The organism is Proteus sp. G2669, assembly GCF_009915245.1.
Classification (GTDB): domain Bacteria; phylum Pseudomonadota; class Gammaproteobacteria; order Enterobacterales; family Enterobacteriaceae; genus Proteus.
This window is the reverse complement of the sequence record NZ_JAABLX010000013.1, coordinates 1-98,908: the sequence shown is the minus strand read 5'-3', so window position 1 is coordinate 98,908 and position 98,908 is coordinate 1. Positions and strand designations below refer to the sequence as shown.

The following is a 98,908-nucleotide window of genomic DNA, read 5'->3' as shown; positions in this document are numbered from 1 at the left end:
AAAACGATGATGGCTTAAGGTTGTTCGATGATAAGCCCGTTTATTAGGCACCAGTAACTGATGTTCTTTCAATAAAGAAAATAGCCGATCACGACCAATAACCATCTGTTTTTGCTTTAAAATAAAATGTAATTTACGCCCACCCAGTCGAGGTTGTAAGACTCGTTCAGATTTAACAACATCAATAATGGCCGAATCTGCTTTCTTTCGTTCCTCAGTTCTATCCAGCCTCTTGTAATAAGCCTGTCGGCTGATCTGCATAAAACGGCAAGCAATTGTTACGGTGAGGTTTTTAACCGTTTTTTCTTTAATAACTCGGCTTTGCGCTTTTTTGACAAACGAACTCCAAAGTCTCTATCCATGACTTTAACCACAGCTTCGAAAAAATCGGATTTAAGCCGAGCTTCTTCAAGTTCCTTTTCAAGGATCTTAATGCGTTGTTCCGGCGTTTGTTGTTTAGAAGATTGGGTCATAGCTGAACCTCTATAAAAAGTATCAGGGGTACCGTTTGACCAATCTAACCTACCATGCTTACGAAGCCAAACTAAAACAGTAGAGCATCCTTGTATACCATAGTGATCTTGGGCTTGTTTATAGGTTATTTCGCCTTTTTCAACTTGGTCAACAAGCTGTAATTTAAAAGCGAGAGAATAATCGCGTTGAGTCCGTTTAGTGATTGGTTTCATTACATTCTCCAATTTCAGATTGGAAAAGTGTCAACCTTATTTAGGACGGGTCATTTTTTATATTTAAAGCCCTTAGTAATAAGGGCTTTTTTTTGTATTAAAATATAGATAAATAAGGGATTGTTTTATTATGAGATAAGGAGTCATCATGAAAGTAAACAACACTCGTTTTCAAACTAATTTAATAAAAGATATCGATATAAATAAAAAAGAAAATCATAAAATAAAAAATGAAATTAATAGTATTTTAAATAACTTCAATAATTTTTATGTGGGAGAGAAGAGTAAAACTTTTTTATCTAAGTTGTCTTTTTTTATAAAGAAAATATTTAATTTAAAGACTGATTTGACTTTTTTGTTAGATAAAGGACAACATGCTAAGATAAATAATTTATCCACTCTTTTTGACAGAGATGGGCAAATAAAAACTAATAAATGTAGACTAATAAAATCTGACTTTGTTAGTTTTAAGAAAGAGACATTAGAATCATTCTTTTTAAGTTTAAATATAGCAGTGAAAAATGATTCTTATGATATAGCTAAAAAAATAATACAAAAATATCTTTATGAAAAATCCAAAACAAAAGAAGACTTCATTACTATAATGAGTATCTCTTTAGATGTGATTAATAATTACGAAAAAGAACAATTTGAACAATTGAATATACATAATCCAGAATGTTCTAGTATGTTAAATTATATTAACTTTAATTATAGACAATGTATTGACACTGCAATAGATTATACTTGTAAAGAGCTTGATGGAAAAATATCCCATAAAATGAGTAATTCAATAATGTATTTAGTTAATACAATACATGATATTTACTCGATGGAAATGGAGAAAAATCTAATTATAAATATAACTAAAATTTTTATTGATAAAGCAAAAAAGTATAATGTTGGAAATTATAATAATGATGGTTTTATAAAATCAATATTAAATCTCTTGGAAAATAAATTGAAAAATAGTGAGGGCGTAAAAGAATTTGTGGATAGTATGCTTGAGTCAGGATTATTAGAGTCCAATGATATTATTAAATCGGAAGAAAAAACAGCAGGGGATGAATATTTTATATCTGATTTTAATCGAAAAATGAAAAGTTTTTTTAGTAAGAATAACTATGATGATGAAATAAAAAATAATATTGCCAATGTTATTAGAGATAATTATGAAACAATTTTAGATAAAATGAGAAATAAATCTAATCGTCTTGAGAATGAAATGGTTTTGCTGGATATTATTGATTATTTAAAGAGTGATAATGATTTAAGTTTAAATTTACTATAAATAAGTTATTCCTCTTTAATAAATTTTATTAAAGAGGTTTTTTATTTAACTCAATGCGACTTTAATACCTAAACCAATCAGTACTACACCTAACACTTTATCAATTCCTTTTTGGATTTTATTAAGCACTCTTCTGACAGGTGCGCTTTGGATTAATAAAACCAATAAAGGCCAGTAAACTATGGCTAAGCCCCAAATAATAAAGGTATACCACAGCTTTTCTCCAATGCTTGAATCAACACTTAATACCTGAGTGAAAACGGCAAGAAAAAACAAAGTAGCTTTAGGATTGAGTAAATTACAGAGAAAGCCTTGCATAAAGGCTTTTTTAAAGCTGATCTGCGAATGCTTATCTAAGTTTTCATCAATCGAATGATTAGATTTTGACAGCAAACTCTGAAAACCAATCCATAGCAAATAAGCAGCACCAGCATATTTCAAAATGGAAAAGAGCCAAGGTGTTGTTGTGATAAGAACGGCAATACCTGCAACACAATATGACATATGCACAAGTAATGCTGCCACAATTCCAATTGCAGTCATCATTGCTGCAGATCGTTGATAACGCGCCGCATTTTTTACAACGAGAAAAAAGTCTGGGCCCGGTGAGATCATACCAAGTAAAGCAATTGTAAAAACGACTAAAGAAGTTTCAAGCATAATAGCGCCTTGTATATAACAATATTATAATGATTGAATCTTATATGATTAAGTTAACACTTCGAGTATAAAGCAATTATTTATTATCTAGGAAGCATAATTTGTATCGACTCAGGTTTTAGCTTTACGTATAGTGTGAGCAGTTTTTTTCCCATCTTTACCCGTAGGTGTGTAAATGAATATTAGTTTAATCGCAGCATTAGCGATGGATCGCATTATTGGTATGGAAAAGGCAATGCCTTGGACATTACCAGGTGACCTCGCATGGTTTAAAAAGAATACGCTAAATAAACCCGTTATTATGGGCCGGGTGACTTATGAATCTATTGGGCGTCCTTTACCGAATCGTCTCAATATTGTGTTAAGTAGCCAACCAGGAACAGATAGTGAAGTTGTTTGGGTGAAGTCTGTAGAAGAAGCTTTGCAAGCTGCTGAAAATCATGATGAAATTATGGTTATCGGTGGTGGTAAAGTGTATGAGCAATTTTTACCTATGGCTAATACACTCTATCTAACACACATCGATGCTGAAGTAATTGGTGATACAACATTCCCTGATTATGAGCCTGATGAATGGAATTCTACCTTTATGGAATATCATGAAGCTGATGAAAACAACTCTCATAACTACTGCTTTGAAATATTAAAAAGAAGAAAATAACAAGAATTAAATAAAAAGGGAGATTAAATATCTCCCTTTTTATTATTCCTATTTTATTAATATAAGAATAATAAAAAATAAGAGTTATTATACTAACTAAGAATTTTATTTATAAAAGTTTATTATTTAAAAGTAATCATTATTTATATTTTAATAAACTCACTTTATAAGAATAATATATGAGACATTAATCAATATATAGATTTTTTATTCTCAATATTGTGGTTTTCCCTGCTTATTTCGCATCGAAAAAAAATAACATATTGATTAATAACGATTAGTTTTTATTATTTTTTATGGTGTTCGTTTTTATACAAGAAATGTTCTTTTTAGTATCAAAAAATAAATTAGGTAAAAATAAGTAGGGTGGAATGAGTAAAGCGCAAAAATTGAGTTTTTACTTTTTGCGCTTGAAATGAAGATAATGAAAAGGGTTACTTAGGTGCAGATAGACTAGCTTGAGTGAAATATTGTTTATCTTCCCAGCGCAAGCAAGTGAGGTTTCCTCCCCAGCAACACCCAGTATCGAGAGCATAAACATTATTAGGGGTGCCTTTTCCTTCAAGAGAGGCCCAATGGCCAAAAATAATGCTATAACCTTCCGGAAGTTGACTCGGTAAATCAAACCAAGGTTTTAATGGTGCAGGGGCTTCTAATGGCTTGTCTTTACAAATCATATCTAATTGACCATTAGGGAAGCAGTAGCGCATTCGAGTGAATGCATTGGTACTAAAGCGTAATCGTGCTAAGCCAGTAAGTTCTGGTGACCAATTATTGGGTAGATCGCCATACATTGAATTAATAAATAAAGGATAGCTATCACTACTTAAAATGGCTTCGACTTCACGAGCACACATTTTTGCAGTTTCTAAATCCCACTGTGGTGTGATCCCTGCATGTGCCATAATAATTTTCTTTTCTTCATCAACTTGAAGCACAGGTTGGCGTCTTAACCAATTAATTAACTCATCGACATCTGGGGCATTGAGTAATTCATTAAGTTTATCTCTTGGTTTATTCCGGCTAATTTTTGCAAATACACCTAAAAGATGAAGGTCATGATTACCCAAAACAAGTTTTAGAGAAGAGCCTAAGCTTTTTACAAAACGTAGCACTTCAAGTGAGTCTGGTCCTCGAGCAACAAGATCACCGGTTAACCATAATGTGTCCTGTGTAGGATCAAAATTCACTTTATCAAGAAGGTGGCGCAGTTCATGGTAACAGCCATGAATATCACCAATTAAATAAGTTGCCATAATTAATTTATCAATGTTGGAAGTGCAAGGCGGAAAACAGGGATCTCTATTTGAAATAATCGACCGTCAGTATCAATCATTTCATAATGGCCTTCCATTGTTCCCATCGGTGTTTCAAGAACGGCACCACTGGTATAGCTGTAATGCGTACCAGGTTCAATCAGTGGTTGCTCACCGACAACACCTTCACCCCGAACTTCTGTCGTATTACCTTGTGCATTGGTAATTAACCAGTAACGGCGCAGGAGGCGAATTGCACATTTATTCAAATTATGAATTGATACCGTATAAGCGAACACATAGCGTTCATCTTCAGGAGATGATTGGCTTTCAATGTAAACACTTTGTACTTGTATCGCCACTTTTGATGAGGTGAACATAATGCCTCCTGTCTCTGGCTTTATCTTATGCCTGTGTATCTTGCTTTTGCGATAACCAGTTTGCCACTTTACAGTATTGCTCAACAGAAATATTTTCTGCCCGAGCAGTCGGATCGATCCCCAGAGCAACCATATCTTCTGCTGTTAGCAATCCACCTAGACTGTTACGCAACGTTTTGCGTCGCTGGTTGAATGCTTGTGAAGTAATACGGCTTAGCATTGCAATATCCGTAACTGGATATGGCTTTTCTTTGTAAGGGATCAAGCGAACAACGGCTGAATCAACTTTGGGTGCGGGTTTAAATGAAGTTGGTGGAACTTCAAGTACAGGAATGATTTGGCAATAATATTGTGCCATCACACTCAAGCGACCGTAAGTTTTGTTGCCATGACCTGCAACAAGACGGTTAACCACTTCTTTTTGTAACATAAAAGTCATATCAGAAATGGCATCAGCAAAACTGAAAAGATGGAACATAAGTGGTGTGGAAATATTATAAGGCAAGTTACCAAAGACACGCAGAGGCTGCTGACGTTCTTTTGCTAATTGTGCAAAATCAATCGTCATTGCATCTTGCTGAATAATGGTCAGCTTGTCTTTTAATGTAGGATGAACTTCTAAACGAGCAGCTAAATCACGGTCGATTTCAACTACTGTCATTTTATCCATTCTCGCGCCAACTGGTTCTGTGATAGCACCTAAACCGGGGCCAATTTCAACAATGGCTTCACCGGGTTGTGGATAAATAGATTCAACAATACTTTCAATAATATAGCTGTCTGTTAAAAAGTTCTGCCCGAAGCGTTTGCGGGCAAAGTGCCCCTGATGGACTCTATTATTCATTACAATTTTGTATCATATTAATGGCTAAATTTAATGCGGTGCAAAAACTGCCAGCATCTGCGCTTTTTGTACCTGCAAGCTCAAGGGCTGTGCCATGATCAACAGAGGTACGAATAAAGGGAAGACCGAGTGTTATATTCACTGCACGACCGAAACCTTCATATTTTAGCACAGGTAATCCCTGATCGTGATACATCGCAAGTACAGCATCAGCATGTGTTAAATATTTAGGCTGAAAAAGGGTATCAGCAGGATAAGGTCCATGGAGACAAATACCTTGCTGACGTAATTGTGTTAATGCAGGCTCAATAATATCAATTTCTTCACGCCCCATATGACCACTTTCCCCTGCATGAGGATTAAGGCCACAAACGTAAATTTGAGGTTCTGCTATGCCAAATTTAGTTTTTAAATCATGATTTAAAATGGTGATAATTTCATGCAGTAGTTCACCTGTAATTGCATCAGCGACATCTCGTAGAGGCAAATGTGTGGTTGCCAATGCGACTCTTAATGTGTCTGTTGCTAACATCATGACCACTCGTTCACAGTGACTACGATCGGCAAAGAACTCGGTGTGTCCTGTGAAATGCACACCCGCATCATTAATAATTCCTTTATGAACGGGGCCGGTTACTAATGCAGAGAATTCGCCATTAAGACAGCCATCACAAGCACGAGCTAATGTTTCTACAACGTATAATCCATTGCGCGCATCTAATGTACTTGGAATAACATTGGTATGAAGGGCAATAGGGAGTACACAAATTTGGCTTGGTGTGTGTGCTTGAGGAGGTGTTGCCCGATCGTATTCAACTAATGAAAGAGGCAGGTTTAATAATTCTGCTCTTGTTTTAAGTAACTGAGGATCAGCACAAACAACCCAAGGTAAATCCCAACTCATTTGTGCTAATGAGATAATCAGGTCAGGACCAACCCCGGCTGGTTCGCCGGGGGTGATAACAAGTGGTTTTATTTGCTTAGTTTGCATTATTCTCGTTCATTATTTTCACATAAGCCCCTACTCGTAGCTCTTGCATCCAGTTTTGTACTTCTTCATTAAACTTACGATTAAAGAGTAAACGGTATGCTTGTTCTTTATTAGCGGCATCTGTTTTATCAACACTACGTGTGTCTTCTAATTCAATTAAATGCCAGCCAAAATTTGAACGAACAGGTTGGCTTAATTCGTTTTTATTTAAGCGCATTAACGCATCGCGGAATGCTGGATCGTAAACGTCAGGCATTGACCATCCTAACTCACCACCACGTAATGCTGAACCAGGATCTTCAGAGTACTCTTTTGCTGCATCAGCAAAGCTCATTTTGCCACTACGAATATCGGCAGAAATTTGCTGTAATTTGGCATAGGCTTGCTCATCATTCATGATTGGAGAGCTTTTCAGCAGAATATGACGACTTTTAACTTCAGTAACAGAAAGGGTATTAGTTCCACCACGAATATCGTTTATTTTGATAATGTGTAAGCCAACACCTGAGTGAAGAGGCCCTACAATTTGCCCTTTCTGTGCATTAGCTAACTCTTTCGCAAACAGTGTTGGTAATTCATCAATAGATGCCCAACCCATATTACCGCCATTTAAAGCTTGTGGATCAGCCGAATAAGTTGCTGCTAACTTACCAAAATCAGCACCATTTTTAAGTTGATTCATTATGCGAGTAATGACTTGCTTTGCTTTTTCCATTTCTGCTGGAGCAGGGTTTTCTGATAATGGAATTAGGATATGGCTCAGATTAAGATCAATACTTTGACTTGCTTGGCTTTCAATTTGCTTAGCAAGAGAATCAACTTCTTGAGGCAAAATAGTAATACGGCGGCGAACTTCATTGTTACGTACTTCTGCCAGCATCATTTCTTTACGAATATCTTGGCGATATTCGTTGTAAGAAATGCCATCAGCTAAGAGGCGTTTTTTCATTTGATCAAGTGAAATTTTATTTTCAGCAGCAATACCTTGAATGGTAGATTCTACCGCAGCATCAGGAATATCAATTTGCATTTGCTGTGCCATTTGCAAAATGATGTTATCCATCACCAAACGCTCTAGAATTTGTTGGCGAAGAACTTGCTCATCAGGCATTTCCTGGCCCGCACTTTTTGCGTTCATTTTGACAGTCTGTAGCATTCTATTGACGTCACTTTCTAGAACGACACCGTTATTGACGATAGCCGATACACGGTTTAATTCTTGTGCAGCAAATGTTGTTGAGCTGGTAGCTGCACCGACCGTGATCATTAAGCCGATAAACAGCGTTTTCCAATTTTTCATAAGTTTCCCATTATGTGTTTTCCGCATCTTGTTGCGGGATGACATATTTATTCAGCCAATTCCGTAGTCTGATTAAATCAGAATGCTCTTTGATAAGGTAAGATACCGCGTTCAAGCATTTTCTGGCTACCCAAACTATGATTGTTACTTAGGCCTCTGAGTTCCACGTTGATTGACCATTTATTGTCAATATCACTGTGGTCAACTTTCCAGCCAACAATTTTTCGTTCATAACCGACGTTCACAGCCCAGCAACAGGTATTATATTGCACACCAACCATCTGGCTAACAGGTTCGGATTCTTTAGTATCAAAGTAATAAGCACCCACAAGACCCCAGCGTTCTGCTAATGGCCAACTGCCTACAACACCAACTTGCGAAATACCTTTTTGGTATTCAGGAAGTTTATTAATACCACCATCGTAAGGACGAACACGTGTTGCTTGGATATAATCACGATCAACATAACGATAACTCAACTGTAGAAGATGATCGCTATCGGCGCGATATTCCATAATCGCATCACCCATTGATACGCTACCTAAACGACGGTCATATTGTAAACCACCACGCATACCTACGGTATCAGTGATCCGCCAGTAGGCATCACCCGCCCAGACCATTGAACCTGTCTCATCTTTACTATTAATGATTTCATTACCAGTAGAAGAAGGACCTGTTCTCGGGCGCTCAAAGAAGTAGATTTGACCTACAGAAATGTTAAAACGTTCAACCAATTCGCTATCATAAAAACGAGAAGTTACACCGGTTGTTAATTGGTTTGCAGATGCAATGCGGTCTAAACCACCATACATTCTATCGCGGAAAAGTCCGCCATAGTTTGACTGTAATAACGCAGAGTCAAAGTTATTGATATTGGATTGATCTTTATAAGGAACATAAAGGTACTGAACCCGAGGTTCAAGGGTCTGTGTAATATCATTGGTTTGATATTGACGCTCAAAAACCACTTTCATATCAGATTTAAACTGTGGTAATACACGATTAACACTGTCATCTAATTGGTTAGGGTATCTTTTCTTATAAGCATCAGGAATGTCCTGATCGTAATGGGTTGCCATCACTTTCAGTTCATTATTAAAGCTAGCCCAACCTGTAGATGCAGGGAGTGAAATCGTTGGTTCGATATGGAAACGATTTGCTTCAGGTGTATTTTCACCCACGCTGGTAAAACGCACAAACTGAGCATAAGTTCGGAAATCAAATGGCCCGATATCATTCTTATAATAATTCAGATCAAGCTGTGGCTCGGCACGATAAGCTCTTGCATCTTTATTATCAGAGAAAATTTGGAACTGTTTAGTGGTTAATGTGGCATTCCAGTTCTGTTGTGCATAACCCGTACTAAATTTCTGAGTTGCATAACCATCAGTGGTATTACCGTATTGAGAGGTAAAATCAGTGAAGTATTTGTTGTCACTTACTTTCGTGTAATCGATATTAAATCGCCATACATTGTTCATGACACCACTGTGGCCCCAGTAGAATAACCAACGTGTGGCGGTATCACGAGGAAGATAGCCTGCTTTATTTTCTTCTTTGTCTTTATTGTATTGGCTATCGTGATTAATCCAATCTACAGCAATCGTACCGCGTCCTGGTGTTGTTAAATAACGGAATTCGTTATCTAATTTTAAACCACGGCGGCTGATATAGTTAGTTGTAATAGTGGTATCATAATTAGGGGCGATATTCCAATAGTAAGGGAGTTGGAAATCAAATCCTGAACTACGAGAATAGCTTCCGTTTGGAATTAAGAAACCAGAGCGACGTTTATCACCGATAGGTAATTGAAGGTAAGGGCTGTAGAAAATAGGAACATTAGCAACGCGAAAGCGTGCATTCCAAATTTCAGCAACTTGTTCTTCGCGATCTAAAATGACTTCAGAGCCGACAACGCTCCAGCTATCATCGCCAGGTAAACAAGAGGTGAACATACCTTTATCCATAATGGTATAGCGGTTTTCGCCACGCATTTGCATCTTATCGGCATAACCACGGCCTTGGCGGCCAACCATCTGGTAATCACCTTGTTCAATATCCGTATCTTTATTATTAAGATTAGACCAAGCACGAGGGCCTTTTAAGATGATTTGAGGATCATCATAAGAGACATTTCCTGTCGCGGTCACCATTCTTAATGGCGTTTCTCCCTCAGTTTGTGTCAGTTCAACACTGTCTGCACTTAAGGTTTGGTTTCCCTGTTTAATATCAACATCACCTTTATATTTGATCATGCGAGGATATTCACCTTGCATATCATTTGCAGTGATAGTGACAGGCAAGTCATTAGGATCGCCTTGTACTAATGGTTTGTTATAAACGGGAACTCCCAGTAAACATTGGGAGGCAAGATCAGCATAAGCAGGCTGACCGTATATTGTGGCCCAAACTAAGGTGGCCAGCAGTGTGGGATAACTTTTTTTCATAAGTATTTATGTGCTTCCGTCATCAGTGGCTTCATGCTGATAAACAGCCAGAAACTAACGCAGGGAGTTATGCGACACCAGCCCAACGTTCTGAACATTGTTCTAACGGTAACCGAAAAGTAGGCGTAAACCTCATTTTTTCGATGTTTCTGTGTTGAAATAGGGTTATAGCCTTATTAGAAACAAAAAAACACCGCGCTGATGCGGTATTTCGTGCGGTCTAATAACGCTAAAGTTATTCGTTTGGTCACTCATTTTACTTTAACACAATTTAAACGAAAACAGCATTACCTCTGTCCAAAGAGAAACAGTAAATATCTTCATTTTAAGAAAAAGTCTATTTAGACGTCGCTTGGTGTTAGGTGTGCAAGCAAATGAATAGTATGATAATGCAAAATTGCAGGCAGAGCATTGAAGATTTGAGGAGTCTATGCGCTATTGGGGAAAATTATTAGGCCTTATCATCGGTAGTTTTGCGGGGGTAGGCTTCTGGGGCATTGTTATTGGTGTTTTTCTTGGACACCTCTATGACATGCAACGAGGTAAATTAGGAAGTGGTGGGCGCTATACTCGTGATAGACAAGCTTTTTTCTTTGCTGCAACTTTTCAAGTTTTAGGACACCTAACAAAATCAAAAGGGCGAGTCACTCAAACGGATATCTCACTTGCAAGTGAATTGATGGATAGGATGAATTTGCATGGAGTGGGGCGTCAAGCAGCTCAGCAAGCATTTAGAGAAGGTAAATCACCCGATTTTCCCTTAAGAGCTACCTTGCAACGTGTTCGACAAATTTGTGCTGGTCGTCGTGACTTACTTCAGATGTTTCTGGAAATTCAGTTACAAGCGGCTTTTGCCGATGGCCAATTGCACCCGAATGAAAGAAAAATGTTGTTTATCATTATTGATGAGCTGGGTTTTTCGCGTGCGCATTTTGAACATATATTAGCAATGATGCAGGCTGGTCAAAATTTCCACTATCAAAATAGGCAAGGATATCAGCCTCAACCTCAAGGCCCAACACTCGCTGATGCGTGTAAGGTACTTGGTGTTAATGAGACCGATGATGTTAAAACCATAAAAAGGGCTTATAGAAAATTAATGGGAGAACATCATCCAGATAAACTTGTAGCGAAAGGTTTGCCACCAGAAATGATGGAAATTGCAAAACAAAAAGCACAGTCTATACAAGTTGCTTACGATTTGATTAAAAAAGAAAAAGGATTTCGTTAACATCTTGTAAAAGAAGATGAGAAAAGAGAGAATTATTTCGTGATAGAGATAACTTAGGTTGAGTTGAGTTTATTATTTATCACGGTAAAATATAAGTGAAATTTAATTATTTCATTCTCTCTTCTCTTAAAAAAGGAACTATATCCATGTCAAACGTCCGTGTTCTTGTTGGGGTTATGGGATTAGCGCTTTGCCTGCTCCTTGCTTCATTGAGTTCAGTGACTGTTTTAGTGTCATAAGACATTAAAAATCGGCAAGGCATTCAAAATGTATCGGGGATCGAAAAGCAGGATGCGTAATAAATAATTCCTGAGCATGTAACTGCAGGCGAGGTGCCATCGCTCTTGCCTGCGGATGTGCATAAAAGCGATCCCCTAAAATAGGATGCCCCAACGCTAACATATGTACCCGCAATTGATGTGAACGCCCCGTAATTGGCGAGAGTTTGACTCTTGTCGCATTCTCTTCATACTCCAGCACCTCATAAAAAGTTTGCGCGGCTTTCCCTGTTTCATGACAGACTTTTTGTTTTGGTCGATTTGGCCAATCACAAATTAATGGTAAATCAACCAATCCTTCTTCTTTTTCGACATGGCCCCATACACGAGCAATATAGGTTTTCTTCGGCTCACGCTCACGAAATTGACGTTTTAGCTCACGTTCAGCTTCTTTATTTAGTGCAACAACAATGACGCCACTGGTTGCCATATCTAAACGATGTACACATTCGGCATTAGGAAAATCAGCTTTAATGCGCGACATAATACTGTCGTTATGCTCTGGCGCTTTGCCCGGCACAGACAGTAATCCACTGGGTTTATTGACGGCAATAATATGCTCATCTTGATATAAAATATGTAACCAAGGATCAGTCGGCGGGTTATAAACTTCCATCATGGTGGGTATCTCATCAAAACAACGGGGAGTAAAAGACTCCCCGCTTTAATGGTAATTATTGGTGGGTAACAACAATTAAACGTATTGAATCTAAACGCCAATTTGCTTCATCTAAATGATTAAGAATATGGGTACGCTCATTTTCAATCGCTTCAACTTCATCATCACGAATATTTGGATTTACAGCGCGTAAAGCCTCTAGGCGTGATAATTCATGTGTTAATACGCGATCAGCTTCTTCTTTTGCTTTTTGAATAAGTCCTTTCGCTTCGACTTCCATTAACGGTTCAGAAGCTTTGAGTACATGGTGTACTTCGCTTTGTACCGCATTGACCAGTTTGCTAGAAGTATGGCGGTTAACCGCATTTAATTGGCGATTAAAACTTTCAAACTCAACTTGAGAGGCTAGGTTATTACCTTTTAGATCAAGTAATAAGCGAACGGGTGTTGCTGGTAAAAAACGACTTAAGTGAAGATGTTTAGGCGCTTGCGCTTCTACGACATAAATTAGTTCAACTAACAATGTTCCCACTGGTAATGCTTTATTTTTTAATAAAGAAACGGCACAACTTCCTGTATCGCCAGACAAAATTAAATCTAAGCCATTACGGATAATGGGGTGTTCCCAACTGATAAATTGGGTATCTTCACGAGATAGTGCTTGCTCTCTATCAAATGTGATAGTGCAACCATCTTGTGGTAAGCCAGGGAAATCAGGCACTAACATATGATCGGATGGCGTTAAAATAATTAAGCTATCACTGCGATCTTCTTGATTAATACCGACGATATCAAACAGGTTCAACGCAAAGTTAACTAATTCAGGATCATTATCTTGAGCTGCAATTTCACCCGCCAATTCAACGCCCACTTCACCACCATTAGAGTGTATTTCTAATAGACGGTCACGGCCTTGCTCAAGTTTAAGTTTCATTTCATCATGCTGTTTACGACAAGCCGCAATAAACTCGTCAAAGTCAGCTAATTCATTGGGTTGAGCAAGATAATTAACTAACGCATCATATTTACTGTCGTAAATAGTACGGCCAGTTGGGCAAGTATGTTCAAATGCATCTAATCCCTCATGGTACCAACGTAACAATACAGATTGTGCTGTACCTTCCAGATAAGGAATGCTGATATCAATGTCACGATTTTGACCAATACGATCAAGACGACCAATACGTTGTTCTAATAAATCAGGGTTAAACGGCAGATCAAACATAACCAGTTGGTTTGCAAACTGGAAGTTACGTCCTTCTGAGCCGATTTCAGAACACAATAAAACTTGCGCGCCTTCTTCTTCGGACGCGAAATAAGCTGCAGCGCGATCGCGTTCAAGTAAAGACATTCCTTCATGGAAGACAGCCGCACGAATAGCTTCACGCTCGCGTAAAACTTGCTCTAATTGCAATGCAGTTGCCGCTTGCGCACAAATAACCAGAACTTTTTCATTGCGATTTGCAGTTAAGAAACCGAGCAACCATTCAACACGAGGATCAAAGTTCCACCATGTTGCGTTTTCACCTTCGAATTCTTGGTAAATGCGTTCAGGGTAGAGCATCTCTTTCGCACGAACTTCGAGACTCTTTTTCGCTGCCATAATTTCAGCAACTTTAATCGCTGTTTGATATTGTGTTGGCAGTGGCATTTTAATCGCATGAAGTAAGCGATTAGGGAAACCTTTCACACCAGAGCGTGTATTACGGAATAACAGACGACCCGTTCCGTGTCTGTCCATTAACATATGGATAAGCTCTTGGCGAGATTTAGTGCGTTCTTCGCCTTGGGTATTTGCTGCTTTCAGTAATGGCTCAACATCTTGCTCACTAATCATTTCACTGATGATATTTTGTTGTTCGGTATTTAAATCATCTTCTGATAGCAAAATAGTGACAGCATCGGCAACAGGGCGGTATTTTTGTTGCTCATTGATAAATTCGTTGTAGTCATGGAAACGACTCGGATCAAGCAGACGTAAACGAGCAAAGTGGCTTTCTTGGCCTAACTGCTCAGGCGTTGCGGTTAATAGCAACACTGAAGGAATAGATTCAGCTAATTCTTCAATTACTTGATATTCACGACTTGGTGCGTCTTCACTCCACACAAGGTGATGGGCTTCATCGACAACTAGCATATCCCATGTTGCTTCAACGAGATGTTCAAAACGTTGCTTATTTTTACGCACAAAATCTAAAGAGCAGATGATCATCTGTTCTGTTTCAAATGGGTTATCGCTATCTAACAAGGATTCGCTATAACGGCTATCATCAAACAGTGAAAAACGCAGATTGAAACGACGTAACATTTCAACTAACCACTGATGTTGTAAGCTTTCAGGCACGATAATTAACACACGCTCAGCACGGCCATCCATTAACTGTTGATGGATAATCATACCGGCTTCAATGGTTTTACCCAGACCCACTTCATCAGCTAATAAAACGCGAGGGTTATGACGTTTACCCACTTCATTGGCAATGTAAAGCTGATGAGGAATAAGGCTTGCACGAATACCACGTAAACCGCTTTGTGCTTGTTTAAATTGTTCGCTTAAGAATTTACGTGCACGATAGCGTAAGGCAAAGCGATCCATACGATCAATTTGGCCTGCGAAAAGGCGATCTTGTGGTTTATTAAAAGTGAGTTTGTTATCTAAGAACACTTCACGTAATTGTGCGGGCTCTTCGGTGTCTAAACGTGCACCTTGATAGATAAGAAGGCCATTATCTTCTACAACGTTATCGATGGCGAGTTTCCAGCCTTCGTGACTGGTGACGGTATCCCCCGCATTGAACATCACCCGCGTTATTGGGGCATCATGACGGGAGTAAAGGCGGTTTTCGCCACAGGCAGGGAAAAGTAAGGTCACCATGCGGGCATCAACTGCCACAACAGTACCCAGTCCAAGCTCGCTTTCAGTATCGCTAATCCAACGTTGACCAAGAGTAAAAGGCATATATATAAACTCAGCTCTCAAATATATAATTTAGGAATTATTAATGAATGCAGTATTGCGGTGTTGTCATTAAAATTTGTGGGATAAAAATGCCTATTCTTGAAACAAGAAAAGTTAATTATCACCAAAGGGGCGTTATGTTAATAGATGCAAAGCAAACCGTCACCTGCAAAATGACACATCTTAAAATGTGAGCGTCATTTGTCCATTTAACAAGGTTGAAAAATCATCTTGTATAAAAGGCAGGATAGCATCTGCAATCGGCATTAACTGCTTATTGATATAGTGTTCGTAATCAGGTGCAGCGGTAATGTGCTCTAATGGTTCAGGTCCCAAGAGGGTAATTATATAACTAATCCAACCGCCTTGCTGATATTGTTGAGGTCTATTTTGGGATAAATTATATTCGTCAGCTTTACGTGCAGCTTTAACATGAGGGGGAACGTGGTGCTGATATTCTGATAATTTTCGACGTAACCGTTTACGATACACTAATCTATCATCATGTTTTCCCGCAAGCGTATCCGCGACATAATCACGAATAAACTGCTGGTAAGGTTGTTGATGAAAAATACGAGTATAAAGCTCTTGTTGAAATTTCTGAGCAAGGGGAGTCCAGTCTGTTCTGACGGTTTCTAATCCTTTAAACACCATCTTATCATTGCTTAATCCTGCATAACGCTTTTTACTGCCTGTTTCCATCCCTCGAACAGTTGGCATTAAAAAACGACGATAGTGTGTTTCATACTCCAGCTCTAATTTGCAATCAAGTTGATAGGTTTCAAAAAGGTGTGTTTTCCACCATTGGTTAACCTCTTGTACTAACTGATGCCCAATTTGTTGGGCTTGTTGTTCAGTATGTGGCGATTTAAGCCAAACAAAAGTAGAGTCTGTATCACCATAAATAACTTGATAACCTTTAGCTTCAATTAATGCCCGAGTTCTTTTCATAATCTCATGACCACGTAAGGTAATTGAAGACGCTAGACGAGGATCAAAAAAACGACATCCCACGGAGCCTAAAACACCATAAAAAGCATTCATAATAATTTTGAGTGCTTGAGAAAGTGGGGCATTTTTATGTAATTTTGCGTTATCTCTTTCGTGCCAAATTTGCGACACAATAGTGGGTAAACAGTGCTTCTCTCGCGAAAACCACGCTTGGCGAAAACCTGGAATAGCCAGTTTTTCATCGGGTTGATGTGTTCCTTCAATCATTCCAACAGGATCAATTAAAAAAGTACGAATAATTGAGGGGTAAAGGCTTTTGTAATCAAGCACAATAACCGAATCATATAAGCCGGGAGCTGAATCCATAACAAAACCACCGGGGCTATGTTCTTCGGGTTTTTCTCCTTGGTTAGGCGCAACATATCCAATGCGGTGCATTGAAGGGAGATAAAGGTGTGTAAATGCAGCTACAGAGCCTCCACTTCTATCAACAGAAAGTCCTGTAACACAAGCTCTTTCTAATAAAAACGCCATAAGAGATGTGGCATCAAAAATGCGGTTTACTAAAACACAATCTTGCCAGTTATAGTAGGCTAACGCAGGCTTATCTTCTTTAAAACGTCGATTAATTTCATCCATTCTGGCATAAGGTGTATCAATGGCTTTACCTTCCCCTAACAGGCTTTGCGCGACTGATTCTAGGCTAAATGAGGGAAAATTCCATGTCGCCATTTTCAGTGCTTCAATACCATCAATAATTAAACGGCCTTGTGCAGAGGCAAAAAAATGTCCTTTTTTAAATCCATGCTCGCGCCACTCCAATGGATTGTTTTGGCGGCCTAGTAGCAAGTTGACGCCATAACGTTGCGCATGGGTATGTAAAATACGTAAATCGAATTGAATTAAATTCCAGCCAATAATGGCGTCGGGATCGTAATGTTGTATCCACTCATTAAGTTTTTCAATTAAACGCAATCGGCTACTGACATAACATAATCGATAACCTTTGGATTGCTGACTCTCATTCTCTGTAGATAAATTATCTGTCAGCATAAACACAACATTATCGCCACAACCCGCAAGTCCAATAGAGTAAAGTTCACCGAATTCGCTGGTTTCAATATCTAAAGACACTGTTCGCAGTGTAGGGCGATAATCAGGTGCGGGTTTTAGTGTCACGGTATTGTTTTGTTGATAACGAAACCAAATTGGTGCGGTGATAAAACGTTCCATCATATAACGTTCATGAGGACGTATATCGGCTTCATAAAGACGTATGTGATGCTCTTTGAGTTGCTGTTCTAGTTGAGTGAGTTGTCGGTGTTGTTTGCAGTAGACGCCAAAAACAGGCTGTCTTTCAAAATCTTTTAAATCGAGAGGGCGAATTTCTATATCAGGATTTTTATTCACAAGTGAACGTAAAACGGTTTCATGTTGACGAGCAACAAAGCCAATCGCTTGTTGCAACGGAACTGTGACTTTACGAGGGCCATTTTCTGTCGCTAACCAATAGGAGACGACGATACCTTTTGGGGTGTCGCTCCAGTGGCGAGTGAGAATAAAGCCTTGTTCAGTATGGTCAACCATGGGCACCTAATACACACAAAAATTCGCTAAAGATGTGTTTATTATAGCCAAAATAGTGGTTATTTATACAGTTAATTTAGGGCATATTTAATTAGAGGGAATACCTAAAATAAGTGATTGATCCACTTCACCATTTATCAACGATTGTGTATTACCATCATACACAATTGTTCCGTTATCAATCACAATTGCTCTTGAGGCAATCTTGATAGCATCTTCTAAGCTATGTGAAACCATCAATAAGGTCAGTTTTTTTTCTTCACAAAGTTGTTCTAGTAAAGCCAACATTTCAATACGCAAAGCGGGATCGAGTGCAGAAAAAGGCTCATCGAGCAATAAGATAGGTTGTTCACGTACGAGGCAACGAGCAATGGCAACACGTTGGCGCTGACCACCTGATAATTGTGAAGGTAAACGGTCAAGATATTCATTTAAAGAAACTTGCTTGGCTCGGTTTTCTAACAGTATTTTTTGTGTATCTGTGAGTTTTAACCCTGGATCTAATCCCAAGCCAATGTTTTGTCTAACTGTTAAATGAGGAAATAAATTATTATCTTGAAATAACATAGAGATAGGGCGTTTTGCAGGTGCAGTTTTAGTGTGATCACAACCATTAAGAAAAAGGATTCCTTTTTCAGAAGGTAAAAATCCAGCAATTAAACTGAGTAAGGTACTTTTCCCCGCGCCACTTGGGCCTAATACGGCGATACGTTCACCGGTGTTTACAGCTAAGTTAAACACAAGGTGTTGGTGTTCATAGGTATAAGCAAGGTGCTCTAATTTAATCATGAGATTTTCCTGCCAATCGTTCTATTAGGCTAAAAAGAGAGAAGCAAAGTAGCAATAAGATCATGGCTGTGACAGCACCATCTTGCGTGTGATAAGCCCCAATTTGCTGATAAAGATAGAAAGGAAGTGTTCTAAATGTTTCATTACCAAATAGAGCAACAATACCAAAGTCACCAATAGAAATAACACAAGCAAAAGCAAGTGCTTGTGAAATCGGTTTTCTTAATGCTCGTAACTCGATCCAACGAAGTCGATTGATACCCTGAATATTAAGCGATTGACATAAAAGTCCATAACGTGAAGCAATATCATTCATTGGATTTTCGAGCACTTTTAAAGCATAAGGAATGGCAATTAATGCGTTGGTTAAAATCACTAATGTATATGGTGATTCAGGGAGTCCGATTGTATTGTTTAATAACAAGAAAAAACCTGTTGCCAATACAATGCCCGGCATTGCCAGAATAATCAACCCACTCATTTCCATAGCTTGCCCCGCTTTTTTAAAGTGACGTAGGCGAAGTTCTCGGCTACTCCATAGCAACATCATTGTTAATACAACACAAACAATACCTGCGCCAATCGCAATAATGAGAGACGTTGTAAAAGCCTGCCAAAGTATGGGTTGTTGTATCACTCGTATTAATTCGCTGTTAAGACCATCTGTTATCACCGCTAAAATAGGGGGGACTAAAAAAAGGATCGCGAGCATAATAATCAGAGTATCGGTTATTTTGCTAAAGAGAGGATCATTGGGATCACGCCAATGCTGTTTTTGGCTATCTCCGACAAAGAGTGTACCTTTGAGTTTTTGGCTGATAAGCACTAAGCCTAAACAGCAAAAGAGCTGGATCAGTGCTAAAAGTGCAGCACGATGTAAATCGTAGTCATAACTTAATGCTTGATAAATTGCTAGCTCAACGGTTGTTGCCGCAGGGCCTCCACCTAACGCCAGTACAGTAGCAAAGCTTGCAAAACAGAGCATAAAAATCAGTGACGCAGTGGGAAGTATTTGTCGCCATAAATAGGGAAATTCCAGAAAGCGAAAACGCTGCCAACCATTCATGCCTAATTGTGAGGCTAACTGGCGTTGTTCTGGCGAGATACTTTCGAGAGCTTGTAACAGCATTCGGGTTGCTAATGGCATATTGAAGAAGACGTGTGCCAATAAAATGCCTTGTAAGCCATAAGGGGTAAATTGGTAATTAATCCCCAGCCATTCACAAATTTGAGCAATCCAACCGACTCTTCCATAAACCGTTAAAATACCAAAAAGTGCCACTAAAACGGGTAGAACAAGGCTCATGGCACATAAACGTAAGAAAAGTGTTCTGCCTTTAAATTGGCGTCGATAAAGTGCTTTAGCGAGCCAAATGGCAGGTAATATTGAAAATAAGGCAGATAAAAAGGCTTGCCAGAAAGTAAAGCGCACGACATGCCATAAATAGTCATCAGCAAAAATAGAGGATAATTCGCCACTTGGCGCATTAAACCATAATGCACCAAATGACAATAAAGCCACAATAAGCAGTAAACCCGAGGCACATAGCCCCGGGATAAGCCATCTTCTCATTAGCGACTAACCGCAGATTGCCAATTACGCGTCCATGTTTGGCGCTCTTTAGCGACAACATCGGCATCAAATTGCAATGATTTTTCTGGTTTAGGCATCACCGAATAGACATCTGGTAATGGCATATCTATTACGGGATACATCCAATTGGTGGTAGGAATTGTTTCTTGGAAAGCCGGAGTGAGCATAAATTGCATAAATTGCTGAGCTAATTCAGGTTGTTTACTCGATTTGAGTTTAGCTGCAACCTCGACTTGTAAATAGTGTCCGTCAGAGAAAATAGCCGCTGCATAGTTATCTTTTTTATCCGCTAAAATATGATAACCCGGAGATGAAGTATAACTTAGCACAAAATCACCTTCACCTTTTAAGAATAAGCCATAAGACTCACTCCAACCTTTTGTAACGGTAAGGGTTTTCTCAGATAATTTCTTCCATTGAGAGGCGGTGTTTTCAGGATAAAGTGATTGCATCCATAGCATTAAGCCTAAGCCTGGTGTACTGGTACGAGGATCTTGATACAGTATTTTCCACTTTTCTTGGCTATTTAGTAACTCATCCATGCTTTTGGGTGGGTTAGCAATACGGTTTTTATCATAAATAAACGCAAAGTAACCGTAGTCATAAGGTACAAAGGTGTCGTCAGTCCATTTTTCAGGTAAGGCGAGTTTTGATGTATCGATATTGCTTGGTGCAAAAAGCCCAGTTTCTTTGGCCGCATGTATCAGATTGTTATCCAAACCTAAAATAATGTCAGCTTTACTCTTGCCACCTTCCATACGTAAGCGATTTAGCAAAGAAACACCATCAGAAAGGGCAACAAGCTTTAATTCACAATCACACTGTTGTTCAAATGCTTTTTTAATGGCAGGTCCTGGGCCCCAATCTGCGGTAAAAGAATCATAAGTATATACAGTGAGTGTCGGTTTTTGAGTATTAGCTTGCGCTGAGAACGTGCTTATTACACTCAGTGCACCCAGTAGGAAAGTAAAGCGAAGCGATTTAGTTAACACATTTAGTTCCTCAGTAAAAAGTCAGGAAGGATCTGAGGAGTGAGGACTGCAAATTATAAAAGATTGCATCATCCTGACTCAAATCCCTACGCCAGTATTAGCTGGATCAGGTTCCACGGGTTTTTCTCAGCCTAAAAAGGCACCCCGTTGAGACTTTCCCATTGTAGATAAATCCACGCGTTGTGCAAAGTCTGTTGATAGAGGTTTACCGTCTGTGAGTAGTATGAAACAATGAGTTATCTTTCAAATTTGGTTATTGAGGTAGTCTAGTGATCGATGATGATGGCTACCGCCCGAATGTAGGGATTGTAATTTGTAATCGGCAAGGGCAAGTGCTTTGGGCTCGTCGCTATGGGCAACATTCATGGCAGTTTCCTCAAGGAGGAATTAACCCTGGAGAATCGCCAGAGCAGGCAATGTACCGAGAGTTGTTCGAAGAAGTTGGGTTAAGTCGCAAGGATGTTAAAATTCTTGCCTCCACACGTAACTGGTTACGTTACAAGTTGCCTAAGCGTTTGGTGCGTTGGGACACAAAACCTGTTTGTATTGGACAAAAACAGCGTTGGTTCCTTTTGCAGTTAACAAGTAATGATAAGGACATTAACGTTCAACAAAGCAAAACGCCAGAATTTGATGGCTGGCGTTGGGTGAGTTATTGGTATCCCGTTCGACAAGTCGTCTCTTTTAAACGCGATGTTTATCGTCGTGTAATGAAAGAGTTCGCACCAGTAGTCATGCCATTGCAAGAACAAATGTCTTTACCTCGTCCATCGTATGGATATCGGCGTAAAAGGTATTAGATAACACTATGCTGACACGTTTGCGAGAAATTGTAGAAAAAGTGGCTATGGCAGCAGGGCTTCCAGAAGCACTTGAACTCTTAGTCAAGGAAACGTGTCAGGCAATGCACACGGATGTGTGTTCTATTTATCTTGCTGATAAGCAACGTAGTTGTTTTTATCTAATGGCCACAAAAGGGCTTAAAAAACCCAGAGGACGTGCTGTTAGCCTCTCGTTTGATGAAGGCGTTGTTGGTGAAGTTGGACGCCTTTCTGAGCTTATCAATCTCGCGGATATTCGTGAGCATCCTAGTTTTAAATACCTTCCTCAAGTAAAAGAAGACGATCTGCGTGCTTTCCTTGGTGTACCTATTGTTTATCGTCGTCAACTCCTTGGTGTTTTAGTTGTTCAACAAAAAGAGCGTCGCTTATTTAACGAGAGCGAAGAGTCTTTTATGGTGACATTAGCAACACAATTAGGCGCAACATTATCGCAAGTACAAACTAAAGGGCTATTTGGGCAATACCGTCAAAGTCGCATTAAAGCGTTATCGGTTTCGACCGGAGTGGTAATGGCTTATGGTTGGCAAGAAATTTCCCAGCCAGTTCTTGAAAATGTATTTAAAGCTAGCGCGCTTGATATTAAGGCGGAATTAAATCGACTCACTGTGGCTTTAGAAGATGCTACGGCAGAATGTCGCCGTTTTAGTAAACGTTTTATGGCGAATGCACAAAAAGAGAGTGCCGCCATTTTTGATCTCTACTCGCATCTACTTAATGATCCCCAACTTAAACACAAAATGACAGCGATTATTACTCAGGGATATGTCGCAGAATGGGCTGTAAAAGTGGTTGTTGAGAAAGTTTCGTCACAATTTTCTAGCCTGAAAGATGGCTACATGAGAGAAAGAGCCTCCGATCTAAAAGCATTAGGACGGCGTTTATTATTTCATTTAGATGATGAAGTCAGTTCAACCAATATTTGGCCTGAGCGCTTTATTTTGGTGGCAGATGAATTAAGCGCAAGTTTATTGGCAGAATTACCTGAACAACAACTTGCGGGTGTGATTGTGCGAGATGGTGCAACACACTCTCATTCAGCGATCCTTGTTAGAGCAATGGGAATTCCCGCGATTATGGGCGCGGATATTCAACCTGAACTTTTACATAATCGTATGCTTATTCTTGATGGTTATCGTGGTGAGATTTTTATTGAACCAGAGCCTTTTATTACTCAAGAATATAAACAGATTATTGATGAAGAAAGTGTATTAAGCCAGATTGCAGAAGATCAATTAGAACAGCAAGCTGTTCTCAAAAATGGTGAATCGGTTAGTGTTCAATTGAATGCGGGATTAAATATTAAATACGAGCAACGTATTAGCGTGGGAATAGACGGTGTTGGTTTATATCGGACAGAAATTCCTTTTATGCTACAAAGCGGTTTTCCATCAGAAGATGAACAAAAAAATCGCTATCGTGAAATACTCTCTTTTTTCCCTGATAAACCCGTTGTGTTACGTGCATTAGATGTGGGTGCAGATAAACAACTTCCTTATATGCCCATTAATGAGGAAAATCCTTGCTTGGGTTGGCGAGGAATAAGAATATTACTCGATCAACCTGAAATTTTCCTTATTCAGCTTCGTGCTATGCTAAAAGCAAACCTCGAATTTAAAAATTTGAAAATATTGTTGCCGATGGTGACAAGTATTGATGAAATTGACGAAGCGAGAACATTGCTATTACGTGCATGTGATGAAGTGAGTCGAGAGTTAAAATGTGAATGTGCTCTACCACCGTTAGGTATTATGCTTGAAGTTCCCTCGTTGGTATTTATGTTGTCACAATTAGCTAATCGGGTTGATTTTATCTCTATTGGAACAAACGATTTAACTCAATACTTGCTTGCAGTCGACCGTAATAATACCCATGTTGCATCACTCTATGATAATTTGCATCCTGCATTATTGCGTTCATTGAGTTTGATTGCGACACAATGCCAATATTACCAGTTACCAATCAGTGTTTGTGGCGAAATGGCAGGAACACCTATCGGGGCATTGCTGTTAATAGGGCTTGGTTTTAGGCAGTTAAGCATGAGTGGACGTAGTTTACCTAGGGTAAAATACTTATTACGCCATCTTGATCCTGTGGTGTTACAGCCTTTTATGCAACAAGTGTTGCAAGCTGAAACAGCAACAGAAATCAAAAAATTGTCTTCTGAATTTATGGAAAGGCAGGGATTAGGTGGATTAATTCGCGGAGGTATCTGACATGCCTTTGTATAAGCCTTTTCTGTGTTGGTGATAAAGAGCAAACACAGAAATTATTAATTAAGTGAAGTAGGGAATAATGAGTATAAGCTACCTTAAATTTCCAGAGATTGATCCCGTTATGTTTTCTATCGGGCCTGTGTCATTACACTGGTACGGTATGATGTATTTAGTTGGATTTGTCTTTGCCTTATGGCTTGCAAATCGACGAGCCGCAAAACCGAATAGTGGTTGGAATAAAAATGAAGTTGAAACATTACTTTATGTCGGTTTTGTTGGTGTGTTTATCGGTGGTCGCTTAGGTTATGTTTTATTCTATAATCTGCCAGTCTTTTTAAATGATCCTCTTTACCTCTTTAAAGTTTGGGATGGCGGTATGTCGTTCCATGGTGGTTTAATTGGGGTAATTTGTGCCATGATTTGGTTCGCAAAACGTACTAAACGTGGATTTTTTCAAGTGGCTGATTTTGTCGCGCCTTTAATCCCGTTTGGTTTAGGTTTAGGTCGTATTGGTAACTTTATTAATGGTGAGTTATGGGGTCGCGTCACATTAGATACGCCTTGGGCCTTCTTATTTCCAAACTCTCGTTCTGAAGATCTTCAGCTTGTTGCTCAAGATCCATCAACGCTGCTACCTATTATTCAAGAATATGGGGTTTTACCTCGTCACCCTTCACAACTTTATGAAATGTTGTTAGAAGGGGTAGTGTTATTTATTATTCTTAATATTTTTGTGCGTAAAAATCGTCCAGTAGGCAGTGTATCGGGTCTATTCCTGATAGGTTATGGTGCATTCCGTATTATTGTTGAATTCTTCCGTCAACCTGATGCGCAATTAGGACTATTTAGTGGTGTGAGTATGGGACAATTACTCTCAATTCCAATGATTTTGTTGGGCATTATTTTTATGGTATGGGCTTATCGCCAAGATAAAAAAACACCACAAAACCCAACACCAACTCACAAATAGTGTGAGATAAATTTTTATTATTAGCTAATTAACAAGAGAGACAACATGAAGCAGTATCTGGCATTGTGTCAACGCATTATCGATGAAGGACAATGGATTGATAATAAACGGACAGGAACCCGTTGTTTAACGGTGATTAATGCCGATCTGGAATATGATGTTGCGAATAACCAATTTCCGTTAATAACGACACGAAAAAGTTTTTATAAAGCCGCAATAGCAGAACTGTTAGGGTATCTGCGAGGCTATGATAATGCAGCACAATTTCGTGAAATTGGTTGTAATACATGGAATGCCAATGCGAATGAAAATAGTGCATGGTTGAATAATCCTCATCGAAAAGGTGAAGACGATATGGGTCGTGTTTATGGCGTTCAAGGACGCCAATGGCAACGCCCTGATGGTTCTCATTTTGATCAACTGCGTAAAGTAGTAGATAACCTGACTAAAGGTATAGATGATCGTGGTGAAATCATTACATTTTACAATCCAGGTGAAACGGAACTAGGTTGCTTACGCCCTTGTATGCATACGCATACCTTTTCACTTGTTGGTGATACCCTTTATTTAACCTCTTATCAGCGTAGTTGTGATGTGCCATTAGGTTTGAATTTCAACCAAATTCAGTGCTTTGTCTTATTAGCGCTGGTGGCTCAAATTACAGGACATAAACCGGGTAAAGTATTTCATAAGATAATCAATGCACATATCTATGAAAATCAATTACCTCTAATGCGTGATGTGCAGTTAAAAAGAGAGCCTTTACCGTTACCAACGTTGCATATCAACCCAAAAATAAAAACATTGGAAGATATCGAAACATGGGTAACAACGGATGATTTTACTGTTGAAGGCTATCAATGTCATGAAGCAATAAAATATCCATTTACGGTGTAATTTCTCCTTTGCTTTTAAAGCCCCTGTTTAGTGATAAACAGGGGCTTTTTTATTGGTTTTTTATTTAAAATTTAAAGCATTGTCAGTATTTATTAATCATAAATACGTTTTATTTGTATTTGCTCTGAAAGTATTGTTATTGCGTACCTATTCGAGAAAAACGCTTATCTTTGTTTACCTTTAAGGCTGTGGTCTGCATGCTCATTACCGACTAAAAAGGAGAAACAAATGAACAATAATAGGGAATTAAGCCTAAATAAGGAGTTTCAGAAAAAAAGTGAGCAAGGTATCAGTTTACTCGAAATACTTATCGTGATGCTGATAGTCTCTATTTTAAGTTATCTATCAATTTCTTCTTATCAACATTTTATTAAGCAACGCCATTTAATACAGAGTGTGCGAGAAACCATAGTTTTTCTTTCTTACCAGCAACAGCAAGCGTTGCTGTTTAATGTCAAAATTAAAATATCACTTCATTTATCGCCCAGTAACAAAATAGTCGCTATTCCTTTTTCTCTACGATACTTACCTGAAAAACAAACGATTTATCAATTAGCCCTAGGTATTCAACTTAAGCAATCAACAGTCTCAAATTTTACGTTTGGTGGAATTCGCCAAACGTTAAAACCTATGAGTTTTGTGCTTAAAAATGAAGAGGATGAAGTGAAAATTATTATTTCATCTTTAGGCAGGATAAGAGCGTGTAGCCAGAATATAAAGGTGTTTTCATCATGTTAAAACGATCTGTATTTTCTTTTTCATCAGGAATGATATTGATGGAATGTCTCTTTGCTATTGCGATAAGTGGGATTTTATTTCTCTGCATCAGCAGAGCTTACCCCCAGATAATAAATACGCTATTCCATTCTTATCAGCAATATCAATTAGATATTTTTTTAAGAGAACGATTATTGGTACTAGAAACGCAATTAAGGCGTACAGGGTATTGTTATGGTGATTGTGTTAATACGTTGAAGGCAGATGGCCTGCAAATATCGCCTTTAAAAATAGGGCAGTATCCTAATCAAGAAAAAAATTCCTGCGTTATTTTTGCTTACGACATAAATAGCAATGGTCGATGGGAGTCACCTTTGTCAAAAGAGAGTGATTATTTTGGATACCGCCTTAAAAAGGGGCAATTAGAGCAATTAAGAGGAGTAAAAGATTGTGCTTCTTCAGGGTGGCAACAATTTTTCGAAAATAACGAGGTTGAGGTAACTGAGTTTATTTTACAGCCTTATGCTAAAACGTATTCTGTGAAAGAAAATCTGTATTTTTATCTTTCTATTTCTTTAAAATTTCATTTAAAACAAAAGCCTGAAATAAAATCACATTATCAAAATATCATCCGTTTAAGGAATGTGACTGCACTATGAATATTTATTTCACTCTCAGGAGCAATGAACAAGGCTTAGCGGGTATATTTGTCGTGATAGGTTTTATTGGCATGAGCTTATCTATGCTTGGAAATTTTTCTTACCATTACAGGCAATCTGAACAAATAGTGATGCAAGAGTTACAAGCAAGACAGGCCTTTTTATTTGCTGAATCTGCACTGCAATGGGGGATAACACAGGATTGGGACCTTTCATCAATACAATTAAACAAATGGCAATGCCGTCCTTTTTATGCTGATCCCAAAATAAAGAGCTGCTTATTTTTAATCTCTGCAGATAAGGCCTTACTTCAAGGTCAAGCAGAAAGCTTACTAGGTTATAAAATATATCATTATCAATGGATTGGTTTTAAAAAAGGAAAAGAGAAAGCTATTGTGTCTGATCCAAATGGATGGCTAGATTATTGCCCATTCGTGCATAAGGAGTGTGTATCATAAAAAAAGGTCAAAATAGATCAGAAAATGGTTCTATCTTACTTAATACAATGTTTGTATTACTATTTTTTAATATTAGTTTTGTCGCTATTATAGGGTATAGTCAATCATTAAAAGCTGATTTTCAGCGGTTAATTCAATTACAGCAAACAGGGCAAGGGATTTTTGTTTTATTTGAAAAATTGCCTGATAAATCACCTTACTATTTTGCTGATAACCAGAAAATAATGATGCATTCTCTTTCATATTCTGAAGGCTGTCAGCAAATGGAAGGTTATGCTGCTAATAATATTTTACCCACGATAAATTTATACTATTGGTCATGCAATCCATAAGATGAGGATCTGATGTTTCATATATATCACTCAAATCAGTTGTCATTATTAAAGTCACTTATGGTGCACTTTATGCAGACCAGACCACTGTATTCTCCCTTTGAACAAGAAGTGATCTTAGTACAAAGCCCTGGCATGTCTCAGTGGTTGCAAATTCAGCTTGCTGAAAGTTTAGGAATTGCAGCAAATATTCGCTATCCATTACCTGCAACATTTATTTGGGAAATGTTTACGCGGGTGCTATCAGGTATACCTAAAGAAAGTGCTTTTTCTAAAGATGCCATGACATGGAAATTAATGGGATTATTGCCTGAATATTTATCCCATGAAGAATTTAAACCGCTACTTCATTATCTTGATGATGATGAAGATAAACGTAAATTACACCAATTAGCAGGGCGTGTTGCCGACTTATTTGACCAATATTTGGTATATCGTTCAGATTGGTTAGCCTCGTGGGAAAAAGATGAATTGATAGAAGGGCTGAGTGAAAATCAGCGTTGGCAGAAAATATTGTGGGTAGCATTACAGCAATACACGAAAGATCTCAATCAGCCTCAATGGCATCGTTCTAATCTTTATCAGCAATTTATTTCGACATTAAATGGTGCAAAAGAAGGAGAACTTCAGCACTGTTTTCCGCCCCGTATCTTTATTTGTGGTATTTCGGCATTACCGCAAGTTTATTTGCAGGCTCTGCAAGCTATCGGGCGTCATACAGAGATCTATTTACTCTTTACCAATCCTTGCCGTTACTATTGGGGTGATATTCAAGATCCTAAATTTCTTGCTCGTCTTAATAGTAGAAAACCTCGCCATTATCAGCAATTACATGAATCACCTTGGTTTAAAGATGAAAAAAACGCTTCTTCGTTATTTAATGAAGAGGGAGAGCAAAATATCGGTAATCCTCTATTAGCCTCATGGGGAAAATTGGGTAAAGATAACCTCTATTTTCTTTCTGAACTTGAGTATACCGATGTATTGGATGCTTTTGTTGATATTCCAAGAGATAATTTACTTCATCAATTGCAAGCAGACATTCTTGATTTAGAAGATTTTTCACAACTAGGTACAACACTTAAAACCTATGAATGTAGTGAAAAAAAACGTATTATTTCACTAGATGATCACTCGTTGACCTTTCATGCAAGCCATAGCCCACAACGCGAAGTGGAAGTATTACAAGATCAATTACTGCATTTGCTTGAGCAAGATCCCGAATTACTACCAAGGGATATAATTGTGATGGTTGCGGATATTGATAATTATACGCCCTATATTCAGGCCGTTTTTGGTAATGCACCTGCTGAACGCTATCTCCCTTTTGCTATTTCTGATAGAAAAGCACGTCAAGCACACCCAGTATTACAAGCCTTTATTACGTTATTAGAACTTCCTCAAAGTCGTTTTACAGCAGAACAAGTATTAGCTTTACTTGAAGTGCCTGCGTTAGCTGGGCATTTTTCTATTTTTGAAAGTGAATTAAAACTGCTACGCCGATGGGTGGATGAATCAGGCATACGTTGGGGATTGGATGATGAAAATGTAGCTTCATTTTTACTTCCTATCACTGGTAAAAATACCTGGGAGTTTGGTTTACTGCGTATGCTGCTTGGTTATGCGATGGAAAGCGACAATGGTCCTTGGAAAGGAGTGCTTCCTTATGATGAATCTAGTGGGTTAGTCGCAGAACTTGCAGGGCATCTTGCTGATTTTCTTTACACATTAAGTGAATGGCGTACACGTTTAAGTGAAACTCGTTCCTTAGAAGCATGGTTAGAGATTGGACAGCAATTAGTTGATGCCTTTTTTGAAGCTGATGAAGAGACTGAGTTAGTTTTAGCGTTGATCACACAACAGTGGCAAAAAGTGATTGAAAATGGATTGAAAGCGCAATATCAAAATGAAATTCCATTAGTGCTTATTCGAGATGAATTAACGGTACGATTTGATGATGAAAAAATCAGTCAGCGCTTTTTGGCGGGAAGCCTAAACTTTTGTACGCTAATGCCTATGCGCTCAATTCCTTTTAAAGCAGTGTGTTTGTTGGGAATGAATGATGGCATTTATCCTCGTAATATTCAGCCATTAGGCTTTGATTTAATGGCAGAAAAACGACGTCGTGGTGACAGGAAACGTCGAGATGATGACCGTTATTTATTCCTTGAGGCACTTAGTTCGGCCGAAAAATATCTTTATATCAGTTATATCGGCAAATCGATACGTGATGATAGAGAATGTAATCCATCAGTCTTAATTAAAGAGTTACAAGACTATATCGGTCAAAATTTCCGTTTACCTGATGATGGAAAACTTAATGTTGATGATAGTGCAACTCTCATTAATCAGCATTTATTAACACAGCATAGTCGTGTTCCTTTTGCTCAAGAAAACTTCCACATTGAGGCTTCCTCTCGTTCTTATGCCTCAGAATGGTTACCAGCTGCCAGTGGGCAAGGGGAGGCTCATCAAGGTTTTACTGAGTCATTAGATGATGATATATCAATAGATAAAGTCTCCGTTGATGCACTTTCTCGTTTTTATCGTCATCCGATCCGTGCATTCTTCCAACAAAGATTAAAAACAAACTTTGTTATCGAAGAGACAGAATTACCCGAAGAAGAGCCTTTTGTGATAAACGCACTTCAACGCTATCTATTAAATCAATGGCTATTGAAAGCATTGATTGATGAAACGTCAACAGGAGCACTCTTTGAACGTATTAAAGCAGCAGGGCAACTTCCAGCAAGTGCATTTGGTCAAATTTATTGGGAACAACAAATAGAAGAGCTACTCCCTTTAGCTGAAAAAGTGAGAAGTGAACGATTAGCGTCGTATTCTGTCACATTAGAGCAAAGTTTTAGTGCGATGCCATTGATTGGACGTTTAAATGAAGTGCAAGCAGATGGCTTATTACGTTGGCGACCTGCGAGTTTAACGGCTAATGATTTATTGCAACTATGGATTGAACATCTGGTTTATTGTTTAAAAGAGGGAACTGGCGAAAGCCGGTTTTATGGCAGAAAAGAGACGCAATGGTGTTTATTGCCAGTTGATCCTGAATTTGCTTATTCGACTTTAGATAATTTAATTCACGATTATAAACAAGGGCTAAATAGCCCATTAGCGTTATTTGCGAAGAGTGGCTGGGCTTGGTTACAAGCTTGCTATGATAAAAAAACACAAGAATTTTTACTTGATGATGAAGAGACACTCGCAAAAGCGGAGTTAGTGCTGCTACAACATTTAACGGATAGCTATAATCGAGATGGCGAAATGAGTGATATGTATGTTCAGCGTGCATTCTCTCAATTAGACGAGCATTTTTTACAAACAGTAAAACAGACGACATTAACGATATTTAAACCAATAATTCCATTTTTAAAAAAATAAGGGAGCTCATATCAGATGAGAAAATACTTATCGCAACTATGGATCATGTTGCTATTGATGCTAGTGAGTATCAACAGTTTTGCTGCTGATCCACTTTGGCAAGTATTGCCAGATAGCATTGAAAAAAGTGAAAGCGATCCTCGGCAATATCAAGCGATTAAATTGCCTAATGATATGACTGTATTACTGGTTTCTGACGAAAAAGCCGTTAAATCATTAACGGCAGTTGCGTTACCTGTTGGCGCATTAGAAGATCCAGATAGTCAGCAAGGACTTGCGCACTATTTAGAACATATGGTGTTAATGGGATCGGCTAAATATCCTCAATCTGGCAGTATGTCAGAGTTCTTACAAAAGAACGGGGGATCTCATAATGCGAGTACCACTACATATCGTACAGCTTTCTACTTAGAAGTAGAAAATAGCGCCATTAATGAAGCGGTCGATCGTCTTGCAGATGCTTTAGCTGAACCTTTACTTGATCCTAAAAATGCCGATCGTGAACGTAATGCAGTTAATGCCGAGTTAACCATGGCGCGTGCGCGTGACGGTATGCGTTTTTGGCAAGTTAGAGCAGAAACCTTAAACCCAGCACATCCAAGTTCTCGCTTTATGGGCGGAAATTTAGAAACGCTGAGTGACAAGCCAAACAGCAAACTTCAAGATGAACTCATCAAGTTCTATCAAACACACTATTCTGGCAACTTAATGAATGGAGTGATTTATAGTAATAAATCACTTGATGAATTATCTAAATTAGCCGCAGAAACCTTTGCTCGTATTCCAAATAAAAAAGCAGATATCCCTGTAACCACAGTGCCTGCGATGACGGATAAAGAAAAAGGGTTAATGATCCATCTAGTACCTGCTTTACCGCAAAAAACCTTACAAATTGAATTCGGTATTGATAATAACGTTGCCGATTTTCGTAGTAAATCTGATGCATATATCGGTTATTTAATCGGTAATCGTAGTTCTGGAACACTTGCAACATGGTTACAAGATCAAGGTTTAGCTGAAAGTATTAGCGCATTTTCAGAGCCGTATATCGATCGTAACCAAGGCTCCTTTACGATTTATGTTGCACTAACAGATAAAGGTTTAGCGCAAAAAGATAAAGTTATCTCAGCCATCTTTTCATATCTTCGTTTAATTGAGTCACAAGGCATTAGTCAGCGCTATTTTGATGAAATTGCGAATGTTTTAGATCTCTCATTTCGTTATGGTTCTATTGTAAGAGATATGAATTACATAGAAGGCATTTCAGATATGATGTTGCGTTATCCAATCAAAAATATCCTGAATGCTGATTATATTGCCGATAATTATGAACCTTCAGCAATTCTTTCTCGCCTAGGATCACTGACGCCAGAAAAAGCACGTATTTGGGTGATAAGTCCTAATGAACCGTCTAATAAACAAGCTTATTTTGTTAATGCACCTTATCAAGTTGATAAAATTACAGCTAAACAATTAGAAACATGGCAGAAGTTGTCGGATGATATTTCATTATCCTTACCGACACTTAACCCATATATTCCTAATAATCTGTCGTTGATTGACGCTGATAGTAAAATCACTAAACCACAATTATTGTGGCAAGATAAAAGTGCTCGCTTGTTCTATATGCCATCACACTATTTTTCTGATGAGCCAAAAGCCAGCGTGACATTAAGTTTAGTAAATAAGAAATCAGACATTACGGTTAAACAGCAAGTTACACAAACCTTAACTGATTATCTTGCTGGTTTAGCACTCAGTGAATTATCTTACCAAGCTTCTGTTGCAGGTATGAATATCTCATCCTCATCAGGACAAGGTATTGATTTTTCAATGAATGGTTATACACAACATTTACCAGAATTAGTTAATGCAACATTAAAAAGCTATATGAGCTTTGAATCAACGCAAGAAGAGCTTGAACAGGCTAAATCTTGGTATCGTGAACAACTTGAAGTAACTCATAACCTAAAAGCGTTTGAAGCAGCTATGCTGCCAGCTCGCCGATTAAATACTATTCCGTATTATGAAGAAGCTGACAAACTCAAAGCATTAGAGTCAATTACACTGCAAGATATTATTGATAACCGCCGTGAAGTGATTAAAAACGCAGCACTTCAAGCACTGGTTGTTGGTAATTTAACGCCAGAGCAAAGCCGTGATATAGCGAAATCTGCACATGAGTTATTAGGTAATCAAGGAACAGAATACTGGATTGGTGAAACATTAGTATTCAATAAATTAGATGCCGTTGAATTTCAAAATAAATCAAACAGTACAGATAATGCTTTAGGCGAACTTTATATCCCTACTGGGTATAGCCGCCTTGAAGGTCAGGCTATTTCTTCTGTGTTAGCTTCAGTTATTAAACCTTGGTTTTATGATCAATTAAGAACAGAAGAGCAACTTGGTTATGCTGTATTTGCTTATCAAGGCACTATGGGTGAACAGTCTGGCCTAGGTTTCTTATTACAAAGTAATGCTAAACCTCCGGTTTACTTAAATGAACGTTATAATGCATTTTATCAGCAAGCCTACGAACGTTTGAAAAAAATGAGTGAGGCTGATTTTAATCAGTATAAGCAAGCAATTATTACTGAAGTTAAACAACCACCTCAAACTTTCTATGAAGAAGTCTCTCTTTATCGAAATGATTTCCATCGTAATAATTTAAAATATGATGGACGAGAGAAATTCTTAGCTGAGCTTAATAAAGTGACGTTAAAACAAGCTATTGAGTTTTATGAAAAAGCAGTAATAAAACCAAATGGTTTTGTGTTTGTTTCTCAAATAATTGGCAAAGATGGTAAAGATGCTGATTACGCGCAAAATAAAAAATGGAAACGTTATACGACAGTCAGTGAATTACAAAAAACGTTACCAGTTGAGGAAATTAAAGAGTGAGTGAAGCGATACAGGCACAGCCATTAAATCCTTATACACTTCCTTTGTACCAAAGGCGCCTTATTGAGGCGTCTGCGGGTACAGGTAAAACCTATACCATTGGATTACTGTATTTGCGATTACTTCTTGGTTTAGGGGGAGATTCTGCGTTTTATCGACCTCTAAGCGTTGAAGAGATCTTGGTTGTGACATTTACAGATGCGGCAACCGATGAATTACGTGCACGTATTCGTAAAAATATCCATGAGCTAAGGCTTGCCTGTATCCGTCATGATGTTGATAGTGGTGACAAAACATACCAAGAATTACTCAAACAAATTCCTAATAAAGAGTTAGCCGCGCAGTGGTTATTAGAAGCTGAGCGTCAAATGGATGAAGCTGCTATTTACACTATTCATGGATTTTGCCAGCGTATGCTGGCAAACAATGCATTTGAGTCAGGTGTATTGTTTGAACAAGTCTTGATCCAAGATGAATATGAGCTGAAAAAACGTGTTTGTGCTGATTTTTGGCGTCGCCACTGTTATCCCCTTTCTTATGATGTTGCTAATGCGGTTAGCCAGATTTGGTCTGGTCCAGAGCAGCTACTTTATGAAATACAGCCTTATTTACAAGGTGAGATGCCAGAAATAGAAGGTGTGGCATTAGACAGCGAAAATGAGTCGGTAAAAGAGCGACATCAAGCTGTTATTGAAGCCATTAATAAGGTGAAAGCGCGTTGGAATGAACATCATCATGAAGTTGAAGCGTGGATAACGGCCTCAGGAGTGGATAAACGAAGTTATAGTAGCCGTTTTTTACCTAAATGGATTGAAGAAATCACGTTATGGGCCGCAACGCTTGAAACAAAAAGCTATCAGTTACCTGATTGCTTGGTTCGTTTTTCTCAAGAAATTTTAAATGAAAAAGCGACCAAAGGCCCTGCTCCTGAGCATATTCTTTTTGTTGAAATTGAGAGTCTAACAAAACAAAGCTTAACACTGCGTGATGTTATTTTAGTGAATGCTATCCCCGAAATACGCCAAGGTATTGAAAATGAAAAAATGCGTCGGGGTGAAATGGGATTTGATGATCTCTTAACACGCTTAGATAGAGCATTAAAACGTGAAGGGGGAGAAGCATTAGCACAGGCTATTCGTGAGCGTTATCCCGTTGCAATGATTGATGAATTTCAAGATACCGATCCTCAACAATACCGTATTTTTGATGCTATTTATGGTGAGCATCAAAACAGTGGGTTACTTTTTATCGGTGATCCTAAACAGGCAATTTATGCTTTCCGTGGTGCTGATATTTTTACTTATATTCAAGCGCGAAAACAAACAACACACCATTACACTTTAAATACTAACTGGCGTTCTGCTCCGGGAATGGTGAATGCGGTTAATAAACTTTTTATGCGTTCTAGTGCTCCGTTTTTATTTGAGCATATCCCTTTTATTGAGGTGAGTTCTGCTGAAAAAAACCAAGATATGGCTTTTATTTACCATGGTAAATCGATCTCACCTTTTAACTTTTGGCTTGCTGAAGGTGAAAGCCTATCAACGGGAAATTATGAGCAAATTATGGCAACGCAATGTGCAGCTCAAATTCGTGATTGGTTATCAGTAGGCGATCAACAGCAAGCATGGCTCCTAGAGCAAGGTGAAAAAAAATCACTGACATCGGCTGATATTATGGTGCTGGTTCGTAGTCGTAGAGAAGCATTACTTATTCGTGATGCACTAAACTTACTCTCTATACAATCTGTATTCTTATCAAACCGTGAAAGTGTATTTGAAACGAATGAAGCTAAAGATTTGCTTTGGTTACTGCAAGCAGTTGTAACGCCAGAGAAAGAGCGTGTTTTAAGAGCCTCTTTAGCTAGTCGGTTATTTGGTTTTAGTGCAAGAGAAATTGATAGCCTAAATCGTGATGAACAACGCTGGAATAGTTATGTAGAGAAATTTGCTGACTACTATGTATTATGGCAAAAACGTGGCGTTTTACCGATGTTGCGTAAGATTATGATGGATAATCAGATTGCCGAGGATCTACTTGCCAGTATTGATGGTGAAAGGAGACTCACTGATATCATGCATATTGGCGAATTATTGCAGGAAACCTCGTTACAGCTTGATAGTGAACATGCGCTTATTCGTTGGTTAGCACAACAAATTTCTCATCCTGATGCGCAATCAGAAAGCCAACAAATGCGTTTGGAAAGTGACCGAAATCTTGTGCGAATTTGTACTATTCATAAATCCAAAGGCCTTGAATATCCTATTGTCTGCTTACCTTTTGCTTGTAACTATCAAGAGCAAAAAGGGGCGCTTTATCATGACAGAGAAAAATTTTACGCTAAGTTAGATATTTTTAGCAGGCCTGAAAGCTTGCGTTTAGCGGATGAAGAACGTTTAGCAGAAGATTTACGCCTACTTTATGTAGCATTAACTCGTTCTAAATTTTGTTGTTATGTGGGCGCTGCGCCATTGGTGAAAGGGAATAAACGTAAATCGGGACTGACTGATCTTCATAAAAATGCTTTAGGGTATTTATTACAGCAAGGTGAAGAAGGGAATAGCGAATTATTACATCAATCAATCCATGCATTACTCGATGAAAATATTAGTGTGATCACGCTCGATGAAGTTTCAGCACAACGTTACCAACCTCAGTTAGTCAATGAGGCAAAATTAGAGGCTGCAGTATTTAAACGTAAAATCCATGATAATTGGCGTATAACCAGTTATTCAGGACTAACTTATCAACATTCAAATCGCGGATACCATTTCGATTTGGGCGATATTGAGGCTTTAGTGCAATCTATTGCTCCTGGATTGGATACTGATGCCAAAGGTGAGAAACAACGAGAAGAAACCGATGAAAATTCGATTCATCATTTTCCTCGTGGTGCGGTTGCGGGAACATTCTTACATGGCTTGCTTGAAGTCTTAGATTTTTCTCAACCCATTGATGAACAATGGATGCAAGAGCAATTAACGGCTCAAGGATTTGATGAAAAGTGGGCGCCATTATTAGTAACATGGATGGAAACACTGTTTTATACCCCTCTTAATGATGATGGATTATGCCTTGCTGATATCCCTAAAACACAACAACTTGATGAGTTACAATTTTATTTGCCAATTGAACAAGAAATAACATCATCTCAGTTGACTCAATTAATAAGTCAGTTTGATCCCTTATCAAAACGTTGTGCTGCTTTACAATTCCAGCAAGTAGAAGGCATGTTAAAAGGTTTTATTGACTTAGTGTTTTGCTGGGAAGGGAAATACTATGTGGTGGATTACAAATCAAATTGGTTAGGTGAATCGAGTGAAGATTACACTCAAGAAGCGATGGTCAATGCAATGATAGATCACCGTTACGATTTGCAGTACCAACTCTATACATTAGCATTACATCGTTTTTTACAGCAACGCATTCCAGATTATGATTATAAAAGCCATTTTGGGGGAATTTATTATCTTTTCTTACGTGGTATAGATAAAGCACACCCTGGAAATGGAGTTTATGCTTATTTACCTGATGAGGCGTTTGTTTTGGCGCTAGATGCGTTATTTACAGGTAAAAGTATGAAAAGTAGCACTCCTGATGTAGTCGATGAGAAATAAAAATGATCAAACTATTAGAACAAGCGATTACACAAAATGTATTACGACCGTTAGATCTTCGATTTGCACAAATGCTGGTGGAAGATGAAAATCCGATTTTACTGTTTATCTTTGCTTATTTAAGCGCTCAAACAGGAGCTGGGCATGTTTGTTTGCCATTAAATATTATCAAAGAAAATCAATTGTTTGATGGTAGGCAAGACGAACTTTCTCGCGCTATTTGGCAAAGAATGGGAGAGCCTTCTACTGATCAAATAATTGAAGCGTTAATACATAGTCATTGTGTTAATCAAGGTGGTGATAATTCTCCATCACCTATCATTTTAGATAATGGACTTCTTTATCTGCAAAGAATGTGGAGCTATGAAGAAAAAGTGGCTCAATTTTTTAGGCAAGAACATCCGGTGGTTGATATTGATGAAAATGCATTAATTAAAGCACTCAATCAGCTTTTTCCAACAGCAAAAGAAAATAAAGAAACTAATTGGCAGAAAGTAGCTGCCAGTGTTGCTATCACTAGCCCTATCTCTATTATCTCTGGCGGCCCAGGAACAGGAAAAACCACAACGGTGGCAAAAATCTTGGCTGCTTTTGTGATGCTTACTTCGAATGAGAAACCCATTATTCAATTAGCAGCACCAACTGGAAAAGCTGCTGCCCGATTAACTGAATCCCTAGGTAAAGCACTTGCTCAACTTGCTTTAAGTGAAGAAGAAAATAAGTGGATGCCAAAGCAAGCACAAACTATTCATCGTTTGTTAGGGGCTCAGCCGGAAAGCCAGCAAGTGCGTTACCATAAAGATAATCCATTACAACTTGATATTTTAGTGGTTGATGAAGCGTCAATGGTTGATTTACCTATGATGGCTCGCTTAATTGATGCACTCCCACAGCAATGCCACGTTATTTTCTTGGGAGATAAAGACCAACTCGCTTCTGTTGAGGCTGGAGCTGTATTAGGGGATATTTGCCGTTTTGCGGATGATGGTTTGAGCCAAAAGCGATTTGATAAAATTGATTATTTAACACAAGGTGAGTTATCAAAATCTGCAGATATTATCTCTGTTTCTAACACACCCGTTTCAGTTGTTAGTGATTCACTTTGCCTATTACGAAAAAGCTATCGATTTGGCTCGAATTCAGGAATTGGTCAACTTGCTTTTGCTGTAAACCAAGGACAGACCAAAACAGCACTGACATTGCTGAAGAAGGCAGTAATTACGCCTCAACAAATTGAAATGGCACTAGATACTCAAGATGTGAATTTTATCCCATTAGAGAGTGATGAAAACTACTTACTGATGATACAAGATGCAGCACAAGCCTATCGCCAGTATCTCTCATTGATAGCAGAAAAAGCCACTCCTGATGCGATCCTTAACGCATTTAACCAGTATCGTTTATTGTGTGCATTAAGAGAAGGGCCATTTGGTGTAAGTGGGTTAAATGATCGAATTGAAATGCTATTGCACCGTCAACGATTAATTCGTCGCCCTACAAATAGCTATCAGAGTGACTACATTGGACGTCCGATTATGATCCAGAGAAATGATAGTACACTTGGGCTGTTTAATGGTGATATTGGTATTATGCTCAATAATGATGAAGGCGAAATGAAAGCCTTTTTCCAATTGCCAGATGGTACCTTAAAAGCCATTCAACCTAGCCGGTTACCTCAACACGAAACGGCGTATGTTATGACAGTGCATAAATCACAGGGATCTGAATTTACACATACAGCATTAGTATTACCTGAAAAATTTTCGCCAGTGGTCAGCCGTGAATTACTGTACACCGCCTTAACTCGCGCTAAACAAAAACTTTCTCTTTATGCCTGCGAATATATGGTGAAAATGGCTATTCAAACACGTATTCAGCGTCGAAGTGGTTTAGTCGATAAGTTACGTTACTAATCTCTATCAGATAAGACAAAAACAATAAAAGACAGATATTGAGAGGGATACCTGTCTTTTTGTTTATATTTGATAGTTACTCTTTATGTAAATCTAAAATCAAAATTTTGGAGCGACGCTGATAATTGTAGAGCGCCTGCTTTTCAATGGGTAATTTATCAATTTCAGCAGGTTCAAATCCTTTTTCTTGAAACCAGTGAATACTGCGCGTTGTTAAAACAAATAGTTTTTCTAATCCTAATTGCTTAGCATGGGCAGAAATTCGTTGTAGTAATACCTCACCACGACAAGAGCTACGATAATCAGGATGAACAGCAACACAAGCCATTTCACCAATTTTTTCTGATTGATAAGGGTAAAGAGCAGCACAGGCTATAGTCATATTATCGCGTTCAATAATGGTGAATTGATCTATCTCCATTTCTAATTGTTCTCTTGAACGTCTGACTAAAATACCTTGCTGCTCTAATGGGCGAATAAGTTCGAGTATGCCACCAATATCATTGATATTGGCTCTACGAACTTTTTCTGCACTTTCCATCACGATTTGAGTTCCTATACCATCGCGAGAGAATAGCTCTTGAATAAGCGCACCATCAGATTGATAACTTAATAGGTGACTGCGCTCTACGCCTCGGCGACAGGCTTTAACGGCACCTCGCAAAAATCTGACTGTACCTGAGTGGTAATCGCCTTCGGTTTGTAGCTCTTGGATTTTATCTTCGGCTTGATTAGGTAGTAATTCAGAGACAATGTGTCCATCTTCATCGACAACACCCTGGAAAGAGCAAAAACCAATAATTTTTTGCGCTTTAAGTTTTATAGCAAGTTGTGTCGCTACTTCTTCAGATGTGAGATTAAAGCTTTCACCAGTAACAGACACTGCAACAGGGCCAATTAATACGATGGCGTTACTGTCTAATTGACGGTGAATAGCTTCTTCATCAATACGACGAATTTTTCCGCTATGACAATAATCCACGCCATCATCAACTCCCAAGGGTTGTGCAATGACAAAGTTGCCACTAACGACATTAATATGCGCACCTTGTAATGGTGTATTACTTAAACTCATTGATAAACGTGCAGTGATGTCGAGCTGTAATGTACCCGCTGCTTGTTTAACAATTTCTAAGGTTTTACTATCAGTAATACGAGTATATTTATGATAAATTGGTGAAACTTTTTGTACTTCAAGTGCCATATCAATTTGTGGTCTTGCGCCATAAACAACCACTAAACGGATACCTAAACTGTGTAGTAATCCAATATCGTTAATGATAGATGGAAAATTTTCATGTGCGATAGCTTCGCCACCCAACATAATGACAAATGTTTTGCCTCTATGTGCATTAATATACGGAACCGAGTGGCGGAATCCATCGACCAATTCGGTGCTACGCTCTTTCATAAAACCCTCTCAAGTGAATTTTTATTCGCATTTAATGTATTTTTATTCTTTTTGATGAGGAATGGCAAGTAAAATCCTATCTTATTGTTTTGCATGAGGGCAGAATATTCGTGTAAATGTGAGTAATTGTGCTGTTTTTAAGTGACAGTAGAGTGTGGATTGGGTAAAGTTTTTCGTTCTTAACTTTTTTTATCTCTTTTTAGAGTTTATTGACGTTAATCGTTTTTTTGGAATATTTTCATGAGTCATTCTGAGCACAATCAAACTCGTCGTCGTCTTATTAAAGGAATTGGCGCGTTATTATTGTTAAGTGTTAGTCCTGTTGGCTTTGCTGCGACAGCATCTATTGTTGCTGTCAGGGTTTGGCCAGCCTCGACTTATACTCGCGTGACTATAGAATCAAAAACACCACTGAAATATCGTCAGTTTGCATTATCAAACCCAGAACGTATTGTGGTGGATTTAGAAGGTATTCAGCTTAATAGCGTATTAAAGGGTATGGCTAATCAAGTTCAGACTAGCGATCCTTATTTAAAGTTGATCCGTGTTGGTCAAAATACGCCTAAAACAGTGCGATTAGTTTTTGAAGTAAAAACACCAGTACAACCACAAATGTTTACTCTAAAACCTGTTGCGGAATTTAAAAACCGTTTGGTGTTAGATTTCTACCCAAGCCATGGTGCAAATGCTGAAGATGATCCACTCTTAGCACTGTTACGTGAATATAATGATGGTGATTTACAACAAGCGGTACCAGCCCAAACAGACACCCGAAAACCGGGTAGGGCAGGGAGAGACAGACCTATCATTATCATGATCGATCCTGGGCATGGTGGGGAGGATCCTGGTGCCATTGGAAAATACAAAACACGTGAAAAAGATGTGGTATTACAAATTGCACGTCGCTTAAGAACATTAATTGATAAAGACGCCAAAATGAAGGCGTATATGACACGTAATGAAGATGTGTTTATTCCATTAACGGTGCGTGTTGCTAAAGCACGAAAAATGCAAGCTGACTTGTTTGTTTCTATTCATGCTGATGCATTTACGAATCGTTCTGCCAGAGGTTCATCTGTTTTTGCGTTATCAAAAACAGGGGCGACCAGTAATACTGCACGCTATCTTGCACAAACACAAAATGAGTCTGATTTAATCGGTGGTGTGAGCAAAAGTGGTGACCGTTATGTTGATCATGCGATGCTTGATCTTGTACAAACGGCAACTATCAATGACAGTTTAAAATTTGGTAGTGAAGTGCTTAAGTTGTTGGGAGGGATTAATAAACTACATAAGAATAAAGTTGATCAGGCAGGGTTTGCGGTATTAAAAGCCCCTGAGATCCCCTCTATTTTAGTAGAGACTGCCTTTATCAGTAATATCGAAGAAGAGAAGAAACTGAAAACGGCTAAATTCCAGCAACAAATTGCAGAATCTATTTTTAAAGGGATCAAAGCTTATTTCGCTAATGGCGGTGAATTAACCTTAGCTGACCGTAGCTAATCTCTTCCTATACCCTTTTTTATATTCCAGTAGAAAGCTAAGATCATGTGTTTTCTATTGGAATTTCTATTGTATTTTCAGCACAATAAATTTATCCAATACGTTATTGAAATAAAAGAAAATTGATGTAGTAAATCTATGATTGATAAGATCAGCTTTTTGAATTAAAAGAGAAAGTAAAAATGAGAGGAAATCTTGAAGAAAAATTGGTTGCGGGAGCTGGATTTGAACCAACGACCTTCGGGTTATGAGCCCGACGAGCTACCATGCTGCTCCATCCCGCGACTGAATTGTTATTTATAGAATTGGTTGCGGGAGCTGGATTTGAACCAACGACCTTCGGGTTATGAGCCCGACGAGCTACCATGCTGCTCCATCCCGCGACTGATACTATAAACTTACTGCTTTGTGAATTGGTTGCGGGGGCCAGATTTGAACTGACGACCTTCGGGTTATGAGCCCGACGAGCTACCAAGCTGCTCCACCCCGCGTCTCCACAGAGGGGCACTATACTCAGGATCTGCTGAGTTGCAAGTTTTTTATGAAATTTTTATCGTTTTCTTTTAAAAACGGTCAGAAATAATACATGAGGATGCAATTTTAGGCAGTTATACTCGTGGTGCTTAAAGTTGTAGGAGCTGACTATACTCATTGGAGTCACATCGTTTATCTATGTTTCTCTCTCTATTTCCACTTGTTGTGACTTAATGTTTAAAAGTCATATTGATTAGGGGATAATAGAAAACCTTAACTATCAGTATATCCATATTCATATCTTTATTGATTTGGCTTTGGTATCTTTTTAATTCAAAATCAACACTCAAATTTAGTCATTAAGCGGGCAAAAAATGATTACTTGGCGAAAATCGTTAATTTTAGGTATGTTAGCGCTTGCCTTGACAGGATGTCATCGTCCTACAGAGCAAGGTCAGCAATATAAAGATGGGAAACTTAAACAAGACTTGATCGAAGTCAGCTCGCCAAATACACAAGGTACACCGATTAATGGCCCAGATTATCTGCAACAAGTTAATCAGATAAATCAAACATCATCTCGTTTGTATAATAGTAACAAAGAGACTTATCAAGCAGTTGAAAACTGGCTACGTTCAGGGGCTGATACTCGCCAATTACGTCAATTTAATCTTTCCGCCTTTCAAATGGAAGGTGTTGATAACTATGGTAATGTTCAGTTTACAGGTTATTATACGCCAGTCCTTGAAGCTCGTTTAACACGACAAGGTGAATTCCAATATCCTCTTTATAAAATGCCCGCCAATAGTCGCTCGAAACTTCCTTCACGTGCAGCTATCTATAATGGTGCATTAAGCCAATCTTTAATTGCGGCTTACAGTAATTCCATTATGGATAATTTTATGATGGAAGTTCAGGGAAGTGGTTACGTTGATTTTGGTGATGGAAAACCACTTACCTTTTTCGGTTATTCAGGGAAAAATGGGCATGCTTATCGAAGCATAGGTAAAGTGCTAATCGACAATGGTGAAGTAGAAAGAAAAGATATGTCGATGCTTGCTATCAGAGAATGGGCTGATAAACATAGCGACACTGAAGTGAGAAAATTATTAGAAGAAAATCCTTCATTTGTTTTTTTTAAACCTGAGCCTTTTACACCAGTAAGAGGAGCAAGTGCTATTCCATTAATTGCACTTGCATCAGTGGCTTCTGATAGAAGTATTATTCCTGCGGGAACTGTATTACTGGCTGAAATTCCTGTGCTTGATAATTCAGGTAAGTTTACAGGCGAATATCAAATGCGTTTGATGGTGGCATTAGATGTAGGTGGCGCAATTAAAGGGCATCATTTCGATATTTATCATGGGATTGGTAAAGATGCAGGTCATATGGCAGGTTTTTATAATCATTATGGACGTGTTTGGGTATTAAAAAAATCACAACTTAACTTGCTAAATCCTTCGTCATAAAACGATTTACTATTTATCAGATTATTATTAACGGTAAAATCAGGCAAACGACATGGCTATTGATATTAATAGCCATGATTATTTCTGTTATTTAGGTTGTTATCGCATTATGCAAAATTCATTATCAGATTCATATTTACAACGCTTTTCTGGAATAGGACGACTTTATGGGCAAAAAGCGTTGTCTTATTTTGCTCAGGCTCATATTTGTGTCGTGGGTATAGGTGGAGTAGGCAGTTGGGCTGCGGAAGCGCTGGCACGCAGTGGTATTGGTTCTATCACCTTAATTGATATGGATGATGTTTGTGTAACTAATACAAATAGGCAAATACATGCATTAAAAGAAAATGTGGGTCAGCCTAAATGTGACGTTATGAAACAGCGTATTTTAGAAATCAACCCAGAATGTAATGTCACTAGTATTGATGATTTTGTCACGGTTGATAATGTCGCTGAGATGATGAATAACGATTTTGATTATGTGATTGATGCGATTGATAGTGTTAGACCAAAAGCTGCGTTATTAGCCTATTGTCGCCGTTATAAAATTCCTGTGATCACAACGGGAGGGGCTGGTGGGCAAATTGATCCAACCCAAATCCAAGTGGTTGATTTAGCAAAAACAATTCAAGATCCTTTAGCAGCTAAATTAAGAGAACGTTTAAAATCTGATTTTAATGTTGTAAAAAATAGCAAAGGTAAGTTAGGTATAGACTGTGTTTTTTCTACTGAACAACTGGTTTATCCACAAGGTGATGGTACAGTTTGCGCAGCGAAAAGTACTGCTGACGGTGTAAAGCGAATGGATTGTTCTGCAGGATTTGGCGCAGTAACGATGGTAACCGCTTCTTTTGGTTTTATTGCGGTGTCTCATGCGTTGAAGAAGATGTTAGCGAAGGCTCAACGTACTTGTCATATTTCAAGTTGAAGCGTTGTTGACGGCGTTCATTCGCACTAGTCACATACTTATGTATGTGACTAGCGACTCATTCCTTTGTCGCCTAGCTGTGACTTGAATTATTTAAAGTATCAAACTTAATACTGGGATGTGAGTGATTTTAGCCGTGCGATAATTGCATTAACTCCGTCTGTACGAGATTGGCTAATCTGATTAGCCAATCCTAATTGATCGAAAATCGCTAATATATCGATATCAGCTATTTCTTGTGCCGTTTTATTTTCAACTATAGTTAAGATAATCGTCAGTAAGCCTTTTACAATACGACCATCACTATCGCCATAAACATGGTATTTGCCGTTATTATTTAACTCGACACCAAGCCACACTCTATTTTCACAACCCTTGATCTCTTTTTCTGTAGTTTTTAATGCATCAGGTAATGTGGGCAATTTTCGTGAGAGCTGAATTAATTGACGATATTTATCTTCCCATGCTTTTGATTTTTGAAAATCATTAAGCAATACCTCTAAGGTAATTTCATGACCAAAAGGGTGTTGCGTGGTGAGATGATGTGTGTTGTTCATTATGATTATTCGTCTTTTAAGAGTGTTAAAGCAAAATTAATGGCATTAATAAAAGCATCAATATCAGCACGTTGATTATAAGGCATAAAAGAAATACGTAAACAGCCTGAAATATTTAATGAATCAATAAGAGGCTGTGCACAATGTTGTCCTGTACGTAATGCTATGCCTTTCTCTGTGATTAATGTTGCTAAATCACTATGGTGGATACCTGCAAAATTAAAAGAGATGACGGATGAGTTTGGTGCGCGATAGCTGATAAATCCATCTAACTCACGTAGGCGCCTTTCAGCTTCATCAGCAAGCTCCAATGTATATTGGTTAGCCTGAGACATATCTTGTGTTTCTAGCCATGCTAATGTTGCTGAGAAAGCGATAACACCCGCAACATTAGGTGTTCCGGCTTCAAAACAGTGAGGAATAGCGGCAGGTGTAAAACTATTAAAGGTTGCATTTGTTAGCATTTTCCCCCCCCCATGCCAAGGTGCCATCTCGTCTAAAAGCTCACGTTTACCATAACAAATACCTAATCCATTAGGGCCATAAAGCTTGTGCGCGGAGAAAACATAAAAATCAATATCAAGTGCGCTCACATCCGTTGAGTGGTGTGCGATACCTTGTGCACCATCAACAACCAATAAGCAATTATGATATTGGTGAACACATTGAGACACTTTATCTAATGCGATTTGAGCACCTGTTACATTCGACATTTGGCTAATTGCCACAATACGAGTTCGCTCACTGATCAAGCGATTTAGATCCTCAATTGAAGGCAAAAAATCATCTTCAATAGCCCAAGGGATCACCTGTGCACCTGTTTGTTCTGCTAGGATCAACCAAGGTATAAGGTTGGCATGATGTTCTTGCTCACTCACTATTATTTCATCACCTGCTTGTAAACGTGGGCGAAAATAGCCTTGAGCAATCAAGTTGAGTGATTCTGTGGTGCCTTTTGTCCAAATAATAGTATCACTATCAGCACTATTAATTAATTTGGCAACTTGTTGACGAGTCGCTTCAAACTGTTGTGTGGTTTCTTTAGCGTGTTGATATTGGCTACGATGAACCGTTGCAAAATTGTGGCGATAAAAATTATCTGAGGCTTCTATCATCGCAAGAGGCTTTAATGCCGTAGCTGCGCTATCAAGATAAACTGTGTTTGCTTCAAGAGCAGGAAATTGTTGTCGAAATAATTCAGGGGAAAATACGTTCATAATTATGCTGTGTTAGTAGATGAATAACGTTTCGTAATTTGTAGTAAAAATAGGGCGTATAGATTATACGGTTAATTATATTTATTTATAATGAAAAACTAAGAACATCCGTTTATAGCATGATAGTGCGCCCATAATAACACAACAAAGATGGCGAAAGTTCACTCAATAAAAAATCACAGATAGCAGATTTATTATGTGTTTTTTCTTTAATTTAATCATTTTAAAGAGAATATGATGCATTTTTCAGAACATTGACAATAAATTTATTGTAAAGAAAAGATGAAAACATCAAAAGTGAGTGTATAGAAGATGAAAAGTTAGATAAAAATAGGGAATAAAAAAAGCACCGCCTTGGCGGTGCACTATAAAATCACTATGGACAGACAGGGTAAATGTACAGGAAGTGAAAAAAAACAGTAGCATCAGCTACTAAGTCTGGAATTTCCAGACAACTTGCAAACACAACATCACAACCACAAAGCCAAAAGTTTTGCAGTATTACTACTACACAACTTTTCGTTCCGGCTTAGGAAGTGCGCTTACTATAGGTATTTACTGGCTAATCATCAAGGGACAAATTATAATGCTTCGCATAAAAAAAACTAATGATGAAAGTTAGGGTCTACTAATAGCCAAAATAGGGGTTTAAGAGCCGAATATGTCTAAACGTTTACCACCATTAAATGCGCTTAGGGTTTTTGATTCAGCTGCACGTCATTTAAGTTTTACTAAAGCTGCTGAAGAATTATTTGTGACACAAGCAGCAGTGAGCCATCAAATTAAAACACTAGAAGAATTCCTTGGGCTAAAATTATTTAGAAGACGTAATCGCTCGCTTTTATTGACTGAAGAAGGGCAAAGTTATTATCTCGATATCAAGGAAATTTTTTCATCAATTAACGAGGCAACTCGCAAATTATTAGCGAGAAGCGCGAAAGGTGCACTGACTGTTAGCCTTTCTCCAAGTTTTGCGATTCAATGGCTTGTACCTAGGTTATCTGGATTTAATCAAGCTTATCCGGGGATTGATGTACGAATTCAGGCTGTTGATAGAGAAGAGGATAAGCTTGCTGATGACGTTGATGTGGCAATTTTTTATGGTCGAGGAAACTGGACAGGGCTACGAACAGACCGTCTTTATGCTGAATATTTAATTCCTGTTTGTGCGCCATCTTTACTTACAGGTGAAAAACCACTAAAAACCCCATCAGATCTGATTTATCATACGCTACTACATGATACATCTCGTCGAGACTGGCAAGCTTATGTTCGCCAATTAGAGATACAAAATCAGATCAATGTGCAGCAAGGCCCCATTTTTAGTCATAGTTCAATGGTGATCCAGGCCGCTGTACATGGGCAAGGTGTTGCATTAGTTAATAATGTCATGGCACGTAGTGAAATAGAATCAGGTCGGCTAGTTAGACCTTTTCCAGATGTCCTTGTCAGTAAAAATGCATTTTATTTAGTTTGCCAAGATAGTCAGGCTGAATTGGGTAAAATTGCGGCTTTTCGCCAATGGATTTTATCACAAGCAGCGAATGAACAAGAAAAGCTGGGTTTACTGACATCATCTTAATATTATGATTGGCAAAATATCTTCTAAATTAGGAAGGAATAAACAGTGAATAGTCGTACATTGCTTATGTTTTCCGCGATTAGTGGCTTTTTTTATGTCGCTTTTGGTGCATTTGCAACACATAAGCTAGCACCTCATTTATCGCCACAACATTGGGAATACATCCAGTTAGCGATGCGTTACCAGATTGTACATACCTTGATACTTGTCGGGATCGCAGCAATATTAATGCGAAAAACCATCTTATGGTTTTATTGGGCAGGTATTTTCTTTAGTGTTGGTATTCTACTTTTCAGTGGTAGCCTTTATTGTATGGCGCTAACACAAGTTAGATTGTTATCTTATTTTACGCCAATTGGTGGGTTTAGTTTTCTTATTGGTTGGACTTTAATTTTTATTGGCGCTTTGCGTCTAAGGGCACCGGCGTCTCGCCATGAATAAAGTTGCATTATATTGTCGCCAAGGTTTTGAAAAAGAGTGCGCGGCTGAGATTACGGATAAAGCAGGTCAAATCGGCGTTTATGGCTTTCCTCGTGTTAAAGAGGGAAGTGGCTATGTGATTTTTGAATGCTACCAAGAAGGTGAAGCAGACAAAATTGCACGTGAAGTAAATTTCCGTGAATTAATTTTTGCTCGTCAGATGTTTGTGACAGGTGAATTACTTAAAGATTTACCGCCAGAAGATAGAATTACACCAATTGTTGGAATGCTAAAAGGTGCTGTTGAAAAAGCGGGTGAACTTCGAGTTGAAGTTGCTGATACTAACGAAAGTAAAGAGCTATTAAAATTTTGCCGTAAATTTACGGTGCCATTACGTAATCATTTACGTAATGAAAAAATTTTGCTGAAAGTAGAGAATTTTAGCCGTCCTATTATCCATGTGTTTTTCATTGCACCGGGATGTTGTTATGTTGGCTATTCTTATAGCTTTAATAATTCCGCATTCTATATGGGTATTCCTCGATTAAAATTCCCATCAGATGCACCAAGTCGTTCGACACTGAAACTTGAAGAAGCATTTCATATCTTCATTCCTTATGACGAATGGGAAGAGCGCTTAGCTAGTGGAATGAAAGCGGTAGATTTAGGAGCATGCCCCGGTGGTTGGACATATCAATTAGTGAAACGCAGTATGATGGTACATGCTGTTGATAATGGTCCAATGGCACAATCTTTGATGGATACAGGGCAAGTTCGTCATCACCAAGTTGATGGTTTTAAATTTGAACCTACATCTAAAAATATCACATGGCTTGTCTGTGATATGGTTGAAAAGCCAGCTAAAGTTGCTGCGTTAATGACAACTTGGGTTGCCAATGAATGGTGTCGTGAAGCTATCTTTAACCTAAAATTGCCAATGAAAAAGCGTTATGAGGAAGTCTCTCATATCCTTGAAAAAATAAAGTCAGAGTTAGCTGAAAAAGGGGTTAACGTTAAGATCCAAGCTAAGCAACTTTATCATGATAGAGAAGAAATAACTGTTCATATTCAAAATATTTGGGCTGCTTATCGACCCGATCGTGAATTCTAAAAACGTTCAAAGCACATCGATTTATTGATGACAATAAAAAGCTAAGCTTATAAATTGAAGCTTAGCTTTTTTAATGGGATCTCGTTATTTAAGGATATCTGCTCGTTGAATTTTAATAATTGAGAGCTTAGCTATTTTAAACGTAACTGTTGTAGATTACCGTTTAATTGAATATCAGTGCGTAATGTTGTGATTTTCCGACTGATAAATGCAGACTCTTTATGGGTAATAAGTTTGTTTTGCCATTTAGTAGGAACATCATCAATATGCTGATAGAGCGATTCTAGATCTGGGTGAATTTGTAAAAGCTCGGTGGCACTTTTAGGTCCAATACCAGGAACGCCTGCAACCTTACTGCTGCTTACGCCTGTTAATCCCCAATAATCAGTAAGCTGAGATGGTTCGACACCAAATTCTGCTCTGATAAATTCTAAATCTAACCAACGTCGTTGAAAATAATCGCGTATACGAATAGAGGGTGAAAGTAATTGGCAATACCCTTTATCGGTTGAAATAATCGTGACTCGAAAACCCGCACTCGCCACTTTTGTTGCCAATGTTGCAGCGACATCATCCGCTTCATCACCGCCAGAGTGCCAGCTTTGTATTCCTAAATTGAGTAACATTGCTTTAATTTCTGGCAATTGTTGACGCAGGTCATCAGGCATTGGTGTGCGACCTGCTTTATAATCAGGTAAGAGTTGATGTCGCCAACTACCGTCTCTGTCATCTTCATCAAAGACCGCTACGGCATGAGTAGGTTGGGTGTGACCAAGCAGTTGGTTGACGCTCTGTTCACACACAGTCTGGCAGGAAGAACCTGATGCCGCATGAATGCGGCGGATCAGGTTTAAAGCATCAATAATCAGCAAATGTATCATAATAAATTAGCTGATAATCTCATAACATGGTTGGTAAGCTGTACCGCCTGGAAGTTTCATACGATGTTGCTCAACAAAGCCCGCTAATAAAATATCCATGCGCCGCATAATTTCACGGTCACCATGAATTTTATAAGGGCCGTAAGCTTCAATCGCCTTCATACCTACTTCTTTTACGTTACCTGCAACAATACCAGAGAATGCACGACGTAAGTCAGCGGCTAATTTTTCAGGTGATTGATCGGTGCTTAAGTTAAGTGATGCCATATTTTCATGTGTTGGTTCAAAAGGATGCTGTAAGTCAGCATTGATTTTCATTGACCAGTTAAAGCTATAAGCATCACCAGTACTACGACGATTATCTTTTACCAATGGCATATATTTTTTCATAATGCGAGCCACTTCAGGCGCATCATCAATAATAATTTGGTAATGGCGTCGAGCCTCATCACCTAATGTATTTGCGATAAAATCGTCGAGTACATTAAAGTAATCAGCACTCTCTTTCGGGCCAGTTAAAATCAGTGGTAATACTTGATCTTGGTTTTCTGGAGACATAAGAATACCAAGTAGATACAGTAATTCTTCGGCAGTTCCCACACCACCAGGAAAAATAATAATACCATGTCCAATACGAACAAAGGATTCCAGACGTTTTTCAATATCTGGCATGATAATCAGTTCGTTAACCAATGGATTTGGTGGCTCAGCCGCAATGATTGAAGGCTCTGTCATACCAATAAAACGGCTATTTTTATATCGTTGTTGAGCATGGCCGACCGCAGCACCTTTCATTGGTGCTTCCATCGCGCCTGGACCACAACCTGTACAAATATTAAGTTCTCGTAGCCCTAATTCGTTACCCACTTTTCGGCCATAAAGATACTCAGTTTCATTGATAGAGTGGCCACCCCAGCACACAATCATATTAGGATCTTCATCGATATGAAGGGCCCTAGCATTACGCAAAATAGAGAAAATAGTGTTAGTGATATGAGTGCTATTTTCTAAATTAAGGTGCAGGTCACGTTTGGCTGTTGTGATTTGTCCATGAACAAACAAAATGTCACGAAGTACAGCAAATAAGTTAGCTTGCAGTGAACGAATAATTTTTCCATCAACAAAGGCGTCTTCAGGAGGATTGACTAACTCTAATTTAACGCCACGTTCACGGCGCAGTACGTTAATATCAAAATCTTGGTATTTAGATAACAGTTCTTTACTACTATCAGTAAGGCTACCAGAGTTGAGGACAGCAAGAGAACAATTACGAAACAGTTGGTAAAGATCACTGCTTGCGGTTCTCTTTAGCATATCAACTTCTAGCTGTGAAAGCAGATCCATGGAACCTAATGGGCTGACATGAGTTATCACGTAGGACTCCTTTTTCTCCTGAAATAACAAACTGAAGTGCAACTGATCTTGGTATAACACAGATCATATTAACATACAGGCATTATTCCTATTATTGTCTGGCTAATCGACTGACTTTTGGAACAAACTCACAATTACTACGCCAAGGATTGATATCTAATCCACCACGTCGCGTATATCTTGCATAAACAGTTAATGTTTCTGGCGCACAAAATTGCATGATGTCGTGAAAAATTCGCTCAACACATTGTTCATGAAATTCATTATGTTGCCTAAATGAGACTAAATAACGTAGCAATTTTTCACGATCAATTTTTTTGCCTTTATATTGGATAGCGACAGATCCCCAATCTGGTTGATTGGTAATAAGGCAGTTTGATTTTAACAGATGACTGACTAGAGTTTCTTCAACCAGTGTATCGGTTGTCGATCCGTTTAACCATTGTGCATCAAACTGATAATTATCGATTTCAATGTCTTGTTCATCAATACACTCTCCAGCAAAATCAACAATAGATTGTGATGTAAAATGTGAAAGTGGGTAAATAGTCAGATTCACTTTACCTTTAGCACAAGAAGTTAAATCTTTAAGTAAGGTTTTTTCAACGATATCCCAGCTTTCAAAGCGAGTTTGGTTAAAACTGTTGAGATATAGTTTAAAGCTTTTAGACTCAATGAGGTTTTCCGTCTTTGCATCTAATTCAACATGACCAATTGCAACTTGTGGTAACCCTTTGTTATTAAGCCAAGAGAGTTCATACATAGTCCAAATATCACCACCATGAAATGGCAAATTTTCAGCAGTTAAAGAAAGTGAGTCTCGGTTTAGGCTACGTGGTACACCTTGTAATAATTCGGCATCATAGTGATCATGATATTGAATCTTTTTGCCTAAAGATAATGTTTCAAGAGATTTATCACCTTGATATAAAGACATAATTTACATCCTAACTTTAACTGAAAATAAAAGAAGGTTAATTATACTATTGAAACATCAATAGTATACGAATGCTTTATTTTTGATGCTCTGAATTAATAACATAATCAGGTAACATAAAGGCTAATTTTTATTTAATAGATAAAGCTGATAACCGTGATTGAAAATATTTCCTCTGAATTAAAAGCCTTCACCCAAAAATATGTTGAGTTATGGCAAGAAAAATCAGGTTTACCTCCTGCGAGTGAAGATCTCTATGGTGTTCCTTCCGTTTGTATTTCAAGAACAGGTGATGAAGTCGTTTATTGGCTACCTCAACCTTTTGTGGGAACGGATAAACTAGAAAAAGTTGAAAAAGCGATGGGGATTATTATTCGCCCTGAATTACATAATTACTTTACCACTCAGTATGCGGGAGATATGCAAGTTCGCTTTAGAGATACACACTTGAGCTTAATCCAAGTTTGGAGCGAAGAAGATTTTATCCGCCTACAAGAAAATATTATTGGGCATTTGGTGACACAAAAGCGGCTGAAATTAACGCCAACTTTATTTATTGGCACAACAGATTCAGAAAACGACATAATTTCTGTATGTAATGTTTCTGGCGAAGTTATTCTTGAAACTTTTGGTCAAAAGAAAAGAAAAGTTTTAGCGGAAAATTTATTTGTTTTTTTATCAGAATTAGTCGTGGTGTATAGTGAATGATGTAGTCTTAAAACTATTCTTTGTGTGAGACATATCTTACAAAAAAGAGTCTGTTTTTTTAGATAATGGGTCCTTGTATAAGAGTAAATTTGATTTATTTAAGTAGAGCAATAACTTAATAACCTATTGTTTTTATTTATGGTTATTTCTATTTGATTGCTTTTATTTTGTGGGTTGTTTAACTAATCAATTATTGGCATTCTACGTTCACCAACTAAAGGACTGCTTGGTGGCCGATATAATGTAAAGTAATCAAGGGCACAGGAAATAGGATATTTCCATTAATGTGGATACAGACTTAATCACAGGGATAGATAAAACGGTCTTGCTTGGATGCATGTGTTGTACAGACAGCTATTTTTCTTGTCTAAAAGGAGTTTCGGCTCCTTTTATTTTTTTATTTGTTTTCTGCTATTCCATCCCAATGTTATCCTTATTCGTAAGTTTTATATAAGGAACACATGATGACAGCAGAACAACGTATTTTAGCGAAATTGCTCTTAATCGAAAAAGAGATGAAGAACATTGAGCTATGGCAATTAGGATCACCGACTGAGCAAGCATTTGAAAGTATTGAACCTTTTTGTATTGATACAATGAGTGCTCATGAATGGTTACAGTGGGTATTGATTCCACGATTGTCATCAATGATTGAAAATGAGATGCCATTACCTAATTCATTTGCAATCGCGCCTTATTACGAAGAAGTATTCAAAGATGATGAAAGTCGCGACTTTACTGATTTACTCAATCATTTGCGTGAACTTGACGCAATGTTTAAATCATAAGGCTGACAATGCTAGATATTATTTATCAAGATGAATATCTTGTTGCGGTGAATAAACCTGCGGGCTGGCTTGTTCACCGTAGTTGGCTCGATAGACATGAAACGGTGTTTGTGATGCAAACACTGAGAGATCAAATAGGGCAACATGTTTTTCCTGTACACCGTTTAGATAGACCTACGTCTGGTGTTCTATTAATGGCACTCTCTTCAGATGTTGCTAGGGCTCTTTCTCAATCTTTTGAACAACATAAGACAGAAAAAATTTACCATGCCGTTGTCAGAGGGTATGTTGAAGAAGCGTTAGTGATTGATAGTCCTTTAGTGGAAGAGTTAGATAAAATTGCAGACAAATTTGCAACTCAACCACCACAAATTCAAGAATGTGTAACACATTGCCAGCCATTAGCAACCGTTGAAAAAGAGGTTGCGATTGGGCGCTATCCTACATCTCGATTTAGTTTATTAGAATTGCGTCCTGAAACAGGTCGTAAGCATCAATTACGTCGCCATATGTCTCACATTCGCCACCCAATTATCGGCGATACTGCTCATGGTGATCTACGTCAAAACCGTGGTGTTGTAAATCATTTTCAATCTCATCGCTTGATGTTACATGCAAGCCATCTAAATTTAATTCATCCAATCACATTGCAACCGCTTAATTTAACGGCTAAATGGGATCTCCCTTGGCAACACCTTATTAATCAATTTGGTTGGCGTGGATTAAGATCTGAATTAGAGCTGTATGGCGAAGATTTATCTCATCACTTTTAATTCCTTTCTTATTCAAAATATTGATTTCTATATGTGACTATCAAGGCTTTTTTACTTAAGTCTTGATGGTTTGCGCAAATTTATAATCTCTATTAACTATTTGTAAAATATATAATTCTATAAATTGATCTGATCACATGCATTGAAACGTGACAGCTATCATGTATTCATTAAGCGATTTATTTTATGATGTGAAATAAATAAGGCTTATCATTAGATAAGTTTATGAAATAAAACCCACACTACTTTAAACAAATAAAAAACTTACAACATATAAAACCCACACTCCGGGAGTCTGCTTGATGTTTAAAAACCTATTTGTTGTTTTACAAAAAATCGGAAAGTCCTTGATGTTACCGGTATCTGTATTGCCTATTGCCGGTATTTTATTAGGGGTTGGTTCCGCAGATCTATCATGGATCCCCTCTTCTGTTTCTCAAGTTATGGCAGAAGCTGGTGGTTCAGTTTTCTCTAATATGCCACTTATTTTTGCCATTGGTGTTGCATTAGGCTTTACCAATAATGACGGGGTATCAGCGCTAGCTTCCGTAGTGGCTTACGGCATTATGTCTAAAACCATGATAGTGGTTGCTCCTTGGGTTTTAGGGCTTTCACCAGCTGAAATTGAGGCTCAACATCTTACTGATACTGGTGTGTTAGGGGGGATTATTGCAGGTATTATTGCGGCCTCCATGTTTAACCGCTTTTATCGCATCAAATTACCTGAGTATTTAGGATTCTTTGCTGGTAAGCGTTTTGTTCCTATTATTTCGGGATTAATTGCTATTTTTGTTGGGATTATCTTAGCTTTTATTTGGCCTCCTATCGGTACCGCTATCCAACGTTTCTCTGAATGGGCAGCCTATCAAAACCCAGCTGTTGCTTTTGGTATTTACGGTGTTGTAGAGCGTGGATTAGTACCATTTGGTTTGCACCACATCTGGAATGTACCGTTCCAAATGCAAGTGGGTGAATATGTAAATAGTGCAGGACAAGTATTCCACGGTGATATTCCTCGTTATATGGCAGGTGACCCAACCGCTGGTATGTTGTCAGGTGGCTTCTTATTTAAGATGTTTGGTTTACCTGCTGCCGCTATTGCGATTTGGCATTCAGCACGCCCTGAGAATCGTGTAAAAGTGGGAGGGATCATGATTTCTGCGGCATTAACTGCCTTCTTAACAGGGATCACTGAGCCTATTGAGTTCTCATTTATGTTCGTCGCTCCAATCCTTTATGTTATTCATGCTATTTTGGCTGGTTTAGCGTTTGTTATTTGTATCTTGTTAGGTATGCGTGATGGTACAAGTTTCTCTCATGGCTTGATCGACTTTATCGTATTAAGTGGTAATAGCAGTAAGCTGTATCTATTCCCAATTATTGGCATACTTTATGCCATAACTTATTACTCAATTTTCCGTTTTTTAATCGTGAAACTAAACCTGAAAACACCAGGTCGAGAAGTTGAAGATAAAAACGCAAAACAAGCGGATAAAAGCGCGATGGGGCAATCTTTAGTTGCTGCTTTTGGCGGTAAAGACAATATCAGTAGTTTAGATGCATGTATCACACGCTTACGCATTGGTGTAAAAGAGATCGATAAGGTTGATCGTGATGAATTGAAAAGATTGGGCGCTGCTGGTGTAGTTGTAGTCGGCTCTGGTATTCAAGCAATTTTTGGTCCTAAGTCAGATAATCTAAAAACTGAAATGGATGAATATATCCGGTCTTTGGACACGACTGAACAAGAATAAATTATTTTTGATTGAATTATAAAAACACTCTTATGTGTAAACAAAGAGTGTTTTTTTATTGAAATAATATAGATGATAATTATGTAATTCTCTTAGGTATTAATCTGAATCTAGGAGGAAGTATGAATTCAACATTATCGATAGTAAATAATAAAAAATTTGTACTCTTACTAGAAGATAGTAAAGAGGCCTATTTTGAAGAAAAAGATTTATTTTCATTTATAAAATATAGAGGTGAAGAACTAAAGATCTTCAATAAAGATAAGAGGTTTATATTTTCAAAATTTAGTTGTGAATTAAAAAGTACATTTGAAAAGTATATTTTAAATAATAAAAATAGATTGGAAAAATTAAATAAAATTATTATTGAAGAGGGGTTGGTTGATAAAATAAAGATCTTTGATGGAAAAGTAGATGTGTTAAACTTAAATAGTGGTGATGATCTTAATCGTTTGTTTTCTTCATTGTTGAGGAATAAAAGTAAACATAGTACACTCTTTAAAATGTTATTTAGTGATAATAATATATTAATTAATAACTTCATCTCCAAAGATAAAAAAGAAATCTTTCATAATATTGAAAAAATTGCAAATAATATAAATAGCAATGGGGTTTTATCATTATTTAAAAGTAGAAAAAAAACAGAAATATATGATAAAAAGATGTCAGTAATGTTGGAGGTTCAATCAATAAAGCCTGAAATTATGCGAACCGAAAATGATTACACTAGTAAACCAATAGATACTGGGGGTTGTAACAAAATAAGGCATAATAAAAAAGAAGAATGTAGTGATGACTTAAGGGAAATAAGAAAAGTAGATAATGAAAAATCAAAGATAATAAAAGAAGTTAATGAAGGAAAAGAAAGGTTAAATAAATTTTTAGACATCTTAAATGAAGGGGCACTTAATATTATTAGATCTATAATTCATATATCTCATTTTATTAATTGTAATGATAAAAATATTGACGAGAAATTTATTAATGAACTTGATATTGATGTCGATAAATTAAGAGATAGAAGTGATAATGTTAATTTAAATGGTGATTTCTTTAAATTAAGCATTGAAGATTTGAAAGTGAAATTAAATGAATTAAATTTAATTGTTAGTGAGCTTGATAAAAATAAAAAAAGAATAGCTATGTTTAAAGAACATAAATTAAACATTATTTATGAAGGGATTAGTTCATATAAACTCTTTACAATTAATCAGAATGACGTTGATTTTAAAAAATATTTTTTTGATAAAATAAGAGACGTTTCTTCTCAATTGTACCTTTATCATGGTTCATTAGAAAACCCTAAGGGACTCTTCTTTAGAATATATAAATATTTGTTTCCTAATAAGTATCTAGAAAAACAAAAGAAAAGTCATAATGCTTTTAATCAATTAAATATGTTATATAAAAATTTGTTCTGTTTGCTGCAATCTAAAGATTTTAAAAATAATTCAGTACCTAAATGGGCATGTAAATTAGTGGCTAAAACAATAAATGAATCTATACCTATGAATGATATTTTTTGGCAATTATCTAAAGAGCGAACAGAATGGAATAAAATTTATAAAGAATTTATTCTTGAGAAAGAAGGTGCATAATTTGTATATTGATAACGGTAGTATGTGACTTTCTATGTTTGTTGATAGATGGAATAGAGGATATTATGGCTAAAATCGGTATTTTTGTAGGTACAGTTTACGGAAATGCATTAGCGGTTGCTGAAGAGGCTCAACGTATTTTACTTGAGCATAAACACCAAGCTAATGTTTATGAAGAAGGAACTCTTGCGGATTGGAAAAAATATTCGACCGTATTAGTGATAACGTCGAGTACAGGGCAAGGGGATTTACCTGATACTATCGCACCTTTATTTCATGAACTGCGTGATAATTTGGGGTATCAGCCACACTTAAGTTACGGCTTAATTGCTTTAGGTGACAGTAGTTATGACCATTTTTGTGGTGCAGGTATGCAATTTGAAGCGCTATTACAAGAACATCAAGCCAAGCGTATTGGAGAAATATTAAAAATAGACGGTATGGATATCGCAGAGCCAGAAGTATTTGCAATAGATTGGATAGAGAATTGGGTTAGTCAATTAGGTTAATTGAGAAAACAATTTAGTAAATCTAATTGGTCAATATGAAAATGAGTAAAGTGTCATATTTTAAATACCGCTTATTTCTATTTTATCAGAAAATAAGCGGTATTTTATGTAAAACTAACGTCTTAAATCGACTAAAATTAATTAGCCTTTGTGTCATATTATCAACGACGGGTTAGTTTTTCTAAATCAGCTTCAATTTCAGCAATCTTATTTGCAACAACATGTTCAAGATGGCGTAAATCGTCCAGAATTTTATGTTTTAAATCGACTTCTACTTGGTCTTGTTGGCAAATTTGATCTAATTCTTCAATAACATAACGTAAGTTAGTATTGATTTCATTTACTTCTTTAAAACCTTGCCCTGATTGACCATCAGAAATCGTTTTACGTTGACGCGGATATTTAAATTTTACGCTTTTTGCAAAAAATTCACCTTTATCTTTGCGAAAATAGATTTTTAAAATATCGTTGTTAGCTTCTTGGCGTAGGGTATAGCGGTCAATATCTTCAGGATGCGGGATCCCTAAATTTTTTAAATTATCGTACATATATTGGCACCTGATAGAAAAATGGGTGAAAGAATAGCGAACAGAATTAATTCTATCCGCTGTTCTTATATTAGTCGATAGTTCTTAACAATTCATTAATACCAACTTTTCCGCGTGTTTTAGCATCCACTTTTTTTACGATCACTGCACAGTACAGACTATAACTCCCATCTTTAGACGGTAAATTACCTGACACAACGACAGAGCCGGCGGGTACTCGGCCATAATGTACTTCGCCCGTTTCTCTGTCATAAATTTTGGTACTTTGGCCAATATAAACGCCCATTGAAATAACTGCACCTTCTTCGACAATTACGCCTTCAACAATTTCAGAGCGTGCGCCAATAAAACAATTATCTTCAATAATGGTTGGGTTTGCTTGTAGTGGTTCTAAAACACCGCCAATTCCTACACCGCCAGAGAGGTGAACATTTTTACCGATTTGAGCACATGAACCTACTGTTGCCCATGTATCGACCATGCTACCTTCATCGACGTAAGCACCAATGTTGACATAAGATGGCATTAAAACAGTGTTGCGGGCGATATAAGCACCTTGTCTAACGGCTGCTGGAGGGACAACACGAAAACCTTCTTTTTCAAAACGATCTTGGTCATAGTCAGCGAATTTCATAGGTACTTTGTCAAAATAGCGACTTTCACTGCCATCTATCACTTGATTGTGATTAATACGAAAAGAGAGTAGAACCGCTTTTTTCAACCATTGATGAGTCACCCACTGACCGTCAATTTTTTCCGCCACTCGCAGTTTCCCGCTGTCTAACTGTGCAATAACGTTATTAATTGCGTCACGAATATGAGGCTCAACGTTGTTTGGAGTGATATCGGCACGTTGTTCAAAGGCGTTATCAATAATAGATTGTAATGCTTGCATCAATAGTATTTCCTATATGTATTGTCGTGGGTTCCTATATTTTATCCTTTGAAACTAGGGCTTTTGTCAACCTTTCTACGACTTCATCCTTCATTTTTTGGTTTAATGCCTTATTTTCGCTATCGGTTAATACGAAGAAATCCTCAACACGTTCACCTATTGTGGTGATCCTTGCGCCATGTAGTGACAATGAAAGATCAGCAAAAACTTTACCAATAATTGCTAATAATCCTGGGCGATCTCGTGCAAATAATTCCATATAAGTGCGTTTATTATGATTAGACGCAACAAAGTTAATTTTTGTTGGAACATCAAAGTGGCGTAATTTTGCAGGCAGAGAACGTGTTTTCGCGTTGTTGTTATAAGGAGCTGATACAACTTGGATCAAAGCGTTGCGGATAGCATTATATCTATCAGTAGCTAGAGGCTTACCATTAGGCTCTAACACAATAAAGGTATCCATAGCCATATTATCGCGGTTAGTAAATATTTGTGCGTTATGGATGCTTAAATTACGTCTATCAAGTTCACCTGCAACGGAGGCAAAAAGAGAGGGTCTATCTGCGCACCAAATAAATATTTCTGTGCCACCATGTTCTGTTTGTTGGCTGATTAATACCATGGGATCAGAACTATTATGTTCAATTAAAGCAAGGGCATGCCATGCAATCTGTTCTGGTGTGTGTCGCAAAAAGTAATCGGCGTGACAACGCCCCCAAATTGCTTGCAATTTTTCTTCATCAACATGCTCTGTACGTAAAATAGTTAGTGCTTGCAAACGATGATGACGGATGCGTTCACGTAAATCAGGAATAGAATGCATACCTTGGCGTAATTGGGCTTCTGTAGATAGAAAAAGCTCACGTAATAAGCTCTGTTTCCAACTATTCCATAGACTACTGTTGGTTGCGCAGATATCAGCAACAGTCAAACATAAAAGGTAGCGTAATCGACTTTCATTTTTTACTTCTGATGCAAATTGAAAAATGATGTCGGGATCTTGAATATCACGTCTTTGTGCTGTGACAGACATAAGTAAGTGATGACTAACTAACCATTCAACTAATGCTGATTCCCTTTGATTTAAACCATGTTGTTGGGCAAAGTGGGCAACATCTTGAGCACCTAGCACAGAGTGATCACCATGCCGGCCTTTAGCTATATCATGAAAGAGTGCAGCTAAACGGAGCAATTCAAGCTGTGGCAGTTGTGGGTAAATATCAACACAGAGTGGGTGTTTTTCATGATTTTCTGGGGAACCAAAGCTTTCGAGCTTTTGTAAAACACGGATAGTGTGTTCATCAACAGTATAAGCATGGAATAAATCAAACTGCATTTGCCCCACAATGTTATTCCATTGTGGAAAATAAGCTGCGAGTACACTGTGTTTGTGCATAGGAATAAATGCACCAGAAACAGCATGAGGATGACGCAAAATCTGCATAAAAACTTGGCGTGCTAGTGGGTACTCACACAAAGGCTGAACTAAATGACGGCGCGCATAACGTAAATGGCGTAATGTTGTAGAATAAATTCCAGTGATCTCTTTATGCTCTGCCATACGCAAAAATAGGCGCATAATGGCGATAGGATCATCAAGAAAACAGCTATCATCGATAACATCAATCAAAGAGCCTCTTAGCTGGAATTCATTATCTAATGGTCGAGGTTTTACATTGGGTTGTAAAGCAAGGATGGCTTCATCAAATAACTGAAGCAGCATATCGTTTAACTCACTAACACGGCGAGTAACGCGATAATAATCCTTCATCATTTTTTCAACCGGCTGATTGCCTTCTCCTTGATAATTTAAGCATTGAGCAACGTTAAGTTGTCTATCAAATAGTAGGCGATTATCGTAGCGAGAAAGCACTAGGTGTAATGCAAAACGAATTTTCCACAGAGTGTATTGGCACTCTAGTAATTCTTGTCCTTCTGCGGGAGTTAAAAAGCCAAAGTTCACCATTTCTGAGATGGAGGTTGCACCAAAATGTCGATGAGCGACCCAAATTAAAGTATGAATATCGCGAAGACCGCCAGGGCTACTTTTAATATCTGGTTCTAGGTTATAGCTGGTACTATGAAATCGTTGATGTCTTTGTTTTTGTTCTTCTATTTTGGCTGCGAAAAAATCAGGTGATGGCCAAAATCCTTGGCTGAAAATATGATTAATTAACTGTTGATAAAGTGATTGATTACCACAAACCAAGCGAGCTTCTAGCAAATTTGTCGCTACCGTTAAGTCAGAGAGACCTTCTAAAAGACACTCTTCCATTGTTCTAACACTGACACCGATCTCAAGACGTACATCCCAAAGTAAGGTAATTAATTTACTGATTTTTTCGGCTATTTCTGGTGATAAAGCTGAATCACTTAAAAATAGAAGGTCAATATCAGAAAGGGGGTGTAGCTCTTCTCTACCATAACCACCAACAGCAATAATACTAAGGTCAGGATAATCAGATAATTGAGTATAACGCCATAATTGAGTTAAGAGTTGGTCAATGAAATGGCTACGGGCTTGAAGCAATAAAGTTACATCGACATTGTGGTGAAAAGCATCAGCTAACCAAGACTGAAATTGTTCGATAGATTGTTTTAGTTCAGTGTGATTTTGTGTGTTTTTCGTCAGCAAAAAAGGGGAAGGGGGCTGTGTTTGAAATACGTTATTAGTGGTCATCATTCGTCTTCTTACTCAATGTTTGCTTATAGCATTAAGACTAATGTTAAAACGATAACCTGACTAGCAATTCTGTTATTCCATTATAAATAAAATAAAAAAAGCGACACATCTCGAAAGAATATGTCGCCTTTACACTGTAAACTGAAGAGTATTATTCGTTAATTAAAACCGCAGAAATAAATGGTTCTTCTTCTTTGCGTAATGTCATGATTTCACAGCCGTTATCAGTAACGACTAAGGTGTGTTCATACTGTGCAGACCAGCCCCTGTCTTTGGTTTTAACAGTCCAGCCATCTTTCATTGTACGAATACGGTAATCACCAGTATTAACCATAGGTTCAATGGTGAATGCCATCCCTTTTTGTAACACCACACCACTATCATCTGCATCATAGTGGAGGACTTGTGGCTCCTCATGGAATCCTTCGCCGATACCATGGCCGCAGTATTCACGAACAACAGAAAAATCATGCCCTTCAACAAATTTTTGAATAGCTTTACCCAGTTCACGTAAGCGAATACCTGGTTTTACCATTTTAATTGCTAAATATAGGCTTTCTTGGGTGATGCGACATAAACGCTCACCTTGAATGGTCGGTTTTCCTACGATAAACATTTTTGAGGTATCACCATGAAAACCGTCTTTAATAACAGTGACATCAATATTAACAATATCACCATCTTTAAGGATTTTTTCTTCGCTAGGAATTCCGTGGCAAATAACATCGTTAACAGAAATACAAACTGATTTAGGGAAACCATGGTAGTTCAGACAAGCAGGGATTGCTTGTTGTGCATTAACAATATGTTCATGACAAATACGGTCTAATTCAGCGGTATTTACGCCAGGTTTTACGAAAGGTGCGATAATTTCAAGAACTTCTGCCGCAAGACGACCTGCGACGCGCATTTTTTGAATATCTTCTTCTGTCTTGATTACAATAGCCATTTGAGTTCTTCGTCTAGATTAAGGCCACAATACGCATGACATAACACAAGTTGGTTGTTTCATATTTTGTATTGCAGGTTAAATGAATGATGATGAGAAATAATTCTGATTACCATTTATGATATCAGCAGAAAGTAGGCATGCCAATAAAGAGGATGTGTGTAATCTGTCTAATATCGAGAATAATTACGAACATTACGCCTTCTGAATCTGATTGTCTTTACATATTGCGCTTTTCTCTTTGGCTTTTTTTATAGAGATTTGATATTAGAGCAATATTCATAGTAATCACTTTAATAATCTCTTTTTTTCTCTATTTAATATCGCCAGTTTTATGTCAAATTCGCCATTATCAAACACAAGTAATAGTGGTTTCTTAAGGTTATTTATGGTATAAAGCGCGCCGGAGTTCTGTTATTGCATCACATCTAGAGCAGTAACAGTAAATCTGAACATTCAATTGTGTTAATTACACACACAAATCGGCACATAACGCCGGGGTGCTCTTATGTAAAGGTTAAACCTTTACAGCTGATGAGTCGGTCGTATGGGATTTGTGGACGAAATAACCCCAAATTTAAATTTATAGAGGTCTAAAATGGCAACTGTTTCAATGCGCGATATGCTGCAAGCCGGTGTTCACTTCGGTCACCAAACTCGTTACTGGAATCCAAAAATGAAACCATTCATCTTTGGTGCGCGTAACAAAGTTCATATCATTAACTTGGAAAAAACTGTTCCAATGTTCAATGAAGCTCTGGTTGAACTGAACAAAATTGCTTCTCGTAAAGGCAAAATCCTGTTTGTTGGTACTAAGCGCTCTGCCGTTGAAGCTGTTAAAGAAGCAGCAGAAAGCTGTGACCAGTTTTTTGTAAACCACCGCTGGTTAGGCGGTATGCTGACTAACTGGAAAACTGTTCGTCAGTCAATCAAACGCCTGAAAGATTTAGAATCTCAGTCTCAGGACGGTACTTTTGACAAACTGACCAAGAAAGAAGCGTTAATGCGTTCTCGTGAACTTGGTAAGTTAGAAAACAGCCTGGGTGGTATCAAAGACATGGGCGGTTTACCTGACGCTCTGTTTGTTATCGATGCTGAACACGAACACATTGCTATCAAAGAAGCAAACAACCTGGGTATCCCAGTATTTGCTATCGTTGATACTAACTCTGATCCAGATGGTATCGACTTCATTATCCCTGGTAATGACGATGCAATCCGTGCGGTTAAATTATATCTGACCGCTGCAGCTACAGCTGTTCGTGAAGGTCGTTCTCAAGATCTGGCTGTTCAGGCTGAAGAAGGCTTAGTCGAAGCTGAATAATAAGGCATGCTCGTAAGAGCCCTTATTTAACCAGGTATTGCTATATATTGGTTAGGGGGCCTCAATAGGCCCCCTTTACACATCTGCTATGAGAACATCTATGGCTAGTCCATAGAAAAGTCGAGGAAGAAACAAATGTCTGGAATTACCGCTGCATTGGTAAAAGAACTGCGTGAACGTACTGGCGCAGGCATGATGGAATGTAAAAAAGCGCTGGTTGAAGCTAATGGTGATATCGAATTAGCAATCGACAATATGCGTAAATCAGGTCAAGCAAAAGCGGCTAAAAAAGCAGGCCGTGTTGCTGCTGAAGGTATCATCCTTGCAGAAGTTGCTGCTGATGGTAAATTCGGTGCGCTGGTTGAACTGAACTGTGAAACAGACTTCGTTGCTAAAGATGCTGGTTTCATCGCTTTCGGTAAAGAAGTTATGGCTACTGTATTAGCAGACAAAACTGATGATATCGAAGCTCTGAAAGCTAAATTTGAAGAAGCTCGTACTGCATTAGTTGCTAAAATCGGTGAAAACATCAACATTCGTCGCGTTGCTGTATTAGAAGCTGAAGAATTAGGTACTTACCTGCACGGTGCTCGTATCGGTGTTTTAGTTTCAGCTAAAGGCGCTAACGAAGAACTGATCAAACACATTGCTATGCACGTTGCTGCAAGCAAACCAGAATATGTTCGTCCTGAAGATGTTCCTGCTGACGTTGTTGAGCATGAGCACCAAATTCAGATGGATATCGCAATGCAATCAGGTAAACCACGCGAAATCGCAGAAAAAATGGTTATCGGTCGCATGAACAAATTCACCGGTGAGATTTCTCTGACTGGTCAGCACTTCGTAATGGAACCAAGCAAAACTGTTGGTGAACTGCTGAAAGAAAACAATGCTGATGTTATCAACTTCGTTCGTTTCGAAGTAGGTGAAGGTATTGAGAAAGTTGAAGCTGATTTCGCAGCAGAAGTTGCTGCAATGAGCAAATAATAACGCTTAGCGTTAATAGAGCCGCCTAATGGCGGTTCTGTTTTGTTTTAATCTCCACTGACCGTTTGCTTTTTTTTGTTAAAAAGAGAAGCTATCTAAAACCTCCAATTAACTAATCTGCTTAGGACAGAACACCATGGCAACCAATGCAAAACCCGTATATCAGCGAATTTTACTAAAGCTGAGTGGCGAAGCTCTACAAGGCGCAGAAGGTTTCGGTATCGATGCGAGCATACTTGATCGCATGGCTCAAGAAATCAAAGAACTCGTTGAATTGGGTATACAAGTCGGTGTCGTAATTGGCGGTGGTAACTTGTTCCGTGGCGCAGGTCTTGCGGCGGCAGGTATGAACCGTGTTGTGGGCGACCACATGGGAATGCTCGCGACAGTAATGAATGGCTTAGCAATGCGTGATGCATTGCATCGTGCTTATGTTAACGCACGGCTTATGTCAGCATTTCCACTAAATGGTGTCTGTGATAACTACAGTTGGGCGGAAGCAATTAGCTTATTACGCCATGGTCGAGTCGTTATTTTCTCGGCTGGTACAGGCAATCCATTCTTTACTACCGATTCAGCTGCGTGTTTACGCGGTATTGAAATTGAAGCTGACGTTGTATTAAAAGCAACGAAAGTGGACGGCGTTTATTCAGCCGATCCAACCAAAGATCCTGATGCAGTACTTTATGAACAACTAACTTATCAGGATGTATTAGAACGTGAATTGAAAGTCATGGATCTTGCTGCATTCACATTAGCCCGAGATCATAATTTACCTATCCGCGTATTCAATATGAATAAACCGGGTGCATTACGTCGGGTTGTAATGGGTGAAAGTGAAGGAACTTTGATTTCTCACGCTTAATACACAGAGACAACGGTATAATTTGGCGTTAACATCAAGAGTACGCCAATTCATTTATGTCGATATAGTTTGATATCGACTGGAAGATAACCAGTTCCCAAGGGTTTATAACGTGATTAATGAAATCAAAAAAGATGCTCAAGAACGCATGGATAAAAGCGTTGAAGCACTAAAAAGCCAGATTAATAAAGTTCGTACTGGTCGTGCGTCTCCAAGCCTTTTAGACGGTATTGTAGTGGAATACTACGGAGCGCCAACCCCATTAAACCAAGTTGCTAACGTTGTTGCAGAAGATGGCCGTACACTGGCAATTACGGTTTTCGACCGTACTTTAGCTCCAGCTGTCGAAAAAGCGATTATGGCATCAGATTTAGGTTTAAACCCTTCATCTGCTGGTACGATTATTCGCGTTCCACTGCCACCATTAACAGAAGAACGTCGTAAAGACCTAATCAAAGTTGTTCGTGGTGATGCAGAACAAGGCCGTGTTTCTGTTCGTAATATCCGTCGTGATGCTAACGATAAAATAAAAGCATTACTGAAAGATAAAGAAATCAGCGAAGATGATGAACGCCGTTCTCAAGATGACATTCAGAAATTAACTGACATGTTCATTAAAAAAATTGATGAAGCATTAGCACTGAAAGAAACAGAGTTAATGGAATTCTAATTTTATATCTTTTTTTGATAATGCCGCTTTTAGCGGCATTATTTTTGGTTATTTATTTGAAATTTCGTGCTTAATATCTTCTTTTTGTCACATTATTTATTAAAGTTTTCATCTTTCTCCCTCATTTACCTTGTCATACTGATATAATTCTCTTTAATTAAAACGTTGTAGACATACTGATTGATTAATAAATGAAACAAATAACTATATTAGGCTCAACAGGGTCTATCGGAACGAGCACACTTTCCGTTATTGAAAATAATCCTGGTGAATATCAGGTTCTTGCCCTAGCAGCAGGAAAAAATGCAAATAAAATGGCGCAACAATGTGTCACTTTTCAACCTAAATATGCTGTGATGTCTGATGAACAAAGCGCAAATCAGCTTAGACAGTTACTCGCCAATACATCCTGTAAAACAGAAATCTTATCCGGCTCCCATGCAATTAATGAGATAGCAGCACTCGATGAAGCTGATCAAGTCATGTCTGCGATAACCGGTGTTGCTGGACTAAAACCAACACTTGCAGCTATAGAGAAAGGTAAAAGAATTTTATTAGCCAATAAAGAATCACTGATAACCAGTGGGCGTCTTTTTTTTGATGCGGTGGCTAAATATGGTGCAACTGTATTGCCGATTGATAGTGAACATAACGCGATTTATCAAAGTTTACCTAAAGCTATCCAAGAAAATTTAGGCCATGCATCTTTAGCTGATGAAGGCGTGACCAGTATATTACTAACGGGTTCAGGTGGACCTTTTCGTTATACTCCGTTAGAAGAACTAGAGGCAATGACGCCAGACCAAGCTTGTGCACATCCAAATTGGTCGATGGGGCGAAAAATCTCAGTTGATTCAGCAACAATGATGAATAAAGGGTTGGAATATATTGAAGCTCGCTATTTTTTTAATGCTTCAGAAGAAGAAATGGAAGTAATTATTCACCCTCAATCCGTTATTCATTCAATGGTTCGCTACCGTGATGGCAGTATTATTGCTCAAATTGGTGAACCTGATATGAGAACACCGATTGCGTACTCAATGGCTTATCCTCATCGTACTCAATCAGGTGCAAAAGCATTAGATTTTTTTGAGATTCAATCGCTAGAGTTTATTCGTCCAGATTATCAACGTTACCCTTGTTTAGCACTTGCCATTGAAGCATCTAAGCGTGGGCAAGCGGCAACAACAGTGTTAAATGCGGCTAATGAAGTCGTTGTTGATGCTTTTTTACACGAAAAAGTGAAGTTTACTGATATTGCTAAAATTAATCGCAAAGTTGTTGAACATTTTGACCTATCAGAGCCTCAAAGTATTAATGATGTTCTAGAAATTGATAAATTAGCCAGATTAGAAACTCATCAGATAATCACTCAATTTGTATAATGGTGATTATATTTAATATAGGGTGTTTGTTCGTCTTTCTGGCTAATGGTATAGTTGCCGAATCACTAAAGACAATAATGAAAATTAACAGTTCATTACTAAAGCTACTGCTTTAGCAACTTTGAGGCTTTGCCAAAGGCCGTGGGTGACACGGTTTTTTTTTGTGCATGGGTTATCCGAAGAGGACTGTCTGTATCAGTATCAGATTAGCAAAGGGTTAAATTGAGTGAACTTATCCAGTGACGATTCATCCGCATCAAAACCAAAGCATGTTGCTATCATTATGGATGGCAATGGACGCTGGGCTAAAAAGCAAGGGAAACTCCGAGTAACGGGGCATCGCGCGGGAATTAAAGCAGTTCGGGATGCGGTTAGCTTTTCCGTAAAACACAAAATTGAATCACTGACGTTATACGCATTTAGTAGCGAAAACTGGAATAGGCCTGAGCAAGAAGTCAGTTCTCTCATGGAATTATTTGTCTTCGCCTTAGACAACGAAGTGAAAAGCCTACATAAACACAATGTTAAACTTACGGTTATCGGCGATATCAGTCGTTTTAGCCGTCGTCTACAAGACAGAATTAAAAATTCTGTTGCACTAACTGCGAATAATACAGGACTTAATTTAAATATTGCCGCTAATTACGGTGGACGATGGGATATTACTCAAAGCGTAAAACAATTAGCGACCTCTCTCTCAAAAGGAGAAATTAATCTCGAAGATATTAATGAAAATGCCATATCTTCACATCTTTGCTTGCATAATCAACCTTGTGTCGATCTTGTGATCCGTACAGGTGGTGAGCATCGCATAAGTAATTTTCTTATTTGGCAGATAGCTTATGCTGAGCTTTATTTTACACAGGTTTTATGGCCTGATTTTGATGAACAAGTTTTTCAGAATGCACTAGATGCTTTTGCTAAACGGGAAAGACGTTTCGGTGGTACTACATCAGAAACAGATACTATAAATCTGGGAGGATAACTTGCTTAAGTATCGTGTCATCACCGCATTAATTTTAATCCCTATTGTTATTGCAGCACTATTTCTACTGCCTCCGGCAGGTTTTGGGTTAGTGATTATTGCAATATCAGGCTTAGCAGGTTGGGAGTGGGCGCAATTTATTGGCTGGCATTCTCAAGGTAAACGTATTGCAACAGGGATGGGTTTTGCTGCATTGTTGTTAATTATGCAGTTATCTTTACCCAATTATGACCACCTACTCGACACTCCAATGATAAAAAATGGTTTGTGGGCTGGTTTAATTTGGTGGGTAGCCGCAATTTTATTAGTTGTAAGTTATCCTAATTCAGCCAATATGTGGAAAAATTCAGTTTTTATTAAGCTATTGTTCGGTATATTGACGATTGTTCCTTTTTATTGTGGCATGATGGCATTACGCATGTTGGGGTATAGCACTGATACTTACACAGGCGCATGGTGGTTATTGTATGTCATGATATTAGTTTGGGCTGCTGACTCTGGTGCTTATGCATTTGGACGCTTAATGGGGAAACATAAAATGGCCCCTAAAGTGTCGCCAGGTAAAACCCTTGAAGGGTTGGTTGGTGGATTGATTACTGCTGGTGTGGCTTCGTGGTTATTTACCCATTTTGCACCCGTAATTGAAGTTCCCAATAATTTATTATTAATATCAGGTGTTGTTGTCATTGTATCGGTATTTGGTGATCTGGCTGAAAGCATGTTTAAACGTGTTTCAGGCATAAAAGATAGTAGCCAATTAATACCTGGGCATGGTGGTGTGCTTGATAGAATTGATAGTTTGACTGCAGCTATCCCAGTTTTTGCAGGATTGGTCTTCCTGATTTCTTCTGGCTTTAAACTATAAAGGTAAGTAATGGGTATCCTGTGGAATCTTGCCGCATTTATTATCGTTTTAGGTATTTTGATTACGGTACATGAGTTTGGGCATTTTTGGGTAGCTAGGCGTTGTGGGATCTATGTTGAGCGTTTTTCTATAGGTTTCGGAAAAGCTATTTGGCGAAAGGTAGATAAACACGGCACTGAATTTGTTATCGCATGGATACCTTTGGGTGGCTATGTAAAAATGTTAGATGAACGTGTTGGTGAGGTTCCTCCTGAGCGACGTCATCTAGCTTTTAATAATAAAACGGTAGGGCAGCGAGCTGCCGTTGTTGCTGCAGGACCTATTGCTAACTTTTTGTTAGCAATCGTCGCCTATTGGATTGTTTTTATGATAGGTGTTCCTGCATTAAAACCTGTAATTGCAGACATTCGTCCGAATTCTATCGCAGAACAAGCAAAATTAACGCCTGGAATGGAACTAAAATCCGTTGCAGGTATCGAAACGCCTGATCAGAACTCAGTTCGTTTAGCATTAGTCAGTAAAATTGGTGCCAAAGAGGTTTCATTCGTTGTATCAGATCCAAATTCTCTCTCAGAGAGTGAGAATATACTGAATTTACAGCAATGGAATTTTGATCCTGAGAAACAAGATCCCATCTTATCTTTAGGGATTATGCCTGTTGGCGCGAGATTGGACTCGAAAATTGTTGAAGTAACGGTGGGTTCTGCTGCTGAAAAAGCAGGTTTACAGGCAGGGGATCGTATCGTTACAGTTGATGGTCAGCCAATTGATACATGGCATCCATTTACTTATTTTGTTCGACAAAGCCCAAATAAAACATTGGCGCTTCTAGTTGAACGCAATGGCTCGTCATTGGAATTAATGATTACACCGACAGCTATTGCACTGAAAGACGGCACTGAAGTAGGGCAAGTTGGTGCGCAATTACAAGTATTACCTCCTGATGAGCAATACTTGATAATGCAACAATACAACCCATTTTCAGCACTGTATGAAGCTTCTGATAAAACATGGCAGTTGATGGGTTTAACTGTCAAAATGATTGGCAAGTTAGTGGTTGGTGACGTCAAACTAACTAACCTTAGTGGACCTGTTTCTATCGCGAAAGGCGCAGGAATGTCTGCTGATTCTGGGTTTGTTTATTATTTGATGTTTATGGCGCTTATTAGTGTCAATTTGGGGATCATTAACTTGTTTCCCCTGCCTGTCTTAGATGGCGGGCACCTGCTTTTCCTGGTTATCGAAAAGATAAAGGGAGGGCCGGTATCTGAGCGTGTACAAGATTTCTGTTATCGTATTGGTATTATGGCACTGATGCTTTTAATGGGACTTGCACTTTTCAATGATTTCTCTCGCTTATAATTGGTAAGCAGGGACCGGTTAGGAAAACACAAAACAACGATGGCGATGAAAAAGTTGCTTATAGCGTCGCTGCTGCTGGGCAGCGCCACTGCATACGGTTCAGACGGATTCGTAGTTCAGGACATTCAATTTGAAGGTCTTCAACGCGTCGCCGTTGGTGCAGCATTACTGAACATGCCTGTCCGGGTTGGAGACTCGGTTAGCAATGATGATATCAGTCGAACAATCCGTTCGTTATTTGCGACAGGAAACTTTGATGATGTCCGTGTTCTACGTGACGGAAGTACATTAATTGTTCAAGTAAAAGAGCGTCCAACAATTGCCAGCATTACTTTCTCTGGTAACAAAGCAATCAAAGAAGATATGCTAAAACAGAATCTTGAGGCTTCTAATATTCGTATCGGCGAAACGCTCGACCGTACAATGTTAGCGAACATCGAAAAAGGGCTTGAAGATTTCTATTATAGTGTTGGTAAATATAATGCAACTGTAAAAGTGGTTGTTACACCTCTTCCTCGTAACCGTGTTGATTTAAAACTCGTGTTTGCAGAAGGTGTATCAGCAACAATTCAGCAAATCAACATTGTTGGTAATAAAGCGTTTTCTACCGCTGAGCTCGTTAACCGCTTCCAATTACGTGACGATGTGCCTTGGTGGAACTTAGCTGCGGATGAAAAATATCAGAAACAAAAACTAGCTGGTGACTTAGAAACATTAAGAAGTTTCTATCTCGATCGTGGTTACGCTCGTTTTGATATTGAATCAACTAATGTCAGCTTAACGCCAGACAAAAAAGGAATTTACATTACCATTAACCTGAAAGAAGGTGATAAATACACGGTAGAAAATACCGAAATCAATGGTAATACGGCAGGCTATACCAAAGATATTGAAGAGCTTATCCAAATTGCTCCAGGCTCTCTTTATAATGGCGCACAAGTGACTAAAACAGAAAATGATATTAAAAATCTGTTAGGTCGTTATGGATATGCCTATCCTCGTGTTATGACTAACCCTGAAATTAATGATGAAAATAAAACGGTTAAACTGCATGTAAACGTAGATGCAGGAAACCGTTTCTATGTTCGCCAAGTACGTTTCGCAGGTAATGACATCACGAAAGACTCTGTTTTACGCCGTGAAATGCGTCAAATGGAAGGTGCATGGTTAGGTAGCGATTTAGTTGAACAAGGTAAAGAGCGTTTAAATCGTTTGGGGTATTTCGAAACGGTTGAAACAGAAACGCAACGTATTCCGGGTTCACCTGATCAGGTTGATATTGTTTATCGTGTAAAAGAGCGTAACACAGGTTCTCTTAACTTTGGTGTCGGTTTCGGTACTGAAAGTGGTGTGAGCTTCCAAGTGGGGGTTACTCAAGATAACTGGTTAGGTACAGGTAACGCAGTCGCGATTAATGCGAGTAAAAATGATTACTCAACTTACGCAGAATTGTCTGTTACTGACCCATACTTTACCGTTAATGGTGTGAGTTTAGGTGGTCGAGTTTTCTATAATGACTTCCGTGCAAATGATGCTGATTTATCAGGTTATACCAATAAATCTTATGGTGTAGATGGTACGTTAGGCTTCCCAATTAATGAATATAACTCAGCCCGTCTTGGCTTAGGCTATACTCATAATGGTCTGTCACGTATGGAACCTCAGGTTGCTATGTGGCGTTATCTTGAAAGTATGGGTGAAAACCCAGGCTTTGATAAGCGTGAATCCTTTAATGCTGACGACTATACTGTCAGCCTGGGTTGGACCTTTAATAACTTAAACCGTGGTTTCTTCCCAACTTCGGGTGTGAGAAGTAACTTAAGTGGGCGTGTGACTGTACCTGGCTCCGACAACAAGTACTACAAAGTAACTTGGGACGGTATGGCTTATTACCCAATTAATGAAAAAGAATCTTGGGTAACCCTGTTTAAAGGCCGTTTAGGCTACGGTGATGGGTTAGGTGGTAAAGAATTACCATTCTATGAAAACTTCTATGCCGGTGGTTCTGGTACAGTTCGTGGTTTCCGTTCAAATAACATTGGTCCTAAAGCGATTTATCTTGATGCAAATGGCAAGCCAAAACCAGGTGAACCATCAAGCGATGCAATCGGTGGTAATGCTATGGCCGTGGCAAGCTTTGAGCTGATCACACCAACGCCATTCGTAGATGATAAATATTCATCTTCAGTTAGAACGTCGGTGTTTGTTGATGCGGGTACAGTGTGGGATACCAATTGGAGTAGTACAAACTCTGCTTGGACCGCAGGTATGCCTGATTATAGCCGTGCAAGTGATATACGTGTTTCAACGGGTGTTGCGTTACAATGGTTATCACCGTTAGGTCCGTTAGTATTCTCTTATGCTAAACCAATAAAAGATTACGAAGGCGATAAATCAGAGCAATTCCAGTTTAATATTGGTAGAACGTGGTAGCGATGTAAGTAAGGTTGATGCCTGATTCACTTTGTTGAAAAAGGCATCCGATTTCTGACAAAAAATTATTTTTGGTTTTAAGGAGTTTAATCGTGAAAAAATTGTTATGTGCCGCTGCCCTAGGAATGGCATTGACCATGTCAGCAGGTGTTCAAGCCGCAGATAAAGTAGGTGTTGTGAACATCGGTCAAGTTCTCCAACAAATTCCTAACCGTGATGCGGTAGAGAAACAATTGGAAAATGAATTCAAATCACGTGATACTGAATTGCAAAACTTAGGTAAAGCATTACAGACTGCTGTTGAAAAATATCAAAAAGATGCACCAACCATGAATGCAACACAACGTGCAAATACAGAGAAAGATCTGGTTGCTAAACGTGAAGCATATGCACAAAAAGCACAAGCTTTTGAGCAAGACTTTAGCCGTCGTCAAGCTGAAGAACGTAATAAAATCATGAAACGTGTATTAGATGCAGTTGACGCAGTAGCGAAGAAAGAAGGTTATGATGTGATTTTAGATGCTAACACTGTACCTTATTTCGCAGACGGTAAAGATATTACTGCTCAGGTTCAAAAACAGGTTAAATAATAGATGTTTTCAATTCGATTAGCTGATCTTGCTCAGCAATTGAATGCACAGTTACACGGCGATGGTGATATCACTATCGCCGGTCTTGCTTCAATGAGCCTAGCAAATAGCGAACAAATTACATTTCTTTCTGATAGTCGTTATCGTGAGAAATTGGCTGAATGCAAAGCAGCTGCCGTTGTATTAACAGAAGCTGATCTTCCATTCTGCCCAGTTGCCGCACTTGTGGTAAAAAATCCGTATCTTGCCTATGCTCAAATGGCGCAGATTATGGATACAACCCCACAACCAGCACAAAATATTCACCCAAGCGCTGTGATTTCTCCTGATGCTAAATTAGGAAAGAATGTGTCAGTGGGTGCAAATGCCGTTATCGAGTCAGACGTTATCCTTGGTGATAATGTTGTGATCGGTGCAGGTTGTTTTGTTGGTAAAAAAGCGCATATCGGCGATAATAGCCGTTTATGGGCAAATGTATCTATTTATCATGAAGTTATTATTGGTAAAGATTGCTTAGTTCAATCAGGAACAGTTATTGGCTCTGATGGTTTTGGTTATGCCAATGAACGTGGTAATTGGATCAAAATTCCACAATTAGGTTCTGTTGTTATTGGCGATCGTGTAGAAATCGGTGCATGTACAACAATTGACCGAGGCGCATTAGATAACACAGTTATCGGTAATGGTGTTATCATTGATAACCAGTGCCAAATCGCACATAACGTCATTATTGGTGACAACACCGCTGTTGCGGGAGGCGTCATCATGGCGGGCAGCCTAAAAATAGGCCGTTACTGTATGATTGGTGGAGCAAGTGTTATCAATGGTCACATGGAAATCTGTGATAAAGTAACGGTAACAGGAATGGGTATGGTAATGCGTCCTATCACTGAGCCGGGAGTTTATTCTTCAGGTATCCCGCTACAACCGAACAAAGCATGGCGTAAAACCGCAGCACTTGTGTTGCGAATTGATGAAATGCAAAAAAGACTTAAGTCGCTTGAACGTCAAGTAGAAAGTAGCGACAAGTAACAAAGTACGTCATCGACGGTTGTTACCTATTTTGCGACCTGCGGGTTAACTCACTTTTTTGAGTCACAGCAGGTCGTGTTATTATTAATTAGACGCAGTTTTATTAGACAGGAAGAGTATTGCAATGAGTGAGAATCATACTCTGCAAATCGAAGAAATTTTAGATTTACTTCCACACCGTTACCCATTCTTATTGGTTGATCGTGTCCTTGATTTTGAAGAAAAGAAATTTCTAAGAGCAGTAAAAAATGTATCTTTTAATGAGCCTTTCTTTCAAGGTCACTTCCCAGGAAAACCTATTTTCCCAGGTGTATTGATCCTAGAAGCCATGGCACAAGCAACGGGTATTTTAGCATTCAAAAGTGTAGGAAAGCTGGAACCTGGTGAGCTCTACTATTTTGCTGCTATTGATGGTGCTCGCTTTAAACGTCCTGTCTTACCAGGGGATCAAATGATCCTAGAGGTAGAATTCATTAAAGAACGCCGTGGTGTTGCTCGCTTTAAAGGCGTCGCTAAAGTTGATGGGGAAATTGCCTGCGAAGCTGAAATGATGTGTGCTCGCCGCCGTGAGGTCTAGCCTATGATAGATAAATCCGCAGTCATTCACCCTTCCTCAATTATTGAAGAGGGTGCGGTAATTGGTGCTAATGTTCGCATTGGCCCTTTTTGCGTTATTGGTGCAAACGTTGAAATTGGTGAAGGTACTGATATCAAATCTCACGTTGTTATCAATGGGCATACACGTATTGGTCGAGAAAATCAGATTTATCAATTTGCTTCTATTGGTGAAGCTAATCAGGATCTGAAATATCGTGGTGAACCAACACAAGTTATTATTGGTGATCGTAACCTTATTCGTGAAAGTGTGACTATTCATCGTGGAACAACCCAAGGTGGCAATATCACAAAAATTGGCAATGACAACTTACTGATGATTAATACGCATGTTGCACATGATTGTATTATTGGTGACCGCTGTATTATTGCTAATAACGGAACACTTGGTGGTCACGTCACTTTAGGTGATTTTGTGATTATCGGTGGTATGAGTGCGGTTCATCAGTTTTGTCAAATTGGCTCTCACGTTATGGTGGGCGGATGTTCAGGTGTGGCACAAGATGTTCCTCCTTTTGTTATTGCACAAGGAAACCACGCAACCCCTTATGGGCTGAATATTGAAGGATTAAAACGCCGAGGTTTTGCTAAAGAAGATCTTCATGCAATTCGCAATGCTTATAAGGTTCTTTACCGTAATGGTAAAACTCTGGAAGAAGCACGTGAAGAGATTGGACAACTGGTTACTGATAATAATAATCCGTATGTTAAGTTGTTCAGTGATTTTCTGGAAAACTCAGCAAAATCTAACCGTGGCATCATTCGCTAATTAGGATATGACCTTGTCAGGCCAATTATCTACTGTTCAGCGTCCGTTAGTTATCGGCTTAGTCGCTGGTGAAACGTCCGGTGATATCTTGGGCGCGGGATTAATCCGCGCTCTAAAACAAATGCATCCCAATGTCCGTTTTGTCGGTGTTGCAGGGCCACTTATGCAAGCTGAAGGTTGTGAAGCTTGGTATGAGATGGAAGAGCTTGCCGTCATGGGGATCGTTGAAGTTCTTGAACGCTTGCCTAGATTATTAAAGATCAGAAAAGATCTCACTCAACGATTTTCAGCATTAAAGCCGGATGTCTTTGTGGGAATTGACGCGCCTGACTTTAATATCACACTTGAAGGTCGTTTAAAGCAAAAAGGGATCAAAACTATTCACTATGTCAGTCCATCTGTGTGGGCTTGGCGTCAAAAACGTGTTTTCAAAATTGGTAAAGCGACAGATCTCGTCTTAGCTTTTCTGCCTTTTGAAAAAGCGTTTTATGATAAATATCAGGTTCCTTGCCGTTTTATTGGCCATACAATGGCGGATGCAATCGCTTTAAATCCAGATAAAAAAGCAGCTCGTAAACATCTTGGTATACCTGAAAATGTCTCTTGTTTAGCTCTCCTTCCTGGTAGTCGTCATGCAGAAGTTGAGATGTTGAGCGCTGATTTTATAAAAACAGCACAGTTACTAAAACAACAAATACCAACACTTCATATTGTTGTGCCTCTGGTGAATACTAAACGACGTATTCAATTTGAGCAGATCCACCAAGATATCGCTCCTGAACTCGACATTCAGTTACTTGATGGGCAAGCAAGAGAAGCAATGACAGCCAGTGATGCGACGTTGTTAGCGTCAGGTACAGCAGCATTAGAATGTATGCTGACAAAATGCCCGATGGTTGTTGGCTATCGCATGAAACCATTTACTTTTTGGTTAGCAAAAAAGTTAGTGAAAACACCTTATGTTTCATTACCCAATTTATTAGCTGGTAGAGAAATAATTAAAGAGTTATTACAAGAAGAGTGTGAGCCAAGAGCGTTGGCAGAACAACTTTTACCTCTTTTAACGGATGAAGAAAAAGTACATCAATTAAAAGAAGTATTTTCACAACTTCATAGTGCTATTCGTTGTAATGCGGATGAGCAAGCAGCAAATGCAGTATTAGAATTGGCAGAGAAATAATGGAATTTGTATATCCAAAAGCAAATCTTATTGCTGGAGTTGATGAAGTCGGCCGGGGACCTCTGGTTGGTGCTGTAGTGACGGCCGCTGTTATTCTTGATCCGGCAAACCCGATTGAAGGATTAACAGACTCTAAAAAACTAACAGAAAAAAAACGTAATGCCTTGTATGACGAAATAAAAGAAAAAGCATTATGTTGGGCAATTGGTCGTGCAGAGCCTGAGGAAATAGATGAGTTAAATATTCTTTGGGCAACGATGAAAGCAATGGAACGTGCGGTTGCAGGATTATCTATTACACCTGATATGGTTTTGATTGACGGTAATCGCTGCCCTAAATTACCTATGGCTTCTCAAGCTGTTATAAAAGGTGATAGCTTAGTTCAAGAAATTAGCGCAGCGTCTATTCTTGCTAAAGTCACTCGTGATAGAGAAATGGAAGAGTTAGATAAGCTTTACCCTGATTATGGTTTTGCTAAACATAAAGGGTATCCAACAGTTTTCCATATGGAAAAACTGGCCTTATTAGGGGCAACCCCTTATCATCGAAAAAGTTTTGCGCCTGTAAAACGAGCATTAAATTTAAAGTAATCCACAGAGTAATTAAATATTATGGCAGATCCTCGTTTTATCCATCTTAGGGTACACAGCGATTATTCAATGATCGATGGATTGGCAAAAACAGGGCCTCTTGTGAAGAAAGTGGCTTCGCTGGGAATGCCTGCTTTTGCGATTACTGATTTCACTAACTTATGTGGGTTAGTGAAGTTTTATGGTGCCGCACATAGTGCAGGCATTAAACCTATCATTGGTGCCGATGTTTACCTCGAAACAGAATTATTAGGTGATGAATATGCACACCTCACTATTCTTGCCCGTAATAATGTAGGTTATCAAAATCTTACCTTACTGATTTCAGAAGCTTACAAACATGGGTATGGTGCTGCTGGGCCGATTATTAAACAAGAGTGGCTAACAACCTATAAAGAAGGGCTCTTGTTGCTTTCGGGTGGAAGAATGGGCGATGTAGGCAAGTTCTTGCTTCGTGGAAATCGTGCCTTAGTTGATCAATGTCTTGAGTATTATCAAACTCACTTTCCTGATAGTTATTATTTAGAACTTATCCGAACTGGTCGCCCTGACGAAGAAAGCTATTTGCATGAAGCTGTAGCTCTCGCTTCTGAAAAAGGTTTACCCGTTATTGCAACGAATGACGTCTGTTTTCTTGATAGTGATGATTTTGACGCACATGAAATTCGCGTTGCAATCCATGATGGGTTTACACTCTCAGATCCCAAGCGTCCAAAAAATTATAGCCCTCAGCAATATATGCGCACAGAAGAAGAGATGTGTGAATTATTTGCTGATATACCTGAAGCATTAGAAAACAGCGTTGAAATCGCCAAACGTTGTAATGTTACCATTCGTTTAGGGGAATACTTTCTTCCTCAATTCCCAACAGGGGATATGAGTACTGAAGATTTTCTCGTTAAAAAATCTCAAGAAGGTTTGGAAGAGCGTTTGGCTTTTCTGTTTCCAGATCCCGAAGAACGAAAAAAAAGACGTCCTGAATACGATGAACGTCTTGATATAGAGCTAAAAGTAATCAACCAGATGGGATTCCCTGGTTACTTCCTTATCGTGATGGAGTTCATTCAGTGGTCTAAAGATAACGGTGTTCCTGTAGGGCCGGGACGAGGTTCGGGGGCTGGATCATTAGTTGCTTACTCACTCAAAATTACTGACCTTGATCCTCTGGAATTTGATTTACTTTTCGAACGTTTTCTTAACCCTGAACGTGTTTCAATGCCTGACTTTGACGTTGATTTCTGTATGGAAAAACGCGATAGGGTAATTGATCACGTTGCAGATATGTATGGTCGTGATGCGGTATCTCAGATCATTACATTTGGTACGATGGCGGCAAAAGCGGTTATCCGAGATGTTGGACGTGTTTTAGGACATCCTTACGGTTTTGTAGATAGAATTTCGAAGCTTGTACCGCCTGATCCTGGAATGACGCTAGAAAAAGCATTTGCAGCAGAACCTCAGTTACCTGAAATTTATGAAGCTGATGAAGAGGTTAAATCTCTTATTGATATGGCTCGTAAATTAGAAGGGGTGACACGTAATGCCGGAAAACATGCGGGTGGTGTAGTTATATCACCAACAAAAATTACCGATTTTGCGCCGCTTTATTGTGACGCAGAAGGAAATAACCCAGTTACACAATTTGATAAGAATGACGTTGAATATGCAGGTCTTGTTAAATTCGACTTCTTGGGATTAAGAACACTCACTATCATTAACTGGGCATTAGAAATGATTAATGCCCGCCGTGAAAAAAAATCACTGGAACCTATTGATATCTCTGCGATCCCATTAACAGATCAGCGTAGTTTCGATATGCTGCAACGTTCTGAAACGACCGCGGTATTCCAGTTAGAATCACGTGGTATGAAAGATCTTATCAAGCGTCTACGTCCTGACTGCTTTGAGGATATGATTGCGTTAGTGGCCTTATTTCGCCCAGGTCCATTGCAATCAGGTATGGTGGATAACTTTATTGACCGTAAACACGGCGTAGAAGAGATCTCTTATCCAGATGTTAAATGGCAACACGAGAGCTTGCAGCCTGTTTTAGAACCTACCTATGGCGTTATCTTATATCAAGAACAGGTTATGCAAATTGCGCAGGTTCTTGCTGGATATACGCTGGGTGGCGCGGATATGTTACGACGCGCAATGGGTAAGAAAAAACCTGAAGAGATGGCAAAGCAGCGCTCTGTATTTGAAGAAGGGGCTATCAAAAACGGTGTAGATGGCGAACTTGCCATGCGGATCTTTGACTTGGTGGAGAAATTTGCCGGTTATGGATTTAATAAATCGCACTCAGCTGCTTATGCTTTAGTTTCTTATCAAACGTTATGGCTAAAAGCCCACTATCCTGCTGAATTTATGGCTGCTGTAATGACGGCTGATATGGACAACACAGAAAAAGTGGTGGGATTAGTTGATGAATGTTGGAGAATGGGATTAAAAGTTCTTCCTCCTGATATTAATAGTGGTTTATATCATTTTCACGTAAATGATGAAGGTGAAATCGTTTACGGTATTGGTGCGATTAAAGGAGTGGGTGAAGGTCCAATTGAGGCAATCGTAGAAGCGCGTCAGCAAGGCGGCCACTTTAAAGATATTTTTGATCTCTGTGCTAGAACAGAAACGAAAAAATTGAATCGCCGAGTGATGGAAAAACTGATAATGTCAGGCGCATTCGATAAGCTAGGGCCTCATCGTGCCGCATTGATGTCTTCATTAGAAGATGCATTAAAAGCTGCTGATCAACATGCCAAAGCTGAAGCAATAGGGCAATCAGATATGTTTGGCGTGTTAGCAGAAGCTCCTGAACAAGTTGAGCGTTCTTATGCCAATATACCTAAATGGCCAGAACAAGTTGTTTTAGAAGGTGAGCGAGAGACATTAGGTTTATATTTAACAGGTCATCCGATCACACGTTATTTAAAAGAAATTGAACGATATGCAGCAGGAACGCGTCTAAAAGATTTAGTACCAACGCCACGCGGTCAAATGGTGAAAGTCGCGGGCTTAGTGCTCGCTTCTAAAGTATTTACGACAAAACGAGGAAATCGAATTGGCATATGTACCTTAGATGATCGTTCAGGTCGCTTAGAAATTATGTTATTTTCTGATGCATTGGACAAATACCAACATTTATTAGAACAAGACAAGATTTTAATTGCTACTGGGCAGGTCAGCTTTGATGATTTCAATGGTGGGCTTAAAATGACAGTCCGCGAACTTATGGATATCAACGAAGCCCGTGAAAAATATGCACGAGGACTTGCTATCTCATTATCAGACAGGCAAATTAATGAGCAATTATTAAATCGTCTTCGCGGCGTTTTAGAACCTTATCGTTCAGGCACGATACCGGTTCATCTTTATTTTGAAAAGCATGATGCCTGCGCACGTTTACGATTTGGTGCGTCTTGGCGTGTAACGCCAACTGATATGCTTTTAACAGATCTGCGAACTCTGCTGGGTAATGAGCAGGTAGAATTAGAATTTGACTAAAATAGGAATGTTATGAGTCTTAATTTTCTGGATTTTGAACAGCCAATTGCCGAGTTAGAAGCGAAAATTGATTCGCTAACCGCAGTTAGCCAACATGATGAAAAAATTGATATTAATATCGATGAAGAAGTTTCACGCTTAAGAGAAAAAAGCCTAGAGCTAACGCGTAAGATTTTTTCTGATCTTGGTGCATGGCAAGTTGCACAACTTGCACGTCATCCATTAAGACCTTACACACTGGATTATATTCATCGTATCTTTACTGATTTCCAAGAATTAGCAGGCGATCGTGCTTATGCTGATGATAAAGCGATTGTGGGTGGTATTGCGCGTTTAGATGGCCGTCCTGTTATGGTTATTGGTCATCAAAAAGGGCGTGAAACAAAAGAGAAAATCCGCCGTAACTTCGGTATGCCAGCACCGGAGGGTTATCGCAAAGCGCTTCGTTTAATGGAAATGGCACAACGTTTTAATCTTCCTATTATCACCTTTATCGATACTCCAGGTGCTTATCCAGGCGTTGGTGCAGAAGAACGTGGTCAATCAGAAGCGATCGCACGTAACTTACGTGAAATGTCACGTTTTGGCGTGCCAATCATCAGCACTGTCATTGGTGAAGGTGGTTCTGGTGGTGCATTAGCTATTGGTGTGGGTGACAAAGTGAATATGTTGCAATACAGCACCTATTCTGTTATTTCACCAGAAGGTTGTGCTTCTATCCTTTGGAAAAGTGCAGACAAAGCACCATTAGCGGCAGAGGCAATGGGAATTACTGCAAACCGCTTAAAAGAGCTTAAGCTGATCGATAACGTTATTTCTGAGCCTTTAGGTGGCGCTCATCGTCACTATGACGAAATAGCAGCTTCATTAAAAGCACAAATCCAATCTGATTTAAAAGAATTAGATGCATTTGATTCAGAAGAGCTGACTAATCGCCGTTACCAACGTTTAATGGAATACGGTTATTGCTGATCTCGTGATATTTGAATAAATTCTAATAAGCCTCATGTTGATTACATGGGGCTTTTTTATTGGTCCATTTTAAACTATCTCTATCGAAACAATTAGAATTTGTGATATTAACTATAATATATTATATATCAATGTGTTAACTCGATCTCAAAACTAATATTAATTCACTTTTTTACTAAAAGAATAATAAGTCATATCTATCATTTTATAGGGCATTAAATCTTTAATGAGGATAAAGTGATGATATCGTTTAGTGGCAAAGTGGGAATTATTACAGGTGGTAATAGCGGTATTGGTTTAGCCTCTGCGGAAAAATTTTTATCCTTGGGTGCATCTGTGGTTATTACAGGTAGTAATTTAGCACGAGGACAAAAAGCAGAAAAATATCTAAAAGTGAAAGGATTTGTCGGTGAATTCGTGCAAATGGATGTGACGAGCGAGAAAGAAAATGAACAACTTGTTGATTATGTTGTAAATAAGTATGGGCGAATAGATTTTGTGTTTGCTAATGCGGGGGTTTTAACAGATAACATTGCTGATAAATTAGAGTATGAAAAGTGGAAGGGTGTTTTAGATGTTAATCTAAATGGACTCTTTTTGATTAATCGAGCAGCAATTCAATATTGGCTAAAAAACAAAATATCAGGTGCAATTGTTAATTGTAGTTCAATTTGTTCTTTTGTTGGGCAACATGAATTTCCTGCCTATTGTGCATCAAAAGGTGGGGTTAAATTACTGACACAAACACTTGCTATTGATTACGCAAACAAAGGTATTCGTATTAATGCGGTTTGCCCAGGTTATATTGATACACCTTTGCTGGATGGTCGCGAATTAGATAAACAAAAGTTAGCGGCATTGCATCCTATTGGACGTCTCGGTACACCAGAGGAAGTGGCTAATGTTGTCGCATTTTTGGCCAGCGATGCGGCTTCATTTGTGACTGGGGCATCTTATTTGGTTGATGGCGGTTTTACTGCTTAATGGTATTTTTAATAAAAAGCAGAATAACGATTATTCTGCTTTTTACTTCTTTAATTTCTTTATAACCTCGTATTTATCTTATTTCTAATTTTTCTTGTTGTTTGTGTAATAGAGCTACACCTTGTTTTATTTATAGGATTACTTTGTATTCGTGCAAAACCAGCGAGAAAAGCTTAACATAATCACCTGAATTCACTGATAAATGATAAAGCGATGAAACAGGAATATGACTCACTTCTTAAAGAAATCAAACTGCGCATTGATCCTCACATTAAAATTTTGGTGGGCTTTAGTGGCGGAGTAGATTCCACCGTTTTATTGCAAGGGCTTGTACGTTTACGTGATGAATTCCAATTACCTTTAGAATTAACCGCTATCTATATTCATCATGGATTAAACATCAAAGCAGATGACTGGCTTGCTCATTGTGAACAATGTTGTCAGCAATGGAGTGTCGATTTTATCAGTGAAAAAGTAAATGTAGATCCTAAAGAAGGCGGTCTTGAAAATGGTGCAAGAGAGGCGCGTTACCAAGCCTTCCGTCGATATTTACAGCCACAACAAGTGTTAGTGACTGCTCAACATCAAGATGATCAAGCCGAAACTTTTTTACTGGCTTTAAAGCGAGGTAGTGGCCCATCAGGGCTTTCTTCAATGCCAGCAAAAATGGTATTTGAAAATAGCTATTTACTTCGACCATTACTCAATATTACGCGTGAGCAAATCGAATCTTATGCTACTGAACAAGGACTAGATTGGATAGAAGACGATAGTAATCAAGATGACCGTTATGATCGTAATTTTTTACGTTTACGAGTTATGCCATTATTAACGCAGCGATGGCCCCATTTTTCGCAATCGGTGACTCGCAGTGCGGCACTGTGTGGTGAGCAAGAAGCCCTATTGGATGAGCTTTTGGAGCCAGAACTTAATGCTTTAATGGATAGCGAGTACAGTTTAGACATCAAGCAACTTGCTCTTTGTAGTGTGATAAAGCGTAATGCGTTATTAAGGCGTTGGTTTGCTCAACATAATAAAACTATGCCTTCTAGACAACAAATTTTACGATTATGGCAGGAAGTTGCTTTAGCCAAAGCCGATGCAGAGCCTAAGTTACAATTTTATCAAGATGAAGTGAGACGTTATAAACAACGCCTTTATCTTGTACCAATAATTGATGATCCTGTTAATAAAATTATTGAATGGTCACTTACTCAATCACTGTCTTTACCTAGTGGATTAGGGGTTTTATCACTAACAACTGCAACAGGCAAAAATACCGTTAGAGCGCCTTCAAAGGATGAAAAAGTTACCGTTCGTTTTGGTTTGACACAAACATCTTTGCGTATTGTTGGACGAGAACATGCTCGGCATAGTAAAAAGATTTGGCAAGAGCTTGACGTTGCACCTTGGCGTAGGACACGAATTCCTTTGATTTATTATAATGACACGTTAATTGCTGCTCTTAATACATTTGTGACTTTTGAGGGAAAAGCAACATCAGAATATGCGATTACTATTGAGTGGCGAGAGGCTCATTAACGAACAACCGCCGGTTGGCGGCTGTTCCTTATTCGGTTATTCCGATTTTATAACAATAGTCCCAAGTTCGGGATTAGAAAAACTGGCAATGATATCCAGTCGTAAATCTTTAGAGCCTTCAGACGTCTTAATTTTTAGGTATTCAACCTTTTTGCTTAAGAAAAGATCATCAGCAATGCCTTCAATAAGCTTACCATCATGTAATTCAATATGGAGTGCTAAACCACGTTGGCATGCTAACTCCAGATACTCGTAATCATCACAGTTAATTGGTTGATATTCTGTATTTGTTGACATATTCCCTCACCACTCTTTCGTGGCGGTGTAGCCGCCAGTGAATAATTCAGAATAAAATCATTATGCTGTTATTCGATGTGAGCACAATAGTTATTATAATAATTTTCTGAAATAGTTCTTTATTCGAAGTGATTTGAGAAATAACTGACAATTATAGGTGCATTTATCTTAAAGCGTATTTTATTACCCCCTTTTATTTTAAAAAATGTTAGAATCATATTGAGAATGATTTATTAAAAAGTACCCAGAATGTAGGGAGTCGATGATGGGGAAAAAATTTTTATTTGCAGCCGTTGCTGCTGGGTTATTTGTACTATCAGGTTGCCAAAATAATATTGGCTTATCACTTGATGGAAAAATTGTAGACCAAACTTACAACAGTATTCTGCCGTGTGCCGATTGTTCTGGTATCGACACCACAATTCTTGTTAATCAAGATGGCTCTTATGTCATGGAGCAAAGCTACCAAGGTTCACCTGATGATAAACGTAGTTTCTTTGAATCAGGAACATGGGTATTAGGTAAAGATAAGCTGACGTTGACTAATAGTTACGGTGAAAAGAGCTATTATTTACCTCGTGAAGATAAATTAGTCATGCTTGATATTGATGGCAACGTCATTAATTCAGAACTAAATTATACTTTAGCTAAGGTTCAGCCTAAACAGCTTGCTGGCGAGTTTACCTATTTTGCTGATGCTGGAACATTTAAAGATTGCCAATCAGGACGTGTTTACGCAGCAAATGGTATTGAATTAGAAAAAGGCTATTTCTCAACCGGTGTTGATGGTGGAACACCTGTTTACCTCGAAGTTAATGGTTATTACAGCATTCGTCCTTCAATGGAAGATGGTAAATATGATCGAGCTTTAGTGGTTACTGATGAAAAACCTCGTTTTAATCGCCATGGCTCTTGCGGAAACCATCGTGGTGGTAGAAGTTAAGTTTTAGCGGTTTTGTTTTAATAAAAAAATCGCTTATTGAATAGCCTTGCGTTTATTAGACAGTTAAAATGAGTTGAGTAAAGACAGAGTTCGGTATTGAGCTGAACTCAGTCTTTTCATTTTAAGTTTATCTGTACAGTATTATTGTGCTTGATATATTCATAAAGTATTTTTCTAACTCATCTATCTCTTTAAATTACTTTGTATAAAAAATTTTATTTTTAATATATCAAAGAAATTTCCTATTACTGCATTATCTAAATAATTTCCTTTTCGTAATGTATTTTAAATAACCTATTATTTTTAAAGATATTACAATAATAACTTATTTTGTATTGTTCTCTAGCCAGCGCTCATGAGTAGGAGAAACTGGAGAGGGGGGAGTGGAAGGCGTTAACGTTAAATGTTGCTGATCATCTGAGATACTTTCAGTTTCTTGTTTATGTCTATTGCGCTCTTCGGTGTGCGCCTTTTCTTTCTGGGTTTTTATCACATGATCAACGGGAAGAAGGGCGGTATCAAGGACAACATCAATAGGTAAACTGATAATTGAGAATATAGGGTATATTCCCAGAGTAACTAACCAAATATAAGGTTCATTAATAACTTCAACATCAGTATCAGTACCTCGGTAATAATCATTACTACTCTTTGCTCTATTTATTGTTCCACATCCCGATAATATAAAAAGAATACCAACTATTGCTCCAAGTCTTTTCATAATATTTCCTATGTAAATTTAAAATAATAGAAAAATAGTGAGTTAAAATCGCCATTTATATAACGAAATAATAAATAACATACTCGTTTTAATTTCTATTTATTACTAGATCATTCTGATAAAAACAGCTAACTACGCTATTATAATGATTTGGGTCAAAGAACCTCAATATGTTGAAATGAGTGTTTATCAGCGGTATATGACTTTGTTCGGGAAGTTAGAGCTGGAAGGAAACGTATAAAAAAGATGTAATCGGCGATTGATATATTATTCTGATTATAGTTACAAGCGTGTCTGAGAGGACACGCTTGTTATTTATCAATCAAGCCCCTTAAAGATAAGGAGCCTAATAATTAAGCGAGTTGCTCTTTAATAAAGGCAACAACATCGTCAACATTGACTAGTGATTTATCATCACTACGACGCGCTTTATATTCGATTTGATTGTTGTCTAGATTACGATCACCAATCACGATAGTGTGTGGAATACCAATAAGTTCCATATCAGCAAACATCACACCCGGACGCTCTTTACGGTCATCAAACAGAACATCAACACCTTGAGCACGTAATTCGTCATAAAGTCTGTCAGCAACTTCTTTAACGCGATAAGAACGATGCATATTCATTGGTAAAATAGCGACTTGGAATGGTGCAATCGCATCAGGCCAAATAATACCGCGAGCATCATGGTTTTGTTCAATAGCGGCAGCAACAATACGAGTTACACCGATACCATAACAACCCATAGTCACGATTTGGTTATGACCTTCTTCGTTTTGTACCGTTGCTTTTAATGCTTCTGAGTATTTTGTGCCAAGTTGGAAAATATGACCAACTTCAATACCACGTTTGATCAGTAATGTTCCTTTACCGTCTGGGCTTGGATCACCTTCAACAACATTACGGATATCAGCAATTTCAGCAACAGGCAGGTCACGCTCCCAGTTGATACCAAAATAGTGTTTACCATCAACGTTTGCACCAGCACCAAAATCACTCATTACAGAGACAGAACGATCCATAATAACTGGTAGTGGCAGATTAACTGGGCCTAATGAACCTGGACCTGCATTTACAGCTTGGCGAATTTCAGCTTCAGTCGCGAAAGTTAAAGGTGCCGCAACGATAGCGCATTTTTCTGCTTTAACTTCATTAAGCTCGTGGTCGCCACGAACTAATAATGCAACTAATGGGTGACCACTTTCTTTCGTACCATGAACAATCAGTGTTTTAACTGTTTTTTCAATTGGTAAATTGAATTGTTCAACTAATTCAGCAATTGTTTTAGCGTTTGGTGTATCTACTAAACGTAATTCTTCAGTCGCGGTAGCTCTTGGAGTTGCAGGCATTACTGCTTCTGCTAATTCGATATTAGCTGCATAGTCAGAGCCAGTAGAGAAGACGATATCATCTTCACCGCTGTCCGCTAAAACTTGGAACTCATGAGAGGCATTACCACCAATAGAGCCTGTATCTGCAAGCACTGGACGAAAATCTAAACCAATACGAGAGAAAATTTTGCTGTAAGCTTCGTACATTCTGTCGTAAGTCTCTTGTAAAGACTCTTGAGAGATATGGAAAGAGTAAGCATCTTTCATGATAAATTCACGAGAGCGCATAACACCAAAACGAGGGCGTACTTCGTCGCGGAATTTAGTTTGAATTTGATATAAGTTCAGTGGAAGTTGTTTATAAGAGGTAATTTCATTACGAACAATATCAGTAACAACTTCTTCGTGGGTTGGGCCTAAAACAAATGGGCGCTCGCCTCTGTCTGCAAAACGCAGTAATTCAGGGCCATATTGCTCCCAGCGACCACTTTCTAACCATAAATCAGCGGGTTGAACAACGGGCATTGAAATTTCAAGTGATCCTGCATTGTCCATCTCTTCACGAACAATTTTTTCAATTTTTCTCAGAACACGAACCCCTGTCGGCATCCAATCATAAAGACCAGAAGCGAGTTTACGGATCATGCCTGCGCGAAGCATAAGTTGATGGCTGACAATTTCTGCATCAGCAGGTGTCTCTTTTAAAGTAGAGAGCAAATAGTGGCTAGTACGCATTATTAGGTTCCATTAGAACAAAAATACTTAGGCTGACTGTCACGCCAGTCTACATCAATATAATTAGAGAAAGACTTTAGTCTACCAGTGACTTAGGTCTGCCAAAAGGGGCAAAGCATTTTTTTCAATCTGATTTGTTTAAAGACAACGAGAATGACGTTCAGATTGGATAATTCATGATAGCAATATCAATGAAGATAGTAGCAAGTTACCGCGGTTCAATATCAAGAACAAGTGTCTGTTGCCCATTCACTTGCCAGCGAACATTAAATTCAAGCAAATGCACCGCATAGATCCTATCACTTAGCTCATTTTTTTTATAAGCAGGGCGAGGATCTTGTTGTAATACTTGAGTAATAAAACGCGAAAGATGAGGATATTCGTTCGCATAATGTTGCAGTTGTTCTAAAGCGAGTTGTGAAAAGAAGACCGGCATTTCATTATCTGGTGCTTCTTGTGCAAAACCAGCAATCGCATTTGGTCGAGACTCTGCAAAGGGTAAATAAGGCTTAATATCAAGAACAGGAGTTCCATCAACTAAATCAAGGCTGCCTAAGTCTAAAATAACAGACTGGTTCTGTGTGTTTACTTTTTTTAATTCGACTAAAGACATGCCGATGGGATTGGGACGAAAAGTTGAGCGGGTTGCAAAAATACCTATTTTGGCATTCCCACCAAGCCTTGGGGGGCGAACTAAAGGGTGCCAACCCTGTTGTGCTGTTTGATGAAAAACAAAAATCAGCCAAAGATGACTAAATTGTTCTAAGCCTCGAACTGCATCTGGGTGATTATAAGGTGCATGTAGAATAAGTTGGCCGCCGCCATCCTGGATTAACCCAGGTTGGCGTGGAACGGCAAATTTTTCTTTATAAGGACTTGATATATGCCCTATAGGATTCATTTGGTAGGTATTCATTTTGTAATGAGTAATGCGGTGCCTTCACAAATGGCAGATTGGTAGCAACCTAAACCAGTGACAATTTGGCATTCATGCAATAAAACAGCATTGGCATTTTTGTAAGCTGCTTTGGTCGCCATTCTTTTTTTAGCAATAGGTAAACTTGCTGGTGGATCTTGTAATGTTTGACGGCAAGATTCACCGGCAACAATACCGAGATCTTTAAACGGAGCACCTAAAAGGTCTTCTGTTTTTTCAACAATACGCACTGAAGGTAATGTTTGTGATCTTGGTTTTTGGGGTTGTCCTGGTTTATTTAAACGCATATCCGTAAATTTAGACTGATCAACATCAGATGAATTCTGCATTGAACAACCTGTCATAAACAGCGCCATGATGCCAATAAGTAGCAAGCGCATGTGCATGGGTTATATCCTCTTTATTATTGTCTATACAAAAATTAAACGGCTATAATTTAATGCAAATTAGCCAAGTAAAAAAGAGAAAGGCGAACAAATGTCCGCCTTTTTTATAATTAAGTTAAATATTGACGTATTACCAGCCTTTTACTGCACCACCGTTAAAAATTTTATTGGCAGCACTATCCACTTCATCAGTTTGATAGGCTTGAATAAATTTCTTCACATTCTCGCTGTCTTTATTGTCTTCACGAGCAACAATGATATTTACGTATGGTGAGTCTTTATCTTCAACAAAAATACCGTCTTTTGCTGGTGTTAAATTGACTTGGCTTGCATAAGTAGTGTTAATTACCGCTAAGTAGATTTTTTGATCATCTAATGAGCGAGGTAATTGTGGTGCTTCTAATTCAACTAATTGTAATTTTTTAGGGTTTTCAATAATATCAAGCTTGGTAGGTAACAGACCTACACCATCTTTTAATTTAATTAACCCAACTTTTTCTAATAACAGCAGTGAGCGACCTAAGTTTGTTGGATCATTAGGAATAGCCACTTGTGCTTCATCAGGTAAATCGGCTAAATCAGTGATCTTTTTAGAATAACCCGCGATAGGGTAAATAAATGTATTTCCTACAGCTGTTATTTTGTAATTACGATCTTTAATTTGTTGGTCTAAATAAGGTTTATGTTGGAATGCATTAATGTCGATATCACCGCGACTTAATGATTCATTAGGCATGACGAAGTCATTGAAAGTAACGAGTTCTACATCAAGACCATATTTATCTTTAGCAACTTGTTTCGCTACTTCAGCGACTTGTTGTTCTGAGCCTGAAATAACGCCGACACGAATATGGTTTGGATCTTTTTCTTTTTCACCACAACCAGCTAATGCCAATGCACCAACTAAAGCACTTACAACTGCGAGCGATTTAAATTTCAATGACATACATTTACCCTTATTGATCTGTTAATTAAAAGGTTTCGTTATTAATAATAGAAACCTTCAATCTATTTATTTATGTGTTGTCAGCTTCACTAAGCGATCGCCGAAAAACTGAATGATAAAAACAAGAATAACGAGTAGAACAATGACTGTATTCATTACTGTAGCGTTATAGCCAACGTAACCATATTGGTAGCCAATTTGACCTAAACCACCGGCACCAACAGCACCTCCCATTGCGGAGTAACCCACTAATGTAATTAAAGTAATGGTTGCTGCATTAATCAAGCCAGGTAAAGATTCGGGTAATAAAATCTTCTTAATAATTTGCATTGGCGTTGCACCCATAGATCGGGATGCTTCAATTAATCCTTGAGGGATTTCTAATAGTGTATTTTCTACCATACGTGCAATAAATGGTGCTGCGCCAACAGTTAATGGCACTATGGCTGCTTGCAAGCCAATTGACGTCCCCACGACCATACGTGTAAAAGGGATCATCCATACTAATAAGATAATAAAAGGGATTGCCCTAAAAATATTGACGAGTGCTGAAATAATCCGGTAGGCAGGTGGGTTTGCCATGATTTGTTCAGGACGCGTAACATAGAGTAAAACCCCCAAAGGTAATCCGATAACAAAACCAAAGAAGCCTGAAACAAAGGTCATGACTAAGGTTTCCCAGATCCCACTAATTAATAAATAAATCATTCCTTCAGACATAACCGAGAACCTCTATTTTCACATGATGCTCTTCTAAAAACGCAATCGACTTTTCCGTGTTACCATTCTTACCGTGTAGTTCTGCTAACATCACACCAAATTTCACACCACCGGCATAGTCCATTTGAGAACTTAAAATATTAATATCAGCGTCAAAACGACGTGCAACGATAGACATCAATGGTGCATCTACAGATTGACCGTTAAATTCAAGTTTCAATAATGGGAATAAACCTTCCTCCCACTCTGGCTTCAAGCGTTCTTTATAGTCTTCAGGAATATCTAATTGTAGTGTTGATTGAATAAAAGCTTGTGAAACAGGCGTTTTAGGGTGTGAGAAAACCTCACTGACGGCATCACTTTCAACTAATTCGCCACCACTAATAACCGCAACTTGGTCACAAATACGTTTTACAACGTCCATTTCATGAGTAATTAATAAAATAGTGAGGCCTAAGCGACGATTAATATCTTTCAATAATTCTAAAATAGAACGTGTTGTTGCCGGATCTAGTGCGCTAGTGGCTTCATCACACAATAAAACATTAGGTGAGTTTGCCAATGCGCGTGCTATTGCAACACGTTGTTTTTGTCCACCAGATAAGTTAGCTGGGTAATACTCTTTCTTATCAGATAAACCAACTAATTCTAGTAATTCATTAACACGCTTATTGATTTCAGCTCGTGGCGTATTATCAAGTTCTAATGGCAATGCGACATTATCAAATACGGTACGAGAGGACAGTAAGTTGAAATGCTGGAAAATCATGCCAATACCGCGGCGTGCTTTTGTTAATTCTTTATTTGATAATTTTGTGAGATCTCGTCCATCAACCAATACTTCACCTGAAGTTGGTTTCTCTAACATATTTACGCAACGTATAAGTGTACTTTTACCCGCTCCTGACGATCCGATAACACCAAAAATCTGCCCTTGTGGCACATGCAGGTTTATATTTGATAGCGCCTGTATAGAACGCTCTCCCTGCTTAAATACTTTGTTTATATTCGTCAGTTTAATCATGTTTTTCTTTATATAAGTAGATATGGGACATAAAGACTATTCTGCCCGAGTTAAAATAGATGTTAAGGCGTCTAGACGGCCAAGTCAATAAAAAAGAGTAGAAGACTAATAAAGAAAGAAAGCCATGGATATCATTCTCTATATAAGAAAAAACATGCGATACTAATAAAAATATCTAAATGGAGTAATGTGCTGTGAGTAAGGGGATTTCAGCGATTTTCTTAGATCGCGATGGAACTATTAATATAGACCATGGTTATGTATCTGAAATTGATAACTTTGAATTTATCGATGGTGTTATTGAGGCAATGGCTGAATTAAAAGCTATGGGTTATGCCTTAGTATTAGTCACCAATCAATCAGGTATTGGTCGAGGCTATTATAGTGAAGATCAATTTTTACACTTAACAGAGTGGATGGATTGGTCTTTAGCGGATAGAGGCGTTGATTTAGACGGTATCTATTATTGCCCTCATCATCCTGATGCAAGTGTAGAAGAATATAAGAAAGCATGTGATTGCCGTAAACCTGCATCTGGTATGTTTATGGATGCTAAAGCGCAATTAAATATCGATATGGCTTCTTCTTATATGGTCGGTGATAAAAAAGAAGATATGTTGGCAGCAAAAAATGCAGGTGTTGGTCATAAAATTCTAGTTCGTACAGGAAAAGAGATAACAGAAGAAGCACAAGAGTGTGCAGATTTTGTTCTTGATAGCCTTGCAGACTTGCCAAAATGGCTAAAAAGCCACAAAAAATAAGCACTTCGTTTAATTTACCAACAAACGATCATTTTTTTTAAAAAAACTATTGCCAGCCTCAGAAAACTCCCTATAATGCGTCCTCGTTGTCACGGAACAGGGCGCTAAGCGAACTGACTGAGAGAACAAAGAAAAAAAGTGAAAAGCCTTGAAAATAAACGCTTGACACTGAATGAGGAAGATGTAGAATGCACCTCCTCGCAACAACGCAGAAGACCGGAAACGGCAGCAAATGTTGCACTGCTCTTTAACAAATTATCAGACAATCTGTGTGGGCACTCGCAGAGACGATATCTTCTAAAATATTAGATGTATCAAGTCTTGAAGAGTGAACAACAAAAGTAAATTCATTTATGAATAGCTAAGTTTTCGATTTCTTTGAGCATCAAACACTTTTAATTGAAGAGTTTGATCATGGCTCAGATTGAACGCTGGCGGCAGGCCTAACACATGCAAGTCGAGCGGTAACAGGAGAAAGCTTGCTTTCTTGCTGACGAGCGGCGGACGGGTGAGTAATGTATGGGGATCTGCCCGATAGAGGGGGATAACTACTGGAAACGGTGGCTAATACCGCATGACGTCTACGGACCAAAGCAGGGGCTCTTCGGACCTTGCGCTATCGGATGAACCCATATGGGATTAGCTAGTAGGTGAGGTAATGGCTCACCTAGGCGACGATCTCTAGCTGGTCTGAGAGGATGATCAGCCACACTGGGACTGAGACACGGCCCAGACTCCTACGGGAGGCAGCAGTGGGGAATATTGCACAATGGGCGCAAGCCTGATGCAGCCATGCCGCGTGTATGAAGAAGGCCTTAGGGTTGTAAAGTACTTTCAGCGGGGAGGAAGGTGATAAAGTTAATACCTTTATCAATTGACGTTACCCGCAGAAGAAGCACCGGCTAACTCCGTGCCAGCAGCCGCGGTAATACGGAGGGTGCAAGCGTTAATCGGAATTACTGGGCGTAAAGCGCACGCAGGCGGTCAATTAAGTCAGATGTGAAAGCCCCGAGCTTAACTTGGGAATTGCATCTGAAACTGGTTGGCTAGAGTCTTGTAGAGGGGGGTAGAATTCCATGTGTAGCGGTGAAATGCGTAGAGATGTGGAGGAATACCGGTGGCGAAGGCGGCCCCCTGGACAAAGACTGACGCTCAGGTGCGAAAGCGTGGGGAGCAAACAGGATTAGATACCCTGGTAGTCCACGCTGTAAACGATGTCGATTTAGAGGTTGTGGTCTTGAACCGTGGCTTCTGGAGCTAACGCGTTAAATCGACCGCCTGGGGAGTACGGCCGCAAGGTTAAAACTCAAATGAATTGACGGGGGCCCGCACAAGCGGTGGAGCATGTGGTTTAATTCGATGCAACGCGAAGAACCTTACCTACTCTTGACATCCAGAGAATCCTTTAGAGATAGAGGAGTGCCTTCGGGAACTCTGAGACAGGTGCTGCATGGCTGTCGTCAGCTCGTGTTGTGAAATGTTGGGTTAAGTCCCGCAACGAGCGCAACCCTTATCCTTTGTTGCCAGCGCGTGATGGCGGGAACTCAAAGGAGACTGCCGGTGATAAACCGGAGGAAGGTGGGGATGACGTCAAGTCATCATGGCCCTTACGAGTAGGGCTACACACGTGCTACAATGGCAGATACAAAGAGAAGCGACCTCGCGAGAGCAAGCGGAACTCATAAAGTCTGTCGTAGTCCGGATTGGAGTCTGCAACTCGACTCCATGAAGTCGGAATCGCTAGTAATCGTAGATCAGAATGCTACGGTGAATACGTTCCCGGGCCTTGTACACACCGCCCGTCACACCATGGGAGTGGGTTGCAAAAGAAGTAGGTAGCTTAACCTTCGGGAGGGCGCTTACCACTTTGTGATTCATGACTGGGGTGAAGTCGTAACAAGGTAACCGTAGGGGAACCTGCGGTTGGATCACCTCCTTACCTAA

At 38.6% G+C, this 98,908-nt stretch carries 80 protein-coding genes, 3 tRNA genes, 1 rRNA gene, 1 pseudogene and 1 riboswitch; of the genes and pseudogenes, 50 read left to right on the top strand and 35 right to left on the bottom strand.

Features of this window, described 5'->3' with window-relative positions; genetic code table 11:
- A pseudogene (locus GWI68_RS20215) lies at positions 1–686 on the bottom strand (IS3 family transposase); the annotation flags it as partial.
- A gap of 148 nt (positions 687–834) precedes the next feature.
- On the opposite strand from GWI68_RS20215, the gene GWI68_RS03500 reads away from it, so the two are divergent.
- On the top strand, positions 835–1,977 hold the full coding sequence (locus tag GWI68_RS03500) for a hypothetical protein (RefSeq protein WP_166539400.1): 1,143 nt from the start codon (positions 835–837) through the stop codon (positions 1,975–1,977).
- Positions 1,978–2,022: 45 nt separating this feature from the next.
- Here GWI68_RS03500 and GWI68_RS03495 read toward each other — a convergent pair whose 3' ends face one another.
- A complete protein-coding gene (locus GWI68_RS03495; RefSeq protein WP_166539399.1) occupies positions 2,023–2,637 on the bottom strand; it encodes a LysE family translocator in 615 nt (204 codons plus the stop codon).
- A gap of 175 nt (positions 2,638–2,812) precedes the next feature.
- Between GWI68_RS03495 and folA the strand changes: the two genes are divergently transcribed.
- Positions 2,813–3,298 (top strand): type 3 dihydrofolate reductase, encoded by a 486-nt coding sequence (gene folA, locus GWI68_RS03490; RefSeq protein ID WP_166539398.1) that lies wholly within the window; start codon positions 2,813–2,815, stop codon positions 3,296–3,298.
- Between the two features lie 434 nt (positions 3,299–3,732).
- On the opposite strand, the gene apaH is transcribed toward folA, so the two are convergent.
- From apaH to lptD, 6 genes are read right to left on the bottom strand one after another with little or no spacing between them, the layout of a single operon-like run.
- Positions 3,733–4,554, bottom strand: a complete 822-nt coding sequence (gene apaH / locus GWI68_RS03485) for a bis(5'-nucleosyl)-tetraphosphatase (symmetrical) ApaH (protein ID WP_166539397.1) — start codon at positions 4,552–4,554, stop codon at positions 3,733–3,735.
- Positions 4,555–4,556: 2 nt separating this feature from the next.
- Positions 4,557–4,934, bottom strand: coding sequence for a Co2+/Mg2+ efflux protein ApaG (apaG, locus tag GWI68_RS03480; protein WP_109409103.1), 378 nt, complete (start codon positions 4,932–4,934; stop codon positions 4,557–4,559).
- A 25-nt stretch (positions 4,935–4,959) separates the two neighbouring features.
- A complete protein-coding gene (rsmA, locus tag GWI68_RS03475; RefSeq protein WP_166539396.1) occupies positions 4,960–5,778 on the bottom strand; it encodes a 16S rRNA (adenine(1518)-N(6)/adenine(1519)-N(6))-dimethyltransferase RsmA in 819 nt (272 codons plus the stop codon).
- Positions 5,771–6,769, bottom strand: a complete 999-nt coding sequence (gene pdxA, locus GWI68_RS03470) for a 4-hydroxythreonine-4-phosphate dehydrogenase PdxA (protein WP_166539395.1) — start codon at positions 6,767–6,769, stop codon at positions 5,771–5,773. The genes rsmA and pdxA overlap by 8 nt, the downstream gene beginning before the upstream one ends.
- Positions 6,759–8,096, bottom strand: a complete 1,338-nt coding sequence (surA, locus tag GWI68_RS03465) for a peptidylprolyl isomerase SurA (protein ID WP_166539402.1) — start codon at positions 8,094–8,096, stop codon at positions 6,759–6,761. The genes pdxA and surA overlap by 11 nt, the downstream gene beginning before the upstream one ends.
- 50 nt (positions 8,097–8,146) lie before the next feature.
- Entirely contained in the window at positions 8,147–10,519 is a 2,373-nt protein-coding gene (gene lptD / locus GWI68_RS03460; protein ID WP_166539394.1) for an LPS assembly protein LptD, read from the bottom strand.
- An 8-nt stretch (positions 10,520–10,527) separates the two neighbouring features.
- On the opposite strand from lptD, the gene GWI68_RS03455 reads away from it, so the two are divergent.
- Together GWI68_RS03455 and djlA are read left to right on the top strand one after the other, a co-directional pair.
- Positions 10,528–10,677: a hypothetical protein gene (locus GWI68_RS03455; RefSeq protein WP_162557006.1), complete on the top strand. Its 150-nt coding sequence runs from the start codon at positions 10,528–10,530 to the stop codon at positions 10,675–10,677.
- Positions 10,678–10,949: 272 nt separating this feature from the next.
- Complete coding sequence (djlA, locus tag GWI68_RS03450; RefSeq protein ID WP_166539393.1) at positions 10,950–11,750, top strand: co-chaperone DjlA; 801 nt, start codon at positions 10,950–10,952, stop codon at positions 11,748–11,750.
- Between the two features lie 243 nt (positions 11,751–11,993).
- On the opposite strand, the gene rluA is transcribed toward djlA, so the two are convergent.
- The 6 genes from rluA to thiB all read right to left on the bottom strand — a co-directional run bounded on the left by rluA (position 11,994) and on the right by thiB (position 21,519).
- Positions 11,994–12,647: a bifunctional tRNA pseudouridine(32) synthase/23S rRNA pseudouridine(746) synthase RluA gene (rluA, locus tag GWI68_RS03445; protein ID WP_109409097.1), complete on the bottom strand. Its 654-nt coding sequence runs from the start codon at positions 12,645–12,647 to the stop codon at positions 11,994–11,996.
- Between the two features lie 55 nt (positions 12,648–12,702).
- Positions 12,703–15,606, bottom strand: a complete 2,904-nt coding sequence (gene rapA / locus GWI68_RS03440; RefSeq protein ID WP_166539392.1) for an RNA polymerase-associated protein RapA — start codon at positions 15,604–15,606, stop codon at positions 12,703–12,705.
- Between the two features lie 183 nt (positions 15,607–15,789).
- Entirely contained in the window at positions 15,790–18,144 is a 2,355-nt protein-coding gene (locus tag GWI68_RS03435; RefSeq protein ID WP_166539391.1) for a DNA polymerase II, read from the bottom strand.
- Positions 18,145–18,231: 87 nt separating this feature from the next.
- Positions 18,232–18,933: a thiamine ABC transporter ATP-binding protein ThiQ gene (gene thiQ / locus GWI68_RS03430; RefSeq protein ID WP_166539390.1), complete on the bottom strand. Its 702-nt coding sequence runs from the start codon at positions 18,931–18,933 to the stop codon at positions 18,232–18,234.
- Entirely contained in the window at positions 18,926–20,506 is a 1,581-nt protein-coding gene (thiP, locus tag GWI68_RS03425) for a thiamine/thiamine pyrophosphate ABC transporter permease ThiP (protein WP_166539389.1), read from the bottom strand. The genes thiQ and thiP overlap by 8 nt, the downstream gene beginning before the upstream one ends.
- Positions 20,506–21,519 (bottom strand): thiamine ABC transporter substrate binding subunit, encoded by a 1,014-nt coding sequence (gene thiB, locus GWI68_RS03420; RefSeq protein ID WP_166539388.1) that lies wholly within the window; start codon positions 21,517–21,519, stop codon positions 20,506–20,508. Before thiB ends, thiP begins: the two co-directional genes overlap by 1 nt.
- 65 nt (positions 21,520–21,584) lie before the next feature.
- A riboswitch (TPP riboswitch) is annotated at positions 21,585–21,676 on the bottom strand.
- Positions 21,677–21,788: 112 nt separating this feature from the next.
- On the opposite strand from thiB, the gene rppH reads away from it, so the two are divergent.
- From rppH to recD, 12 genes are all read left to right on the top strand, one after another.
- Positions 21,789–22,319 carry an RNA pyrophosphohydrolase gene (gene rppH / locus GWI68_RS03415; RefSeq protein WP_109409091.1) on the top strand — a complete coding sequence of 177 codons (531 nt, stop codon included), beginning with the start codon at positions 21,789–21,791 and terminating at the stop codon, positions 22,317–22,319.
- An 8-nt stretch (positions 22,320–22,327) separates the two neighbouring features.
- Positions 22,328–24,574, top strand: a complete 2,247-nt coding sequence (ptsP, locus tag GWI68_RS03410; RefSeq protein ID WP_109409090.1) for a phosphoenolpyruvate--protein phosphotransferase — start codon at positions 22,328–22,330, stop codon at positions 24,572–24,574.
- Between the two features lie 79 nt (positions 24,575–24,653).
- Positions 24,654–25,544 carry a prolipoprotein diacylglyceryl transferase gene (gene lgt, locus GWI68_RS03405; RefSeq protein ID WP_166539387.1) on the top strand — a complete coding sequence of 297 codons (891 nt, stop codon included), beginning with the start codon at positions 24,654–24,656 and terminating at the stop codon, positions 25,542–25,544.
- A gap of 45 nt (positions 25,545–25,589) precedes the next feature.
- Positions 25,590–26,441, top strand: a complete 852-nt coding sequence (locus GWI68_RS03400; RefSeq protein WP_166539386.1) for a thymidylate synthase — start codon at positions 25,590–25,592, stop codon at positions 26,439–26,441.
- A gap of 228 nt (positions 26,442–26,669) precedes the next feature.
- Positions 26,670–27,179: a prepilin-type N-terminal cleavage/methylation domain-containing protein gene (locus GWI68_RS03395; RefSeq protein ID WP_166539385.1), complete on the top strand. Its 510-nt coding sequence runs from the start codon at positions 26,670–26,672 to the stop codon at positions 27,177–27,179.
- A complete protein-coding gene (locus GWI68_RS03390; protein ID WP_166539384.1) occupies positions 27,173–27,817 on the top strand; it encodes a prepilin peptidase-dependent protein in 645 nt (214 codons plus the stop codon). The genes GWI68_RS03395 and GWI68_RS03390 overlap by 7 nt, the downstream gene beginning before the upstream one ends.
- The gene (locus tag GWI68_RS03385) at positions 27,814–28,275 is read left to right on the top strand and encodes a DUF2509 family protein (protein WP_166539383.1); all 462 of its coding nucleotides are present in this window, start codon (positions 27,814–27,816) and stop codon (positions 28,273–28,275) included. Before GWI68_RS03390 ends, GWI68_RS03385 begins: the two co-directional genes overlap by 4 nt.
- Positions 28,263–28,607, top strand: coding sequence for a hypothetical protein (locus GWI68_RS03380; protein ID WP_244179698.1), 345 nt, complete (start codon positions 28,263–28,265; stop codon positions 28,605–28,607). Before GWI68_RS03385 ends, GWI68_RS03380 begins: the two co-directional genes overlap by 13 nt.
- Before the next feature lie 12 nt (positions 28,608–28,619).
- Positions 28,620–32,003, top strand: coding sequence for an exodeoxyribonuclease V subunit gamma (recC, locus tag GWI68_RS03375; RefSeq protein WP_166539382.1), 3,384 nt, complete (start codon positions 28,620–28,622; stop codon positions 32,001–32,003).
- A gap of 15 nt (positions 32,004–32,018) precedes the next feature.
- Positions 32,019–34,907: a pitrilysin gene (ptrA, locus tag GWI68_RS03370; RefSeq protein WP_166539381.1), complete on the top strand. Its 2,889-nt coding sequence runs from the start codon at positions 32,019–32,021 to the stop codon at positions 34,905–34,907.
- Positions 34,904–38,524, top strand: coding sequence for an exodeoxyribonuclease V subunit beta (recB, locus tag GWI68_RS03365; RefSeq protein WP_166539380.1), 3,621 nt, complete (start codon positions 34,904–34,906; stop codon positions 38,522–38,524). The genes ptrA and recB overlap by 4 nt, the downstream gene beginning before the upstream one ends.
- A 2-nt stretch (positions 38,525–38,526) precedes the next feature.
- Positions 38,527–40,437, top strand: coding sequence for an exodeoxyribonuclease V subunit alpha (gene recD, locus GWI68_RS03360; RefSeq protein WP_166539379.1), 1,911 nt, complete (start codon positions 38,527–38,529; stop codon positions 40,435–40,437).
- A gap of 76 nt (positions 40,438–40,513) precedes the next feature.
- On the opposite strand, the gene argA is transcribed toward recD, so the two are convergent.
- A complete protein-coding gene (gene argA, locus GWI68_RS03355; RefSeq protein WP_109409081.1) occupies positions 40,514–41,848 on the bottom strand; it encodes an amino-acid N-acetyltransferase in 1,335 nt (444 codons plus the stop codon).
- A gap of 240 nt (positions 41,849–42,088) precedes the next feature.
- On the opposite strand from argA, the gene amiC reads away from it, so the two are divergent.
- On the top strand, positions 42,089–43,351 hold the full coding sequence (amiC, locus tag GWI68_RS03350) for an N-acetylmuramoyl-L-alanine amidase AmiC (protein ID WP_166539378.1): 1,263 nt from the start codon (positions 42,089–42,091) through the stop codon (positions 43,349–43,351).
- Between the two features lie 207 nt (positions 43,352–43,558).
- Here amiC and GWI68_RS03345 read toward each other — a convergent pair.
- From GWI68_RS03345 to GWI68_RS03335, 3 genes are all read right to left on the bottom strand, one after another.
- Positions 43,559–43,635 (bottom strand) — tRNA-Met (locus GWI68_RS03345).
- A 22-nt stretch (positions 43,636–43,657) separates the two neighbouring features.
- Positions 43,658–43,734 (bottom strand) — tRNA-Met (locus tag GWI68_RS03340).
- 31 nt (positions 43,735–43,765) lie between these two features.
- Positions 43,766–43,842 (bottom strand) — tRNA-Met (locus GWI68_RS03335).
- 357 nt (positions 43,843–44,199) lie between these two features.
- Here GWI68_RS03335 and mltA point away from each other — a divergent pair.
- Both mltA and tcdA read left to right on the top strand, forming a co-directional pair.
- Entirely contained in the window at positions 44,200–45,294 is a 1,095-nt protein-coding gene (gene mltA, locus GWI68_RS03330; RefSeq protein ID WP_166539377.1) for a murein transglycosylase A, read from the top strand.
- Between the two features lie 109 nt (positions 45,295–45,403).
- A complete protein-coding gene (gene tcdA, locus GWI68_RS03325) occupies positions 45,404–46,222 on the top strand; it encodes a tRNA cyclic N6-threonylcarbamoyladenosine(37) synthase TcdA (protein WP_109409175.1) in 819 nt (272 codons plus the stop codon).
- A 107-nt stretch (positions 46,223–46,329) separates the two neighbouring features.
- Here the strand turns inward: tcdA and csdE are convergent, their stop codons facing one another.
- Entirely contained in the window at positions 46,330–46,779 is a 450-nt protein-coding gene (gene csdE, locus GWI68_RS03320) for a cysteine desulfurase sulfur acceptor subunit CsdE (RefSeq protein ID WP_166539376.1), read from the bottom strand.
- A 5-nt stretch (positions 46,780–46,784) separates the two neighbouring features.
- On the bottom strand, positions 46,785–47,996 hold the full coding sequence (csdA, locus tag GWI68_RS03315) for a cysteine desulfurase CsdA (RefSeq protein WP_166539375.1): 1,212 nt from the start codon (positions 47,994–47,996) through the stop codon (positions 46,785–46,787).
- 661 nt (positions 47,997–48,657) lie between these two features.
- On the opposite strand from csdA, the gene GWI68_RS03310 reads away from it, so the two are divergent.
- From GWI68_RS03310 to rlmM, 3 genes are read left to right on the top strand one after another with little or no spacing between them, the layout of a single operon-like run.
- On the top strand, positions 48,658–49,578 hold the full coding sequence (locus GWI68_RS03310; protein WP_023582728.1) for a transcriptional regulator GcvA: 921 nt from the start codon (positions 48,658–48,660) through the stop codon (positions 49,576–49,578).
- Between the two features lie 45 nt (positions 49,579–49,623).
- Positions 49,624–50,019, top strand: a complete 396-nt coding sequence (locus tag GWI68_RS03305) for a DUF423 domain-containing protein (protein ID WP_109409076.1) — start codon at positions 49,624–49,626, stop codon at positions 50,017–50,019.
- Positions 50,012–51,109 (top strand): 23S rRNA (cytidine(2498)-2'-O)-methyltransferase RlmM, encoded by a 1,098-nt coding sequence (rlmM, locus tag GWI68_RS03300; protein WP_166539374.1) that lies wholly within the window; start codon positions 50,012–50,014, stop codon positions 51,107–51,109. Before GWI68_RS03305 ends, rlmM begins: the two co-directional genes overlap by 8 nt.
- A 131-nt stretch (positions 51,110–51,240) precedes the next feature.
- Here rlmM and xni read toward each other — a convergent pair whose 3' ends face one another.
- The 3 genes from xni to queF form a co-directional block, all read right to left on the bottom strand.
- The gene (gene xni, locus GWI68_RS03295) at positions 51,241–51,990 is read right to left on the bottom strand and encodes a flap endonuclease Xni (protein ID WP_098941999.1); all 750 of its coding nucleotides are present in this window, start codon (positions 51,988–51,990) and stop codon (positions 51,241–51,243) included.
- Positions 51,991–51,996: 6 nt separating this feature from the next.
- A complete protein-coding gene (gene ppnN, locus GWI68_RS03290; RefSeq protein ID WP_088494686.1) occupies positions 51,997–53,364 on the bottom strand; it encodes a nucleotide 5'-monophosphate nucleosidase PpnN in 1,368 nt (455 codons plus the stop codon).
- A gap of 91 nt (positions 53,365–53,455) precedes the next feature.
- Positions 53,456–54,301 (bottom strand): NADPH-dependent 7-cyano-7-deazaguanine reductase QueF, encoded by an 846-nt coding sequence (gene queF, locus GWI68_RS03285; protein ID WP_166539373.1) that lies wholly within the window; start codon positions 54,299–54,301, stop codon positions 53,456–53,458.
- Positions 54,302–54,457: 156 nt separating this feature from the next.
- Here queF and syd point away from each other — a divergent pair, with 156 nt between their 5' ends.
- The 6 genes from syd (at position 54,458) to GWI68_RS03255 (ending at position 60,431) form a co-directional block, all read left to right on the top strand.
- Entirely contained in the window at positions 54,458–55,009 is a 552-nt protein-coding gene (gene syd / locus GWI68_RS03280) for a SecY-interacting protein (RefSeq protein WP_166539372.1), read from the top strand.
- Positions 55,010–55,473: 464 nt separating this feature from the next.
- On the top strand, positions 55,474–55,797 hold the full coding sequence (locus GWI68_RS03275) for a YqcC family protein (RefSeq protein WP_109409073.1): 324 nt from the start codon (positions 55,474–55,476) through the stop codon (positions 55,795–55,797).
- An 8-nt stretch (positions 55,798–55,805) separates the two neighbouring features.
- Positions 55,806–56,570 carry a tRNA pseudouridine(65) synthase TruC gene (truC, locus tag GWI68_RS03270; protein WP_166539371.1) on the top strand — a complete coding sequence of 255 codons (765 nt, stop codon included), beginning with the start codon at positions 55,806–55,808 and terminating at the stop codon, positions 56,568–56,570.
- Between the two features lie 302 nt (positions 56,571–56,872).
- Positions 56,873–58,324: a PTS glucose transporter subunit IIBC gene (gene ptsG / locus GWI68_RS03265; RefSeq protein ID WP_109409071.1), complete on the top strand. Its 1,452-nt coding sequence runs from the start codon at positions 56,873–56,875 to the stop codon at positions 58,322–58,324.
- 122 nt (positions 58,325–58,446) lie between these two features.
- Positions 58,447–59,922: a hypothetical protein gene (locus GWI68_RS03260; RefSeq protein ID WP_166539370.1), complete on the top strand. Its 1,476-nt coding sequence runs from the start codon at positions 58,447–58,449 to the stop codon at positions 59,920–59,922.
- A gap of 65 nt (positions 59,923–59,987) precedes the next feature.
- Positions 59,988–60,431, top strand: a complete 444-nt coding sequence (locus GWI68_RS03255) for a flavodoxin (protein ID WP_166539369.1) — start codon at positions 59,988–59,990, stop codon at positions 60,429–60,431.
- Between the two features lie 161 nt (positions 60,432–60,592).
- Here the strand turns inward: GWI68_RS03255 and GWI68_RS03250 are convergent, their stop codons facing one another.
- The 4 genes from GWI68_RS03250 to map all read right to left on the bottom strand — a co-directional run bounded on the left by GWI68_RS03250 (position 60,593) and on the right by map (position 65,506).
- Positions 60,593–60,979 carry a DUF3461 family protein gene (locus GWI68_RS03250; RefSeq protein WP_006535910.1) on the bottom strand — a complete coding sequence of 129 codons (387 nt, stop codon included), beginning with the start codon at positions 60,977–60,979 and terminating at the stop codon, positions 60,593–60,595.
- Between the two features lie 70 nt (positions 60,980–61,049).
- Positions 61,050–61,874 (bottom strand): 2,3,4,5-tetrahydropyridine-2,6-dicarboxylate N-succinyltransferase, encoded by an 825-nt coding sequence (gene dapD / locus GWI68_RS03245; RefSeq protein ID WP_109409068.1) that lies wholly within the window; start codon positions 61,872–61,874, stop codon positions 61,050–61,052.
- A gap of 34 nt (positions 61,875–61,908) precedes the next feature.
- Entirely contained in the window at positions 61,909–64,554 is a 2,646-nt protein-coding gene (gene glnD, locus GWI68_RS03240) for a bifunctional uridylyltransferase/uridylyl-removing protein GlnD (RefSeq protein ID WP_166539368.1), read from the bottom strand.
- 154 nt (positions 64,555–64,708) lie between these two features.
- Positions 64,709–65,506 carry a type I methionyl aminopeptidase gene (map, locus tag GWI68_RS03235; RefSeq protein ID WP_166539367.1) on the bottom strand — a complete coding sequence of 266 codons (798 nt, stop codon included), beginning with the start codon at positions 65,504–65,506 and terminating at the stop codon, positions 64,709–64,711.
- A 598-nt stretch (positions 65,507–66,104) separates the two neighbouring features.
- Here map and rpsB point away from each other — a divergent pair.
- From rpsB to tilS, 19 genes are all read left to right on the top strand, one after another.
- On the top strand, positions 66,105–66,830 hold the full coding sequence (gene rpsB, locus GWI68_RS03230; protein ID WP_036934040.1) for a 30S ribosomal protein S2: 726 nt from the start codon (positions 66,105–66,107) through the stop codon (positions 66,828–66,830).
- A gap of 135 nt (positions 66,831–66,965) precedes the next feature.
- Positions 66,966–67,817, top strand: a complete 852-nt coding sequence (tsf, locus tag GWI68_RS03225; RefSeq protein WP_109409066.1) for a translation elongation factor Ts — start codon at positions 66,966–66,968, stop codon at positions 67,815–67,817.
- 136 nt (positions 67,818–67,953) lie between these two features.
- Entirely contained in the window at positions 67,954–68,682 is a 729-nt protein-coding gene (pyrH, locus tag GWI68_RS03220) for a UMP kinase (RefSeq protein WP_166539366.1), read from the top strand.
- A gap of 112 nt (positions 68,683–68,794) precedes the next feature.
- Positions 68,795–69,352, top strand: coding sequence for a ribosome recycling factor (gene frr, locus GWI68_RS03215; protein ID WP_166539365.1), 558 nt, complete (start codon positions 68,795–68,797; stop codon positions 69,350–69,352).
- Between the two features lie 191 nt (positions 69,353–69,543).
- Positions 69,544–70,737 carry a 1-deoxy-D-xylulose-5-phosphate reductoisomerase gene (gene ispC, locus GWI68_RS03210; protein WP_166539364.1) on the top strand — a complete coding sequence of 398 codons (1,194 nt, stop codon included), beginning with the start codon at positions 69,544–69,546 and terminating at the stop codon, positions 70,735–70,737.
- A 226-nt stretch (positions 70,738–70,963) separates the two neighbouring features.
- Positions 70,964–71,722 (top strand): (2E,6E)-farnesyl-diphosphate-specific ditrans,polycis-undecaprenyl-diphosphate synthase, encoded by a 759-nt coding sequence (gene ispU / locus GWI68_RS03205; RefSeq protein ID WP_072070008.1) that lies wholly within the window; start codon positions 70,964–70,966, stop codon positions 71,720–71,722.
- A gap of 1 nt (position 71,723) precedes the next feature.
- Positions 71,724–72,587, top strand: a complete 864-nt coding sequence (cdsA, locus tag GWI68_RS03200) for a phosphatidate cytidylyltransferase (protein ID WP_166539363.1) — start codon at positions 71,724–71,726, stop codon at positions 72,585–72,587.
- A gap of 9 nt (positions 72,588–72,596) precedes the next feature.
- Positions 72,597–73,949 (top strand): sigma E protease regulator RseP, encoded by a 1,353-nt coding sequence (gene rseP, locus GWI68_RS03195; protein ID WP_109409061.1) that lies wholly within the window; start codon positions 72,597–72,599, stop codon positions 73,947–73,949.
- A gap of 39 nt (positions 73,950–73,988) precedes the next feature.
- Positions 73,989–76,382: an outer membrane protein assembly factor BamA gene (bamA, locus tag GWI68_RS03190; protein ID WP_166539362.1), complete on the top strand. Its 2,394-nt coding sequence runs from the start codon at positions 73,989–73,991 to the stop codon at positions 76,380–76,382.
- Between the two features lie 92 nt (positions 76,383–76,474).
- Positions 76,475–76,972 (top strand): OmpH family outer membrane protein, encoded by a 498-nt coding sequence (locus GWI68_RS03185; RefSeq protein WP_036934019.1) that lies wholly within the window; start codon positions 76,475–76,477, stop codon positions 76,970–76,972.
- Between the two features lie 3 nt (positions 76,973–76,975).
- Positions 76,976–78,004: a UDP-3-O-(3-hydroxymyristoyl)glucosamine N-acyltransferase gene (gene lpxD / locus GWI68_RS03180; protein WP_166539361.1), complete on the top strand. Its 1,029-nt coding sequence runs from the start codon at positions 76,976–76,978 to the stop codon at positions 78,002–78,004.
- Positions 78,005–78,128: 124 nt separating this feature from the next.
- Positions 78,129–78,581: a 3-hydroxyacyl-ACP dehydratase FabZ gene (gene fabZ, locus GWI68_RS03175; protein WP_006535887.1), complete on the top strand. Its 453-nt coding sequence runs from the start codon at positions 78,129–78,131 to the stop codon at positions 78,579–78,581.
- Between the two features lie 3 nt (positions 78,582–78,584).
- Positions 78,585–79,388 carry an acyl-ACP--UDP-N-acetylglucosamine O-acyltransferase gene (gene lpxA / locus GWI68_RS03170; protein ID WP_109409058.1) on the top strand — a complete coding sequence of 268 codons (804 nt, stop codon included), beginning with the start codon at positions 78,585–78,587 and terminating at the stop codon, positions 79,386–79,388.
- 7 nt (positions 79,389–79,395) lie between these two features.
- A complete protein-coding gene (gene lpxB, locus GWI68_RS03165; RefSeq protein ID WP_166539360.1) occupies positions 79,396–80,568 on the top strand; it encodes a lipid-A-disaccharide synthase in 1,173 nt (390 codons plus the stop codon).
- Positions 80,568–81,158: a ribonuclease HII gene (gene rnhB, locus GWI68_RS03160; protein ID WP_006535883.1), complete on the top strand. Its 591-nt coding sequence runs from the start codon at positions 80,568–80,570 to the stop codon at positions 81,156–81,158. Before lpxB ends, rnhB begins: the two co-directional genes overlap by 1 nt.
- Before the next feature lie 21 nt (positions 81,159–81,179).
- Complete coding sequence (dnaE, locus tag GWI68_RS03155; protein ID WP_166539359.1) at positions 81,180–84,662, top strand: DNA polymerase III subunit alpha; 3,483 nt, start codon at positions 81,180–81,182, stop codon at positions 84,660–84,662.
- Between the two features lie 12 nt (positions 84,663–84,674).
- The gene (accA, locus tag GWI68_RS03150) at positions 84,675–85,634 is read left to right on the top strand and encodes an acetyl-CoA carboxylase carboxyl transferase subunit alpha (RefSeq protein ID WP_166539358.1); all 960 of its coding nucleotides are present in this window, start codon (positions 84,675–84,677) and stop codon (positions 85,632–85,634) included.
- Positions 85,635–85,874: 240 nt separating this feature from the next.
- Positions 85,875–86,618: an SDR family oxidoreductase gene (locus tag GWI68_RS03145; RefSeq protein ID WP_166539401.1), complete on the top strand. Its 744-nt coding sequence runs from the start codon at positions 85,875–85,877 to the stop codon at positions 86,616–86,618.
- Between the two features lie 213 nt (positions 86,619–86,831).
- The gene (gene tilS / locus GWI68_RS03140) at positions 86,832–88,160 is read left to right on the top strand and encodes a tRNA lysidine(34) synthetase TilS (protein WP_166539357.1); all 1,329 of its coding nucleotides are present in this window, start codon (positions 86,832–86,834) and stop codon (positions 88,158–88,160) included.
- A 36-nt stretch (positions 88,161–88,196) separates the two neighbouring features.
- Here tilS and GWI68_RS03135 read toward each other — a convergent pair whose 3' ends face one another.
- Positions 88,197–88,457 (bottom strand): Rho-binding antiterminator, encoded by a 261-nt coding sequence (locus GWI68_RS03135; protein ID WP_109409052.1) that lies wholly within the window; start codon positions 88,455–88,457, stop codon positions 88,197–88,199.
- 262 nt (positions 88,458–88,719) lie between these two features.
- Between GWI68_RS03135 and nlpE the strand changes: the two genes are divergently transcribed.
- Positions 88,720–89,400 carry an envelope stress response activation lipoprotein NlpE gene (gene nlpE, locus GWI68_RS03130; protein WP_109409051.1) on the top strand — a complete coding sequence of 227 codons (681 nt, stop codon included), beginning with the start codon at positions 88,720–88,722 and terminating at the stop codon, positions 89,398–89,400.
- Between the two features lie 325 nt (positions 89,401–89,725).
- Here the strand turns inward: nlpE and GWI68_RS03125 are convergent, their stop codons facing one another.
- The 7 genes from GWI68_RS03125 to metN form a co-directional block, all read right to left on the bottom strand.
- A complete protein-coding gene (locus tag GWI68_RS03125; RefSeq protein ID WP_166539356.1) occupies positions 89,726–90,121 on the bottom strand; it encodes a YceK/YidQ family lipoprotein in 396 nt (131 codons plus the stop codon).
- 353 nt (positions 90,122–90,474) lie between these two features.
- Positions 90,475–92,190, bottom strand: coding sequence for a proline--tRNA ligase (proS, locus tag GWI68_RS03120; RefSeq protein ID WP_166539355.1), 1,716 nt, complete (start codon positions 92,188–92,190; stop codon positions 90,475–90,477).
- Between the two features lie 208 nt (positions 92,191–92,398).
- Positions 92,399–93,106, bottom strand: coding sequence for a tRNA (N6-threonylcarbamoyladenosine(37)-N6)-methyltransferase TrmO (gene tsaA, locus GWI68_RS03115; protein ID WP_166539354.1), 708 nt, complete (start codon positions 93,104–93,106; stop codon positions 92,399–92,401).
- Positions 93,103–93,513, bottom strand: a complete 411-nt coding sequence (gene rcsF / locus GWI68_RS03110; protein WP_166539353.1) for an Rcs stress response system protein RcsF — start codon at positions 93,511–93,513, stop codon at positions 93,103–93,105. Before rcsF ends, tsaA begins: the two co-directional genes overlap by 4 nt.
- A gap of 130 nt (positions 93,514–93,643) precedes the next feature.
- Positions 93,644–94,459 carry a MetQ/NlpA family lipoprotein gene (locus GWI68_RS03105; protein WP_036933990.1) on the bottom strand — a complete coding sequence of 272 codons (816 nt, stop codon included), beginning with the start codon at positions 94,457–94,459 and terminating at the stop codon, positions 93,644–93,646.
- A gap of 66 nt (positions 94,460–94,525) precedes the next feature.
- Entirely contained in the window at positions 94,526–95,179 is a 654-nt protein-coding gene (locus GWI68_RS03100) for a methionine ABC transporter permease MetI (RefSeq protein ID WP_036933988.1), read from the bottom strand.
- A complete protein-coding gene (metN, locus tag GWI68_RS03095; RefSeq protein ID WP_166539352.1) occupies positions 95,172–96,203 on the bottom strand; it encodes a methionine ABC transporter ATP-binding protein MetN in 1,032 nt (343 codons plus the stop codon). The genes GWI68_RS03100 and metN overlap by 8 nt, the downstream gene beginning before the upstream one ends.
- Before the next feature lie 194 nt (positions 96,204–96,397).
- On the opposite strand from metN, the gene gmhB reads away from it, so the two are divergent.
- On the top strand, positions 96,398–96,964 hold the full coding sequence (gene gmhB / locus GWI68_RS03090; RefSeq protein ID WP_166539351.1) for a D-glycero-beta-D-manno-heptose 1,7-bisphosphate 7-phosphatase: 567 nt from the start codon (positions 96,398–96,400) through the stop codon (positions 96,962–96,964).
- A 396-nt stretch (positions 96,965–97,360) separates the two neighbouring features.
- Positions 97,361–98,903: ribosomal RNA gene (locus GWI68_RS03085) — 16S ribosomal RNA — on the top strand.
- Positions 98,904–98,908 lie beyond the last annotated feature (5 nt).

Excerpts from the sequence above, each read along its gene's own strand:
- GWI68_RS03500 (WP_166539400.1), top strand. The coding sequence starts at position 835 with ATGAAAGTAAACAACACTCGTTTTCAAACTAATTTAATAAAAGATATC.
- GWI68_RS03495 (WP_166539399.1), bottom strand. The coding sequence starts at position 2,637 with ATGCTTGAAACTTCTTTAGTCGTTTTTACAATTGCTTTACTTGGTATG.
- folA (WP_166539398.1), top strand. The coding sequence starts at position 2,813 with ATGAATATTAGTTTAATCGCAGCATTAGCGATGGATCGCATTATTGGT.
- apaH (WP_166539397.1), bottom strand. The coding sequence starts at position 4,554 with ATGGCAACTTATTTAATTGGTGATATTCATGGCTGTTACCATGAACTG.
- apaG (WP_109409103.1), bottom strand. The coding sequence starts at position 4,934 with ATGTTCACCTCATCAAAAGTGGCGATACAAGTACAAAGTGTTTACATT.
- rsmA (WP_166539396.1), bottom strand. The coding sequence starts at position 5,778 with ATGAATAATAGAGTCCATCAGGGGCACTTTGCCCGCAAACGCTTCGGG.
- pdxA (WP_166539395.1), bottom strand. The coding sequence starts at position 6,769 with ATGCAAACTAAGCAAATAAAACCACTTGTTATCACCCCCGGCGAACCA.
- surA (WP_166539402.1), bottom strand. The coding sequence starts at position 8,096 with ATGCGGAAAACACATAATGGGAAACTTATGAAAAATTGGAAAACGCTG.
- lptD (WP_166539394.1), bottom strand. The coding sequence starts at position 10,519 with ATGAAAAAAAGTTATCCCACACTGCTGGCCACCTTAGTTTGGGCCACA.
- GWI68_RS03455 (WP_162557006.1), top strand. The coding sequence starts at position 10,528 with ATGTGCTTCCGTCATCAGTGGCTTCATGCTGATAAACAGCCAGAAACT.
- djlA (WP_166539393.1), top strand. The coding sequence starts at position 10,950 with ATGCGCTATTGGGGAAAATTATTAGGCCTTATCATCGGTAGTTTTGCG.
- rluA (WP_109409097.1), bottom strand. The coding sequence starts at position 12,647 with ATGATGGAAGTTTATAACCCGCCGACTGATCCTTGGTTACATATTTTA.
- rapA (WP_166539392.1), bottom strand. The coding sequence starts at position 15,606 with ATGCCTTTTACTCTTGGTCAACGTTGGATTAGCGATACTGAAAGCGAG.
- GWI68_RS03435 (WP_166539391.1), bottom strand. The coding sequence starts at position 18,144 with ATGGTTGACCATACTGAACAAGGCTTTATTCTCACTCGCCACTGGAGC.
- thiQ (WP_166539390.1), bottom strand. The coding sequence starts at position 18,933 with ATGATTAAATTAGAGCACCTTGCTTATACCTATGAACACCAACACCTT.
- thiP (WP_166539389.1), bottom strand. The coding sequence starts at position 20,506 with ATGAGAAGATGGCTTATCCCGGGGCTATGTGCCTCGGGTTTACTGCTT.
- ptsP (WP_109409090.1), top strand. The coding sequence starts at position 22,328 with ATGCTGACACGTTTGCGAGAAATTGTAGAAAAAGTGGCTATGGCAGCA.
- lgt (WP_166539387.1), top strand. The coding sequence starts at position 24,654 with ATGAGTATAAGCTACCTTAAATTTCCAGAGATTGATCCCGTTATGTTT.
- GWI68_RS03400 (WP_166539386.1), top strand. The coding sequence starts at position 25,590 with ATGAAGCAGTATCTGGCATTGTGTCAACGCATTATCGATGAAGGACAA.
- GWI68_RS03395 (WP_166539385.1), top strand. The coding sequence starts at position 26,670 with ATGAACAATAATAGGGAATTAAGCCTAAATAAGGAGTTTCAGAAAAAA.
- GWI68_RS03390 (WP_166539384.1), top strand. The coding sequence starts at position 27,173 with ATGTTAAAACGATCTGTATTTTCTTTTTCATCAGGAATGATATTGATG.
- GWI68_RS03385 (WP_166539383.1), top strand. The coding sequence starts at position 27,814 with ATGAATATTTATTTCACTCTCAGGAGCAATGAACAAGGCTTAGCGGGT.
- recC (WP_166539382.1), top strand. The coding sequence starts at position 28,620 with ATGTTTCATATATATCACTCAAATCAGTTGTCATTATTAAAGTCACTT.
- ptrA (WP_166539381.1), top strand. The coding sequence starts at position 32,019 with ATGAGAAAATACTTATCGCAACTATGGATCATGTTGCTATTGATGCTA.
- recD (WP_166539379.1), top strand. The coding sequence starts at position 38,527 with ATGATCAAACTATTAGAACAAGCGATTACACAAAATGTATTACGACCG.
- argA (WP_109409081.1), bottom strand. The coding sequence starts at position 41,848 with ATGAAAGAGCGTAGCACCGAATTGGTCGATGGATTCCGCCACTCGGTT.
- amiC (WP_166539378.1), top strand. The coding sequence starts at position 42,089 with ATGAGTCATTCTGAGCACAATCAAACTCGTCGTCGTCTTATTAAAGGA.
- mltA (WP_166539377.1), top strand. The coding sequence starts at position 44,200 with ATGATTACTTGGCGAAAATCGTTAATTTTAGGTATGTTAGCGCTTGCC.
- tcdA (WP_109409175.1), top strand. The coding sequence starts at position 45,404 with ATGCAAAATTCATTATCAGATTCATATTTACAACGCTTTTCTGGAATA.
- csdE (WP_166539376.1), bottom strand. The coding sequence starts at position 46,779 with ATGAACAACACACATCATCTCACCACGCAACACCCTTTTGGTCATGAA.
- csdA (WP_166539375.1), bottom strand. The coding sequence starts at position 47,996 with ATGAACGTATTTTCCCCTGAATTATTTCGACAACAATTTCCTGCTCTT.
- GWI68_RS03310 (WP_023582728.1), top strand. The coding sequence starts at position 48,658 with ATGTCTAAACGTTTACCACCATTAAATGCGCTTAGGGTTTTTGATTCA.
- rlmM (WP_166539374.1), top strand. The coding sequence starts at position 50,012 with ATGAATAAAGTTGCATTATATTGTCGCCAAGGTTTTGAAAAAGAGTGC.
- xni (WP_098941999.1), bottom strand. The coding sequence starts at position 51,990 with ATGATACATTTGCTGATTATTGATGCTTTAAACCTGATCCGCCGCATT.
- queF (WP_166539373.1), bottom strand. The coding sequence starts at position 54,301 with ATGTCTTTATATCAAGGTGATAAATCTCTTGAAACATTATCTTTAGGC.
- GWI68_RS03275 (WP_109409073.1), top strand. The coding sequence starts at position 55,474 with ATGACAGCAGAACAACGTATTTTAGCGAAATTGCTCTTAATCGAAAAA.
- truC (WP_166539371.1), top strand. The coding sequence starts at position 55,806 with ATGCTAGATATTATTTATCAAGATGAATATCTTGTTGCGGTGAATAAA.
- ptsG (WP_109409071.1), top strand. The coding sequence starts at position 56,873 with ATGTTTAAAAACCTATTTGTTGTTTTACAAAAAATCGGAAAGTCCTTG.
- GWI68_RS03260 (WP_166539370.1), top strand. The coding sequence starts at position 58,447 with ATGAATTCAACATTATCGATAGTAAATAATAAAAAATTTGTACTCTTA.
- GWI68_RS03255 (WP_166539369.1), top strand. The coding sequence starts at position 59,988 with ATGGCTAAAATCGGTATTTTTGTAGGTACAGTTTACGGAAATGCATTA.
- GWI68_RS03250 (WP_006535910.1), bottom strand. The coding sequence starts at position 60,979 with ATGTACGATAATTTAAAAAATTTAGGGATCCCGCATCCTGAAGATATT.
- dapD (WP_109409068.1), bottom strand. The coding sequence starts at position 61,874 with ATGCAAGCATTACAATCTATTATTGATAACGCCTTTGAACAACGTGCC.
- glnD (WP_166539368.1), bottom strand. The coding sequence starts at position 64,554 with ATGACCACTAATAACGTATTTCAAACACAGCCCCCTTCCCCTTTTTTG.
- map (WP_166539367.1), bottom strand. The coding sequence starts at position 65,506 with ATGGCTATTGTAATCAAGACAGAAGAAGATATTCAAAAAATGCGCGTC.
- rpsB (WP_036934040.1), top strand. The coding sequence starts at position 66,105 with ATGGCAACTGTTTCAATGCGCGATATGCTGCAAGCCGGTGTTCACTTC.
- tsf (WP_109409066.1), top strand. The coding sequence starts at position 66,966 with ATGTCTGGAATTACCGCTGCATTGGTAAAAGAACTGCGTGAACGTACT.
- pyrH (WP_166539366.1), top strand. The coding sequence starts at position 67,954 with ATGGCAACCAATGCAAAACCCGTATATCAGCGAATTTTACTAAAGCTG.
- ispC (WP_166539364.1), top strand. The coding sequence starts at position 69,544 with ATGAAACAAATAACTATATTAGGCTCAACAGGGTCTATCGGAACGAGC.
- rseP (WP_109409061.1), top strand. The coding sequence starts at position 72,597 with ATGGGTATCCTGTGGAATCTTGCCGCATTTATTATCGTTTTAGGTATT.
- bamA (WP_166539362.1), top strand. The coding sequence starts at position 73,989 with ATGGCGATGAAAAAGTTGCTTATAGCGTCGCTGCTGCTGGGCAGCGCC.
- lpxD (WP_166539361.1), top strand. The coding sequence starts at position 76,976 with ATGTTTTCAATTCGATTAGCTGATCTTGCTCAGCAATTGAATGCACAG.
- fabZ (WP_006535887.1), top strand. The coding sequence starts at position 78,129 with ATGAGTGAGAATCATACTCTGCAAATCGAAGAAATTTTAGATTTACTT.
- lpxA (WP_109409058.1), top strand. The coding sequence starts at position 78,585 with ATGATAGATAAATCCGCAGTCATTCACCCTTCCTCAATTATTGAAGAG.
- lpxB (WP_166539360.1), top strand. The coding sequence starts at position 79,396 with ATGACCTTGTCAGGCCAATTATCTACTGTTCAGCGTCCGTTAGTTATC.
- rnhB (WP_006535883.1), top strand. The coding sequence starts at position 80,568 with ATGGAATTTGTATATCCAAAAGCAAATCTTATTGCTGGAGTTGATGAA.
- dnaE (WP_166539359.1), top strand. The coding sequence starts at position 81,180 with ATGGCAGATCCTCGTTTTATCCATCTTAGGGTACACAGCGATTATTCA.
- accA (WP_166539358.1), top strand. The coding sequence starts at position 84,675 with ATGAGTCTTAATTTTCTGGATTTTGAACAGCCAATTGCCGAGTTAGAA.
- GWI68_RS03145 (WP_166539401.1), top strand. The coding sequence starts at position 85,875 with ATGATATCGTTTAGTGGCAAAGTGGGAATTATTACAGGTGGTAATAGC.
- tilS (WP_166539357.1), top strand. The coding sequence starts at position 86,832 with ATGAAACAGGAATATGACTCACTTCTTAAAGAAATCAAACTGCGCATT.
- GWI68_RS03135 (WP_109409052.1), bottom strand. The coding sequence starts at position 88,457 with ATGTCAACAAATACAGAATATCAACCAATTAACTGTGATGATTACGAG.
- nlpE (WP_109409051.1), top strand. The coding sequence starts at position 88,720 with ATGATGGGGAAAAAATTTTTATTTGCAGCCGTTGCTGCTGGGTTATTT.
- GWI68_RS03125 (WP_166539356.1), bottom strand. The coding sequence starts at position 90,121 with ATGAAAAGACTTGGAGCAATAGTTGGTATTCTTTTTATATTATCGGGA.
- proS (WP_166539355.1), bottom strand. The coding sequence starts at position 92,190 with ATGCGTACTAGCCACTATTTGCTCTCTACTTTAAAAGAGACACCTGCT.
- tsaA (WP_166539354.1), bottom strand. The coding sequence starts at position 93,106 with ATGAATACCTACCAAATGAATCCTATAGGGCATATATCAAGTCCTTAT.
- rcsF (WP_166539353.1), bottom strand. The coding sequence starts at position 93,513 with ATGCACATGCGCTTGCTACTTATTGGCATCATGGCGCTGTTTATGACA.
- GWI68_RS03105 (WP_036933990.1), bottom strand. The coding sequence starts at position 94,459 with ATGTCATTGAAATTTAAATCGCTCGCAGTTGTAAGTGCTTTAGTTGGT.
- GWI68_RS03100 (WP_036933988.1), bottom strand. The coding sequence starts at position 95,179 with ATGTCTGAAGGAATGATTTATTTATTAATTAGTGGGATCTGGGAAACC.
- metN (WP_166539352.1), bottom strand. The coding sequence starts at position 96,203 with ATGATTAAACTGACGAATATAAACAAAGTATTTAAGCAGGGAGAGCGT.